The organism is Pseudomonas oryzihabitans NBRC 102199, assembly GCF_000730625.1.
Lineage (GTDB): Bacteria > Pseudomonadota > Gammaproteobacteria > Pseudomonadales > Pseudomonadaceae > Chryseomonas > Chryseomonas oryzihabitans.
In genome coordinates this window covers 279,165-391,393 of the sequence record NZ_BBIT01000005.1, presented here as the reverse complement: position 1 = coordinate 391,393, position 112,229 = coordinate 279,165, and the positions used below count along the sequence as shown (strand labels likewise).

104 protein-coding genes and 4 pseudogenes (2 of these 108 cut by a window edge) are annotated in these 112,229 nt (G+C 66.2%); 67 read left to right on the top strand and 41 right to left on the bottom strand.

Translation table 11 applies throughout. The features are described 5' to 3' along the window. The 3 genes from POR01S_RS08065 to POR01S_RS08055 all read left to right on the top strand — a co-directional run. Positions 1-568: the 3' portion of an SDR family oxidoreductase gene (locus tag POR01S_RS08065; RefSeq protein ID WP_042135049.1), read on the top strand. Its footprint begins 233 nt before the window's first position; 568 of the gene's 801 nt are visible here — the last part of the coding sequence; its start codon lies off the left edge, out of view; the stop codon is at positions 566-568. 175 nt (positions 569-743) lie between these two features. Beyond that, positions 744-1,694: a sugar-binding transcriptional regulator gene (locus POR01S_RS08060; protein WP_042135046.1), complete on the top strand. Its 951-nt coding sequence runs from the start codon at positions 744-746 to the stop codon at positions 1,692-1,694. Between the two features lie 139 nt (positions 1,695-1,833). Next, positions 1,834-3,252 (top strand): MFS transporter, encoded by a 1,419-nt coding sequence (locus POR01S_RS08055; RefSeq protein WP_027600540.1) that lies wholly within the window; start codon positions 1,834-1,836, stop codon positions 3,250-3,252. 13 nt (positions 3,253-3,265) lie between these two features. Here POR01S_RS08055 and POR01S_RS24275 read toward each other — a convergent pair. The 3 genes and pseudogenes from POR01S_RS24275 to POR01S_RS08045 all read right to left on the bottom strand — a co-directional run. Beyond that, positions 3,266-3,862 (bottom strand): annotated as a pseudogene (locus POR01S_RS24275) (methyl-accepting chemotaxis protein); the annotation flags it as partial. A 309-nt stretch (positions 3,863-4,171) separates the two neighbouring features. Continuing rightward, positions 4,172-4,831 (bottom strand): annotated as a pseudogene (locus POR01S_RS24270) (MCP four helix bundle domain-containing protein); the annotation flags it as partial. Positions 4,832-4,990: 159 nt separating this feature from the next. Next, a complete protein-coding gene (locus tag POR01S_RS08045; RefSeq protein ID WP_042135042.1) occupies positions 4,991-8,461 on the bottom strand; it encodes an acyl-[ACP]--phospholipid O-acyltransferase in 3,471 nt (1,156 codons plus the stop codon). A 268-nt stretch (positions 8,462-8,729) separates the two neighbouring features. On the opposite strand from POR01S_RS08045, the gene POR01S_RS08040 reads away from it, so the two are divergent. Continuing rightward, positions 8,730-8,939, top strand: coding sequence for a cold-shock protein (locus POR01S_RS08040; RefSeq protein WP_007160189.1), 210 nt, complete (start codon positions 8,730-8,732; stop codon positions 8,937-8,939). Between the two features lie 416 nt (positions 8,940-9,355). On the opposite strand, the gene pap is transcribed toward POR01S_RS08040, so the two are convergent. Continuing rightward, entirely contained in the window at positions 9,356-10,840 is a 1,485-nt protein-coding gene (gene pap / locus POR01S_RS08035) for a polyphosphate:AMP phosphotransferase (protein WP_027597262.1), read from the bottom strand. A 200-nt stretch (positions 10,841-11,040) separates the two neighbouring features. Here pap and POR01S_RS08030 point away from each other — a divergent pair, with 200 nt between their 5' ends. From POR01S_RS08030 to POR01S_RS07995, 8 genes are all read left to right on the top strand, one after another. Further along, the gene (locus POR01S_RS08030) at positions 11,041-12,006 is read left to right on the top strand and encodes a CHAD domain-containing protein (protein WP_042135039.1); all 966 of its coding nucleotides are present in this window, start codon (positions 11,041-11,043) and stop codon (positions 12,004-12,006) included. Positions 12,007-12,081: 75 nt separating this feature from the next. After that, positions 12,082-12,345: a PepSY domain-containing protein gene (locus tag POR01S_RS08025; RefSeq protein WP_007160186.1), complete on the top strand. Its 264-nt coding sequence runs from the start codon at positions 12,082-12,084 to the stop codon at positions 12,343-12,345. Between the two features lie 115 nt (positions 12,346-12,460). After that, a complete protein-coding gene (locus POR01S_RS08020) occupies positions 12,461-13,303 on the top strand; it encodes an STAS domain-containing protein (RefSeq protein ID WP_042135037.1) in 843 nt (280 codons plus the stop codon). Positions 13,304-13,313: 10 nt separating this feature from the next. Then, complete coding sequence (locus POR01S_RS08015) at positions 13,314-13,739, top strand: STAS domain-containing protein (protein ID WP_007160184.1); 426 nt, start codon at positions 13,314-13,316, stop codon at positions 13,737-13,739. Between the two features lie 4 nt (positions 13,740-13,743). Continuing rightward, entirely contained in the window at positions 13,744-14,097 is a 354-nt protein-coding gene (locus POR01S_RS08010) for an ATP-binding protein (protein ID WP_037006590.1), read from the top strand. Further along, positions 14,094-15,074 carry a SpoIIE family protein phosphatase gene (locus POR01S_RS08005; RefSeq protein WP_042135034.1) on the top strand — a complete coding sequence of 327 codons (981 nt, stop codon included), beginning with the start codon at positions 14,094-14,096 and terminating at the stop codon, positions 15,072-15,074. Before POR01S_RS08010 ends, POR01S_RS08005 begins: the two co-directional genes overlap by 4 nt. Next, the gene (locus tag POR01S_RS08000; RefSeq protein ID WP_042135033.1) at positions 15,067-16,824 is read left to right on the top strand and encodes an ATP-binding protein; all 1,758 of its coding nucleotides are present in this window, start codon (positions 15,067-15,069) and stop codon (positions 16,822-16,824) included. Before POR01S_RS08005 ends, POR01S_RS08000 begins: the two co-directional genes overlap by 8 nt. Beyond that, on the top strand, positions 16,817-17,929 hold the full coding sequence (locus tag POR01S_RS07995; protein ID WP_042135031.1) for a hybrid sensor histidine kinase/response regulator: 1,113 nt from the start codon (positions 16,817-16,819) through the stop codon (positions 17,927-17,929). Before POR01S_RS08000 ends, POR01S_RS07995 begins: the two co-directional genes overlap by 8 nt. 241 nt (positions 17,930-18,170) lie before the next feature. Here POR01S_RS07995 and gbcB read toward each other — a convergent pair whose 3' ends face one another. After that, positions 18,171-19,268 (bottom strand): glycine betaine monooxygenase reductase subunit, encoded by a 1,098-nt coding sequence (gbcB, locus tag POR01S_RS07990; RefSeq protein WP_042135029.1) that lies wholly within the window; start codon positions 19,266-19,268, stop codon positions 18,171-18,173. Between the two features lie 328 nt (positions 19,269-19,596). On the opposite strand from gbcB, the gene gbca reads away from it, so the two are divergent. The 4 genes from gbca (at position 19,597) to POR01S_RS07970 (ending at position 23,754) form a co-directional block, all read left to right on the top strand. Further along, positions 19,597-20,895, top strand: a complete 1,299-nt coding sequence (gbca, locus tag POR01S_RS07985) for a glycine betaine monooxygenase oxygenase subunit (protein WP_042135026.1) — start codon at positions 19,597-19,599, stop codon at positions 20,893-20,895. An 82-nt stretch (positions 20,896-20,977) separates the two neighbouring features. Next, positions 20,978-22,603, top strand: a complete 1,626-nt coding sequence (locus POR01S_RS07980) for a methyl-accepting chemotaxis protein (protein ID WP_042135024.1) — start codon at positions 20,978-20,980, stop codon at positions 22,601-22,603. A 97-nt stretch (positions 22,604-22,700) separates the two neighbouring features. Continuing rightward, on the top strand, positions 22,701-23,333 hold the full coding sequence (locus tag POR01S_RS07975; RefSeq protein ID WP_042135022.1) for an HAD hydrolase-like protein: 633 nt from the start codon (positions 22,701-22,703) through the stop codon (positions 23,331-23,333). Between the two features lie 10 nt (positions 23,334-23,343). Next, positions 23,344-23,754 carry a DUF2141 domain-containing protein gene (locus tag POR01S_RS07970; protein ID WP_042135021.1) on the top strand — a complete coding sequence of 137 codons (411 nt, stop codon included), beginning with the start codon at positions 23,344-23,346 and terminating at the stop codon, positions 23,752-23,754. Positions 23,755-24,486: 732 nt separating this feature from the next. Here POR01S_RS07970 and trpA read toward each other — a convergent pair. Continuing rightward, a complete protein-coding gene (trpA, locus tag POR01S_RS07965) occupies positions 24,487-25,293 on the bottom strand; it encodes a tryptophan synthase subunit alpha (RefSeq protein ID WP_007160173.1) in 807 nt (268 codons plus the stop codon). Next, on the bottom strand, positions 25,290-26,498 hold the full coding sequence (trpB, locus tag POR01S_RS07960) for a tryptophan synthase subunit beta (protein WP_042135019.1): 1,209 nt from the start codon (positions 26,496-26,498) through the stop codon (positions 25,290-25,292). The genes trpA and trpB overlap by 4 nt, the downstream gene beginning before the upstream one ends. A gap of 92 nt (positions 26,499-26,590) precedes the next feature. Here trpB and POR01S_RS07955 point away from each other — a divergent pair, with 92 nt between their 5' ends. Further along, on the top strand, positions 26,591-27,487 hold the full coding sequence (locus POR01S_RS07955) for a LysR family transcriptional regulator (protein WP_042135016.1): 897 nt from the start codon (positions 26,591-26,593) through the stop codon (positions 27,485-27,487). A 40-nt stretch (positions 27,488-27,527) separates the two neighbouring features. On the opposite strand, the gene POR01S_RS07950 is transcribed toward POR01S_RS07955, so the two are convergent. Next, a complete protein-coding gene (locus POR01S_RS07950; protein ID WP_007160170.1) occupies positions 27,528-27,851 on the bottom strand; it encodes an ElaB/YgaM/YqjD family protein in 324 nt (107 codons plus the stop codon). 218 nt (positions 27,852-28,069) lie between these two features. Between POR01S_RS07950 and POR01S_RS07945 the strand changes: the two genes are divergently transcribed. Continuing rightward, positions 28,070-28,285, top strand: a complete 216-nt coding sequence (locus tag POR01S_RS07945) for a dodecin (RefSeq protein ID WP_007160169.1) — start codon at positions 28,070-28,072, stop codon at positions 28,283-28,285. A 44-nt stretch (positions 28,286-28,329) separates the two neighbouring features. Then, positions 28,330-28,557 carry a DUF1161 domain-containing protein gene (locus POR01S_RS07940; RefSeq protein ID WP_042135014.1) on the top strand — a complete coding sequence of 76 codons (228 nt, stop codon included), beginning with the start codon at positions 28,330-28,332 and terminating at the stop codon, positions 28,555-28,557. A gap of 88 nt (positions 28,558-28,645) precedes the next feature. On the opposite strand, the gene hmpA is transcribed toward POR01S_RS07940, so the two are convergent. After that, a complete protein-coding gene (gene hmpA, locus POR01S_RS07935) occupies positions 28,646-29,815 on the bottom strand; it encodes an NO-inducible flavohemoprotein (protein WP_042135012.1) in 1,170 nt (389 codons plus the stop codon). A 131-nt stretch (positions 29,816-29,946) separates the two neighbouring features. Here hmpA and norR point away from each other — a divergent pair, with 131 nt between their 5' ends. Beyond that, positions 29,947-31,485 (top strand): nitric oxide reductase transcriptional regulator NorR, encoded by a 1,539-nt coding sequence (gene norR / locus POR01S_RS07930; protein ID WP_042135010.1) that lies wholly within the window; start codon positions 29,947-29,949, stop codon positions 31,483-31,485. A 17-nt stretch (positions 31,486-31,502) separates the two neighbouring features. Here the strand turns inward: norR and choX are convergent, their stop codons facing one another. Both choX and betC read right to left on the bottom strand, forming a co-directional pair. Next, positions 31,503-32,420, bottom strand: coding sequence for a choline ABC transporter substrate-binding protein (choX, locus tag POR01S_RS07925; RefSeq protein ID WP_042135008.1), 918 nt, complete (start codon positions 32,418-32,420; stop codon positions 31,503-31,505). A gap of 21 nt (positions 32,421-32,441) precedes the next feature. Then, positions 32,442-33,941, bottom strand: coding sequence for a choline-sulfatase (betC, locus tag POR01S_RS07920; protein WP_042135437.1), 1,500 nt, complete (start codon positions 33,939-33,941; stop codon positions 32,442-32,444). 117 nt (positions 33,942-34,058) lie between these two features. Between betC and POR01S_RS07915 the strand changes: the two genes are divergently transcribed. After that, positions 34,059-35,042 carry a choline sulfate utilization transcriptional regulator gene (locus tag POR01S_RS07915; protein WP_042135007.1) on the top strand — a complete coding sequence of 328 codons (984 nt, stop codon included), beginning with the start codon at positions 34,059-34,061 and terminating at the stop codon, positions 35,040-35,042. 8 nt (positions 35,043-35,050) lie between these two features. Here POR01S_RS07915 and gloA2 read toward each other — a convergent pair whose 3' ends face one another. The 5 genes from gloA2 to prlC all read right to left on the bottom strand — a co-directional run bounded on the left by gloA2 (position 35,051) and on the right by prlC (position 40,060). Then, positions 35,051-35,440: an SMU1112c/YaeR family gloxylase I-like metalloprotein gene (gloA2, locus tag POR01S_RS07910; RefSeq protein ID WP_027598748.1), complete on the bottom strand. Its 390-nt coding sequence runs from the start codon at positions 35,438-35,440 to the stop codon at positions 35,051-35,053. Then, on the bottom strand, positions 35,440-36,606 hold the full coding sequence (locus POR01S_RS07905; RefSeq protein WP_027600520.1) for a lactonase family protein: 1,167 nt from the start codon (positions 36,604-36,606) through the stop codon (positions 35,440-35,442). The genes gloA2 and POR01S_RS07905 overlap by 1 nt, the downstream gene beginning before the upstream one ends. Before the next feature lie 262 nt (positions 36,607-36,868). Further along, entirely contained in the window at positions 36,869-37,327 is a 459-nt protein-coding gene (locus POR01S_RS23985) for an anti-virulence regulator CigR family protein (RefSeq protein ID WP_042135005.1), read from the bottom strand. 367 nt (positions 37,328-37,694) lie between these two features. Next, positions 37,695-37,967 (bottom strand): YheV family putative zinc ribbon protein, encoded by a 273-nt coding sequence (locus POR01S_RS07895; RefSeq protein WP_042135003.1) that lies wholly within the window; start codon positions 37,965-37,967, stop codon positions 37,695-37,697. Further along, a complete protein-coding gene (prlC, locus tag POR01S_RS07890; protein WP_156045012.1) occupies positions 37,964-40,060 on the bottom strand; it encodes an oligopeptidase A in 2,097 nt (698 codons plus the stop codon). The genes POR01S_RS07895 and prlC overlap by 4 nt, the downstream gene beginning before the upstream one ends. Positions 40,061-40,104: 44 nt before the next feature. On the opposite strand from prlC, the gene POR01S_RS07885 reads away from it, so the two are divergent. Continuing rightward, entirely contained in the window at positions 40,105-40,656 is a 552-nt protein-coding gene (locus POR01S_RS07885; protein WP_042134999.1) for a gamma carbonic anhydrase family protein, read from the top strand. 385 nt (positions 40,657-41,041) lie between these two features. Here the strand turns inward: POR01S_RS07885 and POR01S_RS07880 are convergent, their stop codons facing one another. Continuing rightward, a complete protein-coding gene (locus POR01S_RS07880) occupies positions 41,042-41,392 on the bottom strand; it encodes a MerR family transcriptional regulator (RefSeq protein ID WP_027598742.1) in 351 nt (116 codons plus the stop codon). A gap of 71 nt (positions 41,393-41,463) precedes the next feature. Between POR01S_RS07880 and POR01S_RS07875 the strand changes: the two genes are divergently transcribed. After that, on the top strand, positions 41,464-41,889 hold the full coding sequence (locus tag POR01S_RS07875; protein WP_042134997.1) for a hypothetical protein: 426 nt from the start codon (positions 41,464-41,466) through the stop codon (positions 41,887-41,889). A 243-nt stretch (positions 41,890-42,132) separates the two neighbouring features. On the opposite strand, the gene aroE is transcribed toward POR01S_RS07875, so the two are convergent. Together aroE and hemF are read right to left on the bottom strand one after the other, a co-directional pair. Beyond that, entirely contained in the window at positions 42,133-42,948 is an 816-nt protein-coding gene (aroE, locus tag POR01S_RS07870; RefSeq protein ID WP_042134995.1) for a shikimate dehydrogenase, read from the bottom strand. Between the two features lie 4 nt (positions 42,949-42,952). Further along, positions 42,953-43,882 carry an oxygen-dependent coproporphyrinogen oxidase gene (gene hemF / locus POR01S_RS07865; RefSeq protein ID WP_042134993.1) on the bottom strand — a complete coding sequence of 310 codons (930 nt, stop codon included), beginning with the start codon at positions 43,880-43,882 and terminating at the stop codon, positions 42,953-42,955. Positions 43,883-44,025: 143 nt separating this feature from the next. Here hemF and POR01S_RS07860 point away from each other — a divergent pair, with 143 nt between their 5' ends. The 4 genes and pseudogenes from POR01S_RS07860 to POR01S_RS24260 all read left to right on the top strand — a co-directional run bounded on the left by POR01S_RS07860 (position 44,026) and on the right by POR01S_RS24260 (position 48,544). Continuing rightward, complete coding sequence (locus POR01S_RS07860; RefSeq protein WP_042134991.1) at positions 44,026-45,003, top strand: NADPH:quinone reductase; 978 nt, start codon at positions 44,026-44,028, stop codon at positions 45,001-45,003. 157 nt (positions 45,004-45,160) lie between these two features. After that, positions 45,161-47,644, top strand: a pseudogene (locus tag POR01S_RS07855) (PAS domain S-box protein); the annotation flags it as partial. 198 nt (positions 47,645-47,842) lie between these two features. Further along, positions 47,843-48,085: pseudogene (locus POR01S_RS24265) on the top strand (ATP-binding protein); the annotation flags it as partial. Next, positions 48,086-48,544, top strand: a complete 459-nt coding sequence (locus tag POR01S_RS24260; protein WP_371099477.1) for a response regulator — start codon at positions 48,086-48,088, stop codon at positions 48,542-48,544. A gap of 1 nt (position 48,545) precedes the next feature. On the opposite strand, the gene tsaC is transcribed toward POR01S_RS24260, so the two are convergent. The 3 genes from tsaC to POR01S_RS07840 all read right to left on the bottom strand — a co-directional run bounded on the left by tsaC (position 48,546) and on the right by POR01S_RS07840 (position 51,333). Then, positions 48,546-49,100, bottom strand: a complete 555-nt coding sequence (gene tsaC, locus POR01S_RS07850; protein ID WP_042134987.1) for an L-threonylcarbamoyladenylate synthase type 1 TsaC — start codon at positions 49,098-49,100, stop codon at positions 48,546-48,548. 64 nt (positions 49,101-49,164) lie between these two features. Next, entirely contained in the window at positions 49,165-50,250 is a 1,086-nt protein-coding gene (gene dprA, locus POR01S_RS07845; RefSeq protein WP_042134985.1) for a DNA-processing protein DprA, read from the bottom strand. 51 nt (positions 50,251-50,301) lie between these two features. After that, entirely contained in the window at positions 50,302-51,333 is a 1,032-nt protein-coding gene (locus tag POR01S_RS07840) for a LysM peptidoglycan-binding domain-containing protein (protein ID WP_027598734.1), read from the bottom strand. 231 nt (positions 51,334-51,564) lie between these two features. On the opposite strand from POR01S_RS07840, the gene def reads away from it, so the two are divergent. From def to POR01S_RS07820, 4 genes are read left to right on the top strand one after another with little or no spacing between them, the layout of a single operon-like run. Beyond that, positions 51,565-52,071, top strand: a complete 507-nt coding sequence (def, locus tag POR01S_RS07835; protein WP_007160149.1) for a peptide deformylase — start codon at positions 51,565-51,567, stop codon at positions 52,069-52,071. 58 nt (positions 52,072-52,129) lie between these two features. Continuing rightward, positions 52,130-53,074 carry a methionyl-tRNA formyltransferase gene (gene fmt / locus POR01S_RS07830; RefSeq protein WP_027598733.1) on the top strand — a complete coding sequence of 315 codons (945 nt, stop codon included), beginning with the start codon at positions 52,130-52,132 and terminating at the stop codon, positions 53,072-53,074. Then, positions 53,071-54,372, top strand: coding sequence for a 16S rRNA (cytosine(967)-C(5))-methyltransferase RsmB (gene rsmB / locus POR01S_RS07825; RefSeq protein WP_042134983.1), 1,302 nt, complete (start codon positions 53,071-53,073; stop codon positions 54,370-54,372). Before fmt ends, rsmB begins: the two co-directional genes overlap by 4 nt. An 11-nt stretch (positions 54,373-54,383) precedes the next feature. Further along, positions 54,384-54,701, top strand: coding sequence for a tetratricopeptide repeat protein (locus POR01S_RS07820; RefSeq protein WP_027598731.1), 318 nt, complete (start codon positions 54,384-54,386; stop codon positions 54,699-54,701). On the opposite strand, the gene POR01S_RS07815 is transcribed toward POR01S_RS07820, so the two are convergent. From POR01S_RS07815 to POR01S_RS07805, 3 genes are all read right to left on the bottom strand, one after another. Beyond that, the gene (locus tag POR01S_RS07815; RefSeq protein WP_007160145.1) at positions 54,692-54,964 is read right to left on the bottom strand and encodes a PilZ domain-containing protein; all 273 of its coding nucleotides are present in this window, start codon (positions 54,962-54,964) and stop codon (positions 54,692-54,694) included. The two genes, POR01S_RS07820 and POR01S_RS07815, sit on opposite strands and share 10 nt — an antisense overlap. A 168-nt stretch (positions 54,965-55,132) precedes the next feature. Then, positions 55,133-56,020: a lysophospholipid acyltransferase gene (locus POR01S_RS07810; protein ID WP_027598730.1), complete on the bottom strand. Its 888-nt coding sequence runs from the start codon at positions 56,018-56,020 to the stop codon at positions 55,133-55,135. Positions 56,021-56,110: 90 nt separating this feature from the next. Beyond that, positions 56,111-56,695: a DNA-3-methyladenine glycosylase I gene (locus POR01S_RS07805; protein ID WP_027598729.1), complete on the bottom strand. Its 585-nt coding sequence runs from the start codon at positions 56,693-56,695 to the stop codon at positions 56,111-56,113. Between the two features lie 175 nt (positions 56,696-56,870). On the opposite strand from POR01S_RS07805, the gene glyQ reads away from it, so the two are divergent. Genes glyQ through POR01S_RS07785 form a run of 4 tightly spaced genes read left to right on the top strand, consistent with a single transcriptional unit; the run spans position 56,871 to position 61,182 of the window. Continuing rightward, entirely contained in the window at positions 56,871-57,836 is a 966-nt protein-coding gene (glyQ, locus tag POR01S_RS07800; protein WP_027598728.1) for a glycine--tRNA ligase subunit alpha, read from the top strand. Beyond that, entirely contained in the window at positions 57,836-59,893 is a 2,058-nt protein-coding gene (glyS, locus tag POR01S_RS07795) for a glycine--tRNA ligase subunit beta (protein ID WP_042134980.1), read from the top strand. The genes glyQ and glyS overlap by 1 nt, the downstream gene beginning before the upstream one ends. 3 nt (positions 59,894-59,896) lie before the next feature. Then, the gene (gmhB, locus tag POR01S_RS07790; protein ID WP_027600506.1) at positions 59,897-60,439 is read left to right on the top strand and encodes a D-glycero-beta-D-manno-heptose 1,7-bisphosphate 7-phosphatase; all 543 of its coding nucleotides are present in this window, start codon (positions 59,897-59,899) and stop codon (positions 60,437-60,439) included. Continuing rightward, positions 60,439-61,182: a lysophospholipid acyltransferase family protein gene (locus tag POR01S_RS07785; RefSeq protein WP_027598725.1), complete on the top strand. Its 744-nt coding sequence runs from the start codon at positions 60,439-60,441 to the stop codon at positions 61,180-61,182. The genes gmhB and POR01S_RS07785 overlap by 1 nt, the downstream gene beginning before the upstream one ends. A gap of 390 nt (positions 61,183-61,572) precedes the next feature. Here the strand turns inward: POR01S_RS07785 and gyrB are convergent, their stop codons facing one another. The 4 genes from gyrB to dnaA are packed head-to-tail and all read right to left on the bottom strand — an operon-like array spanning position 61,573 to position 67,711. After that, positions 61,573-63,993 carry a DNA topoisomerase (ATP-hydrolyzing) subunit B gene (gyrB, locus tag POR01S_RS07780; protein WP_042134978.1) on the bottom strand — a complete coding sequence of 807 codons (2,421 nt, stop codon included), beginning with the start codon at positions 63,991-63,993 and terminating at the stop codon, positions 61,573-61,575. Next, positions 63,990-65,099 carry a DNA replication/repair protein RecF gene (recF, locus tag POR01S_RS07775; protein ID WP_007160137.1) on the bottom strand — a complete coding sequence of 370 codons (1,110 nt, stop codon included), beginning with the start codon at positions 65,097-65,099 and terminating at the stop codon, positions 63,990-63,992. Before recF ends, gyrB begins: the two co-directional genes overlap by 4 nt. A 10-nt stretch (positions 65,100-65,109) precedes the next feature. Next, a complete protein-coding gene (dnaN, locus tag POR01S_RS07770; protein WP_007160136.1) occupies positions 65,110-66,213 on the bottom strand; it encodes a DNA polymerase III subunit beta in 1,104 nt (367 codons plus the stop codon). A 28-nt stretch (positions 66,214-66,241) separates the two neighbouring features. Beyond that, positions 66,242-67,711, bottom strand: a complete 1,470-nt coding sequence (dnaA, locus tag POR01S_RS07765; protein WP_007160135.1) for a chromosomal replication initiator protein DnaA — start codon at positions 67,709-67,711, stop codon at positions 66,242-66,244. Positions 67,712-68,237: 526 nt separating this feature from the next. Between dnaA and rpmH the strand changes: the two genes are divergently transcribed. The 21 genes from rpmH (at position 68,238) to glmS (ending at position 88,338) form a co-directional block, all read left to right on the top strand. Then, on the top strand, positions 68,238-68,372 hold the full coding sequence (gene rpmH / locus POR01S_RS07760; RefSeq protein ID WP_007160134.1) for a 50S ribosomal protein L34: 135 nt from the start codon (positions 68,238-68,240) through the stop codon (positions 68,370-68,372). Between the two features lie 12 nt (positions 68,373-68,384). Continuing rightward, positions 68,385-68,786 (top strand): ribonuclease P protein component, encoded by a 402-nt coding sequence (rnpA, locus tag POR01S_RS07755; protein WP_042135436.1) that lies wholly within the window; start codon positions 68,385-68,387, stop codon positions 68,784-68,786. Then, positions 68,779-69,027, top strand: coding sequence for a membrane protein insertion efficiency factor YidD (gene yidD, locus POR01S_RS23365; protein WP_007160132.1), 249 nt, complete (start codon positions 68,779-68,781; stop codon positions 69,025-69,027). Before rnpA ends, yidD begins: the two co-directional genes overlap by 8 nt. A 2-nt stretch (positions 69,028-69,029) precedes the next feature. Next, positions 69,030-70,745, top strand: coding sequence for a membrane protein insertase YidC (yidC, locus tag POR01S_RS07750; protein ID WP_027598723.1), 1,716 nt, complete (start codon positions 69,030-69,032; stop codon positions 70,743-70,745). Positions 70,746-70,808: 63 nt separating this feature from the next. Then, positions 70,809-72,170 (top strand): tRNA uridine-5-carboxymethylaminomethyl(34) synthesis GTPase MnmE, encoded by a 1,362-nt coding sequence (mnmE, locus tag POR01S_RS07745; protein WP_042134974.1) that lies wholly within the window; start codon positions 70,809-70,811, stop codon positions 72,168-72,170. Positions 72,171-72,615: 445 nt separating this feature from the next. Then, the gene (gene mnmG, locus POR01S_RS07740) at positions 72,616-74,508 is read left to right on the top strand and encodes a tRNA uridine-5-carboxymethylaminomethyl(34) synthesis enzyme MnmG (RefSeq protein ID WP_042134973.1); all 1,893 of its coding nucleotides are present in this window, start codon (positions 72,616-72,618) and stop codon (positions 74,506-74,508) included. Beyond that, entirely contained in the window at positions 74,508-75,152 is a 645-nt protein-coding gene (gene rsmG / locus POR01S_RS07735) for a 16S rRNA (guanine(527)-N(7))-methyltransferase RsmG (protein WP_042134972.1), read from the top strand. The genes mnmG and rsmG overlap by 1 nt, the downstream gene beginning before the upstream one ends. A gap of 8 nt (positions 75,153-75,160) precedes the next feature. Beyond that, a complete protein-coding gene (locus POR01S_RS07730; RefSeq protein WP_007160127.1) occupies positions 75,161-75,955 on the top strand; it encodes a ParA family protein in 795 nt (264 codons plus the stop codon). 9 nt (positions 75,956-75,964) lie between these two features. Further along, the gene (locus tag POR01S_RS07725) at positions 75,965-76,837 is read left to right on the top strand and encodes a ParB/RepB/Spo0J family partition protein (RefSeq protein ID WP_042134970.1); all 873 of its coding nucleotides are present in this window, start codon (positions 75,965-75,967) and stop codon (positions 76,835-76,837) included. Positions 76,838-76,983: 146 nt separating this feature from the next. Further along, complete coding sequence (locus POR01S_RS07720; RefSeq protein WP_037006585.1) at positions 76,984-77,388, top strand: F0F1 ATP synthase subunit I; 405 nt, start codon at positions 76,984-76,986, stop codon at positions 77,386-77,388. Between the two features lie 16 nt (positions 77,389-77,404). Further along, positions 77,405-78,268: a F0F1 ATP synthase subunit A gene (atpB, locus tag POR01S_RS07715; protein WP_042134968.1), complete on the top strand. Its 864-nt coding sequence runs from the start codon at positions 77,405-77,407 to the stop codon at positions 78,266-78,268. A gap of 139 nt (positions 78,269-78,407) precedes the next feature. Then, positions 78,408-78,665, top strand: a complete 258-nt coding sequence (gene atpE / locus POR01S_RS07710; RefSeq protein WP_003097235.1) for a F0F1 ATP synthase subunit C — start codon at positions 78,408-78,410, stop codon at positions 78,663-78,665. Between the two features lie 55 nt (positions 78,666-78,720). Beyond that, entirely contained in the window at positions 78,721-79,191 is a 471-nt protein-coding gene (locus POR01S_RS07705; RefSeq protein ID WP_007160122.1) for a F0F1 ATP synthase subunit B, read from the top strand. Positions 79,192-79,203: 12 nt separating this feature from the next. Beyond that, on the top strand, positions 79,204-79,740 hold the full coding sequence (locus POR01S_RS07700) for a F0F1 ATP synthase subunit delta (protein ID WP_027598717.1): 537 nt from the start codon (positions 79,204-79,206) through the stop codon (positions 79,738-79,740). Positions 79,741-79,758: 18 nt separating this feature from the next. Then, positions 79,759-81,303: a F0F1 ATP synthase subunit alpha gene (gene atpA, locus POR01S_RS07695; RefSeq protein ID WP_007160120.1), complete on the top strand. Its 1,545-nt coding sequence runs from the start codon at positions 79,759-79,761 to the stop codon at positions 81,301-81,303. Between the two features lie 48 nt (positions 81,304-81,351). Beyond that, complete coding sequence (gene atpG, locus POR01S_RS07690; protein ID WP_042134965.1) at positions 81,352-82,215, top strand: F0F1 ATP synthase subunit gamma; 864 nt, start codon at positions 81,352-81,354, stop codon at positions 82,213-82,215. A 30-nt stretch (positions 82,216-82,245) separates the two neighbouring features. Then, positions 82,246-83,622, top strand: a complete 1,377-nt coding sequence (gene atpD, locus POR01S_RS07685) for a F0F1 ATP synthase subunit beta (protein ID WP_007160118.1) — start codon at positions 82,246-82,248, stop codon at positions 83,620-83,622. 38 nt (positions 83,623-83,660) lie between these two features. Further along, the gene (locus tag POR01S_RS07680; protein WP_007160117.1) at positions 83,661-84,086 is read left to right on the top strand and encodes a F0F1 ATP synthase subunit epsilon; all 426 of its coding nucleotides are present in this window, start codon (positions 83,661-83,663) and stop codon (positions 84,084-84,086) included. Between the two features lie 156 nt (positions 84,087-84,242). After that, the gene (gene glmU, locus POR01S_RS07675) at positions 84,243-85,610 is read left to right on the top strand and encodes a bifunctional UDP-N-acetylglucosamine diphosphorylase/glucosamine-1-phosphate N-acetyltransferase GlmU (protein ID WP_042134963.1); all 1,368 of its coding nucleotides are present in this window, start codon (positions 84,243-84,245) and stop codon (positions 85,608-85,610) included. Between the two features lie 54 nt (positions 85,611-85,664). Next, positions 85,665-86,435: a DeoR/GlpR family DNA-binding transcription regulator gene (locus POR01S_RS07670; protein ID WP_042134961.1), complete on the top strand. Its 771-nt coding sequence runs from the start codon at positions 85,665-85,667 to the stop codon at positions 86,433-86,435. 67 nt (positions 86,436-86,502) lie between these two features. Beyond that, a complete protein-coding gene (glmS, locus tag POR01S_RS07665) occupies positions 86,503-88,338 on the top strand; it encodes a glutamine--fructose-6-phosphate transaminase (isomerizing) (RefSeq protein WP_042134960.1) in 1,836 nt (611 codons plus the stop codon). An 18-nt stretch (positions 88,339-88,356) separates the two neighbouring features. Here glmS and POR01S_RS07660 read toward each other — a convergent pair whose 3' ends face one another. Continuing rightward, complete coding sequence (locus POR01S_RS07660; RefSeq protein WP_255211808.1) at positions 88,357-88,692, bottom strand: NADH:ubiquinone oxidoreductase; 336 nt, start codon at positions 88,690-88,692, stop codon at positions 88,357-88,359. A 67-nt stretch (positions 88,693-88,759) separates the two neighbouring features. On the opposite strand from POR01S_RS07660, the gene POR01S_RS07655 reads away from it, so the two are divergent. After that, on the top strand, positions 88,760-89,716 hold the full coding sequence (locus POR01S_RS07655) for a CobW-like GTP-binding protein (RefSeq protein WP_042134956.1): 957 nt from the start codon (positions 88,760-88,762) through the stop codon (positions 89,714-89,716). A 185-nt stretch (positions 89,717-89,901) separates the two neighbouring features. After that, on the top strand, positions 89,902-90,810 hold the full coding sequence (locus POR01S_RS07650; protein WP_237709540.1) for an energy transducer TonB: 909 nt from the start codon (positions 89,902-89,904) through the stop codon (positions 90,808-90,810). Positions 90,811-90,814: 4 nt separating this feature from the next. Here the strand turns inward: POR01S_RS07650 and ybaL are convergent, their stop codons facing one another. The 5 genes from ybaL to POR01S_RS07625 form a co-directional block, all read right to left on the bottom strand. Then, a complete protein-coding gene (gene ybaL / locus POR01S_RS07645) occupies positions 90,815-92,533 on the bottom strand; it encodes a YbaL family putative K(+) efflux transporter (RefSeq protein WP_042134955.1) in 1,719 nt (572 codons plus the stop codon). Between the two features lie 74 nt (positions 92,534-92,607). Beyond that, positions 92,608-93,090, bottom strand: a complete 483-nt coding sequence (locus POR01S_RS07640) for an acyl-CoA thioesterase (protein WP_007160109.1) — start codon at positions 93,088-93,090, stop codon at positions 92,608-92,610. A 60-nt stretch (positions 93,091-93,150) separates the two neighbouring features. Continuing rightward, positions 93,151-93,909 (bottom strand): SDR family NAD(P)-dependent oxidoreductase, encoded by a 759-nt coding sequence (locus tag POR01S_RS07635; protein ID WP_027598710.1) that lies wholly within the window; start codon positions 93,907-93,909, stop codon positions 93,151-93,153. Positions 93,910-93,978: 69 nt separating this feature from the next. Next, positions 93,979-94,380: an SMI1/KNR4 family protein gene (locus tag POR01S_RS07630; protein WP_007160107.1), complete on the bottom strand. Its 402-nt coding sequence runs from the start codon at positions 94,378-94,380 to the stop codon at positions 93,979-93,981. Positions 94,381-94,560: 180 nt separating this feature from the next. Further along, complete coding sequence (locus POR01S_RS07625; RefSeq protein WP_042134953.1) at positions 94,561-95,418, bottom strand: Tim44 domain-containing protein; 858 nt, start codon at positions 95,416-95,418, stop codon at positions 94,561-94,563. A gap of 271 nt (positions 95,419-95,689) precedes the next feature. On the opposite strand from POR01S_RS07625, the gene POR01S_RS07620 reads away from it, so the two are divergent. Beyond that, positions 95,690-97,450 (top strand): cation:proton antiporter, encoded by a 1,761-nt coding sequence (locus tag POR01S_RS07620; protein WP_027598708.1) that lies wholly within the window; start codon positions 95,690-95,692, stop codon positions 97,448-97,450. Positions 97,451-97,630: 180 nt separating this feature from the next. Here the strand turns inward: POR01S_RS07620 and POR01S_RS07615 are convergent, their stop codons facing one another. The 3 genes from POR01S_RS07615 to POR01S_RS07605 all read right to left on the bottom strand — a co-directional run bounded on the left by POR01S_RS07615 (position 97,631) and on the right by POR01S_RS07605 (position 100,879). Beyond that, positions 97,631-98,059: an EamA family transporter gene (locus tag POR01S_RS07615; protein WP_042134950.1), complete on the bottom strand. Its 429-nt coding sequence runs from the start codon at positions 98,057-98,059 to the stop codon at positions 97,631-97,633. Between the two features lie 2 nt (positions 98,060-98,061). Continuing rightward, entirely contained in the window at positions 98,062-100,230 is a 2,169-nt protein-coding gene (uvrD, locus tag POR01S_RS07610; protein WP_042134948.1) for a DNA helicase II, read from the bottom strand. Positions 100,231-100,360: 130 nt separating this feature from the next. Further along, positions 100,361-100,879: an Hcp family type VI secretion system effector gene (locus POR01S_RS07605; RefSeq protein ID WP_017639168.1), complete on the bottom strand. Its 519-nt coding sequence runs from the start codon at positions 100,877-100,879 to the stop codon at positions 100,361-100,363. A gap of 340 nt (positions 100,880-101,219) precedes the next feature. Here POR01S_RS07605 and hexR point away from each other — a divergent pair, with 340 nt between their 5' ends. Together hexR and POR01S_RS23360 are read left to right on the top strand one after the other, a co-directional pair. Beyond that, positions 101,220-102,089 carry a transcriptional regulator HexR gene (gene hexR, locus POR01S_RS07600; protein WP_007160102.1) on the top strand — a complete coding sequence of 290 codons (870 nt, stop codon included), beginning with the start codon at positions 101,220-101,222 and terminating at the stop codon, positions 102,087-102,089. Positions 102,090-102,163: 74 nt separating this feature from the next. Next, the gene (locus tag POR01S_RS23360; RefSeq protein WP_074583361.1) at positions 102,164-102,385 is read left to right on the top strand and encodes a PA3496 family putative envelope integrity protein; all 222 of its coding nucleotides are present in this window, start codon (positions 102,164-102,166) and stop codon (positions 102,383-102,385) included. Here POR01S_RS23360 and POR01S_RS07595 read toward each other — a convergent pair. Next, positions 102,315-103,289, bottom strand: coding sequence for a LysR family transcriptional regulator (locus tag POR01S_RS07595; RefSeq protein ID WP_042135432.1), 975 nt, complete (start codon positions 103,287-103,289; stop codon positions 102,315-102,317). The genes POR01S_RS23360 and POR01S_RS07595 overlap by 71 nt on opposite strands. 138 nt (positions 103,290-103,427) lie before the next feature. Here POR01S_RS07595 and POR01S_RS07590 point away from each other — a divergent pair, with 138 nt between their 5' ends. Both POR01S_RS07590 and oadA read left to right on the top strand, forming a co-directional pair. Further along, positions 103,428-104,843, top strand: a complete 1,416-nt coding sequence (locus POR01S_RS07590) for an acetyl-CoA carboxylase biotin carboxylase subunit (RefSeq protein ID WP_027598704.1) — start codon at positions 103,428-103,430, stop codon at positions 104,841-104,843. Positions 104,844-104,856: 13 nt separating this feature from the next. Further along, positions 104,857-106,662 carry a sodium-extruding oxaloacetate decarboxylase subunit alpha gene (gene oadA / locus POR01S_RS07585; protein ID WP_027598703.1) on the top strand — a complete coding sequence of 602 codons (1,806 nt, stop codon included), beginning with the start codon at positions 104,857-104,859 and terminating at the stop codon, positions 106,660-106,662. 56 nt (positions 106,663-106,718) lie between these two features. Here the strand turns inward: oadA and POR01S_RS07580 are convergent, their stop codons facing one another. Both POR01S_RS07580 and POR01S_RS07575 read right to left on the bottom strand, forming a co-directional pair. Further along, the gene (locus tag POR01S_RS07580; protein WP_042134945.1) at positions 106,719-107,585 is read right to left on the bottom strand and encodes an SDR family NAD(P)-dependent oxidoreductase; all 867 of its coding nucleotides are present in this window, start codon (positions 107,583-107,585) and stop codon (positions 106,719-106,721) included. A gap of 12 nt (positions 107,586-107,597) precedes the next feature. Beyond that, a complete protein-coding gene (locus POR01S_RS07575) occupies positions 107,598-108,986 on the bottom strand; it encodes a flavin-containing monooxygenase (protein WP_042134943.1) in 1,389 nt (462 codons plus the stop codon). A 171-nt stretch (positions 108,987-109,157) separates the two neighbouring features. Between POR01S_RS07575 and POR01S_RS07570 the strand changes: the two genes are divergently transcribed. The 4 genes from POR01S_RS07570 to POR01S_RS07560 all read left to right on the top strand — a co-directional run. Continuing rightward, positions 109,158-110,207, top strand: coding sequence for an AraC family transcriptional regulator (locus POR01S_RS07570; RefSeq protein ID WP_042134941.1), 1,050 nt, complete (start codon positions 109,158-109,160; stop codon positions 110,205-110,207). Between the two features lie 145 nt (positions 110,208-110,352). Beyond that, complete coding sequence (locus POR01S_RS23980) at positions 110,353-110,484, top strand: hypothetical protein (RefSeq protein WP_255211807.1); 132 nt, start codon at positions 110,353-110,355, stop codon at positions 110,482-110,484. Between the two features lie 195 nt (positions 110,485-110,679). Beyond that, complete coding sequence (locus POR01S_RS07565) at positions 110,680-111,573, top strand: metal ABC transporter substrate-binding protein (protein WP_027600488.1); 894 nt, start codon at positions 110,680-110,682, stop codon at positions 111,571-111,573. Then, positions 111,570-112,229, top strand: partial view of a metal ABC transporter ATP-binding protein gene (locus tag POR01S_RS07560; protein ID WP_042134939.1) — the 5' portion only. 102 nt of this gene lie beyond the right edge of the window; the window shows 660 of its 762 coding nt (coding positions 1-660); it begins with the start codon at positions 111,570-111,572; the stop codon falls past the right edge of the window. Before POR01S_RS07565 ends, POR01S_RS07560 begins: the two co-directional genes overlap by 4 nt.

Sequence of the window (112,229 nt, the reverse complement as noted above, 5' to 3'; positions counted from 1 at the left end):
CGAGTCGCGCTTCGGCCGGGTCGACGTCTCGGTGCAGAACGCCGGGATCATCACCATCGATGCCTTCGACCGCATGCCGCGCGAGGACTTCGACCGCATCCTGCAGGTCAACACCACCGGCGTCTGGCTGTGCTGCCGCGAGGCGGCCAGGCGCATGGTCGCCGCCGGGCGTGGCGGACGCCTGATCAACACCAGCTCCGGCCAGGGGCGCCAGGGCTTCATCTACACGCCCCACTATGCGGCGAGCAAGATGGGCGTCATCGGCATCACCCAGAGCCTGGCCCACGAACTGGCGCGCCACGGCATCACGGTCAACGCCTTCTGCCCCGGCATCATCGAAAGCGAGATGTGGGACTACAACGACCGCGTCTGGGGCGAGATCCTTTCCACCCCGGAAAAGCGCTATGGCCAGGGCGAACTGATGCAGGAATGGGTCGGCAACATCCCCATGAAGCGCGCCGGCACCCCGGACGATGTGGCCGGCCTGGTGGCCTTCCTCGCCTCGGCGGACGCCGCCTACATCACCGGCCAGGCGATCAATGTGGACGGTGGCCTGATCATGTCCTGATCGACCCCCGGGGACGCCAGGCCGCAAAAGCTTTGGCGTCCAGCGGGAGGCTGAGGGAAAATAGCGGGAAAATGCGCCTTTCTAACAGCCAAGTGCCTGCTTTTTGAGGGTTTGTCACGGCCGCCCCGGCCCGGCAGCCCTGGGTGCAACCTAGCCGCCGGTACCGGAAATCTGGATGAGTAATCTCGAAGAACAACGCCTGCTGACCAAGATCGCCTCCCTCTACTACGAAGAAGGGCTCAAGCAGTCGCAGATCTCCGAACAGCTCGACCTGTCGCAATCCTTTGTCAGCCGTGCCCTGAGCCGAGCGCTCAAGGAAGGCATCGTGCGCATCTCGGTGCAGCGCCCGCGCAACTTCCACCTGGAGCTGGAGCGTCAGCTGCAACAGCGCTACGGCATCCGCCAGGCGATCGTGGTGGAGCCCACCGGTGACGACGAAGAGGCCATCAAGCAGGCCATCGGCTCGGCCGCCGCCCACTACCTGGAAACCAGCGTCACCGAAAAGGACCACATCGGCATCTCCTCCTGGAGCTCCACCATCCGCGCCATGGTCGGTCACATGCACCGCGGCAGCAGTCGTCAGGGCGCGACCGAGGTGGTGCAGCTGCTTGGCGGGGTCGGCAACAAGGGCGCCTTCGAGGCCACCCTGCTGACCCAGCAACTGGCCAATCTGCTGGGTTGCCCGGCCTATCTGCTGCCCTCGCAGAGCATCGAGCAGTCGTCGGAAAGTCGTCAGCGCATCCTGCAGCTGGACGAGGTGCGCGAGGTCACCGAACGCTTCGCCCGGCTCACCGTGGCCCTGGTTGGCATCGGCGAGCTGGAGCCGTCGCAGCTCCTGCGCAACAGCGGCAACTATCACGGCGAGGCCATGCTGGAAGTGCTCGCCGCCCGCGGCGCGGTGGGCGACATCTGCCTGAGGTACTTCGACGCCCAAGGCCGACCGGTACTGGACGACAGTGAAGAGACCGTGGTCGCGGTGGACCTGCCGCAACTGCTGAAGATCGACCGCGTGGTGGGTCTGGCCGGGGGCCTGCGCAAGGTCAATGCCATCCGCGGCGCGCTGCAGGGCGGTTATCTGGATGTCCTGGTGGTTGATCTGCGCACTGCCCTGGCGCTGGTCCCCTGATCCACGCAAGCGACTGCCAGAACCGGGCCGGAAAACGCGATTTGCTGCCAAACGGCCCACCCGGTACGGAAATCTTTGGCAACATTCGGCAAGGACTGATCCGTAAGCTGTAGGACGACTGTTCTCTGGATAGCGTCCCATGCCCTCAGCGTCTTCGGCTTCGGCCACTGCCCTGCCCGCCTCCCAGCGGGCCGCCGCCCTCTCGGCGCGTCTCGATCGCCTGCCGGCCACCCGCAGCCTGTGGCGCCTGGTGGCCCTGCTGTCCATCGGCGGCTTCTTCGAACTCTACGACCTGTTCCAGACCGCCTACATCAGCCCCGGGCTCCTGCGCGATGGCGTCTTCCAGACCGGCGCGGCCGGGGTGTTCGGGGTCTCCGACCAGGCCGCCTTCGCCGCGGCCACCTTTCTCGGCCTGTTCGTCGGCGCCAGCCTGCTCAGCCCCATCGCCGACCGCTTCGGCCGCCGGGCGATCTTTACCTGGGCACTGGTCGGCTACACCCTGGCGACCCTGGCCATGGGTCTGCAGACCACCGCTCTGGGGCTGATCGCCCTGCGCTTCCTGGTGGGCATCGGCCTGGGCCTGGAGCTGGTGACCATCGACGCCTATCTGTCGGAGCTGGTGCCCAAGGCCATGCGCACCTCGGCCTTCGCCTTTGCCTTCGCCCTCCAGTTCCTTTCGGTACCGGCGGTGGCGCTGCTGTCCTGGTGGCTGGTGCCCCAGGCGCCGCTGGGCATTTCCGGCTGGCGCTGGGTGGTGCTGTCCAGTGCCGTCTTCGCCCTGTTCATCTGGTGGCTGCGCCAGCGCCTGCCCGAATCGCCGCGCTGGCTGGCGCAGCAGGGCCGGCTGGACGAAGCCGAACAGGGCGTGGAGCGCCTGGAAGCCGCCTGCCAGGCCGACAGCGGCCAGCCGCTGCCGCCACCCGCGGCGATCGTCGAAGAACGCGCCGTGAGCGCGCGCTTCGCGGCGCTATGGCAACCGCCCTATCGGCGGCGGGTGATCATGCTGATCGTCTTCAACCTGTTCCAGGCCATCGGCTTCTTCGGCTTCGGCAACTGGTTGCCGGCGCTGCTCTCCGGCCAGGGCGTGAGCCTGACCCACAGCCTGGGCTATGCCTTCGTCATCACCCTCGCCTATCCGCTGGGACCGCTGCTGTTCGTGCGCATCGCCAACCGCTTCGAGAACAAGTGGCAGATCGTCGGCTCCGCCCTGGGGACGGTGGGCTTCGGCAGCCTGTTCGCCCTGCAGCAGGGCGCCCTCGGTCTGATCCTCTGTGGCGTCGGCATCACCTTCTGCAACGCCTGGCTGACCTTTGCCTTCCACTCCTACCAGGCGGAGCTGTTCCCCACCGCCATCCGCGCCCGGGCGGTGGGTTTCTGCTATTCCTTCAGCCGGCTGTCGACGGTGTTCAGCAGCCTGCTGATCGGCACCCTGCTGGAGCGCCTGGGTACCCCGGGCGTGCTGGCCTTCATCGTCGCCAGCATGCTGATCGTGGTGCTGACCATCGGCCTGTTCGGCCCGCGCACCCGCAACCGGGCGCTGGAAGACATCGCCCGCTGAGGCAGGCCCGCGGTCAGAGGCGGAATTGCCGGACCGCGCCGTTCAGGTCGCCGGCCAGGCGCGCCAGGTCGGTGCTGGCGGCGGCGGTCTGCTCGGCCCCGGCGGCGTTCTGGGTGGAGAGGTCGCGGATGCTGGTGAGGTTGCGATCCACCTCGCGCGCCACCTGGGCCTGCTCCTCGGTGGCCGCGGAAATGCTCAGGTTGCGCTCGTTGATCTGCACGATGTGGCGAGCGATCTCGGCCAGCGCCTCGCCGGCGGCGGCGGCCACCGTCAGGCAGGCACCGGCCTGCTGATTGCTGGTGGCCATGGCGTCCACCGCCTTGCCGGCGCCGCCCTGGATGGCACCGATCATGTCTTCGATCTCGCCGGTGGACTGCTGGGTACGGGCCGCCAGGGCGCGCACCTCGTCGGCCACCACGGCAAAGCCACGCCCGGCATCCCCGGCGCGCGCCGCTTCGATGGCGGCGTTGAGCGCCAGCAGATTGGTCTGTTCGGCGATGCCGCGGATCACGTCGAGCACCCCGCTGATGCGCTGCACCTGGCCCGCCAGGCCGTCGATCTCACCGCTGCTGGAGGCCACCGCGCTGTGCAGGGCATGAATGGTGGCAAGGGTTTCCTCGACCCGGCGCTGGCCGAGATCGGCCGAGGTGCGCGAGTCCTGGGCGGCAGCGCTGGCGGCCGCGGCATTGCGCGCCACCTCCTCCACCGCGGCGGTCATCTGATTGACGGCGGTGGCCGCCTGGGCCAGCTCGTCGTTTTGCCGCTGGATGCCGCGCAGGCCGGTCTCGGTGACCGTCGACAGCTCTTCGGAGGTGGACGCGAGGGTGGTGGACGACAGGGTCAGCCGTTCCAGGGTGCCGCGCAGGTTTTCCTGCATTCGCGCCATGGCCGCCAGCAGCCGGCCGGGTTCGTCGTTGCCGTCACGCTCGATCGTCCGGCTGAGATCGTTGGCAGCGATGCGCTCGGCCACCGCCAGGGCCTTTTCCAGCGGCCCGGTGAGGCTGCGGGTGAAGCGCCAGGCCAGCAACAGGGTACCGGCCAGGGCCGCCACCATCACCGCCACGGTGATGGCGATGGCGTTGTGGTAGCTGGCCATGGAGGCGGCGGCCAGGCGCGTGACCTTGCCATCGACCACCCCGGCGAGTTCGTTGACGGTGGCGCTCAGGGCATTGCCGCTGTGGGCCATCTCGCCGTCCTGCCCGGCCAGCTTGAGCAACTCGGCGTCGTTCTGGTCGTCCAGCGCTTTCAGATAGCGATTCTGGTTGTTCAGGTAGGTGGCCAGTTGGCCGGTCATCCGGGTGTAGACCTCCCGCCCGGAGTCGGTGAGCAACAGGCCGTCGAACTGGCGCACATGCTGTTCCAGGCTGGCCTTGGCCGCGTCGATGGCCTTGTGCACCGCCTGGGTCTCGGCGTTGGAACTGGCCAGCATCAACCCCTGGTTCTGCATGCGCAGACTCAGCAGATCGGCGCGGATCTCGCCGATGGTCTGGACGCTGGGGATGACGTTGCCGACGATCTGCTCCTCGCTCTCCTTGATGACCCGATTCTGGCCCAGGGAAAACAACCCCAGGCCGATCACCAGCAGGGCGAAGAAACCAAAGGCGACCAGGGCCCGCGGGGCGATGTTGAGGGAGCGTAGCTTCACCGGGAAGACCTCGAAAAATGATTAGCCCCCTCATGATCGGCCAAACGGCGCCAGGCTTTAGGGCTCGCCGGCGCCGGATGGACGAAATGCCGCCTAAACCTCCTCCGCCTCGTTTAACCGCGTCTGCGCCAGACGTTTCGCCCCGGCCACGTCGGCCTTGCCGGTCCCCAGTTTCGGCAGGCTGTCCACCGCCAGCCAGGCCGAGGGCAGCAGCAGTCCACCCACCCCCTGGGCCAGCAGGGTCTTCTCTACCGCTGCGCCGTCCAGGGTGCCGGTATGCAGCACCACGATGCGCTCGCCCTTTCGGGCATCCGGCAGATTGACCGCCTGCAGCTCGATCTCCGGATCGGCCACCGCCCTGGCCAGGGCCTGCTCCACGGCGCCCAGGCTGACCATCTCGCCGCCGATCTTGGCGAAGCGCGAATAGCGGTCGACGATGGTGAGAAAGCCGTCCTCGTCCAGCCGGCCCTGGTCGCCGGTCACGTACCAGCGCTCGCCGTCGATCTCGCGGATGGCCTTGGCGGTGCGCTCGGGATCGTTCAGGTAGCCCTGCATCAGCTGCGGCCCGCCGATCAGCACCATGCCGGCCTCGCCGGTGGGCAATTCGGCGAAGGTCTGGGGATCGACGATCTTGAAGCCGGTCCCCGGCAGCGGCATGCCCACGGTGCCGAGCTTGCCGCCGCGCTGCACCTGCAGGTAGCTGACGTCCAGGGCATCGGGCAGGTTGACCGAGGCCACCGGGGCGGTCTCGGTGGCGCCGTAGCCTTCGTAGATGTCCTGGTTGAACTTGAGCTTGAAGGCCTCGCGCACCGCCGGATCCAGGCGTTCGGCGCCGGCCACCACGATGCGCAGGCTCTCCAGCATCAGCGGATGCACCTTGGTGTTGCGCACGAACAGCCGCAGGAAGGTCGAGGTGCCGCAGAGCACCGTGGCGCGATGGGTCGCCACCGCCTTGGCGATGCCGGCCACGTCGGTGGGATCGGCCTGGCACACCACCGGCACCCCCTCGATCAGCGGCAGAAACTGGGTCACCGTGAGACCGAAGGCGTGGAACAGCGGCAGCGAGGCCATGAAGACATCGTCGTCCTGGGTGTTGAGCACGTCCGAGGTCTGCTTGAGATTGGCCATCAGGTTGCGATGGCTGAGCATCACCCCCTTGGGCGTGCCCTCGCTGCCACTGGAGAAGAGGATGGCGGCGGTGGCCTCGGGATCGTGGGCGCGACTCACCAGCACCTGCAGCATGGCGGTCGGCAGCAGCCAGACCGCCAGCCAGTTGGCCAGCAGCTCGGCCTTGCCGATCCCGGCGCGCAATGCCTCCAGATCCACCACCTCGCGCCCGGCGAGCAACTCGTCCACCGGCAGGCCGCGCTGGCGCAGGCGCTCGAGAAAGCGCGTCGAGGTGTAGACGGTGCGGATACCGGCCTGGTCCAGGCCCGACGCCAGGGCCTCGGGCGTGGCCGTGTAGTTGAGATTGACCAGCGTCTTGCCGGCCAGCAGCACCGCCATGTTGGCCAGCATGCCGCCGCTGCTGGTGGGCAGCAGCAGACCCAGATTGGCCTCGGGCCGCTTGCGCATCCGCCGCGCCAGGCAGGCGGCGCCGGTGAGCGCCTGGGCGGCCTTGAGCGGAGCGCCCAGGTCGTCGATCAGCGCCAGGCCATTGGGTCGGCGCTTGACGCTGGCCACCCAGGCATCGGCCAACGACGGCAGGCCCTGCATGTAGCGCTCCCAGGAGCGGATCGACAGCTCGAAGATCCGCCGCTTGAGCACATCGGCCGGGGTGTCCTTGGCCAGCGCCTTGCCAAAGGCCACCACCACCTCGCGGTGCAGCGGACTGTCGCGCAGTTCCTTGAGCTTGCTGGAGGAGCGCGAGAACTGGCTGCCCCAGAGGCCGCGCAGGTAGAAGGGCACGATCTGCACCTCGGGCCCGACCCGCTCGCAGGCCTTTTCGTAGCCGCGGCGGAATTCGCCGAGTTGCCCGGTGCGGCTGATCGCCCCTTCCGGAAACAGGCAGACCACCTCGCCCGCGCTGAGCAACGCCGCCACCTGCTCCAGCGCCGCCCCGGCACCGTTGCCCTGGGCGATGGGCAGGCAGCCCATGGCCTTGAGGAAGGGCTTCAGGTACCAGCGCTCATAGATGGAGCGCAGCATCACGAAGCGCACCGGGCGCGGACTGGCGATCTGCACCATGGCCCAGTCGACCCAGCTGATGTGATTGCCCAGCAGCAGCACCCCGCCCTGGGCCGGCAGGTTCTGCAGCCCCTGCACCTGGATGCGGTAGTGGCGGGTGACCATCAGGCCGAGCAGAAAGCGCACCAGACTCTGCGGCAGCTTCCACACCGTGTAGGCGCCGCCGATCAGCGCTACCGCGGCGATCAGCAGCAGCAGCCAGCGACTGTCCAGGCCGAGCAGGGCGATCACCGCGGTGAGCACCAGAAAGCTCAGCATGGCGACGTTCTGCACCCAGTTGTTGGCCGCCAGCACCGTGCCGAGCTGGTCTTCCCGGGCATGGAACTGGATCAGCGCATTGAGCGGAACGATGAACAGCCCGCCCATCAGCCCGATGAAGACGAAGTTGAGCGCATGCACCAGCGCCGAACTGGGCGCCGGCAGCCACCACAGACCGAGGGCGATGCCCAGCGCGCCCACCGGGATCAGGCCGGTCTCGATGCGCCCGCGCGAGGCCCGGCTGGCCAGCGCCGAGCCGAGGGCGATGCCGATTCCGGCGCAGGCCAGGATGCCCTGCAGCAGCAACACGTTGTCGATGCCCAGGTGATCCTTGGCATAGGCCGGAAAGCTCGCCAGCAGCACCTGGCCCACCGACCAGAACACCGCGAGGCCGATGATCGACAGGCGGATCACCGGATTCTCGCCGATCACCGCCAGGTTCTGCCGGGCGCTCTGCAGCCGCACATAGGCATGCCAGTCGAAGGGCGCGCGCGGCCTGGGCTCTTCCAGCAGCGGCAGGCGATAGAGCAGCGCCACCTCGGCCAGGCTGCAGAGCACCAGCAGCCAGCCCAGCGGGGCGATGTCCTGCAGGATGGCGTGAGGCGTGGCCTGGTCCGCGCCCAGGTGCAGCTGGAAGAAGGCGGTGAAGACCACGGTGCCGGCGAGGATGGCGATGATGGAATTGGCCTGCACCAGGCCATTGCCCTCGGCCAGCCGCTGCTTGCCGAACAGCGCCTTGATGTAGCCGTACTTGGCCGGCGAATAGAAGGTCGCCTGGATGGCCAGCAGGAGCGTCATGGCAAAGGCCAGCTCGAACAGCCCGGCGTAGTAGGCCAGGGTGATGCCGAGGGTGATGGCCACCGCCGCCCAGCCGCCGAGGCGCAGCACCCGCACCTTGGCGAAGCGATCGGCGACATGGCCGGAGGGGCTGAACAGCAGGATGAAGGGCAGCAGCATCATGCCGTTGACCAGCGCGGTCAGCACCACCTGGGTGGAACCGTCATAGACCTTGAACACGGTGTTCTGGATGACGATCTTGTGGCCAAGATCGACGAAGGCGTTGAGAAAGACGGCGATCAGGTAGGGCCAGGCCCCCTTGATCCGGTGCAGCTTGTCCATGCGGAGTCTCTTTCGAGCAGGGGAGTCCGTAGCCTGAGTGAGACGCTCAGGCAGCGCAAGCAGCGCCATTGGTCAACAAATATGCGAATCAGGGCTATACAAGCTCGCGAAAGCGCGTATGGTGTATGCACTGCTACTGCAATAGTTACTCGATACCTGCTTGATGTTGCTTCATTTTCATCTCCTGGCTCGTCTCACTCTCGCATTACAGTCCCGCTAGCGAATGTCTCGCTAACGTGGTTGTTCCCCCTACATCCTGGAGATACTCATGTCCAATCGTGAAAATGGCACCGTCAAGTGGTTCAACGATGAGAAAGGCTACGGCTTCATCACCCCGGAAAGCGGCGCCGACCTGTTCGTGCACTACCGCTCCATCGAAAGCGCCGGCTTCAAGAGCCTGAGCGAAGGCCAGAAGGTCACTTTCGTGGCTGTCAAAGGCCAGAAGGGTATGCAAGCTGACCAGGTTCAAGTCGTCTAACGACTGATCCGGTTGCAGAAAGGCCCCACTTCGGTGGGGCTTTTTCGTTTCTGGGATTCGGGTTTTGCGGGATTGCCCATCTCCGCCACAAAGACGCTGATTGCCCAAACCACCCAAAGCCTCAGGCGCGCCCAATGCCCCTTCCAGCAGGGCGAACGCAATCGTTGCGCAAGGGTCGAGCGGCATGGATGCCGCGAGAGTCGCGAGGGCCATGGAAGGCCCTTCGCGGCGGGCCCCTGGAGCGGCGATGGAGGGAGTGGACCCCGGCGCAGCCGGGGCCGGATGGAGGGGCAAGCGTTTTTGGTTACTTTTGTCCGGGGCGCGCAGCCGCGACTGGCAAAAATGACTCGCCCGATGGGGCGAAACAAGAGGTAGCCGCAAACCTCGATAATCAGCCAAACAGCCCTGGCATTGGCTTACCCCTTGTCGTACGCCCGCTGCAGCGCCTCATTGAGCGTCCGCACCACCTTCACCCGGGCGAACCTCTTGTCGTTGGCCTCCACCAGGGTCCAGGGCGCGATGGCGGTGCTGGTCTGGACCACCATGTCGTTGACCGCCTGGCTGTAGAGATCCCACTTGTCCCGGTTGCGCCAGTCGTCCTCGGTGATCTTGAAACGCTTGAAGGGCGTTTCCTCGCGGGCGCGAAAGCGTTCGAGCTGGGTGTCCTGGTCGATGGCCAGCCAGAACTTGGCCAGCACGATGCCGGCGTCGTGGAGCTGTTCCTCGAAGTCGTTGATCTCGCCATAGGCCCGCTGCCAGTCGGCGACGGGCGTCAGCTCCTCGACCCGCTCCACCAGTACCCGGCCGTACCAGGAGCGGTCGAAGATGGTGAAGTTGGCCTGCCGCGGGATGTGCCGCCAGAAGCGCCAGAGATAGGGCTGGGCCAGCTCCTCGTCGCTGGGTGCGGCAACCGGGACGATGCGGTACTGGCGCGGATCCAGGGCGCCGGTGACCCGGCGGATGGCGCTGCCCTTGCCGGCGGCGTCGTTGCCCTCGAAGGCCGCCACCAGGGCATGGCGGCGATACTTCTTGTCGCGCAGCAGCCGCGCCAGGCGCGCCTGTTCGGCGAGCAGCTGGTCTTCGTAGTCGGCCTTGTCCAGGCGCTGGGTCAGATCCATGGCTTCCAGCACGCCACGACCATCCACCGGTGGCGGTACTACGGCGGCTGCCCGGCGCTGCTTGCGCGGCTTGTTGGCCAGGGCCCGCTGCAGCGCCTTGAGCAGCACGGTGCCGACGGTCAGGCTGCGAAAGCGCTCGTCGAAGCCGGGCACCACGTGCCAGGGGGCGTAGTCGTGGTGGGTTCGCCGCACCACCCGTTCGCCCTCCTTGACGAAACGGTCGTAGACCTTGGCCTGGCGCCAGTCCAGCGGACTGAGCTTCCAGCCTAGGCGGGGATCGTTCTTGAGGTGCTTCAGGCGCTGCTTGAGCTGCGGCTTGGAGAGGTGGAACCAGAACTTGAGGATCAGCGCGCCTTCGTCGGCCAGCATGCGCTCGAAGCGTTCCGCCTGGCCAATGGCGGCATCCAGCTCGACGCGACTGAGTTCCTTGTTGACCCGGCCGTGCAGCATCTGGCTGTACCAGTTGCCAAAGAAGACGCCGGTCCGGCCCTTGCCCGGCAGGCGCTGCCAGTAGCGCCAGGCCGGGGGATGCTGGCGCTCCTCGGCAGTGGGCTGGAGAAAGGTCTCGACGCGGATCAGGCGTGGATCCATCCACTCGTTGAGCAGCTTGACCGTCTCGCCCTTGCCCGCCCCCTCGATGCCATTGATCAGCACGATCACCGGGAAACGGCCCTGCGCCTTGAGTTCGTACTGGGCGGCCAGTAGTGCCTCGCGCAGCTTGGGCAGCTTGGCGTCGTAGGTGGCCTCATCGAGCAGGTGTTCGTTTTCGGCGGCTTCGAACATCCGGATCTCCTTGCGCAGGTGGTCGGGCAACTATAGCCCTTCTGACCCGGCCTGCGGCAGGCGGTGCCCCGCACCAGGCGGCATGAAGGAAATATGACGTTTAGATGAAATTTGGCATCTCCCGCTGTCGTGGAGGTCTTTCATACCGTTACGCTCCCGCGCAAGCGGGTGCGGCAGTCCACCCTATTGAGGAGAGTTCGATGGCCTTTCGTTTCGATGCACGGCAACCGGCTGACGAGGAAGTCCGCCGCGTGGTGACGGATCGTCTGGTGCAGGCTGAAGCGTCCCTGGCGAGCGGTACCCCCAAGGGCGTCCACGAGACACGCAAGCGCCTCAAGGAATTGCGCGCCCTCCTGCGGCTGCTGCACGGCGCCCTGGGCAAGCGCGCCTTCGCCAGTCGCAATCGGCGTCTGCGCGACCTGGGCCGGGAGCTGTCGTCGTTGCGCGACAGCGCCGCCCTGGTGGAAAGCTGGGACAAGCTGGGCGAATCCGATCGCAAGAGATTCGCCTCGCCGGCCATGAAGCGCGTGCGGCAGCGGCTGCAGGAGCGCGCCGACCAGCAGATCGCCGCGGCCAGCGGCCATCCCGAACTGCTCGAGGAACTGACCGCCATGCGCGAGGAGGTGGCCGGCTGGAAACTGTCCGGCAAGGGCTTCGCCCTCTTCGCCCGCGGCCTGGAAGACAACTACAAGGCCGGGCGCCAGGCGCTCAAGACCGCGCGCGACAAGCCCACCGACGATACCCTGCACGACTGGCGCAAGCGGGTGAAGGATCACTGGTATCACACCCAGCTGCTCGCCGCGGCCTGGCCGGCGGAATTCAAGACGCGGCAGAAGAGCCTCAAGCGCCTGTCGGAATACCTGGGCGACGATCACGACCTGGCGGTGATGCAGCAGCTGCTGCTGGACGAGCCGACCCTGTTCGGCGCCAGCAACACCCGCCTGGCGATCGGCGAAAGCCTGGCCCAGCAGCGCGAGCGGCTGCAGGCGAAGGCCTTTTCCCTGGGCCTGCGCCTCTATCTGGACAAGCCCACCGCCCTCGCCGAACGCTGGCGGGATCTCTGGCGGCTGGCCAGCCGCCCCTATGCCCCGCGCAAGACCAAGGGCCAGAGCGCCAAGGCCCCTGCCGGACTGCTGCCGCACCTGGTCGAGGAATCGTCAGTCTAACGTCTGCGCCAGACGGGATTTGTCGCGCGTGCTGGTGGTCCAAGTCCGGGCACACCACCACGCCGAGGTCTCGCGATGAAATCCAAGCTGCTCGCTTCCCTGTTCGCCTGTTCCGTCCTGGCCAGCACCGCCGCCCTGGCCGACCAGCCCGGTGCCGACTGGATGCCCATGAACGACGTCAAGTCCAAGCTCATGGAGCAGGGCTACACCTCGATCACCAAGATCGAAGCCGATGACGGTCAGTGGGAAGGCGAAGGCATGAAGAAGGATGGTATGAAGTACGACTTCCATGCCGACGCCAAGACCGGCAAGATCACCAAGGAAAAGATGGACATGTGATCTCTCGGGGATCCGGCCACGCGCTCGGATCCCCACCGACACCTGCGCCTCTTCCTGCCCGCTCTCTGCCTGGTCGGCTCGTCCTGGGCCACCTTCTTGTCACCTAGGAACCCCCATGTACAGTACCGCTTTGGTCGAGCTGCTGCGCACCCACGAGCGGTCGCTGCTCGATGCCTGGATCGGCGCCCAGCGCGCGGCCGGCATGCGCATCGACCTGCTCGATGAAACCACCATCCTGGCCAACTCCGCCGAATTGCTGCGCCGCATCACCGTGGCCGCCGCCCAGGGCCTGGGCAATCTGCGCGAGCCGCACTGGCAGCCGGTGCGCGCGCTGCTGGAGCGCTTCTCCTTCGACCAGAGTCGCGCGGGCCTGACGCCCGCGCAGACGGCGACCTTCGTCTTCTCGCTCAAGGAACCGCTGTTCAACCTGATCCAGAACGAATGCGACGATCCCCTCGCCGAGATCTGGGCCGCCACCCGGCTGATCGACGATCTCGGTCTGTACAGCATGGAAAGCTTCATGAGCGGCCGCGAGACGGTGATCCGCGAGCAGCAGGAAAGCATGCTGGAACTGTCCACCCCGGTGGTGGAGCTGTGGGACGGCATCCTGGCCATCCCGCTGATCGGCGCACTGGACAGCAACCGCACCCAGGTGGTGATGGAGTCGCTGCTGGAAAAGATCGTCCAGACCGGATCGGACATCGCCATCATCGACATCACCGGCGTACCCACGGTAGACACCATGGTCGCCCAGCACCTGCTCAAGACGGTGACCGCCGCCCGGCTGATGGGCGCCCAGTGCATCATCAGCGGCATCCGCCCGCAGATCGCCGCCACCATCGTCCACCTGGGCGTGGACCTGGGCGACGTCATCACCAAGGCGTCCCTGGCCGATGCCTTCCGCCTGACCCTGCGCCAGCAGGGCGTGCGCCTGGCCGCCCCGGCCGCCAAGGGTTAGGGAGCGCCTCATGATCGAGCGGATTCCGATCCTCAAGCTTGGACCCTTCCTGCTGCTGAGCATCCAGGTGGACATGCACGACCAGCTGGCGCTGGACCTGCAGGAAGACCTCACCGAGCAGATCGTGCGGCACAAGGCCAAGGGCGTACTCATCGACATCTCCGCGCTGGAAATCGTCGACTCCTTCATTGGCCGGATGCTCTCCCACATCGCCCAGGTCTCGCGCATCCTCGATGCCAAGGTGATCGTGGTCGGCATGCAGCCGGCGGTGGCCATCACCCTGGTGGAACTGGGGCTGTCGCTGGAAGGCATCGCCACGGCGCTGAACATGGAAAAGGGCATGCGCCGGCTGGAAGCCATGGTCGCCGCGGACGAATCGCTGGAGGAGTCAGAGGGTGGCGAAGACACAGACGCTTCCACTCCGCCAGGAGACTGACATCGTGCTGATCCGTCAGCAGGTGCGCAAGGTCGCCGAAGCCATCCGCCTGGGCCTCATCTCCCAGACCAAGATCGTCACCGCGGCCAGCGAGATCGCGCGCAACGGCCTGGTCTACGGGCTGGGCGGCGAGTGCCTGATCGAGGAGACGCTGCGCGCCGGCAAGCCGGCGATCCGCTTGGTGATCCGCGACCAGGGCCCGGGCATCGCCGATCTCGAGCGCGCCATGGTCGACGGCTACACCTCGGGCAAGGGCCTTGGCCTGGGCCTGTCCGGTTCGCGGCGACTGGTGGACGACTTCCACATCGACAGCCAGCCCGGCCAGGGCACCACCGTCGAACTCTGGAAGTGGCGATGAACGACCAGCCGTGCAGCCTGGTGCTGCCGGTGAGCACCAGCGTCCATGTCGATGCCGCCCGGCGCGCCCTGGTCCGGCTGGCCGGCACCGTCACCGCCGACGAAACCCTGCTCGGGCGCCTGACCATCGTCACCCAGGAGCTGGGCTACAACCTGGTCCGCCATGCCGGGCACGGCGAACTCCTGGCCACCCTGGGCGGCGAAGGGGTGCTCGATGTCCTGGCGGTGGATCGCGGCCCGGGCATGCACGACGTCGCCCGCTGCCTGAGCGATCACTACAGCACGGCCGCGACGCTGGGCGCCGGCCTGGGGGCGATTCGCCGGCAGGCCGATGTGTTCGACATCCATTCGCGACCGGGTCAGGGCACCGTGGTGCTGGCGCGCTTCCATCTGGCCGGGACGCCCGGCAGCCGGTTGCAGCATGGCGCCCTGTGCACGCCGCACCCCGAGGAGCAGCTCTGCGGCGACACCTGGGCGGTCAGCGGGCGCCGCCTGCTGGTCTGCGACGGCCTGGGCCATGGCCAGCAGGCCGCCACCGCCAGTCGCCGGGCGCGGGACCTGTTCCTGCGCCATGGCGCGCACCTGCCCCTGCAGCGGCTGATGGAGAATCTGCACCAGGCGCTCATGGAAACCCGCGGCGCCGCCCTGGCGCTGGCCGAGCTGGACCCGGATCAGGGCCAGGTGAGCTTTTGCGGCATCGGCAACATCGCCGGGCGCCTGCTGGGCAACACCACACGCAGCCTGGTGTCCAACAACGGCACCCTGGGCTACCGGATCGGGCGGATCCAGACCTATACCTACCCCTGGACGCCCGGCACCCTGCTGGTGCTGAACTCCGATGGCCTGACGTCCAAGGTGGGACTGGGCGAGCACTCCGGGCTCGGGGCGCGACATCCGGCGCTGATCGCCGCCCTCCTGCACCGCGACTTTCGGCGCTCCGCCGACGATGCCACCGTTCTGGTACTCAAGCATGTCTGACGTCTTGCCCCTGCTGACCCTCGCCCTGCACAGCGAGCAGGACATCGTGCACTGCCGCCAGGCCGCCAAGCGCCTGGCCGCGGCCATGGAGTGGCCGGCGCTGGAGCAGATCCGCCTGGCCACCGCGGTCTCCGAACTGGCGCGCAATATCCACCAGTACGCCGGCAGCGGTCACTTCGACTTCGCCCTGCTGCGTGGCGAAGACCTGCGCCTGCGCGGCCTGGAGGTGCGGGCGGTCGACCAGGGCCCGGGCATCGCCGAGATGGAGGCCATCCGCGCGGGCAGCTATCGCTCCAGCACCGGCATGGGCATCGGCCTGCGCGGCGCCCAGCGGCTGTTCGACGACTTCGACATCCAGACCTCCCCTGCCGGCACCTGCATCACCGCCCGCAAGTACCAGGCGCCGCGCCCCTTTCCCGAGGCGGAGCAGCTCCAGGCGCTGACGGCCGAACTGCAGGGCAGTCCGCCACCGGATCCCTACCAGCAGATCCGCCTGCAGAGCGAAGAGCTGCTGCTGACCAACACCGAGCTGCAGGTGCGCCAGTCGGAACTGGAGGTCACCAACAAGGAACTGGAAAACACCAACCAGGGCGTGGTGGCGCTCTATTCGGAACTGGAAAAGGCCACTCAGGAGCTCAAGGAGGCCAGCGAGGCGAAGACCCGTTTCTTCTCCAACATGACCCATGAATTCCGCACCCCGATCAACATCATCGAGAATGTCGCCAAGCTGCTCGCCAGCGGGGTGGACGGGGCGCTCAATGCCGAACAGCAGCGCCAGGTGCGCTTCATCAGCGACGCGGCGCTGGAACTGGCCAACCTGGTCGGCGAGTTGCTGGCGCTGGCCGAGGTGCAGTCCGGCCGCCTGACCATCGTGCCCCAGCCCTTTGCGCTGGGGCCTTTCATCGATCGCCTCGAACAGTTCGCCGCGGCCCTGGCGCCGCGCTATCCCCAGGTCAGCTTCAGCGTCGCCCCGCCGCCGGCCGGGGTGCTGCTGGATACCGACGAGAGTCGGCTGTTCCAGGTGCTGCGCAACCTGATCTCCAACGCCTTCAAGTACACCCCCCGGGGCCAGGTGCGCATCCAGGTGTTCCAGCCCGACGACGCCAGCCTGGAATTCCTGGTGGAAGACAGCGGCATCGGCATCGCCGCGGCGGATCAGCAGAAGATCTTCGAGGAATTCGAGCGCATCCGCTCGCCGCACCTGACCCATATCGAAGGCACCGGCCTGGGCCTGCCCCTGGCGCAGCGCCTGACCGTGCTGCTGCGCGGCGAGCTCTCTCTCGACAGCGAAATCGGCCGCGGCAGGCGCTTCACCCTGCGCCTGCCGCGCCACTACGCCAACCACCGGGCCGCCGAGCCGGAGCCCGATCTCAGCGGCCTCACCGTGCTGGTGATCGAGGACAACGAGGGCGATCGCTATCTGGTCCGGCGCACCCTCGAACGCCTCAATCCGGTCCTGCTGGAGGCGGACAGCGCCCGCAGCAGCCTGGACCGGCTCAATGCAGTGCGCCCGGACATCATCATCCTCGACCTCGACCTGCCCGACATCAATGGCGAGGACCTGCTCGCCAGCATGGACTGGAGCATGCACCGGCGGGTGCTGATCAATACCGCCCAGCCCCTCGACGAGGCGGGCCGCCAGCGCCTGCAGGACTACTGCCACGCCATCCTGTTCAAGCACGCCCCCGATCACGCCGAGCGGCTGCTGGCCGAGGTCTGCGCCCTGGCGCGGAGCCTGTCCGATGACTAGTGCCCCGCGCCGCATCGTTATCATCGACGACACCGAGGCCAATCGCTATGTGCTGCGCAAGATCCTCGGCAGCCAGAGCCACTACGAGGTGCTGGAAGCGGCCAGCGGTGCCAGTGGCCTGGCGCTGATCGACGAATCCGTCGAGCTGGTGATCATCGACGTCAATCTGCCGGACACCACCGGCTTCGAGCTGATCCAGGCCATCGAGCGCAAGTGCGGCTGGGGCCGGCTGCCGGCCATCATCAACATCTCGGCCACCTTCGTTTCCGGCAAGGACAAGGCCCAGGGCTTCAATACCGGCGCCCAGGCCTACCTGACCCACCCGATCAATCCGGAAGAGGTGCTGGCCACCGTCGGCGCCCTGCTCAAGGCTAGCTCGCGGGTCGGCCACATGGAGCAGCAGCGCAATTCGGCCATCGCCCGCAGCGAGAATCTGCAGGCGGAAAAGGTCATGCTCGAACGCTTCATGAGATCGCTCAATCACGATCTGCGCTCGCCGCTCACCGCCGCCACCATGGTGGTCAACCTGATGCAGCGCAATCCGGCGCGGCGTACCGACGATCTGCTGCAGACCCTGCACGACAACCTGCAGCGCATGAACCAGATGATCACCGACGTGCTGGACATCAGCCACATGAGCCTGGGCGGCGGTGTCCGCCTCAGCGGCGATCCGCTGGTGCTGGGTCCGCTGCTGAACGACGCCGCGGCTAACCTGCGCCTGCAGTTCGCCAATCACCTCGAGCTGAGCTTGGAGACCCCGGCGCAGGAGGTGCTGTGGGACAGATACGCCTTCCTGCGCATCTTCGACAACCTGGTGCTCAACGCCGCCAAGCACGGCGAGGCGGGTACGCCGATCCGGGTCCGCCAGTGGCTGGCCGACGACCAGGTCATGCTGGAGTTGCGCAACCTCGGCCAGTTTCCCGACGAGGTCCTGGCCAACCTGGCCACGCCCTATTTCATCTCCACCCGCAGCGACAAGCGCGGCTGGGGCCTCGGCCTGCCCATCGTCAAGGCGCTCAGCGAAAGCTTTGGCGGCGAGGCGCGTTTCGCCAATGGCGCGGGCGAGGTGGTCATCACCCTGCACCTGCCGCTGCGGCTGGCCTAGCGACTTTCGGGGCAGCGCGCCGCGATTATCCTGGTACCGGCAGCGTGGAAAACCGCACAGCGTTTTCCACTGGTGCAAGACAAGGACTTGGCGATGTGGACAAGGCTGCGCCGTTGTCCACGCTACGGGCTCCGCGCAGCGTCCGTAGGTTGGGTTGGGCGCAGCGAAGCCCAACGTTGCCAGGGATGAACCCGTGCGGTTGGGCTTCGGCGATGGAGCCACCTCCGCCCAACCTGCCTCCTCAGAACTCGATCTGCACATCCCCTTGCGGGATGCTGCAGCAGGACAGGATGTAGCCTTCGGCTTCGTCTTCCTCGGTGATGCCGCCGTTGTGGTCCATGACCACTTCGCCGCTCTTCTTGAGCACCTTGCAGGTGCCGCAGATGCCCATGCCGCAGGCCTTGGGGATGTGCAGGCCGAGCTTGGCCGCGGCGCCGTGGATGGTTTCGCCGGGGCCGATGTTGACGCTCTTGCCACTCTCGGTGAAGGCGACGTTGCACTGGGCTTCCAGGGGAATCGGCGGCAGCTCGGCCGCGGCTTCGGCCTGCTCGGCGGCCTCCACCTTGGCTTCCGGCGGCGTCGCGCCGAAGGATTCCTCGTGGTAGTGGGTCATGTCGAAGTCCAGCTCGCGGAGCATGGTCTTGACGGCGTTCATGTAGGGCGTGGGGCCGCAGCAGAAGATCTCGCGCTCCCGGAAGTCCGGCGCCATCAGCTCCAGCATGCGGCGGTCGAAGTAGCCGCGATAGCCGGCCCAGGACTCGCCGTGCTCGGTGCGCTCGCACACCAGGTTCAGGGCGAAGTTGTCGATCCGCGCGGCCATGTGCTCCAGCTCGCCCTGGTAGATGATGTCGCGCGGGGTGCGGGCGCTGTGCACGAAGACCATATCGACGCTGGCGTTAGTGTCGTAGAACCAGCGCGCCATGGACATCACCGGGGTGATGCCGACGCCGCCGGAGAGGTAGAGCACCTTGTCGGCGGGATAGTCGATGGCGTTGAACAGGCCGACCGGCCCGTGCACGGCCAGGTTGTCGCCGACCTTCATGTTGTCGTGCAGCCAGTTGGACACCTGGCCGCCCGGCACGCGCTTGACGGTGATGGAAAAGCTGTAGGGCACCGAGGGGGAACTGGAGATGGTGTAGGAGCGCATCACCTGGCGGCCGTCGATCTCCAGTTCCAGGGTCACGAACTGGCCCGGCTTGAAGAAGTACATCAGCGGGATTTCGGCCGTGAAGCAGAAGGTGCGCACGTCCCAGGTTTCCTGGATGACCTTGACGCAGCGCACGGGGTGGCGGCCATTGGTCCAGGTCTGGGTAGTTACGGGGTTGAGGAAGGTATTCATGACGCACCTCGACTGCCACTGGGGCTATTGGCGGCGATTCTGGGAGGGCCCCACGACCGCCACTTTCCCAATCGCGACATCCACATGCCGATGGCGACCGGCCCAGCAATGGCAAGGGCTGGGGCGTCGTGAACAGCGTCGGCCATGTCGCCCATGAGCAAGGCCCCCTCCCGGCTCCGGCCCCACACTCCGCCCCAAGCCGAACCTGAACAGCGCGCGACGGGCGACACCCGGGGTCATTCGGCGGCCCTGCCCCGTCGGCCAACAGCCTTGCAATACCGTGACCAACCACTTTCGCCACCCGCCGCGGTGGCCACGAGGATGTACGATGGACGTCAGCACCTTGAGTTTGGGCGACCCTCTCGATCCGGCCCGCAAGGCCACGGCCGAGATGCTGCGCACCCGCGAGCGCACCTATTCCCTGCCCCAGCCGTTCTACAACGACGAGCGCCTGTTCCAGATCGACATGCAGGAGATCTTCGGCAAGGAATGGCTGATCGCCGGCATGACCTGCGAGATCCCCACCAAGGGCAACTTCATCACCCTGCAGCTGGGTGACAACCCCATCCTGGTGGTCCGCGGTGCCGAGGGCAAGGTGCACGCCTTCCACAACGTCTGCCGTCACCGGGGTTCGCGCCTCTGCGTCAGCGACAAGGGCAAGGTCGCCAAGCTGGTCTGCCCCTACCACCAGTGGACCTACGAGCTGGATGGCCGCCTGCTGTTCGCCGGCACCGAGATGGGCGCCGACTTCAACATGGCCGACTTCAACCTCAAGCCGGTTCACGTCAAGACCGCCGGCGGCTACATCTTCATCTCCCTGGCCGACGAACCGCCGGCCATCGACGACTTCCTGCGTACGCTCGAGCACTACATGGAGCCGTACGACATGGAGAACACCAAGGTCGCGGTGCGCACCGACCTGGTCGAGCAGGCCAACTGGAAGCTAGTGCTGGAAAACAACCGCGAGTGCTACCACTGCAACGGCTCCCACCCCGAGTTGCTGAACACCCTGCTGGAGTGGGACGACGTCACCGATCCGCGCGCCTCTCAGGCGTTCAAGGATCAGGTCGCCGCCTGCACCAGCCGCTGGGACGCCGACAACATCCCCTACGCCCATGCCAGCTTCGGCCTGCGCAACCGCATCGTGCGCATGCCGCTGCTCGCTGGCACCGTGTCCATGACCATGGACGGCAAGCCCGGCTGCAAGAAACTCATGGGTCGCATCAAGGACCCGGACCTGGGCTCCATGCGCATCCTGCACCTGCCGCACTCCTGGAACCACTGCATGGGCGATCACATGATCGTCTTCACCGTCTGGCCGCTGGGTCCGACCGAGACCGTGGTGACCACCAAGTGGCTGGTGCACAAGGATGCCGTGGAAGGCGTCGACTACGATCCGGTCAATCTGCGCAAGGTCTGGGATGCCACCAACGACCAGGACCGCCGGCTGGCCGAGGAAAACCAGCGCGGCATCAACTCCAAGGCCTATCAGCCAGGTCCCTATTCCAAGACCTACGAATTTGGCGTGATCAACTTCATCGACTGGTACAGCGAGCGGCTGCTCAACAACCTGGGCGAGGAGCAACCGGCGCCGCACCTGCATCAGGTCGGCTCTACCAGCGCATAAGTCATATTTAAGACGGATGACCATAAAGTCACGGTGACCCTAGCCGTTAAAGGGGGCCTCACTCTTCACCGGGGCTGCCGCCGTGACTTTTCGTTCCTTCTCCCTCGCTATCCGCAGTGTGCTGTGTTTCGGCCTGCTGGCCATCCTCGTGGCCAGTCTGGGCCTGTTCGGACTGCTGCAACTGTCGCAGATCCGTACCCAGGGCCAGGTGATTGAAACCAACAACGTGCCCAGCATCGTCGAAGCCGACAACCTCGCCCTGCAACTGGCCCGCACCCGGGTCGAGGTGCTGCGTCTGCTGGCCATTCCGGATGCCGCCACCGTCGCCAACACACGCAAGAAGATCGACAGCATCAACGCCGACATCGGCGCCGGTTTCGGTCGCTATGAAAAACTCCTCAGCGGCGATCGCGAGCGCCAGGCCTTCGATGCCCTGCGCCAGATCCACGGCGACTATGTCCGCTACACCGCGCAACTGGCCGACCTGATCGGCGCCGGCAAGCTCGACGAAGCCCGCAGCCTGATCCAGACCAGCATGGCCCAGCTCGGCGTGCAGATGAACGAGCGCACCGAAGCCCTGCGCAAGATCAACCAGGAAGACATCAAGGCCGCCTCCCAGCACTCCGGCGAGACCTATGCCCAGGCCACCTCCATCACCTGGATCGTGATCGCCCTGGCCCTGGGTCTGACCGTGCTGCTGGCCTGGCGCCTGACCCTGAGCATGACCCGGCCGATCGCCGAGGCCGTCGCCGCCGCCCGGACCATCGCCAATGGCGATCTGACCCAGACCCTGGATACCCGCGGTCACGACGAAGCCGCCCAGCTGCTGCAGGCCATGCAGCAGATGCAGACCAATCTGCGCGACACCCTGGGCCACCTGGGCCACTCCGCTACCCAGCTGGCTTCGGCCGCCGAGGAGATGACCGCAGTCATGCAGGAGAGCGCCCACGGCCTGCAGCAGCAGAACAGCGAGATCGAGATGGCGGCCACCGCCGTCACCGAGATGAGCCAGGCGGTGGACGAGGTGGCTGGCAACGCCACCTCCACCTCGTCCGAATCGCGCCAGGCCGCCGATACCGCGCGTCAGGGCCAGCGGCAGCTGGGCGATACCCTGGGCGCCATCGAGGTGCTTACCGAAAACGTGCTGGGTGCCAGCGAGCAGGCCCGCCAGCTGGCCGAGCAGACCCGCAACATCAGCCAGGTGCTGGACGTGATCCGCTCGGTCGCCGAGCAGACCAACCTGCTGGCGCTCAACGCCGCCATCGAAGCGGCGCGTGCCGGTGATGCCGGTCGTGGCTTCGCCGTGGTCGCCGACGAGGTCCGCGCCCTGGCCCATCGCACCGGCGAATCCACCCGCGAGATCGAAGGCATGATCGGCAGCATCCAGCAGGGCACCGGCCAGACCGTCGATGCGCTGCTGACCAGTGCCGACCAGGCCCGCCAGACCCGCGAGCAGGCGCAGTCGGCCAACGCCGCCCTGGCCGCCATCGCCCAGTCGGTGTCGGGCATCGACGAGCGCAACCTGGTGATCGCCAGCGCCGCCGAAGAGCAGGCCCAGGTGGCCCGCGAGGTGGATCGCAACCTGGTGCGCATCCGCGATCTGTCGGTGCAGACCGCCGCCGGTGCCGAGCAGACCCGCGCCGCCAGCCAGCAGCTCTCCGAACTGGCAGTGGAGCTCAACGGCCAGATCCGCCGCTTCCGCGTGTGACCTGTCCGGCAGGGACGCCCCTGCCGGATCCCGTCGCGGTGGCAAAACCGGGAGGCGACCGCTACGCTGGCGCCTTCGCCCACCGCGCCTCTCTCGCATGAGCTATCGCTACGTCATCTTCGACTTCGACGGCACCCTGGCGGACAGCCTGCCCTTTCTGCTGAGCTGTCTCGGCGAGCTGGCGCAGACCCATGGCTTTCGCCAACCAGCCGCCGACGAATGGCCCCGATTGCGCGCCTCCTCCCTGACCGGTCTGCTCGACAGCCTGGGCATCCCGCTCTGGCAGGTGCCCCGCATTGCCCGGCACTATCGCCGCCTGCTGGTCCAGCGTGGCGCTCAGGTCCTGCCCTTCGCCGAGATTCCCGCCACCCTCGACCGCTTGCAGGCCAGTGGTCTGCAGCTGGGCCTGGCGACTTCCAACTCCGCCGCGGCCGTGCACCAGGTGTTACCCCAGGCCGGACGCCTGTTCGCCGCTGGCGAATTCGACATCCCCCTGCTGGGCAAGGCGCGGCGTCTGAAGCGCCTGCTCCACCGCCAGGGGATTACGCCGGCCGAGGCCCTCTATGTCGGTGACGAACTGCGCGATCTGCAGGCCGCTCGCCGCGCCGGACTGGGCTGCGCCGCCGTGGCCTGGGGCTATGGCTGCCCCACGACGCTGCGCGCGCAGCAACCCGATCTTTTCTTCGAACAACCGGCCGAGTTGCTGCGGCTGCTGCCCTCCCCCTGCTGAAGGAATGCCCATGAAGTCTCTGTTGCTGGTTGCTGGTCTCGGTCTGAGCGGTCTCTTGCAGGCCGCCGAACTGCAGGTACGGGTGGAGACGGTCGATGCCTCGGGGGGCCAGTTGCTGCTGGCGGTATTCGATAGCGAAGCGGCCTGGAAAGCGCACAAGACGCCCGTGGCCCAGGCCCATCTCGCCGCGCAGGCGGGTACCCAGGAGCAGCGCTTCGAGCTGCCGCCCGGGCGCTATGCCGTGTCGGTCATCCACGACAGCAACGGCAACAGCTCGCTGGACACCAATTTCATCGGCATGCCCGCCGAACAATACGGCTACAGCAACAATCCGCCACTGCGCATGCGCATGGCCACCTTCGAGGAATGCGCCTTCACCCTGCCGGCCGCAGGCCTGCTCCAGCAGGTGACGCTGCGCTAGACCAATGCTGTCGTACACAGGCTTCCAAACAGAAAATCAACAGACTTATCCACAGGGCTTTTAGCGGCGATCGCTGAGTACGGCGCTGAACAGACGTGGATAACTCCTTGGGCTGGCAGCAGAAATCCCTTGACTCGGGAATAACCCGGAAAACTGGTCATTATTTGATCGATTCTCTGGAAGCCGCGCCAGCTATGGCCTCTGGCACTAGACGAACAACCTATCCACAGCCCTATGCAGCTCTATTGTGGGTTGTGGAAAACACCTAAAAGAGGATTGATCATTTTTTGTACGATCCCCTGCAGGCCTTGCCAGCCATGGCGTACAGGCCAGGTCCCACATCTTTTCCACAGGCACGCACACAGCAGATGTGGGAAAACCGGACCGCGGAGTGCGCCTTCGGCCGCCTGAGCGACCTGAACGAAATTGGCTATTTAATGAACAATTTTGTCCGGACAACCGCCTGATCGGTTGCTGACAACTTGCCCAAGGCTTATCCACAGCCTTTACCTGTCGGGCAATGACGGCAAGGCGGTCCGGCGTTCGCAGCCTGACTCAACGAGTGAGGTCGTAGCAGATTCGATCAACAGGGACAATACCTGCCCAGCCCTTCTGGCACGCGGCTTTGCGCCGATAGCGAACAGACTGCCCACAAAGTTATGCACAGCTTGCAGGCTGTCCGGACATAAAAAAAGACCGCCTGATGCGGTCTTTTTCGAGGCTGGCGAGGGCCTAGCGCGCGGTGCGCACGCTGTCCGACAGCTGCTTGCAGAGGCCGAGCACGCCGTCGATGGCAGCGCCCGAGGACTCGGCCTTGGCGATCTGATCGACGAAGGCCGAGCCCACCACCACACCATCGGCGATGCGAGCGATCACCCGCGCCTGCTCGGGGGTACGGATGCCGAAGCCGACGGCCAGGGGCAGGTCGGTGAAGCGGCGCAGGCGCGCCACGGCGGCCTCGACGTGTTCGGTGGTGGCCGAGCCGGCACCGGTGACGCCAGCGACGGACACGTAGTAGACGAAGCCGGAGCTGGTGTTGAGCACCCGCGGCAAGCGGGCGTCGTCGGTGGTCGGGGTGGTCAGGCGAATGAAGTCGATGCCGGCGGCCTGGGCTGGCAGCGCCAGCTCGGCGTCGTGCTCGGGTGGCAGATCGACCACGATCAGGCCATCCACGCCCGCTTCGGCGGCTTCCGCCAGGAAGCGCTCCACGCCATAGCGATGGATGGGGTTGTAGTAGCCCATCAGCACCAGCGGCGTCTCGCCTTCCCCACGTCGGAAGTCGCGCACCATCTCCAGGGTCTTGGCCAGATTCTGACCCGCCTGCAGGGCGCGCAGGGCAGCGGCCTGGATGGCCGGGCCGTCGGCCATGGGATCGGTGAAGGGCATGCCCAGCTCGATGACGTCGGCACCGGCCGCCGGCAGGCCCTTGAGGATGGCCAGAGCGGTGTCATAGTCCGGATCGCCGGCGGTGGTGTAGGTGACCAGGGCCGCACGGCCCTCGGCCTTCAGCGCGGCGAAGCGGGTTTCCAGGCGGCTCATAGCTTGTCTCCCAGGTGACTCATCACGGTCTGCATGTCCTTGTCGCCGCGGCCCGAGAGGCAGATGACCATCAGGTGGTCCTTGGGCAGGTGCGGCGCGCGCTTGAAGGCCTCGGCCAAGGCGTGAGCCGTTTCCAGCGCCGGGATGATGCCTTCCAGGCGGCAGGTCTGGTGGAAGGCCTTGAGCGCCTCGTCGTCGTTGATCGGCACGTATTCCACGCGCTTCACGTCGTGCAGGTGGGCGTGCTCCGGGCCGATGCCGGGGTAGTCCAGGCCGGCGGAAATCGAGTGGGCGTCGATGATCTGGCCATCGTCGTCCTGCAGCAGGAAGGTGCGGTTGCCGTGCAGCACCCCGGGCATCCCGCCGTTGAGGCTGGAGGCGTGCTTGCTGGTGTCGACACCGTGGCCGCCGGCTTCGACGCCGATGATGGCGACGTCAGTGTCATCGAGGAATTCGTGGAACAGGCCCATGGCGTTGGAGCCACCACCGACGCAGGCGATCAGGCTGTCGGGCAGGCGTCCTTCCTTCTCCAGGATCTGGGCGCGGGTCTCCCGACCGATCACGGCCTGGAAATCGCGGACGATGGCCGGATAGGGGTGCGGACCGGCCACGGTACCGATCAGGTAGAAGGTGTCGGCGACATTGGTCACCCAGTCGCGTAGCGCCTCGTTCATGGCGTCCTTGAGGGTGCCGGTACCGGAGGTGACCGGAATTACCTCGGCGCCCAGCAGCTTCATGCGGAAGACGTTGGCCTGCTGGCGGTCGATGTCGGTGCTGCCCATGTAGATGACGCAGGGCAGGCCGAAACGCGCGGCCACGGTGGCGGTGGCCACGCCGTGCATGCCGGCGCCGGTCTCGGCGATGATGCGGGTCTTGCCCATGCGCTTGGCCAGCAGGATCTGGCCGATGCAGTTGTTGATCTTGTGCGCGCCGGTGTGGTTCAGCTCTTCGCGCTTGAGATAGATCTTGGCGCCGCCGAAGTGCTCGGTCAGGCGCTCGGCAAAGTACAGCGGATTGGGCCGACCGACGTAGTCGCGCTGGAAGTAGGCCAGTTGCTCGAGAAACGCCGGATCGTCCATGGCGGTCTCGTATTCGCGCTGCAGATCAAGGATCAGCGGCATCAGGGTTTCGGCGACATAGCGGCCACCGAACTGGCCGAACATGCCTTGAGCGTCGGGGCCCTGGCGATAAGCGGTCTGGGTCATGGGATTCTCCTGCGAAGATGGATCTACCTTACCTGCTTGAGTGCCGCTGATAAATCGATAAGATCGCGATGACCCGTCAGGAAATCTCACAGATGAGCGATCCCCGCGACCTGCCTCCCCTGAATGCCCTGCGCGCCTTCGAAGCCACTGCTCGTCTGGGTGGCATGAGCCGTGCCGGGGACGAGCTGCACGTGACCCATGGCGCCGTAAGTCGCCAGATCCGTGCGCTGGAGGAACAACTGGGGGTGGCGCTGTTTCGTCGCGAAGGCCGTGGTCTGGCGTTGACCGAAGCCGGTCTGCGGCTGCGCGAGGTGAGTGGCGAGGTCTTCGAGCGCCTGCGCGAGGTGAGCGCCGAACTCAAGGCCGGCAGTCGCCAGGGGCCCTTCGTGCTGGGCTGCCCGGGCAGTCTGGTGGCGCGCTGGTTCATTCCGCGGCTGGATCGCCTCAATCGCGATCTGCCGGAGTTGCGCCTGCACCTTTCGACCCGTACCGACGACACCCCGCTGGCCGCTGCCGGCCTGGATGCCAGCCTGCTGTTCACCGAGACGGCGCCGCCACAGGACGTGATGCCCTATCACCTGGCGCCTGAGCGCATCGGTCCGGTGCTGAGCCCCTATTGCCCGGCCTATCTGAGATTGCGGGACGGCGACCTGCAGGCCTTGCTGGCGGAACGCCTGCTGCACACCCTGTCACGGCCCCAGGCCTGGCCACAGTGGTTCGCCACCCAGGGCCTGGAGGCACCGGAGCTGGAGTACGGGCAGGGCTTCGAGCACCTCTATTACCTGCTGGAGGCGGCGCTATCGGGATTGGGCGTGGCGATCGCGCCGGAGCCACTGGTGGCGGCGGATCTGAAGGCGGGCCGGCTGGTGGCACCCTGGGGTTTTGCGGCGACCGGTGCGGAGTTGGCGCTGTGGGCGCCGGGTCGGCTGGCGGATGAACGGGTGGAGCGATTGGCGGCCTGGCTCAGAACCGAGCTGGCCGAGCGCTAGCGCCCGAGGCACCCCTTGAGGATGCCTCGAACCGCCACGATCAGTGGTCGCCGCGCAGCAGCGCCCAGCCGACCAGGACGGTCACGCCGGCGGCGATGCCGACGGTGGCCCAGGGATGTTCGCGCGCCACGCCGCTGGCGGCGCGCCCGTACTGACGGGTCAGGCGACGCACGTCGTCATAGACCTCTTCCAGCGAATCGCCCGAATGGTGCAGGGCTTCGCGAGCGGTGCTCTTGAAGGAATTCAGACTGCTGCGGGATTCGCGTGCAGCGTTCTTCTTCAGCGATGCCAGCGAGTCGAGCAGGCTGTTGATTTCGTTCTCGATGCTGGCGATGGACGCCTGGTAATCGGTGTTACGGGCCATGACAACCTCCTGGGATGGACGGATTCAGGAAATGTGACTACCGAGCCGTTGGAAAGTGCTGCAAAGCCGTGGGCGAGAGCCTGGGCAGTGAACTTATCGGGGCCTTTCGCGGCCTCAAATGGCAGAGGCACCCTTCCCGGCGAGTCGACCGCGACACCGGTCAACGCGTTGCCGGCTAACCGCTGCAGCGCCCGTCATTGCTGACCCAGGAGAGTTTCATGTCCGATCATCACACCTACAAGAAGCTGGAAATCGTTGGCTCTTCCACCACCAGTGTCGAGGACGCCATCAACAACGCCCTCGCCGAGACCGCCAAGTCGGTCAAGAACCTGGAATGGTTCGAGGTGGGTGAAATCCGCGGTCATATCCAGGACGCCAAGGTGGCCCATTATCAGGTCACCCTGAAGATCGGCTTCCGTATCGAAGCCAGCTGAGCAGCATTCCAGACCTCCCTCCCCCCCGCAAAAGGACAGGCAAGATGCGTAGAATCGTGATCACCCTCGGTTTGTTGGCCCTGAGCGGCGGTGCCTTTGCCGCCGGCACCTCGTGCGACACGGTCAAGGCCGATATCGATGCCAAGCTGCAGGCCAAGCAGGTGGCGAACTACAGCCTCGAGGTGGTGGACAAGGGCAGTGCCAGCGCCTCCGCCAAGGTGGTGGGCAGCTGTGAAGGCGGTAGCAAGGACATCGTCTACCAGCGTCGCTAGGTCCAGGACCGCAGGGCGCTACCCACAGGTGGCGCCTGGGTTCTCGCGAAGAGACGCCCACTGCCCAACGGCAGTGGGCGTCTTTTTTTCAGAGGTCCGAGGCGGGTCCGAAGAACTCATGGCGGATCTGCTTTTCCGGCACGCCCAGCTCCAGCAGATCACGGCGCACCTGGGCCATGAACGGCTGCGGGCCGAGAAGATAGACGTCCAGGTCGCGATCCTTGGGCAGCCAACGCTGCAGGCGCGCCCGATCCAGGCGCGAGGCATAGGCCTCTTCCGCCACCGGTTCGCTGTAGCAGAAATACAGCTGCAGTTGTGGATGGTGGGCGGCCTGCTCTTCCAGCCAGTGCCCGAAGGCCTGGACCCCGACATGGCGGGTGCAATGGATCAGCTGGATCGGCCGCCCGCTCGGCAGCGCCGCCGACACCATGGGCAGCAGCGGCGTGATGCCGACGCCACCGGCGATCAGCAGCAGCGGCTTGGTCGATTCCTGCAGGACGAACTCGCCGGCCGGTGCGAAGACCTGCAGCACGGTGCCCTCATGGGCGTCGGTATGCAGGTAGCGCGAGACCACCCCACCCGGCTGATGCTTGACGCTGATGCGATAGCCACGGCCTTCGCTGGCGGCCGAGATCGAGTAGTTGCGGCGGTATTCGACCCCGTCCAGCGTCAGGCTCAGCCCCAGGTACTGGCCGGGCTGGGCGATGCTGGTCGGCAGGCCGTCCACCGGCTCCAGGTAGAAGGAGCTGATCTCTTCGCTTTCCGGCTCGATCCGCGCGATGCGGAACGCCCGCCCACCACGCCAGCCACCGGGCGCCTCGGCCTGGGCGGCGTAGCGCTGCTCCTCGGCACCGATCAGCAGATTGGCCAGCTGGCCATAGGCGGCGGCCCAGGCGTCGATCACCGCATCGGTGGCCACCTCGGCGCCCAGCACCTCGCGGATGCTCTGCAGCAGGGCGATGCCCACCAGCGGATAGTGGTCCGGCTGCACCTGCAGCGAGACGTGCTTGTTGACGATCTGCTCCACCAGCGGCCCCAGGGTATCCAGGCGATCGATGTAGCGGGCGTACATCAGCACCGCGCGCGCCAGCGCCCGGGCCTGGGCACCGCTGGCCTGGTGGGCACCGTTGAACAGCGGGCGGATCTCGGGGTTGTCGCCGAGCAATCTGTCGTAGAAATGCCGGGTCAGGATTTCCCCGCCGGTTTCCAGCAGGGGGACGGTGGCCTTGATGATGGCCTTTTGGTCTGATGACAGCATGGCAGGGATCTCCAAACAGGACTGCCCTGGCCGTATCACAAGTCGTGCCAACCAAAAAACTGCGCCAGATCAGGCTTTTATCTAGGGAGCTTGTCATAATGACCAGGTCCCTATGACTCGCCGAGGTCAAATTGACCCGTACCACCCTGCTCGAAGCCATGGTGCCCCTGGTGGCGGATCTGGCCCGCGACCTGCCCGATCAGCAGCGCTACGCCAGCCTGCTCGATGCCCTGCGCAAGGTCCTGCCCTTCGATGCGGTGGCCCTGTTGCGCCTGGATGGCGATGTCCTAGTGCCCCTGGCGGTAAGGGGTCTCGCGGCCGACACCCTGGGCCGCCGCTTCAAGGTTGGCGAGCACCCGCGCCTGGCGCTGCTGCTGGCGAGTCGCGCGCCGACCCGCTTCGCCGTCGATTGCGACCTGCCCGATCCCTACGATGGCCTGGTGGAGGGCGTGCAGGGCCATCTGGAGGTCCACGACTGCCTGGGCTGTCCGCTCTATGTGCAGGACCAGCTCTGGGGCCTGCTGACCCTGGATTCGCTGCAGGCGCAGAATGCCCAGCCCGAGGATCTCACCATCCTCGCCGCCTTCGCCGGGCTGGCGGCCGCCACCGTGGCGGCCGCCGAGCGCATCGGTCAGCTCTCCGCGCGCATCGTCAGCGAGCACGAGCTGACCGTGGCCTATCAGCAATCGGTGGGGCACCAGCGGCCCCGTGAACTCATCGGCCAGAGTCCGGCCAGCCTGCGCCTGCGGCAGGAGATCGAGACCGTGGCGGCCAGTGACCTGACGGTGCTCATCACCGGCGAGACCGGCGTCGGCAAGGAGCTGGTGGCCGAAGCCGTGCACGCGCGCTCCCTGCGCCAGCAGCGGCCGCTGATCAGCCTCAACTGCGCGGCCCTGCCCGAGGCCCTGGTGGAAAGCGAACTCTTCGGCCATGTGCGCGGGGCCTTTTCCGGCGCGGTGAGCGACCGCCGCGGGCGCTTCGAGCTGGCCGACGGCGGCACCCTGTTTCTCGACGAGGTCGGCGAATTGCCGCTGACGGTGCAGGCCAAGCTGCTGCGGGTGCTGCAGAGTGGCCAGTTGCAGCGGCTGGGCTCGGATCGCGATCTCAAGGTGGACGTGCGCATCATCGCCGCCACCAATCGCGACCTGGCCGAGTGCGTGCGCGCCGGGCGCTTTCGCGCCGACCTCTACCATCGCCTGAGCGTCTATCCGCTGGCCGTGCCGGCCATGCGTGAGCGCGGTCGCGACGTCCTGCTGCTGGCCGGTTTCTACCTGGAGCAGAATCGTGCTCGCCTGGGCCTGCGTGGCCTCCGGCTGACACCCGCGGCGCAGCGCACCTTGCTGGCCTACGACTGGCCGGGCAACGTGCGCGAACTCTCCCACCTCATCAGCCGGGCGGCGCTCAAGGCCCATGCCGGCAGCGAGGAACGCGGCGGCATCCTGACCCTGGACAGCGATCAGCTCGGCCTGCCACTGGGACCCGCGCCCGTGCCCGAGGAGGATGCCGCCCTGCCCCCCACCTCCCTGCGGGAGGCTACCGATGCCTTCCAGCGCCAGACCATCACCCTGGCGCTGGAACAGCACGGCCAGAACTGGACCCTGGCCGCCGCCGCCCTCGATCTGGATCGCGCCAACCTCGCCCGCCTGGCGCGGCGGCTCGGTCTCAGGTAGCCCTCAGGCCATAGCGCTCACAGGGCTTTCTGTACCGCCGGCAGGCCCGGCTGGCCATCGCGGGTGGTGACGCCCTGTAGCCAGGGCTCCAGCACCTGGGGATGGGCCTTGAGCCACGCCTTGGCGGCGGTATCGTAGCTGCCGCCCTTGTCCCGCGCGGCGCTCATGACGGCGTTCTCCATGTCCAGGGTGAATTTCATGTTGCTCAGCAGGCGGGCCGGATTGGGGCACTGCTCGGCGTAGCCCTTGCGCGTCAGGGTGTTGACCGTGCCGGCGGTGCCGAAGTACTTGTCGCCGCCGGTCAGGTACTTGATGGGGTAGTCGACGTTCATGGGGTGCGGGGTCCAGCCGAGAAAGACCACCCCCTTGTCGCGCTTCACCGCGCGCCCGACCTGGGAAAGCATGGCCTGCTCGCTGGACTCCACCAGTTGCCAGCCACCCAGACCGAACTCGTTGTCCTGGATGATCTTCTGCAGCGACTGGTTGGCCGGCGCGCCGGCGCCGATGCCGTAGATCTTCTTGCCGAACTGGTCGGCATGCTTGGCCAGGTCATCGAAGCTCTTCACCCCGCCTTCCCAGACATAGGTGGGCACCGCCAGGGTGAATTCGGTCCCGACCAGATTCTGCGCCAGCTCGGTGACCTGCCCGGTCTTCACGAACTGGTCATAGTGCGCCTGCTGCGCCGGCATCCAGTTGCCGAGGAAGGCATCCACCTGCCCGTTGCGCATGCCGCCATAGATGATCGGCACCGCCAGGGTCTCGACCTTGCCGGTGTAGCCCAGCGCACCCAGGATCGCGCCGGTGAGGGCGTTGGTGGCGGCGATGTCGCTCCAGCCCGGATCGGCCAGGCGAACCGTTGCGCAGGCCTGGTCCTCGGCCTGGGCCGACAGGCTGACCAGGGCCAGCGTGAAGGTAGCGATGATTCGGTGTTTCATGGCCGTGCTCCTGTTAACGGTTCAGGGTTGAGGGTAGCGGGCGCGACGCTCCAGGTCGTCGAGGTCGATGTGATTGCGCATGTACTGCTGGCTGGCATCGACGAAGGGCTGGTGATCCCAGCTGGTCCGCTCGCCCTGCTCCAGGGCCGCCGCGACGAAGCGGCGGCGCCGCTGGCTGGCCAGCACCTCGGCGTGCAGGCGCGGCAGGTCCCAGCGCTGGCGGACCTCGGCCTGGAAGCTGACGAGCAACTCGGCGTAGTCGGCGCTGTCGGCCAGATTCTCACGCTCCAGCGGATCGTTCTGCAGATTGAACAGCAGTGGCGGATCCAGTTCGCAGTGGATGTACTTGTAGGCGCCACGGCGGATCATCAGCAGCGGGCTGACGGTGCCCTCGGCCAGGTATTCGCCGATCACCTCGTTGTGCCCGGTCCGGCCTTCCAGGTGCGGCAGCAGCGAGCGGCCATCCAGCGGCAGCTCGTCCGGCAGCTGGCCGCCAGCCAGCTCGACGAAGGTCGGCAGCAGGTCCAGGGTCGACACCGAGGCCTGCACCCGCGCCGGGGCGAAGCGACCGGGCGCATGGATCAGCAGCGGTACCCGCGCGGCCATCTCGAACCAGTGCATCTTGTACCAAAGTCCGCGCTCACCGAGCATGTCGCCGTGGTCGCCGGAAAAGACGATCACGGTGTCGTCGGCCAGACCGCATTCCTCCAGCGTCTTGAGCAGGTGGCCGACCTGGGCGTCGACGTAGCTGCAGGCACCGTAGTAGGCCTGGCGGGCGTCGCGGATCTTGGCCTCGGGCAGCGGCTTGTCCCAGAGGTCGATCACCTTGAGCAGGCGCTGGCTGTGGGGATCCTGCTCGGCCTGGGGGATGGCGCCTTGCGGCAGCGGGATGTCGACCTCGTTGTACAGGTCCCAGAACTCGCGGGGGATGGTGTAGGGATCGTGCGGATGGGTCAGGGACACGGTCAGGCAGAACGGCTGGTCATCGCCGCGACGCACGTGATCGTAGAGGTACTGGCGCGCCTTGAAGACCACCTCTTCGTCGAAATCCAGCTGGTTGGTGCGCACGCAGGGCCCGGCCTGCAGCACCGAGGACATGTTGTGGTACCAGCTCGGGCGCACGTCCGTCGCGTCCCAATTCACCGCCCAGCCGTAGTCGGCGGGATAGATGTCGCTGGTCAGGCGCTCTTCGTAGCCGTGCAACTGATCCGGTCCGCAGAAATGCATCTTGCCCGACAGCGCCGTGCGATAGCCGAGGCGGCGCAGGTGGTGGGCATAGGTGGGGATGTCGGCGGCGAAGTCGGCGGCATTGTCGTAGGCACCGATCTTCGACGGCAGCTGGCCGCTCACCAGGGTGAAGCGCGAGGGTGCGCACAGCGGACTGTTGCAGTAGGCGGAGTCGAACACCACGGCCTGTTCGGCCAGGCGTTGCAGGTTCGGCAGCTTGATCGGCGATGCGGCGTCGTACAGCGGCAGGATGGGCGCCGCCATCTGGTCGGCCATGAGAAAGAGGATGTTCATCGGCTTGGACAAGAGCGCCTCCGCTAGGATCAGGGTTGCTTATGGGTGACCCATCATCCAATGCTGAAAAATCTGCGTGAAGGCCACTGGGGATGATGTTTCGGATAAGCTAGGCTTATGACCAATCGCCATGGAAACATACTCTTGGACGCCGCCCCTGCCGACCGCCCTGCCCTGGCGCTGGACAGCCTGCGCACCTTCGAGGTGGTGGCGCGCCGCCTGAGCTTTACCGCGGCGGCGGGCGAACTGGGCACCACGCAGCCGGCCATCAGCCAGCAGATCAAGCGCCTGGAAGCCCAGTTGCAGGTGCGGCTGTTCGATCGCGTCCATCGCGGCATCCTGCTCACCGAAGCCGGACGGCTGCTGCAGGAATACGTCGAGGCCGGTCTCGCCACCCTGGACGAGGGGGTGCGGCTGGTTACCGCCCGCCCCGCCCATGAGGTGCTGCAGGTGGCCACCGATTTCGCCTTTGCCGCCTACTGGCTGTTGCCGCGTCTGCCACGTTTCCATGCCCGCCATCCGGAGCTGGACGTCAGCCTGGTGACCAGCGACAGGGTGCCCCTGCCCGGTCCGGAGATCGACATCACCCTGGGCTTTGGCGACGGCCGCTTCAAGCATGGCGAAGCCTGGCCACTGTTTCGCGAAGAGGTTTTTCCGGTGTGCAGTCCGCGGCTGCTCCAGGGTCGGCAGCCGCCGCTACCCGTCCTGGAGCTGGGTCAGTGGCCGTTGCTGCATCTCAAGGCGGCGCCCAACAGCCGCTGGTATGACTGGAAGACGTTGTTGCCGGCGCTGGACCTGGCGCCCCTGCCCGCGGCCCCGTCCGGTGCGGTGCTGAGCTTCGACAACTACACCCTGGTGATCCAGGCGGCCATCGCCGGCCAGGGCCTGGCGATCGGCTGGCGCCACCTGGTGGACGACCTGCTGCAGCAGGAGCTGCTCTGTCGCCCCTTCGCCGGGCTGGCCACCTCGCGCTATGGCTATTACGCCATCCTGCCCGAGCGCAAGCGGCGCCAGCGGCTGGTGCAGCGCTTTCTCGACTGGCTGCTGGAAGAACTGGAGCTGCCGCGCGAGTCCCTGGCCGGCGCGCGGCTGGCGACCTGAGCGGCGCGCTAGCGCTCGTAGACTTCCAGCGGCAGATCGTCCGGATCGGCGAAGAAGGTGAATCTCTTGCCGGTCAGTTCGTCGGTGCGGATCGGCTCGGTGACCACGCCATGGCCCTGCAGGTGGGCGACGGTGGCGTCCAGGTCGGCCACGGCAAACGCCAGGTGACGCAGGCCCTGGGCTTCCGGGCGCGAGGGCCGCGGCGGCGCATCGGGAAAGGAAAACAGCTCCAGCTGGGCATGCGCGCCCACCGCCAGATCCAGCTTCCAGGAACGCCGGGCCTCGCGATAGGTCTCGGCGATCACCGGCAGCCCGAGGATCTCGGTGTAGAAGTGCCGGGAGCGTTGGTAGTCGGCGCAGATCAGCGCCACGTGGTGCAGACGATCGAAGTGGGTCATCAGGGTACCGCGACGAATTTGAGGTCGGCTGGCGCGCCAACGTCCAGGCTCTGGAGTTCGTCGCCGAGCTTGCCGCTGTCGGGATCCCGGGCGAAGACCTTGAGCTGATTGGATTTCTGGTTGGCCACCAGCAGGAAGCGCCCGGACGGATCGATGGCGAATTCCCGTGGCGACAGGCCGTTGACCGGATGGCGCTCGACAAAGGTCAGGGTACCGTCGGGATTCACCGCGAATACCGCCAGCTGGTTGTCGGTGCCGCGACTGGCGACGTAGAGGAAACGCCCGTCACCGGACAGGTGCAGGGCGCCGGCATCCCGCTCGCCGGTGAATTCCTGGGGCGTCAGGCTGTAGCTCTGCAACTGCCGCAGCATGCCGTCCTGGTGGGCGAAGGCCATCACCTGCCCGGCCAGTTCCAGGGTCAGGTAGGCGTAGCGGCCATCGGCGCTGAACACCAGGTGACGCGGCCCGCTGCCTTCCGGCACCGGCACGAAGGGCGTCTCGGCGGCCACCAGCGGCCGCTCCGGCTGCTGCGGCAGATAGCGATAGACGAAGACCTTATCGGCGCCCAGATCCGGGGCGAAGACGAAGCGGCCGTCCGGGGTGGTCACCGCCGCATGCACATGGCTCGACTGCTGGCGCGGGTGCTGTTCGCTGGGCTGGTGGAATTCGATCTGCGCCACCGGACTGAGCACGCCGCCGTCCTGGATCGGCAGCACCGCCAGAGAGCCTTCCGGCAGGCTGGAGTAGTTGGCCACGAAGAGGAACTTGCCGTCGGTGCTGAGGCTGGAATGGGTCGGCTCGTCGCCCAGGCTCTTGACCTGGCTGACCTGCTGCAGGCGGCCATTGCCCGGTTCGAAGCGATAGGAGGTGACCCGGCCAATGCTGTCGCCGCTAGAGCCCCGGCCATTCTCGTTGACGGCGAACAGGGTCCGGCCATCGCGAGACAGGGTCAGAAACGAGGGATTGGACGCCTTGACGATGCGCAGCGGGCCATCGATCTGACCATTGCGACTGTTGAAGCGATAGACATACAACCCCTGGCTGCTGCCCGCGGTGTAGCTGCCGACCAGCAGATTGAACAGACCGGGTTCGGCGCGGGCCGGGGCGTTGTGCCCCACGAGCAGGGCGAACAGGGCCAGCGGCAGCAGACGGGGCAGAGCTCTCATGGGAAATCCTTGGCGAGCGATGGGCGTTGAGACCGATGCGAGGCGGCCCGGTTTCCCTACCGTCTGGAGGCGGAAGGCGGCCGCGCGCGGCGGCTATTCTACTAAAATCCGGGCTGGCACTGTGCCAGAGGGATTTCGCCATTTATCGCCTGCGCCGGCGCACCGGCGGGCCACGCCCGAGCGGCCGGCCCCGGGAGCCCGTGCCAGAGCCTGTGGTGAAGTCGGCGGTGCCCGCGGGCTGCCGGCAAAAGAATTGGGCGGACTAGTCCAGCACGCCCTGCAGGATGGCGTAGACGAGTCCGGTGCCCACGGCGACCAGCACCATGTCGGTACCCAGGCGTCGCCATTCGTAGCCGGGATAGTCAGGCAACTGGCGGGCGATGTCCGGGGGCAGGGCGCGGCCGTAGCCGGCTGGCAGAGGACGCCCACGCTCCAGACGCAGACCCGGGGGCAGGTCACCCCCACGGCCGATCTGTCCCCGCAGCGCCTTGATGCGCTCCCGCGCCGGTCCCAGATCGGGCGGCCCGCCGGCGGCCGGTCCGGCACCCGGACGACCCTGATCATGCGCCTTGGGACCGGGTCCCTGGCCCTTGGGACCACCCTGTTCCTGCCAGCCCGGCCCGTGCGGTCCCTTGGGCCCGCCAGGTTCGTGATCCGGCGGCGCGGCCAGGGCCAGGTTACAGGTCAGACAGAAGGCTGCAGCAGCGAGGAGGGTACGCATGGGGGGCTTTCCTCATGGGGGACGAGGGTGGCGGTTATCCCCTTGGAGTCCGATCGCGGAAAAAGACTCCCGGGTCATTCACGGATGCGCAGCCTGTGGATAAATCGGGGATAAAATCGGTATAACTTCATGAGAAATCCCTAATCTCAGCCATGGACCAAATAAAAAGCCTTTAGTATCAATGGATTAAAAAGACGATCGGCTGGCTATCGAATCCGCTTTTTGTGGATAAAGCTTGAGACCCCCTGCGCTGAAGCCTGTTTTCATCGCTGCAGAAGTCCTATGCGGATCGATTTCACTCGACCCAAAAACAGCAAGACCGCGCCCGGGTGATCCCGGGCGCGGTCTTGTCGAAGGTCACCGCTGCCTAATCCGTCTTCTTCAGCTTGGGATTAGGAAAGAACTGCACGGCCTGCACGGTGGGATCGGGCTTCTTGGGCTTGAGCGCCCTGATATTGACTCGCGTCGGCAATTCTTTGGGGACCGAATTGCCGCGCTCGTCCAGGGTGTCGCTGTAGCCACAGGAGACGCACTCGCGATGGGGCGTGCCCTCCTGGGTCCACATCTTCAGGGTGTCCTGCGCCTGGCACGCCGGGCAGACCGCCCCGGCGATGAACCTCTTGCGGATCGGCTCGCTCACGCCGCCTCCTCGCTCAGCCCGGAATGGCGGAGCAGGGCGTCGATGCTTGGCTCGCGACCGCGGAAGTCGACGAACAGCACCATGGGGGCCTGGGAGCCGCCGCGGGCCAGGATGGCTTCGCGGAAGGCCCGGCCGGTTTCGGGGTTGAAGACGCCTTCCTCCTCGAACTTGGCGAAGGCATCGGCGGACAGCACCTCGGCCCACTTGTAGCTGTAGTAACCCGCCGCATAACCGCCGGCGAAGATGTGCGCGAAGCTGTTGGGGAAGCGGTTGTAGGCCGGCGGCCGTACCACCGAGATCTCGTCGCGGATGCCTTCCAGCACCTCGCGCACGCTGCGGCCATCGCCGTGGCTGGCATGCAGCTCGAAGTCGAACAGCGAGAATTCCAGCTGGCGCAGCATCATCAGGCCGGACTGGAAGTTCTTGGCCGCCAGCATCTTGTCCAGCAGCTCTTGGGGCAGCGGCTCACCGGTCTCGTAGTGACCGGAGATCAGCGCCAGGCCCTCGGGCTCCCAGCACCAGTTCTCCATGAACTGACTGGGCAGCTCCACCGCATCCCAGGCCACGCCGTTGATGCCGGAGACGCTGGCGTGCTCGACGCGGGTCAGCAGGTGGTGCAGGCCATGGCCGAATTCGTGGAAGAGGGTGGTTACCTCGTCATGGGTGAGCAGCGCCGGCTTGCCGGGGCTGGCCGGGGTGAAGTTGCAGACCAGGTAGGCCACCGGATCGATCAGCCGACCCTGGGCATCGCGGCGCTTGTCGCGGGCACCGTCCATCCAGGCACCGCCACGCTTGTTGGCGCGGGCATAGAGATCGAAATAGAAGCGACCGATGGAGGTGCCGTTTTCCTTGATCTCGAACAGGCGCACATCCGGATGCCACTTCTCGAAGTCGCGCAGCTCGGCGATCTCGATGCCATAGAGCTTCTGTACGGTGGCGAACAGGCCGGACAGCACCTTGTCCACCGGGAACCAGGCACGGACCTCTTCCTGGGACAGGGAATAGCGCTGCTGGCGCAACTTTTCGGCGAAGTAGCCGGTGTCCCAGCTCTGCAGATCCTGCACGCCCTGTTCGGCGGCGAAGGCGCGCAATTCTTCCAGGTCGCGCTGGGCGAAGGGCTTTGAGCGCACGGCGAGGTCGCGCAGGAAACCCAGCACCTGGTCGCTGCTCTCGGCCATCTTGGTGGCCAGCGACAGCTCGGCGTAGTTGGCGTAGCCCAGAAGGCGGGCCAGTTCCTGGCGCAGGTCGAGCAATTCCTCCATCACCGGGCCGTTGTCGAACTGGCCGGCGTTGGGACCCTGTTCGGAGGCGCGGGTGGCATAGGCGGCATAGACCTCTTCACGCAGGGCGCGGTCGTCGGCGTAGGTCATCACCGCGTAGTAGCTGGGGAATTCCAGGGTCACCAGCCAGCCGTACAGCTCCTTGGCCTGGGCGGCGGCCTGCAGCTGGGCCTTGGCCGACTCGGGCAGGCCGGCGAGGGCGGCTTCGTCGGTGAGGTGCTTGGTCCAGGCCTGCGTCGCGTCGAGCAGCTGGTTGGAGAACTTGCTGCCCAGCTCGGACTTGCGCGCCTGGATGGCGGCATAGCGCTGCTGCTCGGCTGGCGGCAGATCGATGCCGGACAGGCGGAAGTCGCGCAGGGCGTGTTCCAAGGTGGTCTTCTGACCGACGTCGAAGCCCTTGGCTTCCTCGCTCTCGGCCAGGCGGCTGTAGGCCTGGAAGAGGTCCTTGTTCTGGCCGATCTCGGTGGAATAGGCCGACAGCTTGGGCAGGCAGGCCTCGTAGGCGGCGCGCAGCTCGGCGCTGTTGCACACGGCGTTGAGGTGGCCGATGGGGCTCCAGGCCTGGCCCAGCCGATCGTTCAGCTCGTCCATCGCCAGCACCAGGCCGGCCCAGGTGGGGTGTTCCTTCTGGGTCTCCAGCAGCTTGGCCAGGGCGGCACGGTTCTCGGCCAGGATGGTATCGATGGCCGGCTCGACGTGCTCGGGCTTGATGGCGGAAAAGGGCGGCAGGTCATGGGACTGAAGCAGCGGATTGCTGGCGCTCACGGCGTTCCCCTCGGGGCGATGGCTTTGACAGTTATATATGGAGCCCATCCTAATAGGTCTCAAGACCCTTCCGACGAGAAAAGGTATCTATCGTGACCATAAGGACCTTCCAGGGTAAGACCCCGCAACTGGGCGAACGCGCCTTCGTCGACGCCACCGCGGTGGTGATCGGCGACGTGACCCTCGACGCAGACAGCTCGATCTGGCCGCTGACGGTGATCCGTGGCGACATGCATCGCATCCGCATCGGCGCCCGCACCAGTATCCAGGACGGCAGCGTGCTGCACATCACCCACGCCGGCCCCTTCAACCCGGACGGCTATCCCCTGCTGATCGGCAACGACGTCACCGTCGGCCATCAGGTGACCCTGCACGGCTGCACGATCGGCGACCGGGTGCTGGTGGGCATGGGCAGCATCGTCATGGACGGCGCGGTGGTGGAGGATGACGTGGTGATCGGCGCCGGCAGCCTGGTCCCGCCGGGCAAGCGGCTGGAAGGCGGCCATCTCTACGTCGGTCGCCCGGTCAAGCAGGTGCGACCGCTGGAGGAAAAGGAACGCGCCTTCTTCACCTACAGCGCCGGCAACTACGTGAAGCTCAAGGACCAGCATCTGGCCGAGGGGTATGGGGAGGAGGGGGCGTAAGCGTTGCGATAACTGGTCGGGTTGGGTTGGGTTGAGTACAGCACCGTAGCGTGGAAAACGGCGCAGCCTTTTCCACGGATGACTTCATTGCGCAGGTACGCCCTCACCCCAACCCTCTCCCAAGGGGAGAGGGGGCTATCAAAGCAGGCGTCCATCTCCAGCATCTCCGGCCCGATTACGATCAGCCGTTATACCCAGCCCGTAGGAACGGCACCTGGCGCAATAGCACAGTAGCGTGGAAAACGGCGCAGCCTTTTCCACGGGTGACTTCATTGCGCGGGTACGCCCTCACCCAACACTTTCCCAAGGGGAGAAGGGGCTGTCAGAGCAGGCGGCCATCTCCAGTTGGTAGGTTGGCTTGAGCGCAGCGAAGCCCAACGCTCGGCTACCCCCGCAGCGGACAAGCTTCACCCAAGCGCGAATACAGCACCCCACGCAACGCCTGCAATTCGTCGATGCGCGCTTCTATGACCCTGAGCTTGTCGCGCAGCAGTTCTTGCAGATAGGCATCCGGATCGGCGGCGCGCTCGACGTCCTTCAGGTTGGCGGCGATTTCCTGCAGGCTGAAACCCAGTCGCTGGGCGGTGCGGATATAGCCCAGCCATTCCACGGCTTCGGGTGGATAGTCGCGATAGCCGTTGGCCCGCCGCCGCGCCTGGAGCAGTCCCTGGCGCTCGTAGAATCTCAGGGTGTCGCGACTCAGGCCGGTGGCCTGGGCGAGGGTGCCGATCCGCATCCGTTCTCCTTGACCCTGGACCTTGCTCCAGGGTCGACACTGGACTTCCTCTCGTTCAAGGAAGTCCGTCCATGTGGAAGCTTGCGCCCTATCTGCGACTGGTCCGTGCCAGCGCCCTCTATGATCTGCTGGTCACCGCGCCCTTCGCCACCCCCTGGAGTCTCGCCTGGCTGCTACGACAGCTCGACGAGCTCGGCCAGGCATTGGGCCTGGCGCCCCTGGCGGCATTCCCGCCGGAAGCCCTGCTGCTGGGCAATCTGCTCGGCTCCCTGGTGTGCGTCTGGGCGGTGCTGCGCCTGGCCAAGCCTTCGCTGCTGCTGGGACGCTACGATGCCGTCGCCAGGGGCCTGTTCGGCCTCTGGCAGGCCTGGGCGCTGTACCAGGGCGCCAGTCCCTTGCTGGCGGTGTTTCTGCTGGTCGAAATCGGCTTCGGTATAGCCCAAGCTTGGCCGGTGTCTCCTGTATCCCGCGGCGTTCAACCTCAAGTGTTGGGCTGACGCCTGTCCGTCGGGCTTCGCCATACCCCACACAGCAAGACTCTCAATCGCGGCCGTGGCTGTCCGCCGATACGGCTGCTCCTAACTGCGTGCGCTGCTGTGCTGTCTCATCGCGGCCATGGGCCGCTCCTACAGAGGTTATATATCCCGTAGGAGCGGCCCATGGCCGCGATTCGAGCCCCTAGCAACGGCGGCCTTGGCATGCCCAGTATGGCCCTCGCCCAACAAGCCGCGCCTTGCCCCTCACCCCAACTGCCGCCTTAACTCCGCCAGCACCGGCGCGCTGTCGGGGCGCACGCCGCGCCAGAGTTCGAAGGCCTCGGCGGCCTGTTCCACCAGCATCCCCAGGCCGTCCAAGGTGTGGAAGGCACCCTCGTCCAGGGCCCAGCGGTTGAAGGGGGTGAGGTCCTTGCCGTACATCATGTCGTAGGTCACCGTCTGTGGACCGATCACCGCTTCCGACAGCGGTGGGCGACCGCCCCCGAGACTGGCCGAGGTGCCGTTGATGATGACGTCGAAGGACGCTCTCAGGGTGGAGAAGGCCGCCACCTCGATCGTCCCCAGTTCGGCGAATTCCCGCGCCAGTTGCACCGCCTTGAGCTCGGTGCGATTGGCCAGCACCAGTTGCTCGGGATTGCAGGCCAGCAAGGGCTCCAGCACGCCGCGTACGGCGCCGCCGGCGCCCAGCACCAGGACGCGCTGACCGGCCAGCTGCAGACCGGCGTTGACCGTGAGATCCCGCACCAGCCCGGCGCCGTCGGTGTTGTCGCCGAGCAGGCGACCGTTGCCCTGGCGCTTGAGGGTGTTCACCGCCCCGGCGCGGCGCGCACGCGGGGTGAGTTCATCGCACAGCTGGTAGGCCTCTTCCTTGAAGGGCACCGTGACATTGGCGCCCAGGCCGCTCTGGAAGAAGCTGCGGGCGCTTTCGCTGAAGCCGTCCAGCGGCGCCAGCAGCGTCCCGTAGTGCAGGCGCTGGCCGGTCTGGTCGGCGAACAGGCTGTGGATCAGCGGCGACTTGCTGTGGGCGATGGGATTGCCGAAGACGGCGTAGCGATCCATGGGTCTATCCTGCGGGCGTCGGGGCGAGTGCGAGCCAGTCGCGGTCGGTGAGAAAGAAGTCGGTCAGGCGCGCTTCCGGCGAGCCGGGCACGGGTTTCCAGTCATAGCCCCAGCGCACCTCGGGCGGCAGCGACATGAGGATGGACTCGGTGCGCCCGCCGGATTGCAGGCCGAACAGGGTACCGCGGTCATAGACCAGGTTGAATTCCACGTAGCGGCCGCGGCGATAGGCCTGGAATTCCCGCTCGGCCTCGCTGTACGACTGGTGGCGGCGACGCTGGACGATGGGCAGGTAGGCGTCGACGAAGGCATCGCCGATGGCGCGCTGGAAGGCGAAGCAGGTGTCGAAGTCCCAGTCGTTCAGGTCATCGAAGAACAGGCCGCCGATGCCGCGCGGCTCGCCCCGGTGCTTGAGGTGGAAATAGCGGTCGCACCAGGCCTTGTAGCGCGGATAGACGTCGGCGCCGAAGGGCGCGCAGGCGTCATGGCAGACCTGGTGCCAGTGCACGCAATCGGCCTCGTTGCCGTAGTAGGGGGTGAGGTCGAGACCCCCGCCGAACCACCAGACCGGCGCCTCGCCGGGCTTTTCGGCCAGGAAGAAGCGCACGTTGGCATGGGCGGTGGGGATATGGGGATTGCGCGGGTGCATCACCAGGGAGACACCCATGGCCTCGAAGCTGCGCCCGGCCAGTTCCGGGCGATGGGCGCTGGCCGAGGGCGGCAGGCTGTCGCCATGCACATGGGAGAAATTCACGCCGCCCTTTTCCAGCAGGGCGCCCTCGGCGATCACCCGGGTGCGGCCACCACCGCCGGTCGGCCGGGTCCAGGCGTCTTCGACGAAAGCGGCGGCGCCATCCTCGGCTTCCAGTGCGGCGCAGATGCGCTCCTGCAGATCGAGCAGATAGGCCTTGACGGCCTCCAGGGAGGGATTCATCGCAAGGATTTCCACAACAGGCGGGGAGGGCGGAAAGCATAACACCCGTATCCGACCGGTTGACGCGGCCCGCGGTTGCGGCTTGGATGAAGGCTCACCCCAAGAGAGCCCGGCCAAGGGCTCCAACCAGGAGATACTCAAGCATGGCCCAGCGCATCCAGTTCAGCCGCACCGGTGGTCCCGAAGTACTCGAACTTGTGAATTTCGAACCCGCCGCGCCCGGCCCCGACGAGGTGCAGGTGCGCAACCATGCCATCGGCCTCAACTTCATCGAGACCTACTACCGCAGCGGCCTCTATCCGCCGCCGTCGCTGCCCTCCGGCCTGGGCACCGAGGGCGCCGGGGTGGTGGAAGCGGTCGGCAGTGCGGTCACCCGCTTCAAGGCCGGCGACCGCGTGGCCTATGCCACCGGCCCGCTGGGCGCCTATGCCGAGGTCCATGTGCTGCCCGAGCGGCATCTGGTGCACCTGCCGGAAGCCGTGTCCTTCGAGCAGGGCGCCGCGGTCATGCTCAAGGGGCTGACGGTGCAGTACCTGCTGCGCCAGACCTATCCGCTGCAGGCCGGCGACACCGTGCTGTTCCATGCCGCGGCCGGCGGCGTCGGCTCCCTGGCCTGCCAGTGGGCCAAGGCCCTGGGCGTGCGCCTGATCGGTACCGCCGGCTCGCCGGAAAAGCTGGAAAAGGCCAAGGCGCTGGGCGCCTGGGCGGTGATCGACTATCGCCAAGAAGACGTCCCGGCACGGGTCCGCGAATTGACCGACGGGGCCAAGGTGCCGGTGGTCTACGACGGCGTCGGCAAGGACACCTGGGAGATGTCGCTGGACTGTCTGGCGCCCCGCGGCCTGATGGTCAGCTTCGGCAACGCCTCCGGCGCGGTCACCGGGGTCAACCTGGGGATCCTCTCGCAGAAAGGCTCGCTCTATGTCACCCGGCCGACCCTGGCCACCTACGCCGCCTCGCCCGAGGCCCTGCAGGACATGGCCGATCAGCTGTTCGAGCTGATCACCGATGGCCGCATCCAGGTGGACATCGGTCGGCGCTATCCACTGGCCGAGGTGCAGGAGGCGCATCGGGCGCTGTCGGGTCGTGAGACCAGCGGCTCGACCATCCTGTTGCCCTGAGACAAAACGCCCGCACGCCTGGCCGGGAAATCGTGACGGCCATTAAGTTTCCCGCAGCCAGGCGGCACGACGGGGGTAAACGCCGGTCTATGTCGGACAGTCAGGTCGTCACGGCCTTGACGTTCTTTCAAGAATCGGCCGGATCGCTGCCCTTGTCATGCCTATCTCCAGCCCCCTCGCCAGCCTGCTCGACACCGCCACGGACACGGCACTGATCACCCTGACCGCCGACGGGCGGATCGGGCAGTGGTGCCCGGCCGTCGCCCGGCTGCTGGGCTGGACGGCGCAGGACTGGCTTGGTGAATCCATCGTCGGCCTGCTGCTCCCCGAGCCGCCGGCCGACGGCTGGCTGACCGCCCTCGAACGCTGCCAGACCCAGGGCCTGCGCCACCGCGACGGTCACCTGGTACGCCTCGACCTGCACCTGGTGCCGCTGCGCCGGGAGGACGTTGCCGTGGGCTGGTTGCTGCACGTCTGGCAGGCCCCGGCGAGCCGGGCTCGCTTCGCCGCCCGCCGCAGCGCCGAGCGCGACCTGCCGCAACGCCTGCAGGCGCTCGGCGAATGGTCACGGCGTCTCAGCGGCACCACGGATCTCGCCGCCCTGCGGCTGTGCGCCACCCAGGCCCTGCGCGACCTGGCCGACGATCCCCAGGCGCGGCTGCTGTCCGGGGCCGAGGCCGGCAGTCCGCCAGCGGGTCAGTTGCTCATCCCATTCGGCCCGGCCACTCAGCCCCTGGGCTATCTGCAGCTGGGCAGCGCCGTCGAGGCGGACACCCGACTGCTGCTGGATCAGTTGGCCCTGCTGCTGGGCGCCCTGCTGGTGCGGCAGCAGACCCAGGATCAGGCCCGACACCTCGAACGGCGCCTGTCGCTGGAACAGGGCCTGCTGGCCAGCGTGCTGCAGCAGGCGCCCCTGGGCATCTCCATCACCGAGGCCGGCAGCGAAGAAGCGGTGATGCTCAACGACCGGGTCGACATCCTCCTGGGCAAGCGTCCGGCCGGCGAAACGCTGGACGAACGCTATGGCGCCATTGGCGCCCTGCACGCCAATGGCCAGCCCTATGCGGTGGACGACTATCCCACGGTACGGGTGCTGCGCAGCGGCCAGGCAGTGGCGCCCGAGTTGATGCGCTATCGGCGACCCGACGGCAGCATCCGGCTGCTGGAAGTATCCAGCGCACCGGTCCGCTCGGCCACCGGCGAGGTGATCGCCTCGGTCACCCTGTTCGATGACGTCCAGCAGCGGGTCGATGCGGAAACCGCCCTGCGCGAACACAGCGCGCGCCTGGCCAGCCTGATCAACCAGGCGGCGGTCGGCATCTGCCAGACCGACGCCCGCGGGCGCATCCTGCTCGCCAATCGCCGCTATTGCGAATTGCTCGATCGCAACGAGGTGGGGGTGCTGGAGCAGACCCTGCAGGCCCAGACCCATCCCGAGGATCGGGCTGTCCTGGAGCGCCATCTCGACACCCTGCGCGAGCGCGGCGACAGCTTCAAGCTGGACCAGCGCTTCCTGCGCCCCGACGGTTCGGTGGTTTGGGTCAGTCTGCATGGCTCGCCGCTGCAATCGGAAATCGGCCAGGAACTGTCGGTAAGCCTGGTGGTGGTCGATCTCACCCAGCGCAAGCAGGCCGAAGCCGCGCTGCACCTGTCCAACCAGCGCTTCCGCAATGCCGTGGAGGCGGTGCAGGGGGTGGTCTGGACCACCAATGCCCAGGGCCATCTACTCGGCGAACAACTCGCCTGGAGCACCCTGACCGGGCAGAGCTATGCCCAGTATCACCAAGACGGCTGGGCCGATGCCCTGCATCCCGAAGACTCATCCCGCACCCTGCGTCGCTGGCGCCTGGCGGTGCAGCAGCAGGTGGACTTCCACGACGAACACCGCCTGCGCTGTCGCGACGGCCAGTGGCGCACCTTCAGCGTGCGCGCCCTGCCGGTGCGGGAGAACGGCGTGGTCTGCGAATGGGTGGGCGTGCACACCGACGTCAGCGAGATCCGCATGGCCGAGCACCGCCTGCGGCGCCTGGCCGAATTGCTGGAACAGCGGGTCCACGAGCGCACCGTCGAGCGTGACCGCATGTGGCGCGTGGCCGACGACCTGCTCGGCGTCATCCAGGGACAACGCTGGCTCAGCCGCAATCCCGCCTGGGGCCGCACCCTGGGCTGGGACGACGAGGAATTGCGCCACCAGCCGCCGACCTCGCTGGAGCATCCGGACGATCCACCGGTGTTTCCGCGCCTGGCCGCCCTGCGCCACGGCGAGGTGCTCAGCGATCTGCCCGGGCGCCTGCGTACCCGCGACGGCGCCTGGCGCCACATGATGTGGAAGGCCACCGCCGATCACGACGGACGCATCTATGTCTTCGGCCGCGACGTCACCGTCGAGCACGATGCCGCCCTGGCCCTGCAGAATGCCGAAGCGGCCCTGCGCCAGGCGCAGAAGATGGAAGCCATCGGCCATCTCACCGGTGGCATCGCCCACGACTTCAACAACCTGCTCACCGGCATCAGCGGTTCCCTGGAGTTGCTGCGCCGGCGTCTCGACCAGGGTCGCCATGACAACCTGCAGCGCTACCTGGACACCGCCGAGCAATCCGCCACCCGCGCCGCGGCCCTGACCCATCGCCTGCTGGCCTTCGCGCGCCGGCAGACCCTCGATCCGCGGCCGGTGGACGTCAACGACCTGATCCTGTCCCTGGAAGAACTCTTCCAGCGCACCCTGGGCGAGCGCATCAGCCTGCGCAGCAGCCTCGCGTTGCAGCTACCGCCGGCGCGCACCGACACCAACCAGCTGGAAAACGCCCTGCTGAATCTGGTGATCAACGCCCGCGACGCCATGCCCGAAGGCGGCCAGCTGACCCTGGAAACCGCCCTCGATCACCTCACCGACCTGGCCGCCGAACACGACCTGCCGCCGGGCGACTATGTGCGTCTGACCATCGCCGACACCGGCAGCGGCATGCCCGCCGAGGTGGTAGACCGCGCCTTCGATCCCTTCTTCACCACCAAGCCCATCGGCCAGGGCACCGGCCTGGGCCTGTCGATGCTCTATGGCTTCATCAAGCAGTCCGGTGGCCACGTGACCCTGGAGAGTGAATTGGGCAGTGGCACCCGGGTCAGTCTCTGGCTGCCCTGTGCCCAGCCCGAGCGGCCGGCGGCGAGCGCGACGCCCCAGGCGGCCATCGCCCAGAGTCGGGGCGAACGCCTGCTGCTGGTGGAAGACGATGTCTCGGTGCGGCTGCTGTTGCGCGAGATGCTCACCGAGCTGGGCTATCGCGTGCGCACCGCGGCCAGTGCATCGGCGGCGCTCACCCTGGTCGACGGCGACCTGCCCTGTGACCTGCTGATCACCGATCTCGGCCTGCCGGATCTCGATGGCGCCGAGCTGGCAGGGCGCCTGCGCGAGCGCTGGCCGGAGCTGCCGGTGCTGTTCGTCAGCGGTCACGCCGAGCGCCCGACGCCGAACGGCGAGCCCTCGCTGGCCAAGCCGTTCCAGATCGATGCCCTGGCGCGGTTGCTGCGCCAGCTGCTGGACTGACCTAGGGTCGGAAGACCTTGCCGGTCACCAGGTCGCGAATCACGCTGGGATTCTTGCGCCCGCCCAGTTCACCCGTGAGGATGCCGTCCAGGCCATTGGGAAAGTATTGCTGAACCCGCAACCGCGTGCGGGCGGCCGGGCGACCGGCGGGATTGGCCGAGGTGGAGATCAGCGGCCCGGTCAGGGCGCAGAGTTCGCCCACCAGGGGATGCTCGGAGACTCGCAGCGCCACGGTGGCATGGGCGCCGGTCACCCAGCCGGGCAGGCGATTGTGGTGCGGCACCAGCCAGGTGTTGGGCCCCGGCCAGGTGCTGGCCAGCTTGGCCAGGGACTCTTCCGGCAGATCGTGCAGCAGGAAGTCGAACTGGCGGATGTTGTCGGCCACCAGGATCAGACCCTTTTCCATGGGCCGATGCTTGAGCATCAGCAGGCGATAGACCGCGGCCTGATCCCAGGGATCGCAGCCCAGGCCCCAGACGGCCTCGGTGGGGTAGGCCAGGACGCCCCCCTCGCGCACGATTCGCGCCGCCTGCCGCACTCGCCAGCTGTTGTGCATCGCCTTGCCTCCGCCAAATCCCTGAAGTCTACCCGAGCGCGCCGCCGATGCCAGTCATCCCCCGCTAGCCGAGGCGACACCAGCTGCCCTGCTGCGCCACGATCCGGCCTTCCAGCTCCAGTTCGGTCAGCTGGACCAGCACCTCCGGCAGCGACAGCTCGCAGAGCCGCGCCAGTTCTTCGCTGTTGAGCGGTCCGGCGGCCAGCTGGCGCAACAGGGGATGCTCCTCGACCGCCGCGGTGGTAGCGAGCGGGGCCAGGCTACGCCAGCCCTGCAGGGCTTCGAGAATGTGTTCAACGCCTTCCACCAGCTGCGCGCCCTCGCGGATCAGCTGGTGACAGCCGCGAGCCCCGGGATGATGAATGGAGCCGGGCAGGGCGAACACCTCGCGGCCCTGTTCGGCGGCCAGGCGCGCGGTGATCAGCGAACCGCTGGAAGGACTGGCCTCCACCACCAGGGTACCCAGGCTGAGACCGCTGATGATCCGGTTGCGCCGTGGAAAGTTGCCGGCCTGGGGCGTGCAGTCCAGTGGCAACTCCGAGACCAGCACGCCGCCCTCGGCCAGCAGGCGCCGGGCGAGCCCCAGGTGCCGGCGCGGATAGAGCTGCCGCAGGCCGGTGCCGAGCACGGCGACCGTGCCGCCGCCGGCCTCCAGGGCGCCCTGGTGCGCCGCGCCATCGATGCCCAGCGCCAGGCCACTGGTGATGCAGAAGCCGGCCGCGGCCAGGCTGTGGGCGAAACGCCGGGCATTGTCCAGCCCCTGGGCGCTGGCCTGACGACTGCCTACCAGGGCCAGTTGCGGTCGTTCGAGCAACCCGACCCGTCCTTCGACGAACAGCAGCGGGGGTGGATCGGCGATCTCGGCGAGCAGCGCCGGATAGCGCTCGTCGCCCAGGCAGAGCAGGTGGCGTTCGGGGCCGTCCAGCCAGGCAAGGGCCTGGTCGACCCGTTCGCGGGTGGCGGGACTGCGGCGGGCCTCTGCGGCCACCGCCGGCAGGCGCAGGGCGCGCCAGGCGGAGGCCGGGGCACTGAGGGCGGCGCTGGCGCTGCCAAAGGCGTCCAGCAGCAGGCGCTGGCGCACGGCGCCGAGTTCGGGGAGTGCGTGCAGGCGCAGCCGAGCGTCCAGCTCGGCAGGGGAGAAGCTGGCCATGGTGTCGTCCTTGAGGGTGGCCGGTCGCCGTCCTGGCGACCCGGGAGGGGATTAGGGGTTGCGCACCTTGTCCATGATCGCCAGCTGGCGGGTGGCGGTCAGGATCAGGCCGTAGCTGATCTTGTCGTAGGTGCGAAAGACCATCAGCAGGCCGGCGCGCTCGTCGGGGATCTTCACCAGCTCGCCGGTGATGCGATCACGCACCGTCTCGCCGGTCTTGTAGACCGCCAGCACGTTGCCCTCGGCCAGGCCGTCACGAGCGCCCTTGTTGAGGGTCACCACATCGAACTGGCCGACCTGGGTGACGCCACGCGGCACATCGAGGATCAGGCCATTGATGTCGCGGGCCGGGGCGCTGGGCATGAAGGTGGAGTTCACCAGCCGCTCCTCGGTGGGGAACAGCCGGTCGCCCAGGCGCACCTCCTGGGTGGTGCGCGTCAGGCGCAGGGTGGCAATGTCGCCCTCCTGGGCGACCAGATCGGCGCTGCCGATGAAGTCGCCATTGATGCCGAGGAAGGCGCCGGTCTTGGGATCGACATAGGTCTTGCCCTGGCGGTAGATGCCGTAGGCCGAGACCCCCGGCTGCAGCTTGCCGCGCACATAGATGCGATCGCCGGCGCCGCTCACCACCCGCTCGGCGTTGCCGGCCACCACATAGGGCGCCGCCTGGAACTGTTCGGCCGAATCGATGGCGCGATTCTGCAAGAGGAAGCTGTTGACCGCTTCCAGCGGAATGGCCGGGATGGCTTCGGCGATGGGCGTGCTGCGCACCGTGGGCGACAGCTTGACCGTGCCGCGCGAGGCGCCGCGGTTGAGCTGCAGGCGCGGCTGACCGTCGACATAGCTCAGCACCAGGGTGTCGCCGGGATAGATGAGATGGGGATTCTTGATCTGCGGATTGGCCTGCCAGATCTCCGGCCATTCCCAGGGTTTGCTGAGGAATCTGGCGGAGATGTCCCAGAGGGTATCGCCGCGAACCACGGTGTAGCTTTCCGGGTGATCCTGACGCAGGGTGACCGCTGCGTACGCCGACTGCAGGGCGCCCCCTGCAACCAGCAGCAGGGCGAACAAAGATTTCCTCATGCGTCGAATCCCTTTACACTCTTGGCCTTGAAGAACCGTCTTCACGCAAACGTCGGGGAATCGCCCCAGTCGTGCCCTGATCGCCACCTTTGTCGGCACCGGGCAGCGCAGGCGCTCATCCCCGTCGACCGACGTCATCCACCACTCGGGACCAGCCCGAGCCGGGTGGAAACAACGCTGCGGCATCTTAGCAGCGCCCCTTGACTGTATTCCACAAGTGCCCTCAACGCCATGGCGATCCTAGACATCCTCGAATTCCCCGATCCCCGCCTGCGCACCGTCGCCAAGCCCATCGACACGGTGGACGACGCCCTGCGCCAGACCATCGACGACATGTTCGAGACCATGTACGAAGCGCCCGGCATCGGCCTGGCCGCCACCCAGGTCAACGTGCATCGCCGCCTGGTGGTGATCGACGTCAGCGAAGACAAGAGCGAGCCGCTGGTCTTCATCAATCCCGAGGCCGAGCCGCTCACCCAGGAACTGGGCGAGTATCAGGAAGGCTGCCTGTCGATTCCCGGCTTCTACGAAAAGGTCTGCCGCCCCGAGCGCGTCCGGGTCAAGGCCCTGGATCGCGACGGCAAGCCCTTCGAGCTGGAATGCGACGGCCTGCTGGCGGTGTGCATCCAGCACGAGATCGATCACCTCGACGGCAAGCTGTTCGTCGACTACCTGTCGCCGCTCAAGCGCGATCGCATCAAGAAAAAGCTCGAAAAGCAGCAGCGCCACAAGGCCTGATCGCCCTGGCGGACGGCGTCTTCGGCGTCCGCCGCTCGCCCTTTCCGCCAGGTCCGCCATGTCCAGATCCCTTCGCCTCGTCTTCGCCGGAACCCCGGAATTCGCCGCCGTGCACCTGCAGGCGCTGATCGATGCCGGTTATCCCATCGCCGCTGTCTATACCCAGCCGGATCGCCCCGCCGGGCGTGGCCAGAAACTGGCCATGAGTCCGGTCAAGCAGTTGGCGCTGAGCCACGGCATTCCCGTGCAGCAGCCGCCGACCCTGCGCGATCCCGCGGCCCAGGCCACCCTGGCGGCGCTGGAACCCGATCTGCTGGTGGTGGTGGCCTACGGCCTGATCCTGCCCCAGGCGGTGCTCGACATCCCGCGCCTGGGCTGCATCAACAGCCATGCCTCGCTGCTGCCGCGCTGGCGCGGCGCGGCGCCCATCCAGCGCGCCCTGGAGGCCGGCGATGCCGAATCCGGGGTCACCGTGATGCGCATGGAAGCCGGTCTGGATACCGGTCCCATGCTGAGCAAGGTGAGCACACCGCTGACCGCCGACGATACCGGCGGCAGCCTGCACGATCGCCTGGCCAGCCTGGGCGCCGCCGCCGTGGTCCAGGCGCTGCCGGGTCTGGCCGACGGCAGCCTGGCGGGCGAGGTGCAGGACGATGACCTGGCCACCTATGCGCACAAGCTCAACAAGGACGAGGCCCGGCTGGACTGGGGCCGTCCGGCGGTGGAACTGGAGCGCCGTATCCGCGCCTTCGATCCCTGGCCGCTGTGCCACACCGCCCTGGCCGGCGAACCCCTCAAGGTCTGGGCCGCGGAGCTGGCCGCAGGGCAGGGCGTTCCCGGCATGGTGCTGGATGCCGATCGCTCCGGCCTGCTGGTCGCCTGCGGCGAAGGCGCCCTGCGCCTGACCCGGCTGCAGCTGCCCGGGGGCAAGCCGCTAGGCTTCGCCGATCTCTACAACGCCCGTCGCGAGCGCTTCGCCCCCGGTCAGGTGCTGGGTCTATGAATCCGCGGCTGGCAGCTACCCGCGCCCTGGCGGCGGTCCTCGCCGGCCGCGCCTCCCTCGGCAGCAGCCTGCCCGAGCAACTGGCCAAGGTCGATCCGCGTGACCGCGCCCTGGCCCAGGATCTGGCCTTCGGCACCGCCCGCTGGCAGCCGCGCCTGTCGCTGCTGGCGGAAAAGCTCATGGATAAACCCTTCAAGGCCGGCGACCGCGATCTCGAAGCGCTGCTGCTGATCGGGCTCTACCAGCTGTTCCACACGCGCATCCCCGCCCACGCCGCCATCGGCGAGACGGTGGGCTGCGTCGACAAGCTGAAGAAATCCTCGGCCAAGGGCCTGCTCAACGCCGTGCTGCGCCGCGCCCAGCGCGAATACGACAGCCTGCTGCCGGCCCTGGAGCATGACCCAGCGGCGCGCCTGGCCCATCCGCGCTGGCTGCAGAAAGCCCTCAAGGCGCGCTGGCCGGAGCACTGGGAAGCCATCGCCAGGGCCAACAACCTGCACCCGCCGCTGATCCTCAGGGTCAATCGCCGCCAGGGCAGTCGCGATGCCTATCTGGCCGAGCTGGCCGCCGCCGATATCGACGCCGTGCCCTGCGCCTTCAGCGCCGACGGCATCCGCCTGCTGCAGCCCCAGGACGTCACCGCCTTGCCGGGTTTTGCCGCGGGTCGCTTGAGCGTGCAGGACGAAGCCGCGCAGCTGGCGGCCGAACTGCTGGAACTGGCGCCCGGCCAGCGGGTGCTGGACGCCTGCGCCGCGCCCGGAGGCAAGACCTGCCATCTGCTGGAAAGTGAGCCGGGGCTGGCCGAGGTGGTGGCGCTGGACGCCGATGCCGGCCGCCTGCAGCGGGTCGAGCAGAATCTGGCGCGTCTGGGCCTCACCGCGCGCACCCTGGCTGCCGATGGCCGTGCCGTGGCCGACTGGTGGGACGGCACGCCCTTCCAGCGCATCCTGCTGGACGCCCCCTGCAGCGCCACCGGGGTGATCCGCCGCCATCCGGACATCAAGCTGACCCGCCAGGCCAGCGACATCGCGCCCCTGGTGCAGCTGCAGGGCGAATTGCTGGACGCCCTCTGGCCGACGCTGGAGGTGGGCGGCATCCTGGTCTACGCCACCTGTTCGGTGCTACCGGAAGAAAACAGCAGCAACCTCGCCGCCTTTCTCGCCCGCACCCCCGGCGCCCGCGAACTGGACATCCCCGCTACCTGGGGCCTTGCCCAGCCCCATGGTCGCCAGCTCCTGCCGCAGCCCGACGGCCATGACGGCTTCTATTACTGCAAGCTGATCAAGATCGCCAAGTAGGAGACCTCACCATGCTCGAATCCCTGGAGAAGATGCTCGCCCGCGGCCAGGACAACGCCCTGCTCAGATTCGGTCTGGGCAAGGGCTATCTGGATGCCGGAGAGCCTGCACGGGCGATCGAGCACCTGGCGCGCTGCGTCGAATTCGATCCGACCTATTCGGCGGCCTGGAAGCTGCTGGGCAAGGCCCATGAGGGGAGTGCCGACCTGGCCAGCGCCGAGGCGGCCTGGACCCAGGGCCTGCAGGCAGCGCAAGCCAGGGGCGACAAGCAGGCGGAAAAGGAAATGACGGTGTTTCTCAAGCGCCTGGCGCGCCGCGCTCAGTCCTGATCGCGGAGGAATCTGAGGCCCGCGCCGTCACCGTCGGTGCGCATGACTTCCATGGTCACCTTGGGCGCTTCGATCGGCAGGTCGAGCACCTGGCCGACCACGCGGGTGCCTTGCGGCAGCCGGGTCAGCTCGGGGTGCACCACATAGACGCCGCCATCGGACAGGTCACGGGTCTCGCCGACGATCTCGCCATCCGGATAGGCGATCCACAGCCGGCACTTGAGCGGGGTACGGGTATGCTGGCGCTGATCGCGCGAATTCATCGCCTGACTCCCTGGCTTAGGCGCTCCCTTGAGGTCCTGGCAGCTTCCGGCAAAGCCCGGCGCCTGTCAGCCGCGCACCGACCGAACGGTGCTGGCGAAGCGCCGAGCGATAGGTCATAGGACCACCGCCTGCCCCTCAGCGCCCGGGCAGGACCCGGGCGCTAGACCTCAGTACCACTTCTCCTCGCCATCCGGGCGATTCTTGAATCTCTTCATGCTCCACATGTACTGGGTCGGATAGCGCCGCACGTAGCCGGCCAGCACCTCGCTCATGGCGGCCACCGAGACCTCCGGATCCGGGTCGTACATGGCCGGCGGCGCGGCTTCCAGGATCACCTTGTAGCCGCTGCCGTCTGCCAGGCGCACGGCATGGAAGAACACCCCGCGGGCCTTGCCACGCGCCAGCAGCGAGGGCACGAACTTGCTGGTCAGGGCGGTGGTGCCGAGGAAGGGCACGAAGAGGCCGGCGCTGCGACTCGGCTCGGGATCGGCCGGAATGCCCACGGCGCCGCCGCGCCGGACTTCCTTGATCACGCTGATGATGCCTTCCGGGGTGGAGGGCGCCACCCGATTGCCCAGCTGTACCCGCTGGCGCTTGAGCAGCTCGTCCACCGCCTTGAGCTTGGGCGGCCGGTAGAAGATGATCGGCTTGGCGTGGGAGCAGTAAAAGTGGTTGAGCAACTCCCAGTTGCCCAGGTGGCTGGTGATGCCCACCACGCCATCGCCGGAGGCCAGGGCTTCCTGCAGGACGTCCATCCCTTCCACCTCGCGCACCAGGCGCAAGGAACGCTTCGGCGACCAGATCCAGGCGCAGGCGCTTTCGGTCAGAGTCTTGCCGATGCCGCGCAGGCACTCGCGCGACAGCCGTTCCAGACCGGCGGCATCGAGTTCGGGAAAACAGTGGGCGAGGTTGATACGGGTGACCTTGCTGGCGCGGGTCGGCAGCTTCCACATGCACCAGCCGATGAATCCACCCAGGCGCTGCACCAGCGGCCAGGGCAGCAGGGCGAAAAGGCGCAGGAAGGCGATCATCAGCGCGCCTTTGAATCTTTCCAAAAGAGGGGCTCCTGTCTGAATGCCCAGACAGTTTACCGTCTACAGACCCCGGAAACGTTAAGAAAGCGTAAGGTTCGCGCCAACTGGCAGCTATACATTCGACTTTTCCTGCAGCTCTGCCGACGCAGACGCCAATTCGCCATGGCGGTCGCAGTCGAGGGTATGGTCCATGACCAGGCCCATGGCCTGCATGAAGGCATAGCAGATGGTCGGCCCGACAAAGGTGAAACCGGCCCGCTTGAGCGCCTTGCTCATGGCCTCGGCTTCCGGGGTGATCGCCGGTACCTCGCTGCGATCACGGAAACGATTGATGCGCGGAGTACCGCCGACAAAGGACCACAGCCAGCCGGCAGGGTCTTCGAGGCGCAACCAGGCCTGGGCATTCTGACGAGCGGCGCGCAGCTTGGCGCCATTGCGGATGATGCCCGGGTCCTGCATCAGCACCGCGATCTCGGCATCGCTCAGTTGCGCCAGGCGCCTGGGATCGAAGCCATGCAGCACCTGACGATAGCGCTCGCGCTTTTTCAGCACGGTGATCCACGACAGTCCGGCCTGGAAGCCCTCCAGCAGGAGGAATTCGAAGAGCACCGCCGGATCGCGCTGGGGCACGCCCCACTCGTGGTCGTGATACTCGATGTACAACGGATCGGCGGTGCACCAGAAGCAACGCGGCATGGCGAAGACTCGGTCGAGGAGGGAAGGCCTCACCTTAGCGCAATTGCCCGCCAGCGGAGACAGCCCGTCCGGACTACCCGGCCAGCCGCCCGGCCGCGACACGCGCCCCATGCGGGCGACGGCGGCTTTCGGCTATACTCCCCGGCTTTTCGTCGCAGCCGAACGGGTATTTTTCGTGAGCCAGTCCAAGCCCACCGTGCGCACCTTCCAAGACTTGATCCTGGCCTTGCAGCAATACTGGGCCGAGCAGGGCTGCGTGGTACTCCAGCCCTATGACATGGAAGTCGGCGCCGGTACCTTCCACACCGCCACCTTCCTGCGCGCCATCGGTCCCGAGACCTGGAACGCCGCCTATGTGCAGCCCAGCCGCCGCCCCACCGACGGCCGCTACGGCGAGAACCCCAATCGCCTGCAGCACTACTACCAGTTCCAGGTGGTCCTCAAGCCCAATCCGGACAACTTCCAGGAGCTCTACCTGGGCTCCCTGGCCGCCATCGGCCTGGACCCGTTGGTGCACGACGTGCGCTTCGTCGAGGACAACTGGGAATCGCCCACCCTGGGCGCCTGGGGTCTGGGCTGGGAAGTCTGGCTCAACGGCATGGAAGTCACCCAATTCACCTACTTCCAGCAGGCCGGCGGTCTCGAGTGCTACCCCGTGACCGGCGAGATCACCTATGGTCTGGAGCGCCTGGCCATGTACCTGCAGGGCGTGGATTCGGTCTATGACCTGATCTGGGCCGACGGCCCCTTCGGCACCGTGACCTACGGCGACGTCTTCCACCAGAACGAGGTGGAGCAGAGCACCTACAACTTCGAGCACGCCAATGTGCCCAAGCTGTTCGAACTGTTCGACTTCTACGAGTCCGAGGCCAATCGCCTGATCGCCCTGGACCTGCCGCTGCCCACCTACGAGATGGTGCTCAAGGCCTCCCACACCTTCAACCTGCTGGACGCCCGCCGGGCCATCTCGGTGACCGAGCGCCAGCGCTACATCCTGCGCGTGCGCACCCTGGCGCGCAGCGTCGCCCAGGGCTATTTCAAGGCCCGGGCGCGGCTGGGCTTCCCGTTGGCCAGCCCCGCGCTGCGTGACGAGGTCCTGGGTCGCGACGATGTCCAGGCGCTGCTCAAGGAGGGCGAATGATGAGCACCACTCTGGATTTCCTGGTCGAACTGGGTACCGAAGAACTGCCACCCAAGGCGCTCAAGACCCTTGGCGACAGCTTTCTCGCCGGCATCGAGAAGGGCCTCAAGCAGGCCGGTCTCGGCTATGCCGGCGCCCGCGCCTATGCCGCGCCGCGCCGTCTGGCGGTGCTGGTCGAAGCCCTGCAGACCCAGCAGCCCGAGCGTAGCGTCAACCTGGACGGCCCGCCGCTCCAGGCCGCCTTTGGCGCCGATGGCCAGCCGACCCAGGCGGCCCTGGGCTTCGCCCGCAAGTGTGGCGTCGACATCAGCGCCATCGACCGCAGCGGTCCCAAGCTGAGATTCTCCCAGAGCATTCCCGGTCAACCGGCGGCCAGCCTGCTGCCCGGCATCGTCGAAGCCTCCCTGGCCGAGCTGCCGATTCCCAAGCGCATGCGCTGGGCCGCCCGCCGCGAGGAATTCGTGCGTCCCACCCAGTGGCTGGTGATGCTGCTAGGTGACGAGGTGATCGACTGCGAGATCCTGACCCGCCGCGCCGGCCGCGACTCCCGCGGCCATCGCTTCCATCATCCCGAGGCGGTGCGCATCAGCGCCCCGGCCCACTACGCCGCCGATCTGCGCGCCGCCCATGTGCTGGCCGACTTCGCCGAACGGCGTCAGCTGATCGAGTCCCGCGTGGCCGAACTGGCCGCGGCGGAGCAGGGCAGCGCCGTGGTGCCGCCCGCGCTGCTGGACGAGGTGACCGCCCTGGTGGAATGGCCGGTGCCGCTGGTCTGCGCCTTCGAGGAACGCTTCCTCGAGGTGCCCCAGGAAGCCCTGATCACCACCATGCAGGACAACCAGAAGTACTTCTGCCTGCTGGACACCCAGGGCAAGCTCCTGCCGCGCTTCATCACCGTGGCCAACCTGGAGAGCAAGGATCCGGCGCAGATCGTCAGCGGCAACGAGAAGGTGGTCCGCCCCCGTCTCACCGACGCCGAGTTCTTCTTCAAGCAGGACCAGAAGCAGCCGCTGGAAAGCTTCAACGAGCGTCTCAAGAACGTGGTCTTCCAGGCCCAGCTCGGCACCGTCTACGACAAGGCCCAGCGCGTCGCCGCCCTGGCCGCCTTTATCGCCGAACGCATCGGCGGTGATGCCGAGCGCGCCCACCGCGCTGGTGTGCTCGCCAAGTGCGACCTGGCCACCGAGATGGTCGGCGAGTTCCCGGAGATGCAGGGCATCGCCGGCTACTACTACGCCAAAAAGGGCGGCGAGGCCGACGACGTGGCCCTGGCGCTCAACGAGCAGTACATGCCGCGCGGCGCTGGCGCCGAGCTGCCGCAGACCCTGACCGGTGCCGCCGTGGCCCTGGCCGACAAGCTCGACACCCTGGTCGGCATCTTCGGTATCGGCATGCTGCCCACCGGCAGCAAGGACCCCTTCGCCCTGCGCCGTCAGGCCCTGGGGGTGCTGCGCATCCTCATCGAGAAGGGCCTGGAGCTGGATCTGCCGGCCGCCGTCGCCTTCGCCATCGCCGGTTACGGCGAGCGGGTCAAGGCCGCCGGGCTGCAGGAGCAGGTGCTGGACTTCGTCTTCGACCGGCTGCGTGCCCGCTACGAGGACGAAGGCGTCGACACCGCCGCCTACCTGGCCGTGCGGGCCCTGCGCCCGGCTTCGGCGCTGGACTTCGATCAGCGCGTCCAGGCCGTGCAGGCCTTCCGCCGCCTGCCCGAGGCCGAAGCCCTGGCCGCCGCCAACAAGCGCGTCTCCAACCTCCTCGGCAAGTTCGAGGGCACGGTCGCCACCCAGGCCGATGCCGCCCTGTTCGAGACCGACGCCGAGCGCACCCTGGCCGCGGCCATCGCCGATGCCGAACGGGCAGCCGCGCCCCTGGCCGAAGCCCGCCGTTATCGCGAAGCCCTGGAGCGCCTGGCCAGCCTGCGCGCTCCGGTGGATGCCTTCTTCGACGAGGTGCTGGTCAACGCCGAGGACGAGCGCGTCCGCGCCAATCGCTATGCGCTGCTCGCCCACCTGCGTGGCCTGTTCCTGGGCGTCGCCGACATCTCGGTGCTGGGCTAGGGCATGAAGCTGATCGTGCTGGACCGCGATGGCGTCATCAATGTCGATTCCGATGACTACGTGCGCAGCGCCGAGCAGTGGCAACCGCTGCCCGGCAGCCTCGCTGCCATCGCTCGCCTGAACCGGGCCGGTTGGCAGGTGGCCGTGGCCACCAACCAGTCCGGCCTGGCCCGCGGCTACTTTACGGAAGACGACCTGACGGCCATGCACGAGAAACTGCAGCGGCTGCTGGCGGAGGAGGGCGGTCGGGTCGACCTGATCCTGCACTGCCCCCATGGCCCGGAAGCGGGCTGCGACTGCCGCAAGCCGCTGCCCGGCCTGTTTCGCGCCATCGCCCACCACTATGGCCGTGCCGACCTGAGCGGCGTGCCGGTGGTGGGCGACAGCCTGCGCGATCTGGAAGCCGGCGTGGCCCTTGGCTGCACACCCTGTCTGGTGCGGACCGGCAAGGGTGAACGCACCCTGGCCAAGCCTTTGCCAGCCGGCACCCGGGTCTTCGCCGACCTGGCCGCGGTGGCTGATCACCTGCTCGAGGAAGCGCCCTGATGCGGCTCTTGCGTACCCTGTTGTTCTATGTGCTGCTGGGAACCAGCGGCATCCTCTGGTCCTGCGTCAGCCTGCTGATCGCGCCCTTCCTGGCCTATCGCGCCCGCTATCGGCTGGTGGTCAAGGCCTGGACCGGTTTCGCCGTCTGGCTGGCCAAGGTCATCTGCGGCATCCGTTACGAGATCGAAGGCCTGGAAAACGTCCCGGCGCAGCCCTGCGTGATCGTGGCCAATCACCAGAGCACCTGGGAAACCTTTTTTCTGTCCGCCCAGTTCGAGCCCACCTCCCAGGTGATCAAGCGCGAATTGCTGCGGATTCCCTTCTTTGGCTGGGCCTTCTCGCTGCTCAAGCCGATCGCCATCGACCGCGACAATGGCAAGCTGGCCCTGCAGCAGCTGACGGAGCAGGGCGGTCGCTACCTGGCCCAGGGTTGCTGGGTGCTGATCTTTCCCCAGGGCACCCGCATCGATCATGGCCAGATGGGCAAGTTCTCTCGCGGTGGCGCCGCCCTGGCCTGCAGCCTGAACGTGCCCATCCTGCCCATCGCCCATGACGCCGGTGCCTACTGGCCCAATCGCTCCTGGATCAAGTCGCCGGGGACCATCAAGGTCAGCATCGGTCCGCTGCTCCATCCCCAGGGTCAGGATCCGCGCGCCATCGTCGATCTCAATGCCCGCTGCTTCGCCTTCATCGAACAGGCCCTGGCGACCAAGCCCGACGCCAGTCCCGCCCGCGCTGCGTAGCCTGACCGCCAGGCCGCGAGGCCTGGCCGTTTTCCACCTCTTTTCCGCCCTTTTCCCACAGACTTATCCACAGGCTGTCATGAGCCTTTGGTGTGGGCGGATTTTGGCCCGCTACCTCGGATGAGTCTTCATCCACAAGTACCGACAAGCTTATTCCCAGGCTTATCCACAGGATCATCCGTTATAGCCTGTGTCTCTATGCCGCATGGCACGGCCTCTTTACGCAAATTTTCTGTGATGATCAAAAGCGGCTGAGGAAAACTATCCACAAAACCTCTGGCTATAAGATGAACGGCGTTCGCTCCTGGGGAACGAAACGCTGCGGCTCTCTAGGCAGAATGTTTTCCACAAAAAAGCCCCGCATAGCGGGGCTTGTGCATAACCGCGGGATCAGACGTCGAGGTTCGACACGGCCAGGGCGTTGCTCTCGATGAAGTCGCGGCGCGGCTCCACCTGATCGCCCATCAGGGTGTTGAAGATCTGATCGGCGGCGATGGCGTCCTCGATGGTCACCTGCAGCATGCGGCGCACGTTCGGGTCCATGGTGGTTTCCCACAGCTGATCCGGATTCATCTCGCCCAGGCCCTTGTAGCGCTGGATGTTGAATCTCTTGCTGGTCTCCACCATCAGCCATTCCCAGGCTTCCTTGAAGGTGCTGACCGGGCGCCGGCGTTCGCCGCGCTTGGCGTAGGCGCCTTCCTCCAGCAGGTTGTCCAGCTGGGCGGCCAGCTCGGTCACCAGGCGGTAATCGTTGCTGCCGAAGAAATCCCGGTTGAAAGTGACGTAGCTGGACAGGCCGTGGGCACGGGTCTCGACCTCCGGCAGCCACAGGCTGCGCTCGCGGTCTTCGCGCAGGCTGAGGGTGTAGGTGGTGCCATTGCGCTCGGCAGCCTTCAGGCGCGTTTCCAGGCCGGTCAGCCACTGGCGCATGGCCGCCTCGTCACCCAGCTGCTCCACGCCCACGCGGGGCAGGTACAGCAGGTGTTCGCTGACGTCGGCCGGATAGAGGCGCGACAGGCGCTTGAAGGTCTTCATCACCTGGCGATAGCTGTTCACCAGCTTCTCGAGTTCCACGCCGGACAGGCCCGGGGCGTTCTCGTTGACGTGCAGGCTGGCTTCCTCGAGGGCGGTCTGGGTCAGGTATTCCTCCATCGCCTCGTCGTCCTTGATGTACTGCTCCTGCTTGCCACGCTTCACCTTGTACAGCGGCGGCTGAGCGATGTAGATGTAGCCCCGCTCGATCAGCAGCGGCATCTGGCGGAAGAAGAAGGTCAGCAGCAGGGTACGGATGTGCGATCCGTCGACGTCAGCATCGGTCATGATGATGATGTTGTGGTAGCGCAGCTTGTCGATGTTGAACTCTTCGCGACCGATACCGCAGCCCAGCGCGGTGATCAGGGTGCCCACCTCCTGGGAGGAGAGCATCTTGTCGAAGCGGGCCTTCTCGACGTTGAGGATCTTGCCCTTGAGCGGCAGGATCGCCTGGGTGCGCCGGTTGCGGCCCTGCTTGGCCGAACCACCGGCGGAGTCACCCTCCACGATGTAGAGTTCGGACAGCGCCGGATCCTTCTCCTGGCAGTCCGCCAGCTTGCCGGGCAGACCGGCGATGTCCAGGGCGCCCTTGCGGCGGGTCATCTCCCGCGCCTTGCGCGCCGCTTCCCGGGCCCGGGCCGCGTCGATCATCTTGCCGACCACCGCCTTGGCTTCGTTGGGATTCTCCAGCAGGAAGTCGGAGAAGTACTTGCCCATCTCCTGTTCCACCGCGGTCTTCACCTCGGAGGAGACCAGCTTGTCCTTGGTCTGGGAGGAGAACTTGGGATCCGGCACCTTGACCGAGATGATGGCGGTCAGGCCTTCGCGGGCGTCGTCACCGGTGGTGGCCACCTTGAACTTCTTGGCCAGGCCCTCGGCCTCGATGTAGTTGTTCAGGTTGCGCGTCAGTGCCGAGCGGAAGCCCGCCAGGTGGGTACCGCCGTCGCGCTGGGGAATGTTGTTGGTGAAGCAGAGGATGTTCTCGTTGAAGCTGTCGTTCCACTGCAGGGCCACTTCCACGCCGACGCCATCGTCTTCGCGCTGCACCTGGAAATGGAACACCTCGTTCACCGCGGTCTTGTTGGTGTTGAGGTAATCGACGAAGGCACGCAGGCCGCCTTCGTACTTGAACAGCTCTTCCTTGCCGCTGCGCTCGTCGCGCAGAACGATGCCGACGCCGGAGTTGAGAAAGGACAGCTCGCGAATCCGCTTGGCCAGGATGTCCCAGCTGAACTGGATGTTGCTGAAGGTCTCGGCGGACGGCTTGAAGTGCACCTGGGTACCGGTGGTGTCGGTCTCGCCGATCACCGCCAGCGGTGCCTGGGGCACGCCATGCACATAGACCTGCTCCCACACCTGGCCGGCGCGGCGAATGGTCAGCCGCAGCTCCTCGGACAGGGCGTTCACCACCGAGACGCCCACGCCGTGCAGGCCGCCGGACACCTTGTAGGTGTTGTCGTCGAACTTACCGCCGGCGTGCAGCACGGTCATGATGACCTCGGCCGCGGAAACGCCTTCTTCCTTGTGGATATCCACCGGGATGCCGCGACCGTTGTCGCGCACGGTGATGGATTCGTCCATGTGGATGGTGATGCTGATCTCGCTGCAGAAGCCGGCCAGGGCCTCGTCGATGGAGTTGTCCACCACCTCGAAGACCATGTGGTGCAGGCCGGTGCCGTCATCGGTGTCGCCGATGTACATGCCGGGGCGCTTGCGCACGGCATCCAGTCCCTTCAGCACCTTGATGCTGGAAGAGTCGTAGGTATTGGTCTCGCTCATGCTTGGCTCCCGCTAGTGTGGGTCTGCTTGATATGGCCGTGTTCCACGTGAAACACGCTGACCTCTGTCTCCGGCCGCCAGGCGGCCTGTAGCGTCTCGCGCTCGACACAGGTGATGAAGACTTGGCACTCCAGTGCCTCCAGCAGCCGGCACAAGGCCAGCCGGTGTCCCTCGTCCAGTTCCGAGGGCAGGTCGTCGATGAGATAGACGCACTGGCCCCGCTTGACCTGGTTGACCAGCCGCCCCTGGGCGATGCGCAGTGCGCACACCACCAGCTTCTGCTGGCCGCGCGACAGGATGTCCGCCGCGTTGTGATTGCCGATGCGGATCCGCAGGTCGGCGCGCTGGGGACCGGCCTGGGTATGCCCCAGCTGCAGATCCCGCGGCAAGCTATCCGCCAGCACCTCGCGCAGATCGCGCTCGCGGTCCCAGCCGCGGTAGTAACTCAGGGTCAGGCCGTCGAGCTGGATCAGCTCGGCCAGCACCGCGGTGAATTCCGGTTTCAGGCGCTGGATATAGGCCTGGCGAAAGCCATCGATCTCGGCACTGGCCAGGGCCAGTTCCTGATCCCAGGCGGCCTGCGCCGCAGGGTCGATTTTACCACGTCTGAGCCAGTGATTTCGCTGCCTGAGCGCCTTTTGCAGGCGTTGCCATAGGGGCAGAAAACGCTGTTCCTCGTGGAACACGCCCCAGTCGAGAAACTGCCGTCTGATCTTGGGACTGCCTTCGAGCAGCCGGAAGCCGTCGGGGTTGATCAGCTGCAGCGGCAGCACCTCGGCCAGCTGCGCCGCACTGCGGGCATTCTCGCCATTGATGCGGATCTGGTAGTCGCCGCCGCGCTCGCGCTGGATGCCCAGGTTGCAGTCCTGGCCCCCCGGCAGCCGTACCTGGCCGAACACCGTGCAGCTGGCCTGCTCGTGCTGGATGACCGGCGCAAGCTTGGTGCTGCGAAAGGAGCGGGCCAGGCCCAGCAGGTGGATGGCTTCCAGCAGGCTGGTCTTGCCGCTGCCGTTGGCGCCGTGCAGCAGGTTGACCCGGGGCGAGGGCTGAAGCGCGACCGCCTGCAGATTGCGCAGGCGGTCGGCGTTGAAGCGGATCAGCGTCATCGAGCGGCGATCAGAGGCGCATCGGCATCACGACATAGGAGGAATCGTCGTTGCCCGCCTCCTGCAACAGCGCACTGCTGCTGGAATCGGACAGGGTGATGCGCACCTGGTCGGTGGTCATCACGCCGAGCACGTCGAGCAGGTAACTGACGTTGAAGCCGATCTCCAGGCTGCCGCCGTCGTAATCGACCTGCAGTTCTTCCTCGGCCTCTTCCTGCTCCGGGTTGTTGGCCTGGATCTTCATGAAGCCGTTTTCCAGCTGCAGGCGGATACCGCGGTACTTCTCGTTGGAGAGAATGGCGGTGCGGCTGAACGCCTCGCGCAGGTGCTGACGTTCGCCCAGCACCAGCTTGTCGCCATGCCGCGGCAGGACGCGCTCGTAGTCGGGGAACTTGCCGTCCACCAGCTTGGAGGTAAAGGTGAAGTCCCCTGTGGTGGCGCGGATATGGTGCTGGCCCAGCACCACGTTGACCGGCTCTTCCGGTTCGGTGAGCAGGCGCGACAATTCCAGGATGCCCTTGCGCGGCACGATGACCTGGTGCTTCTCGGCCTGGTCGACGTCGGCTTCCAGCATGCACATGGCCAGGCGGTGACCATCGGTGGCCACGGCGCGCAGGCGCCCGGTGCTGGCTTCCAGCAGCATGCCGTTGAGGTAGTAGCGCACGTCCTGCTGGGCCATGGCGAAGCCGGTGCGCTCGATCAGCCGGCGCAGGCGCCCCTGGGGAATGCTGAACTTCAGCGAACCCGGACCTTCCTCCACGGTGGGGAAGTCGTTGGCCGGCAGGGTGGACAGGGTGAAACGGCTGCGTCCGGCGCGGATCAGCAGCTTCTGCTCCTCGGTGCGGATGTCGATCAGCGCATCGGGCTGCAGGCTCTTGCAGATATCCATCAGCTTGCGCGCCGGCACGGTGATCTCGCCGGCTTCGGCGGCTTCTTCCAGATCGACCCGGCCAACCAGCTCGACTTCCAGGTCGGTACCGGTCAGCGACAGCCGCTGGCCTTCAACGACCAGAAGTACGTTGGACAGCACCGGCAGCGTTTGCCGACGTTCCACGACACCGGCCACCAGCTGCAGCGGTTTCAACAGGGCTTCGCGTTGAATGGTGAAATGCATGGTCAGGTCCTTGCCAGGGCCGCGTCCGTCAGGTCGTCAGGGTACGCAGCAGGTTCTTGTAATCCTCGCGGATATCCGCGTCGGATTCCCGAAGTTCGGCGATCTTGCGACAGGCGTGCAACACCGTCGTGTGATCGCGTCCGCCAAAGGCGTCGCCGATTTCCGGCAGGCTGTGGTTGGTCAGCTCCTTGGACAGCGCCATGGCGACCTGCCGCGGCCGGGCCACCGAACGCGAGCGGCGTTTGGACAGCAGATCGGCGATCTTGATCTTGTAGTACTCGGCCGCGGTGCGCTGGATGTTGTCGATGCTGACCAGCTTGTCCTGCAGCGCCAGGAGATCCTTGAGCGATTCGCGGATCAGCTCGATGGTGATGTCGCGGCCCATGAAGTGGGCATGGGCGATCACCCGCTTGAGCGCGCCTTCCAGTTCCCGCACGTTGGAGCGGATGCGCTGGGCGATAAAGAAGGCGGCGTCGTGGGGTAGATCGACCTTGGCCTGGTCGGCCTTCTTCATCAGGATCGCCACCCGCGTTTCCAGCTCCGGGGGCTCCACCGCCACGGTGAGACCCCAGCCGAAGCGCGACTTGAGCCGCTCTTCCAGGCCGTCGATCTCCTTGGGATAGCGGTCGCTGGTGAGGATCACCTGTTGTCCACCTTCGAGCAGGGCATTGAAGGTGTGGAAAAACTCTTCCTGCGAACGCTCCTTGCGGGCGAAGAACTGGATGTCGTCGATCAGCAGCGCGTCCACCGAGCGGTAGAAGCGCTTGAATTCGTTGATGGCGTTTAGCTGCAGCGCCTTGACCATGTCGGCGACGAAGCGCTCCGAATGCAGATAGACGATCTTGGCGTTCGGATTGCGCTTGAGCAGGTGGTTGCCCACCGCGTGCATCAGGTGGGTCTTACCCAGACCCACGCCCCCATAAAGGAAGAGCGGGTTGTAGCCGTGCTTGGGATTGTCCGCCACCTGCCAGGCCGCGGCGCGGGCCAGCTGGTTGGACTTGCCCTCGACGAAGTTCTCGAAGGTGAAGGTACGGTTCAGGTAGCTGGTGTGCTTGAGCGCGCCTTCCACCTGCACGGTACGTTCGGTCTTGACCGCCGGCTCGTCGGCCTCGGCCAGTTCCGCGGTCACGTCTTCCAGGGCGACGCCCGCGGTGACGATGTCCGACTGGATCGGCTGCGGAGCCTGCACCGGAGGAGGCAGCGGGGTGCTCTGGCTGCTTGGCGTCTGCGCCGGACGCGGCTTGTTGCTGCGCTTGCTGCCGATCAACAGGGACAGCACCGGGGCGATGCCGTCGTCGGCATGTTCCTCGAGCAATTCGAGGATGCGGCTCAGGTACTTCTCGTTGACCCAGTCGAGCACGAAGCGATTGGGCGCGAACACCCGCAGCTCATCCCCTTCCGCTTCCACCTGCAGTGGCCGGATCCAGGTATTGAATTGTTGCGAAGGCAGCTCGTCGCGCAGCACATCCACGCAACGTTGCCAGAGTTCGACCGACACAGCGTCTCCCAAGAACTGGAGCGGCCCGGACGGGCCATGAGCAAACGCCCATTGTATCCCTCCCCACCCGGGTTATCCACATGACCGCGCAGTTTCCCAACAGATAGCCGTCACGAAGGCAACGGGCGGACGCACGACCGTCAGCTCTGTGGATAACGCCGTCTGACCTCTCTGGACATCCCGGGGCTTTTCGCTGTGGATAATCCTGCTGTGCGTAACAGCCTTGCTTATCCACAGCCTCTCAGCAGGCAGAGCACCCGAACTGCACCTGTTGAAAACAGACTTTCCGTCCCCGCTCCGGTCAGAGCCCGTCTGGCCTGGCACGATCTATCCACAGAAATCCGCTGCACCATACATATTCACTTCAACAGTCTTTTAAAACCTTCTGACCTGTTGATTTTATTTGCGCGGTCTCCTGTCAGCCGGTGCTGGTTGGAAATTGACCTGTACCGAGGCTTTCTCTAGAATCGCCGGTCTCTTTGCGCGGGGCACTCATGCCTTGCCGCTTTCACCTAGGTAAAAGTCCATGAAACGCACCTTCCAACCCAGCACCCTGAAGCGCGCCCGTGTCCACGGTTTCCGTGCTCGTATGGCAACCAAGAACGGCCGTCAGGTTCTGTCCCGTCGCCGTGCCAAAGGCCGCAAGCGTCTGGCGATCTGATTGCCCGGTCAGGTGGTGAGTCAGGATTTCGGTCGGGACAGGCGCTTACTGAGCTCCCAACAGTTCCAAGCGGTCTTTGACTCTCCCACCCACAAGGCATCCGGCAAGCACCTGCTGCTGCTCGCCCATGCCAATGGGCTCGACCATTCCCGCCTCGGGCTGGTCATCGGCAAGAAGAGCGTCAAGCTTTCTGTCGAGCGCAATCGCATCAAGCGGGTCATCCGGGATTCCTTCCGTCTGAATCAGGACCGCCTGGGCAGCTTCGATCTGGTCTTCGTCGCCCGCAAGGGACTTGGCGAAGTCGACAATCCCGAATTGCACGATCAGCTGCTGCAACTGTGGAAACGTCTCAATCGCCAGGCGAGCAAGACCGTTGCCCACCCAATCGACAGTCCCGACGGTGCTCATGCGTAAACCGGCCCTGCTGCTGATTCGCTTCTACCGTTACGCCATCAGCCCCATGATGGCCAGTCACTGTCGTTTCTATCCGACCTGTTCCGGTTACGCCCTCGAAGCCATCGAGCGCCACGGGCTGCTGCGTGGTGGCTGGCTGACCACACGGCGACTGTGCCGGTGCCATCCCTGGCACTCAGGCGGATATGATCCCGTTCCTCCCGCAAAGAACCCAGCCCCGACCTCTTCGATGGCCGAGTAAACATGGATATCAAGCGCCCGCTACTCATTGCCGCCTTGGCGATCGTGTCCTACACCCTGGTTTTCCAGTGGAACAAGGATTACGGCCAGGCCGATCTGCCCACGGCCAAGACGCAGACCAGCGTCCTGCCGGGCGATACCCCCAACGTGCCCACCGACGTACCGGCCGATGCCAAGGCCGCGGCGCCAGTGGACAACTCGGCCGCCCAACCGAGCACCGCGCTCATCAAGGTGCGTACCGACGTCCTGGATCTGGCCATCGATCCGCGCGGTGGTGACATCGTCCAGCTCGGACTGGTGCAGTACCCCCGTCGCCAGGACCACCCCGACGTTCCCTTCATGCTGTTCGACAACGGCAACGAGCGTCTCTATCTGGCCCAGAGCGGCCTGACCGGTGCCAACGGACCCGATGCCAACAGCGCCGGTCGTCCGCTGTACACCTCGGCGCAGTCCAGCTACGTGCTCGCCGATGGCCAGCCGCAACTGGTGGTGGATCTCAAGTACCAGGCCAATGGCGTGGACTACACCAAGAGATTCACCTTCCACCGGGGCCTGAAGGTCGATTGTTCGGACGCCGAGAAGGCGCAGAAGAAGATCACCTGCATCAATCCGGACGCCTACCAGATCCAGGTCAGCTACCTGATCGACAACCACAGCGCCAACGCCTGGAACGGCGTGCTCTACGCCCAGCTCAAGCGTGACAAGAGCGGCGATCCCTCGGCCACCACCGCCACCGGCGTGTCCACCTACCTGGGCGCCGCGGTCGGTACCCCGGCCGAGCCCTATCGCAAGGTGTCCATGAGCGACATGGACAAGAACCGCCTGCAGGAATCCGTGCAGGGCGGCTGGGTGGGTTGGCTGCAGCACTACTTCGTCACCGCCTGGGTGCCGAACAAGGATGAGCAGCACCAGATCACCACCCGCAAGGATGCCCAGGGCAACTACATCGTCGGCTTCACCGGTCCGCAGTTCAGCGTGCCGGCGGGTGGCAAGGGCGAGACCTCACTGACCCTCTATGCCGGTCCGAAGATCCAGGAGCACCTCAAGACCCTGTCCCACGGCCTGGAACTGACGGTCGACTACGGCTTCCTGTGGTTCATCGCCCAGCCGATCTTCTGGCTGCTGCAGCATATCCACAGCATCCTGGGTAACTGGGGCTGGTCGATCATCGTCCTGACCATCATCATCAAGATGCTGTTCTTCCCGCTGTCCGCCGCCAGCTACCGTTCCATGGCGCGCATGCGTGCCGTCGGCCCGCGACTGCAGGCGCTGAAGGAACAGTATGGCGACGATCGCCAGAAGATGTCCCAGGCGATGATGGAGCTGTACCGCAAGGAGAAGATCAATCCCCTGGGTGGCTGCCTGCCCATCGTGGTGCAGATGCCGGTGTTCCTGGCACTGTACTGGGTGCTGCTGGAAAGCGTCGAGATGCGCCAGTCGCCCTGGATGTTCTGGATCACCGACCTGTCGGCCAAGGATCCCTTCTTCATCCTGCCGATCATCATGGGCGGTACCATGCTGGTGCAGCAGATGCTGAACCCGGCACCGCCGGATCCCATGCAGGCCAAGGTCATGAAGATGATGCCGATCATCTTCACCTTCTTCTTCCTGTGGTTCCCGGCCGGTCTGGTGCTGTACTGGATCGTCAACAACTGCCTGTCGATCCTGCAGCAGTGGTACATTACCCGGAAGATCGAGGCGGCCAGCAAGAAGGCCTGACCCCGCTCATTCTGTCCACACGACGCCCCTTGATTGGGGCGTCGTGCTTTCTGGAGGATCGTCATGTCCCTGCCTTCCGACAGTATCGCCGCCATCGCCACCGCCACCGGGCGCGGCGGGGTCGGCATCGTCCGCGTCTCCGGTCCCCTGGCCGCCCCGCTGGCGCGGGCGATCTGCGGCCGCGAGCTGCCGCCCCGGCATGCCCACTACGGCAACTTCCTCGCCGCCGACGGCAGCGTGCTGGACGCCGGCATCGCGCTGTTCTTTCCCGGTCCCAACTCCTTCACCGGCGAAGACGTGCTGGAACTCCAGGGCCATGGCGGCCCGGTGATCCTCGACCTGCTGCTGCGCCGCACACTGGAAGAGGGCGCCCGCCTGGCCCGCCCGGGTGAATTCAGCGAACGCGCCTTTCTCAACGACAAGCTCGACCTGGCGCAGGCCGAAGCCATCGCCGACCTCATCGAGGCGAGCACCGAACAGGCGGCGCGCAATGCCCTGCGTTCGCTGCAGGGCGAATTCTCGCGCCGGGTGGAGAGCCTGGTCGAACAGCTGATCCGCCTGCGCATCTATGTCGAGGCGGCCATCGACTTTCCCGAGGAAGAGATCGACTTCCTCGCCGACGGCCGGGTCCAGGGCCTGCTGGAGGGCGTCCAGGCCGAGCTGCACGAGGTCCAGCGCGAAGCCAACCGCGGCGCCCTGCTGCGCGACGGCATGACCGTGGTGATCGCCGGTCGCCCCAATGCAGGCAAGTCCAGCCTGCTCAACGCCCTGGCCGGGCGTGAGGCCGCCATCGTCACCGACATCGCCGGCACCACCCGGGATGTCCTGCGCGAACATATCCACCTAGATGGCATGCCGCTGCATGTGGTCGATACCGCCGGCCTGCGCGACACCAGCGACCGGGTCGAGCAGATCGGGGTCCAGCGCGCCCTGGATGCCATTGCCGGCGCCGACCGGGTGCTGCTGGTGGTGGACGCCAGCGCTCCGGAAGCCCGGGATCCCCAGGCGCTCTGGCCGGAACTGCTGAGCACCCGGCCGCCGCTGGACAAGCTGACGGTGATCCGCAACAAGGCCGACCTCACCGGTGAGCCCACCGGGCTGCTGGCGACCGAGCCGGTCGAGATCAGTCTCAGCGCCACCGATGGCGCCGGTATCGAAGCCCTGCGCGAGCATCTCAAGGCCTGCATGGGCTTCGAACAGACCACCGAAGGCGGCTTCAGCGCCCGCCGCCGCCATCTGGATGCCCTGCAGCGGGCCGCCAGCGCCCTGGACCACGGCTATCGCCAACTCACCCTGGCCGGCTCCGGCGAACTGCTGGCCGAAGACCTGCGCCAGGCCCAGCAGGTGCTTGGCGAGATCACCGGCGCCTTCAGCTCCGACGACCTGCTCGGGCGCATCTTCTCCAGCTTCTGCATCGGCAAATAGCCTCCCGCCCGCCGTTCCCGGCCTGTGCAACGCAGGCCTTGGCTGTCCTCATCCCCCCTTTCCAGAGCCCTGTTGATAACCCTGCCTGAGGTCTGCCCATAAATCGGTGCACGAACTGTCCATGACTGGCGTTGTGGATAAGCGGGCAAAGGGTCCACAGGATGCTGAGAGCTTGTATTCATCCACAGCACAAGACGTACACGGGGTTCAGGTTTTCCCCAGCCCAGCGCTGACGAGGGCTGCATAGGCTTATCCACAGCTAAGGGCCTTCATATACATAAGCTCTATATCAGTCCTTTTAAAACTTTCTTCCCTATTGTTTATATTGGGTGTCTGCCAGGCCGGCTGATCATTTTTTGGCCAGAGCCCCCTTCTGCAAGCGACGTCCAGGCCTTATACTTGCCGGCTTTCCTTTGAATTCCTGCCAACAGGCACGAGGTGCGTGGTGGACTTTCCTTCCCGTTTCGACGTCATCGTGATCGGCGGCGGCCATGCCGGTACCGAAGCGGCCCTGGCGGCCGCTCGCATGGGTGTGCGCACCCTGCTGCTCACGCATAATGTGGAAACTCTCGGCCAGATGAGCTGCAACCCCGCCATCGGCGGCATCGGCAAGAGCCATCTGGTCAAGGAGATCGATGCCCTGGGCGGCGCCATGGCCGCGGCCACGGATCTCGCCGGCATCCAGTTCCGCATTCTCAACAGCCGCAAGGGACCTGCCGTGCGCGCCACTCGCGCCCAGGCCGATCGCGTGCTGTACAAGGCGGCCATCCGCTACACGCTGGAAAACCAGCCGAACCTGTGGATATTCCAGCAGGCCTGCGACGACCTCCTCGTCGAAGGCGATCGCGTCGCCGGCGTGATCACCCAGATGGGCCTGAAATTCCATGCCGACAACGTGGTGCTCACTGCCGGGACCTTCCTCGGTGGTCTTATCCACATCGGTCTGCAGAACCACAGCGGTGGACGAGCCGGGGACCCGCCGGCCATCGCCCTGGCCCAGCGCCTGCGTGAACTGCCGCTGCGGGTATCGCGACTGAAGACCGGCACGCCGCCGCGCATCGACGGCCGCTCGGTGGACTTCTCGGTGATGACCGAGCAGCCTGGCGACACTCCCTTGCCGGTGATGTCCTTCCTCGGCAATCGCGAGCAGCATCCGGCGCAGGTCAGCTGCTGGATCACCCACACCAACGCCCGCACCCACGACATCATCCGCGCCAACCTGGATCGTTCGCCCATGTACTCCGGCGTGATCGAAGGGGTAGGGCCGCGCTACTGTCCGTCCATCGAAGACAAGATCCACCGCTTCGCCGACAAGGACAGCCATCAGGTCTTTCTTGAGCCCGAGGGTCTGACCACCCACGAGCTCTATCCCAACGGCATCTCCACCTCGCTGCCCTTCGATGTGCAGCTCGAGGTGGTGCGCTCCATGCGCGGCATGGAGAACGCCCACATCCTGCGACCCGGCTACGCCATCGAATACGACTTCTTCGATCCGCGGGATCTCAAGTACAGCCTGGAAACCAAGGTCATCGCCGGCCTGTTCTTTGCCGGCCAGATCAATGGCACCACCGGCTACGAAGAAGCCGGCGCCCAGGGGCTGCTCGCCGGTGCCAACGCCGCGCTGCGCGCCCAGGGCCGCGAGGCCTGGTGTCCGCGCCGCGACGAGGCCTACCTCGGCGTGCTGGTGGACGACCTCATCACCCTGGGCACCCAGGAGCCCTATCGGATGTTTACCTCGCGCGCCGAATACCGGCTGATCCTGCGCGAAGACAACGCCGACCTGCGCCTGACCGAGAAGGGTCGCGAGCTGGGCCTGGTGGACGATCAGCGCTGGGCGCTGTTCGAAGCCAAGCGCGAGGGCATCGCCCTGGAAGAGCAGCGCCTCAAGGCGACCTGGATCCGTCCGGGCACGCCCCAGGGCACGGCGGTGGCCGAACGCTTCGGCACCCCGCTCAACCACGAATACAACCTGCAGAACCTGCTGGCCCGCCCGGAGATCGACTACGCCGGCCTGATGGCCGCGGTGGGCGAAACGCCGGCCGAGACCCAGGTCGCCGAGCAGATCGAGATCAAGACCAAGTACGCCGGCTACATCGATCGCCAGCAGGACGAGATCCAGCGGCTGCGCGCCAGCGACGCCGTGGCGCTGCCCGCCGAGCTGGACTACGCCAGCATCTCCGGCCTGTCCAAGGAGATTCAGCACAAGCTGGCCCAGGCCCGTCCCGAAACCCTCGGTCAGGCCTCGCGCATTCCCGGGGTCACCCCGGCGGCGGTCTCGCTGCTGCTGATCCACCTGAAGAAGCGCAGCGCCGGTCGCAGCCTGGAGCACAGCGCCTGATGGCCAGCGCGATTCAAGCCAACGAACTGCGCCAGGGCGCCGAGACGCTCGGCGTGGCGCTGCCCGCCGCCGTGGAAGAGCGCCTGCTGGGCTACCTGGACCTGCTGGTCAAGTGGAACAAGGCCTACAATCTCACCGCGGTGCGCGATCCCAACGAGATGGTCTCGCGGCACCTGCTGGACAGCCTCAGCATCGTCCCCTACGTGGGCGCCGGGCACTGGCTGGACGTGGGCAGCGGCGGCGGCATGCCGGGCATTCCCCTGGCGATCCTCTTTCCGGAGTCGCGCTTCACCCTGCTCGACAGCAACGGCAAGAAGACGCGCTTCCTGACCCAGGCCAGGATCGAGCTGGGGCTGGCCAATCTCGAGGTGGTGCATGCCCGCGTCGAGGCCTACCAGCCCGCCGCGCCCTTCACCGGCATCGTCTCGCGGGCGTTCAGCGCCATCGACGACTTCGCCACCTGGACGCGCCACCTGGGCGACAACCAAACACAGTGGCTGGCGATGAAGGGGCTGCACCCCGACGACGAGCTGGCCAAGCTACCAGCGGATTTCCGGGTTGCGGCGGCGCACGTCCTCGCGGTTCCCGGTTGCCAAGGCCAGCGGCACTTGCTGATACTGCGCCGCACGAACGGAGAGGGGTAAGGCGGTACATGGCCAAGGTTTACGCGATAGCCAACCAGAAGGGCGGGGTGGGCAAGACCACGACGTGCATCAATCTCGCCGCTTCTCTGGCCGCCACCAACCGGCGCAAGGTGCTGCTGATCGACCTCGATCCCCAGGGTAACGCCACCATGGGCAGCGGGGTGGACAAGCATGCCCTGGAGCATTCGGTGCTGGACGTCCTCACCGGCGCCTGCGGCCTGCTCGACGCCATGCACTTTTCCGAGCACGGCGGCTACCAGCTGCTGCCCTCGAACCGCGACGTCACCGCCGCGGAAGTCGAGCTGCTGGAGATGAGCGGGCGCGAGAGCCGCCTGCGCGATGCCCTGGCCCCGGTGCGGGACAACTACGACTACGTGCTCATCGACTGCCCGCCGTCGCTGTCCATGCTGACCATCAACGGCCTGGTGGCCGCCGATGGCGTGATCATTCCCATGCAGTGCGAATACTTCGCCCTGGAAGGCCTGACCGATCTGATCGGCAGCATCCAGCACATCGCCCAGCGGCTGAATCCGCAGCTGAAGATCGAAGGGCTGCTGCGCACCATGTTCGATCCGCGCATCGGCCTGGCCAACGACGTCGCCGCCCAGCTCAAGCAGCACTTCGGCGACGAGCTCTACGAAACCATCATTCCGCGCAACGTCCGCCTGGCCGAAGCCCCCAGCTACGGCATGCCCGCGCTGGTCTACGACAAGAGCTCCAAGGGGGCCGCGGCCTATCTGGAGCTGGCCAGCGAGCTGGTCAAACGTCAGCGCAAGGCGGCTCGCGTCGCCAAGACTGCCTAAGGAATCCCCATGGCTGTGAAGAAACGAGGTCTGGGCCGCGGTCTCGACGCCCTGCTCGGCGGTGCCAGCGTCAAGGTCCTGCAGGAGCAGGCCGCCGCCACCCCGGTCAGCGAACTGCAATCGCTGCCGGTGGACATCATCCAGCGCGGCAAGTACCAGCCGCGCCGGCACATGGATCCGACCGCTCTGGAAGAGCTGGCCAACTCCATTCGCGTCCAGGGGCTGATGCAGCCCATCGTGGTGCGTGCCATCGGCGAAGGCCGTTACGAGATCATCGCCGGTGAACGCCGCTGGCGCGCCAGCCAGCAGGCCGGCCTGGACCGCATCCCCGCGCTGGTGCGCGATGTGCCCGACCAGGTGGCCATCGCCCTGGCGCTGATCGAGAACATCCAGCGGCAGAACCTCAATCCGCTGGAAGAGGCCATGGCCCTGCAGCGGTTGCAGGACGAATTCGAGCTGACCCAGGCCCAGGTGGCCGAAGCCGTCGGCAAGTCGCGCTCGGGCGTGACCAACCTGCTGCGCCTGCTGGCTCTGGCCGAAGAGGCCAAGGACCTGCTGGCCAGGGGCGAGCTGGAAATGGGCCATGCCCGCGCCTTGCTCGGCCTGCCCAAGGCCCGCCAGGCCGAAGGGGCGCGGCACGTTGTCGCACGGGGTCTCACCGTCCGCCAGACCGAGGCCCTGGTGCGCCAGTGGCTCAGCGGTGCGGAGCCGGTGGAGAAGGCGCCTGCGGTGGATCCGGACATCAGCCGGCTGGAGCAGCGTCTGGCCGAGCGTTTGGGCGCCAACGTGCAGATCCGCCATGGCGAGAAGGGCAAGGGTCAACTGGTGATCCGCTATTCCTCTTTGGACGAACTTCAAGGCGTACTAGCGCACATTCGCTGACACAAATGCCTTCCGGCAAGAAAGGCAATCTGTCCGGGGTGGCTTGAACCACCCCTGGCGCGCCCCTATACTTTGCCCGCTTTTTGTCGGCACAAAGCATGCCAGTGAAAACAACTATTATGCCGACACCAGAGGACTTCGAGCCGATGGACCGCCGCACGCCCAAACGCCTGCCCTTCCATCACCAGCCTGCCTTTCGCCTGCTGCTCGTCCAACTGGCTGTCGCGTCGTGTGCCGCCGTTGTCTTGTCTTGCTTCGTCGGTAAGGTCGCCGGTTATTCCGGATTGTTGGGCGGGCTGATTGCCTGGCTGCCCAATCTGTATTTTTCGTTCAAGGCGTTCCGCTATCGCGGCGCCCATGCCGCCCGAGACATCGTCCGTTCTTTCTACTCGGGCGAGGCGGGCAAACTGATTCTCACGGCAGTGCTCTTTGCACTGACGTTTGCCGGGGTAAAACCGCTTTCGGCTCCTGCACTGTTCGGCGTCTACCTGTTGACGCTGATGGTCAATGCCGGCGCGCCCCTGCTACTGAAAAAACCGACTAGACCTTAAGGCATTCGAGGCACACATGGCAGCAGACTCCGCTTCGGGCTACATCCAGCACCACCTGCAGAACCTGACCTATGGTCTGCATCCGGTGAACGGCTGGAGCTTCGCCCACACCCCCGCTGAAGCTAAGGAAATGGGCTTCTGGGCCTTCCACGTGGACACCCTCGGCTGGTCGGTCGCTCTCGGCCTGATCTTCCTGGTGCTGTTCCGCAGCATCGCCAAGAAGGCCACCAGCGGTCAGCCCGGCGGCCTGCAGAACTTCGTCGAAGTGCTGGTGGAATTCGTCGACGGCAGCGTCCGTGACACCTTCCATGGCAAGAACGCCCTGATCGCGCCCCTGGCCCTGACCATCTTCGTCTGGATCTTCCTGATGAACCTGATGGACCTGGTGCCGGTGGACTGGCTGCCGTCCGTGGCCGGCATGCTGTTCGGCGAGCACACCTACTTCCGCGTGGTGCCCACCACCGACCCGAACGCCACCCTGGGCATGGCCCTGTCGGTGTTCGGCCTGATCATCTTCTACAGCATCAAGATGAAGGGTCTAGGCGGCTTCTTCGGCGAGCTGACCCTGCACCCGTTCAGCAGCAAGAATCCGCTGCTGCAGATCATCCTGATTCCGATCAACTTCCTGCTCGAATTCGTCACCCTGATCGCCAAGCCGATCTCGCTGGCACTGCGACTGTTCGGCAACATGTATGCGGGCGAGCTGATCTTCATCCTGATCGCCATCATGTTCGCCAACGGTCTGGCACTGGGCGGTCTGGGTATCGTGCTGCAGTGGGCGTGGGCGGTGTTCCACATCCTCATCATCACCCTGCAGGCCTTCATCTTCATGATGCTGACCATCGTCTACCTGTCGATGGCGCACGAAGAAAGTCACTAAGGAATGGCCCCCGGGCGCTGCTGACGGCGTCCGGAGGCGGTTCTGCCGTGAGTCCCGGCGGGCCTTGTCCGCCGGGTAACTTGGGAAAACTTTTTCGCTTCAACCTTAACCAAGACGACTAAAAAAGTCGGGAGGAAAGATGGAAACTGTAGTTGGTTTGACCGCGATCGCCGTTGCTCTGCTGATTGGCCTGGGCGCTCTGGGTACCGCCATTGGCTTCGGTCTGCTGGGTGGCAAGTTCCTGGAAGGCGCCGCTCGTCAGCCGGAAATGGTTCCGATGCTGCAAGTCAAGATGTTCATCGTCGCCGGTCTGCTCGACGCCGTGACCATGATCGGTGTTGGTATCGCCCTGTTCTTCACCTTCGCTAACCCCTTCGTTGGTCAGATCGCCGGCTGATCACCCTCGCGGGTGTAGGCAGGACTGATGGACAACGAACGAGCGAGGTGTTGGCGTGAACATTAATGCAACCCTGATAGGCCAGTCCGTTGCCTTCTTCATCTTCGTGCTCTTCTGCATGAAGTACGTGTGGCCGCCGATCATCTCGGCGCTGCGTGAGCGTGAGAAGAAGATTGCCGATGGCCTTGACGCTGCCAACCGCGCGGCTCGTGATCTGGAAGTGGCACAGCAGCAAGCCAACCAGAAAGTGAACGAAGCCAAGGGCCAGGCAGCCGAGATCATCGAGCAAGCCAACAAGCGTGCCGCTCAGATCGTCGAGGACGCACAGGCCAAGGCCCGTGCCGAAGGCGACCGGATCAAGGCGCAGGCTCAGGCGGAAATCGAGCAGGAAATCAACACCGCGAAGGACGCTCTGCGTGCTCGCGTCGGCGTGCTGGCCGTGGCCGGCGCCGAGAAGATCCTCGGATCGACCGTTGATGCCAATGCTCATGCCCAGTTGGTCGACCGACTGGCAGCGGAAATCTAAGCGAGGCCACCAATGGCAGAACTGAACACGCTGGCCCGGCCCTATGCCAAGGCGGCTTTCGAGTTCGCACAGTCCCAGCAGCAGTTGACCCAATGGTCGGCCGCGCTAGGGCTGCTCGCCGCGGTATCCCAAGATGGGACCGTGCGCCAGCTGCTTCAGCAGCCGCAGTTGACTGCGGACGCCAAGGCCGGATTGCTCATCGACGTATGTGGCGATCAGCTGGATGCACAGTCCCAGAACTTCGTTCGGACCGTGGCAGAAAACGACCGGATCGACCTGTTCCCGGCCATCGCCGAGATTTACGAGGCGTACAAGGCCGAGCAGGAAAAATCCATTGAGGCGGAAGTCACTAGTGCTTTCGCCTTGAGCGACGAACAGCAAGACAAACTCGCCAAGGCTCTCAGCGCAAGGCTAGGTCGACAAGTGCGACTAAATGCATCCGAGGATGCGAGCCTGATCGGTGGTGTGGTAATCCGCGCCGGCGACTTGGTAATCGATGGCTCCGTTCGCGGCAAGCTCGCGCAACTGGCCGAAGCGTTGAAACCTTGAGTTTGAAGGGGCAGTAGCATGCAGCAACTCAATCCTTCCGAAATTAGTGAAATCATCAAGGGTCGCATCGAGAAACTCGACGTGACCTCGCAAGCCCGCAACGAAGGCACCATCGTCAGCGTGTCCGACGGTATCGTGCGGATCTTCGGTCTGGCCGACGTCATGTACGGCGAAATGATCGAATTCCCCGGCGGCATCTACGGCATGGCGCTGAACCTGGAGCAGGACTCCGTCGGCGCCGTGGTCCTGGGTAGCTACCTGGGTCTGGCCGAAGGCATGAGCGCCAAGTGCACCGGCCGCATCCTGGAAGTCCCGGTTGGTCCGGAACTGCTGGGTCGCGTCGTCGACGCCCTGGGCAACCCCATCGATGGCAAGGGTCCGCTGAACGCCAGCGCCACCGACGCCGTCGAGAAGGTCGCACCGGGCGTGATCTGGCGTCAGTCGGTCGACCAGCCGGTGCAGACCGGCTACAAGGCCGTCGATGCCATGATCCCGGTAGGCCGCGGTCAGCGCGAGCTGATCATCGGTGACCGTCAGATCGGCAAGACCGCTATGGCGATCGATGCCATCATCAACCAGAAGAACAGCGGCATCCGCTGCGTCTACGTCGCCATTGGTCAGAAGCAGTCGACCATCGCCAACGTGGTGCGCAAGCTGGAAGAGAACGGCGCTCTGCACAACACCATCGTGGTGGCAGCCAGTGCGTCCGAATCGGCGGCCCTGCAGTTCCTGGCACCCTACTCGGGTTGCACCATGGGCGAATACTTCCGCGACCGCGGTGAAGACGCCCTGATCGTCTATGACGATCTGTCCAAGCAGGCCGTGGCCTATCGCCAGATCTCCCTGCTGCTGCGTCGTCCGCCGGGCCGTGAAGCCTATCCCGGCGATGTGTTCTATCTCCACAGCCGTCTGCTCGAGCGCGCCTCCCGCGTCTCCGCCGACTACGTCGAGAAGTTCACCAACGGCGCCGTGACCGGCAAGACCGGCTCGCTGACCGCACTGCCGATCATCGAGACCCAGGCCGGCGACGTGTCCGCCTTCGTTCCGACCAACGTGATCTCCATCACCGACGGCCAGATCTTCCTGGAAGCCGGCCTGTTCAACTCGGGCATCCGCCCGGCGGTCAACGCCGGTGTCTCGGTATCCCGTGTGGGTGGTGCGGCCCAGACCAAGATCATCAAGAAGCTGTCCGGCGGTATCCGTACCGCGCTGGCCCAGTACCGTGAACTGGCGGCCTTCGCCCAGTTCGCCTCGGACCTGGACGAAGCCACCCGCAAGCAGCTCGAGCATGGTCAGCGCGTCACCGAGCTGATGAAGCAGAAGCAGTACGCGCCCATGTCCATCGCCGAGATGTCCCTGAGCCTGTACGCCGCCGAGCGTGGTTTCCTGAGCGATGTGTCCCTGGACAAGATCGGTAGCTTCGAGCAGGCCCTGATCGCCTACTTCAACCGCGATCACGCCGACCTGATGGCCAAGATCAACGTGAAGGGCGACTTCAACGACGAGATCGACGCCGGCATCAAGGCGGGAATCGAGAAGTTCAAGGCCACGCAAACCTGGTAAGCCGCGACGGGGGCGCCAGCCCCCGTTTGCCAACCCGATAGGTGTCACATGGCAGGCGCAAAAGAGATTCGCGGCAAGATCGCGAGCATCAAAAGCACACAGAAGATCACCAGCGCCATGGAAAAGGTTGCGGTCAGCAAGATGCGTAAGGCTCAGGCCCGCATGGCTGCCAGCAAGCCTTATGCCGAGCGCATACGCGCTGTGATCGGCCACCTGGCCAACGCCAACCCCGAGTACCGCCATGCCTTCATGGTGGAACGCGAGGTCAAGCGCGTCGGTTACATCGTGGTCAGCTCCGATCGGGGTCTGGCCGGTGGTCTGAACACCAACCTGTTCAAGGCTCTGGTCCGCGACATGAGCGACCAGCGCGGCAAGGGTGTGGAAATCGATCTGGCGGTGATCGGGGCCAAGGGTGCCTCCTTCTTCCGCAGCTTCGGCGGCAACGTGGTCGCGGCCATCAGCCACCTCGGCGAATCCCCGGCGATCGGCGATCTGATCGGCAGCATCAAGGTGATGCTGGATGCCTACCTGAACGGCCGTATCGACCGTCTGTACGTGGTGTCCAACGTCTTCGTCAACACCATGACCCAGAAGCCGACCATCCAGCAGCTGGTGCCCCTGGTACCGGCCGAGGGCGGTGAGCTGCAAGGCAAGCATTGGGACTACCTCTACGAGCCCGACGCCAAGACCCTGCTCGACGGTCTGCTGGTGCGCTACGTGGAATCCCAGGTGTACCAGGCCGTGGTCGAGAACGCTGCCAGCGAACAGGCCGCGCGGATGATCGCGATGAAGAACGCCACCGACAACGCCGGCGATCTCATCAAGGAGCTGCAGCTGGTCTACAACAAGGCTCGCCAGGCTGCGATCACCCAAGAAATTTCGGAAATCGTCGGCGGCGCCGCCGCGGTCTGACGGACAGCTTAAACATTCGAGGAACGCGAAATGAGTAGCGGACGTATCGTACAAATCATCGGCGCCGTGATCGACGTGGAATTCCCGCGCGACGCGGTACCGCGCGTCTTTGACGCCCTCAAGGTGCAGGGTGCCGAAACCACCCTGGAAGTCCAGCAGCAGCTGGGCGACGGCGTGGTCCGTACCATCGCCATGGGTAGCACCGAAGGCCTCAAGCGCGGCCTGAACGTGGGCAACACCGGCGAGGCCATCAAGGTCCCGGTCGGCGTCAAGACCCTCGGCCGCATCATGGACGTCCTGGGCAACCCCATCGACGAAGCCGGCCCCATCGGCGAGGAAGAGCGCTGGGAAATCCACCGCAAGGCCCCATCCTATGCAGAGCAGGCCGGTGGTAACGACCTGCTGGAAACCGGCATCAAGGTCATCGACCTGGTCTGCCCCTTCGCCAAGGGCGGCAAGGTCGGCCTGTTCGGCGGCGCCGGCGTGGGCAAGACCGTCAACATGATGGAGCTCATCCGTAACATCGCCATCGAGCACAGCGGTTATTCCGTGTTCGCCGGCGTGGGCGAGCGTACCCGTGAAGGGAACGACTTCTACCACGAGATGAAGGACTCCAACGTTCTGGACAAGGTCGCCCTGGTCTATGGCCAGATGAACGAGCCGCCGGGCAACCGTCTGCGCGTGGCCCTGACCGGTCTGACCATGGCCGAGAAATTCCGTGACGAAGGCCGTGACGTCCTGCTGTTCGTCGACAACATCTACCGCTACACCCTGGCCGGTACCGAAGTGTCCGCGCTACTGGGTCGTATGCCGTCCGCGGTGGGCTACCAGCCGACCCTGGCCGAGGAGATGGGTGTCCTGCAGGAGCGCATCACCTCCACCAAGCTGGGTTCGATCACCTCCGTTCAGGCCGTCTACGTCCCTGCGGATGACTTGACCGACCCGTCCCCGGCGACCACCTTCGCCCACCTGGACGCCACTGTGGTTCTGTCCCGTGACATCGCCTCTCTGGGTATCTACCCGGCGGTCGATCCCCTGGACTCCACCTCGCGCCAGCTGGACCCGAACGTGATCGGCCAGGAGCACTACGACACCGCTCGCGGCGTCCAGTACGTGCTGCAGCGCTACAAGGAGCTGAAGGACATCATCGCGATCCTGGGCATGGACGAACTGTCCGAGTCCGACAAGCAGCTGGTTTCCCGCGCTCGTAAGATCCAGCGCTTCCTGTCCCAGCCGTTCTTCGTGGCCGAAGTCTTCACCGGTTCGCCCGGCAAGTACGTGTCCCTCAAGGACACCATCGCCGGCTTCTCCGGGATCCTGCGTGGCGACTACGATCACCTGCCCGAGCAGGCGTTCTACATGGTCGGCAGCATCGACGAAGCCATCGAGAAAGCCAAGAAACTGTAACTGCCGCGCCCGGCGACGGGCGCTCTTAGAGGCACGCTATGGCCAAGACAGTCCAATGCGACATCGTCAGCGCGGAAGGGGAAATCTTCTCCGGCGCGGTGGAGATGATCATCGCCCACGGCCACCTGGGTGATCTGGGTATCGCCCCGGGCCATGCGCCGCTGCTCACCGATCTGAAACCGGGCCCCATCCGCCTGGTCAAGGCCGGGGGCGCCGAGGAGGTGTTCTACATCTCCGGCGGTTTTCTGGAAGTGCAGCCGAATGTCGTCGAAGTGCTGGCCGATACCGCCAGCCGCGCCGGTGACATCGATGAAGCTGCCGCTCTGGAAGCCAAGCAGCGCGCCGAGGCAGCACTGAGCGACAAGGGCACGGAGTTCGATTACACCGCTGCCGCCACTCAGCTCGCCGAAGCCGCCGCCCAGCTGCGCACCATCCAGCAGCTCAAGCGGCAGGCCAAGCGCTAAGCGCAAGGTCAGGCTGTAACGACAAGGGTAGCTTCGGCTACCCTTTTCTTTTGTCGTCCGAAAAGTGGGCGAGAAATTTCGCGTGGTCGGACTTGGAAGGTGCCTGTCGCCTTCGGTCGCTGGCTCGTCTCTTCCCCTCCTGTCTCCGAGGTTCCGATGTCCCTGGAAATCGTCGTCCTGGCTGCTGGCCAGGGCACCCGCATGAGATCCGCTCTACCCAAGGTGCTGCATCCCGTGGCCGGTCGCAGCATGCTGGGGCATGTCCTCGACCGTGCCCGTGAGCTGCAGCCGGCCGGCATCCATGTCGTCATCGGCCATGGCGCCGACCAGGTCCGCAGCCAGCTGGCCGCCGACGACGTCAGCTTCGTGGTCCAGGCCGAGCAACTCGGTACCGGCCATGCCGTGGCCCAGGCAGCGCCGGCGCTGACGGCGGAGCAGGTATTGATCCTCTATGGCGACGTGCCCCTGATCCAGACCGAGACCCTGCAGCGCCTGCTGCAGCAGGTGGATGACAGCCATCTGGCGCTGCTGACCGTGGAGCTGGACGATCCCACCGGCTATGGCCGCATCCTGCGCGATGAGCAGGGGCGGGTAACCGCCATCGTCGAGCACAAGGACGCCAGCGACGCCCAGCGCGCCATCCGCGAAGGCAATACCGGCATCCTCGCGGTACCCGGTCGGCGGCTGGCGGACTGGCTGGGTCGCCTGTCCAACAGCAACGCCCAGGGCGAGTACTACCTGACCGACGTCATCGCCCTCGCGGTGGCGGACGGCCTGACCATCGCCACCAGCCAGCCGGCGGACGCCATGGAAGTGCAGGGCGCCAACGATCGCCGGCAACTGGCCCAGCTGGAGCGGCACTTCCAGCAGCGCGCCGCCGAGCGCCTGATGCTGCAGGGCGTGACCCTGCTGGATCCCCTGCGTTTCGATCAGCGTGGCCAGGTCGAGGCGGGTCGCGACGTCTCCATCGACGTCAACGTCATTCTCGAAGGTCGGGTGGTGCTGGAAGACGGCGTGAGCATCGGTCCGAATTGCGTGATCAAGGACAGCGTGCTCAAGCGCGGCGCCATCATCAAGGCCAACAGTCATCTGGACGGCGCCGTGGTCGGGGAGGGCGCCGACGTCGGTCCCTTCGCCCGTCTGCGCCCGGGTAGCGAACTGGGCAGCAAGGCCCATGTGGGCAATTTCGTCGAACTCAAGAACGCCCATCTGCAGGACGGCGCCAAGGCCGGTCACCTGACCTATCTGGGCGATGCCAGCATCGGTGCCGGCAGCAACATAGGCGCAGGCACCATCACCTGCAACTATGACGGCGCCAACAAGTTTCGAACCGAAATCGGCGCGGATGTCTTCGTGGGTTCCAACAGCTCGCTTGTGGCGCCGGTCAGCCTGGGCGCCGGCGCGACCACGGCGGCCGGCTCGGTCATTACGGCGGACGTGCCGGCTGATACCCTGGCACTGGGGCGGGCGCGGCAGGTCAATAAGACCGGCTGGCAGCGACCGAAGAAGGCCCCCAAGGCTTGACGCCAGCCTGCTATTAGGTTTTGATTCGATCCATTATCTTTCGAATCGAAATTTATGACCCGTCGCAACACCGCCCAGCGTCGCCACGCCATCCTTGCCCAGCTCCAGGAGCAGGGCGAGGTCAGCGTGGACGAACTGGCCCGCCAGCTGGAGACTTCCGAGGTCACCATCCGCAAGGACCTGGCCGCCCTCGAGCGCAATGGGCTACTGCTGCGCCGCTATGGCGGTGCGGTGGCCATGCCCCAGGAGCTGCTGGCCGAGGCTCCGCCCCAGGCATCGCCCTTCAAGCAGGCCATCGCCCGGGCCGCGGCCCGGCGCCTGCGCGAACATGCACGGATCATCGTCGACTGCGGCAGCACCACGGCGGCGCTGATCCCGCAACTCGATCGCCGCCCCGGCCTGGTGGTGATGACCAATTCCCTGCAGGTGGCCACCGCCCTGCGCGAGTTGGAACAGGAACCCATGCTGCTGATGACTGGCGGCACCTGGGATCCGCACTCGGAATCCTTCCAGGGGCAGGTCGCCGAGCAGGTACTCAGATCCTATGACTTCGACCAGCTGTTCATCGGCGCCGACGGCCTCGATCCGGAGCGCGGCACCACCACCTTCAACGAGCATCTGTCGCTGTCGCGGGTGATGGCCGAGGTGGCGCGCGAGGTGGTGGTCATGGCCGAGGCGAGCAAGCTGGGCAGGCGAATTCCCAATCTGGAACTACCTTGGGAAAGGGTGGACGTGCTCATCACCGATGAGCGACTGCCCGCCGAGGCGGCTCGGGCGATCGAAATCCAGGGGGTGCAGGTCATCTGCGCCCCGGTGGATAACTAGACAATCAGGTCATCCACAGCCGGCCCCGCCGGGTCGTTGTGGATAAGACAGGCAAGGGGAGGTAAGCATGTGTGGAATCGTCGGCGCCATTGCCGAGCGTAACATCACCGCCATTCTGGTCGAGGGTCTCAAGCGCCTGGAATACCGTGGCTACGACAGCGCCGGCCTGGCCCTGCTGGATGCCCAGGGCGAGTTGCAGCGCCTGCGCCGCATCGGCAAGGTCAGCGAACTGGAAGCGGCCCTGTTGGCCGATCCCCTGGCCGGTCGCCTGGGCATCGCCCACACCCGCTGGGCGACCCATGGTGCGCCCACCGAAGCCAATGCCCACCCGCATTTCTCCCAGGGTGACGTGGCGGTGGTGCACAACGGCATCATCGAGAACCACGAGGCCCTGCGCGCCCAACTCAAGGCCCAGGGCTATGTCTTCACCTCCCAGACCGACACCGAGGTCATCGTCCATCTGCTGCACCTCAAGCTGCAGGACAGCGGCGACCTGACCACGGCGCTGAAGGCGGCGGTCAAGGAGTTGCACGGCGCCTATGGCCTGGCGGCGGTCTGGCGCCAGCAGCCGGATCGTCTGGTGGCGACCCGCAGCGGCAGTCCCCTGGTCATCGGCCTGGGTCTGGGCGAGAACTACCTGGCCTCTGACCAGCTGGCGCTGCGTCAGGTGACCGATCGCTTCGTCTACTTGGAAGAGGGTGACGTGGCCGAGATCCGTCTGGATCAGGTCAAGCTCTGGGACGTGAACGGCGCGCCGGTCCAGCGCGAGACGGTGCAGTACCACGAGGGCAGCGAGGCTGCCGACAAGGGCGCCTATCGCCACTTCATGCTCAAGGAGATCCACGAGCAGCCCAGTGTGGTCCAGCGCACCCTGGAAGGCCGCCTGGGTGACGGTCAGGTCTTGCCCGAGGCCTTCGGCCCCGCGGCGTCCGAGTTGTTCGCCAAGGTCCGCCAGGTCCAGATCGTCGCCTGCGGCACCAGCTTCCATGCCGGTTCGGTGGCGCGCTACTGGATCGAGGAATACGTCGGCATCCCCTGCCAGGTGGAGGTGGCCAGCGAATTCCGCTATCGCCGCGTCGCCGTCAGCCCGGACACCCTGTTCGTCACCATCTCCCAGTCGGGCGAGACCGCCGATACCCTGGCCGCGCTGCGCATGGCCAAGCAATCCGGCTATCTGAGCAGCCTGGCCATCTGCAACGTGGCGACCAGCTCCCTGGTGCGCGAATCGCAGCTGAGCTTCCTGACCCAGGCCGGTCCCGAGATCGGCGTGGCCTCGACCAAGGCTTTTACCACCCAGCTGGTTTCGCTGCTCCTGCTGACCCTGAGTCTGGGTCGCTGCCAGCAGCGTCTGGCTGCCGCCGTCGAAGCCGAGCTGGTGGCCGAATTGCGCCGGCTGCCGGCGCGGCTGGACGAAGCCCTGGCCATGGACAAGACCGTGGAAAAGCTGGCGGAATCCTTTGCCGAGAAGCACCACACCCTGTTCCTGGGGCGTGGCGAGCAGTACCCGGTAGCCATGGAGGGTGCGCTCAAGCTCAAGGAGATTTCCTATATCCACGCCGAGGCCTATCCGGCCGGTGAGCTCAAGCACGGTCCGCTGGCGCTGGTGGATGCCGACATGCCGGTGGTGACGGTGGCGCCCAACAACGAGCTGCTGGAAAAGCTCAAGTCCAACCTGCAGGAAGTGCGCGCCCGTGGCGGTCAGCTGATCGTCTTCGCCGACGAGCGTGCCGGCTTCGAGGAAGGCGAAGGCACCCGCATCGTGCCCATGCCGCACATCCACGATGCGCTGTCGCCGATCCTCTACACCATCCCGCTGCAGCTGCTGTCCTACCACGTCGCCGTGTTCAAGGGCACCGACGTGGACCAGCCACGCAATCTAGCCAAGTCGGTGACCGTGGAATAAAGGGTTCCACGTGGAACCTCAGGGCACGCGCCAGCTACCCTGATTCTGCTGCCGGCAGGCGACGGCCAGGAAGCGGCCGTCGCCGGGCTCGCCGTAGTAGTGGATATCCTGTCGATAGGGCACGCCCGGACTGCGGGCACCCTGGCAGATGCCGATCTCGCCGACCGGACAGCGGTCGACGAAGCGGACCTCGGTCTGCTGGTCCTTGAGCTGTGGCTGGCAGAAGCCGTCGCGAAACAGCTGGGCGGGGATGTCGATATTGCTCTGGCAGACCTGCACGTCCACACTGCCCTGACGACTGCGGATCACGCAGGCATCGGCAAGCGCCAGTGACGGCAACAGCAGCATAGGCATCAGCAATCGCCACATTCCAGCCCATCTCCCTGATGAAATCGCCACTCTAGCATTCGACCCTCCCGCCATGCGCCTCGCCGATATCAAGACCCATGTGATCGCCGGCCCTCTGGGCGCCGGCAAGACCACCCTGATCCGCCAGCTGTTCGCCCAGCGCCCCGCCCACGAGCGCTGGGCGATCCTGGTCAACGAATTCGGCCAGGTCGGACTCGACGCGGCGCTCATGACCCGGGACGACGATGGCCTGGCGATCGCCGAGGTCCCGGGTGGCTGCCTGTGCTGCGTCCAGGGCGTGCCCCTGCAGGTAGCCCTCACCCGACTGCTCAGACGGGCACGACCGCAGCGGCTGTTCATCGAGCCTTCCGGCCTCGGCCATCCCGCCAGTCTCTATCGGCAACTCCAGGCGCCGCCCTGGACCGGGGTGCTGAGTCTGCAACCCCTGATCTGGGTGGTGGATGCCAGGCAACTGCTGGAGGGCCAGCCCTTGCCGGACGCCCAGCAGCAGGCGCTGGGCCAGGCCGGCCTGATCGTGCTCAACAAGAGCGCGGGCCTGGAGCGGGCAGGCTTGCCGGCGCAGTTGGGCGATCGGCCGCTGTACTGGACCGAAGGCGGGCGGATCGCCCTGGCCGACCTGCCCCTGGCCGACGGTGAAACCTCGAGCGACGGCGAGTTATCCGAGCCCGAGGCGGCGTCCGCTCCGCAGGCGCTGTTGCTGCCCGGACGCCCGCTGCGCTTCAGCCATACCCTGGAGGGCCACCACGCCGTCGGTTGGCGCTGGCATCCCAGCCACAGCTTCGACGGCCCGGCATTGCTGGCGCTGCTGGGCGGTCTCCCCGGGCTGCTCAGGCTGAAGGCGGTGCTGCAGCTGGCGGAGGGCTGGCAGGCCTACAACGGTCTGGCCGGGCAGGGCGCCTGGGAGCCGACCCTGTGGCGACGCGACAACCGGCTGGAGTTGATCCTGGAGGAAAAGCCGGACCTAGAGGCCCTCGAAAAAGCGCTGGGCGGGACCATTCGCGACATTTGAGGTTGCCAAATTTGTTCAGCTAATGATAATGATTATTAAATTTACTTCCTCTGCGTATTGCTCCCATGGCTCCGACGTCTCTTGCCAAGCCTGAACCTCTCGTAGTCGCTGCGCGTACCGATGGCGATGAGCTGGAATCCGTCCAGGGACCCGTCAGGGCCGCCCAGGCAGGCGATGTGGAGCCCGTGGCAGGGGTCAATGCCAAGCGTAGCGAGCCCTCGGCCACCATCCTGTCGTTCCGCATGCCCGAGCGTAACGAAGAGATCCTGACCCCGGTACTGACCCCGGTCGGCGCTGCCGAACCGGGCGAGCAGCCACCCCGGGGTCGCGGCTGGGGGGCCGCCTCGGCGCTGTCGCTGATCATGCACGCCAGCATGGCCGCGGCGCTGTTCCTGGTGGTCCAGGCGCCACCGGAGCTGAAGATCGCCAAGGGCGACGAACCCATGCAGGTCAGCTTCATCCAGTTGCCCAAGCCGGTACCCGAGCCGCCCGCGCCGACCCCGGCACCGCCCGCGCCGCCGCCGCCGCAACCCGAACCGCCGCCACCGGAGCCGCCCAAGCCCGTGGAACCGCCGAAACCGGTGGAGCCGCCAAAGCCGGTGGTGGAAAAGCCCAAACCCAAGCCGAAGCCCAAGCCGGTCGAGCACAGCCAGCAGAAGCCGCTGCCGAAAAAGGTCGAGCCCGCGCCGGAGCCGGTGGCTCAGGCCGCACCAGCGCCGGCCCCCGCGCCTGCGGCCACGGCTGCGCCCAGTCAGCCGGCGCCGGCCGCTGCGCCGTCCGGTCCGCCGAAGACCGCCGGCCTGCCCACCGGCAGCATCGACGACGCCGACATCCGGCCGATCAAGATGACGCCGCCGGAGTATCCGGAAATGCTGCGTCGTCGCGGTGTGGGTGGCGAGGTGCGGGTGATGTTCACCGTGACCGCCGACGGTCGACTGGCCGACATCCAGGTGCTGGAAGCCTCTAACAAGCAACTGGAGCGCGCGGTGCTCGAGGTGCTGGGCGAATGGCGCTTCGCCCCCCGGGTCTCCGGCGGCCAGATCGTCCCGCGCAAGGCCACCAAGACCTTCAACTTCAAGATCCAGCGCCGCTAGGTCGCTAGGCGGCGGAGCCCCTGGGCTCCGCCTCGGACTCCCCGGTCCGCTCCAGGCCCAGATAGCGGAACATGCCAAGGGCGATCTCGCGTTCGCCCATGATCACCTCGTCCACGCCATGACGCTCCAGATGGCGGATCTCGTCTTCGTGATGGGCGCGGGCGAGGATAGGCAGTTCCGGCGCCAGCTCGCGGGCCCGGCGCGCGATCTCGGCGGCCTCGAAGCCGTTGGGAATCGCCAGCAGCAGGGCCCGCGCCTCCTCGAGCTTGGCCCGTGCCAGCACCTTGTCCTGGGTCGCGTTGCCGAGGATCGCCTTGAATCCCTGCTGGCGTAGCGCCGTGACATGTTCCGGTTCGTCCGAGATCACGATCAGCGGCGGATCCTCGCGATCCAGACGATCACAGAGATAGCGGCCCACCCGTCCATAGCCCACCAGCACCAGGTGACCCCGTTGCGCCACTGGCTCGGGTTCGTCGTCCAGCTCTGGCGCATGCTTGCCCTTGGCATTGATCAGCCGGCGGCCTTCGCGACGCTCCATCCAGGGCTGCAGCAGGTCGATGCCGTGAAACAGCAGCGGATTGAGGATGATGGAGATGATGGCGGCGGCCAGGATGAGGTCGTGAGCGCCCTGGTCGAGCAGTTTCAGCGACAGGCCGAGGCTGGCGAGGATAAAGGAGAATTCGCCGATCTGCGCCAGGCTGGCGGCGATGGTCAGGGCCACGCTCAAGGGGCGACGATAGGCCAGGACGATCAGGGTCGCGGCGATGGACTTGCCAAAGACGATCACCGCCACCGTGGCCAGCACCGCCAGGGGTTGTTCCAGCAGGATCTCCGGATCGAACAGGCAACCCACGGAAAAGAAGAACAGCACGGCGAAGGCTTCGCGCAGGGGTAGCGAATTCTCCGCCGCGTCGTGGCTGAGTTCCGATTCGTTGAGCACCACGCCGGCAAAGAAGGCGCCCAGGGCGAAGGACACCCCGAACAGCGACGCCGAGCCATAGGCGATGCCCATGGCGATGGCCAGGGTCGCCAGGGTGAAGAGTTCGCGCGAACCGGTACGGACCACCCGGGCCAGCAGCCAGGGGATGACGCGCCGGCCCACCAGCAGCATCAGCGCGATGAAGGCGCCAACCTTGAGCGCGGTGAGGCCCAGCTCCAGCCCCAGGCTCTGGCCCGATTCTTCGCCGCTGTCGCCACCCAGCGGCCCGGCCAGCGCCGGCAGTACCACCAGGGCCAGCACCATCAGCAGGTCTTCCACGATCAGCCAGCCCACGGCGATGCGACCACGTCGGCTTTCCACCATCTGGCGTTCTTCCAGGGCCCGCAGCAACACCACGGTACTGGCCACCGACAGCGACAACCCGAACACCAGGCCGCTACCCAGCCCCCAGCCCAGGAAGTGGCTCACCCCCATGCCCATCAGGGTGGCGGCAGCGATCTGCACGATGGCGCCGGGGATGGCAATGCGTTTGACCGCCAGCAGATCCTTGATGGAAAAGTGCAGACCCACGCCGAACATCAGCAGGATGACGCCGATTTCGGTCAGCTCCTTGGACAGTTCGGGATCGGCGACGAAGCCGGGCGTGAAGGGGCCGGCCGCGACCCCGGCGAGCAGATAGCCGGCGATGGGCGGCAGGCGCAGACGGGTGGCGAGGATGCCGAAGGCAAAGGCCAGGACCAGGCCGATCGCCAGGGTGGATATCAGAGGGGTGTCATGGGACATGCTGGCTCCAAGGATTTGGATTGCCAGATCCTGGAGCCGCTGCCGTCGAACGACGGCGACCTAGCCGGCAAAACTCAAAAGGTTTCCTTGAGTGCCTGATAGCGCTCTTGAAGTTCCCGACGGATCTGTCGGCGCTGCTGCGCCTGCACACAGCGCCGCTTCTCGTCCGCGGTCACGGGTTCCAGCTGGGGCACGGGGCAGGATTTGCCGTTCTCGTCCACCGCCACCATGGTGAAGAAGCAACTGTTGGTGTGGCGCACCGAACGCTGCTGGATGTTCTCGGTGATGACCTTGACGCCGATTTCCATGGAGGTGGTCCCGGTGTAGTTCACCGAGGCGAGAAAGGTCACCAGTTCGCCGACATGCACCGGTTCGCGAAAGATCACCTGATCCACCGAGAGGGTCACCACATAGCGTCCGGCATAGCGGCTGGCGCAGGCGTAGGCCACTTCGTCGAGGTGCTTGAGCAGGGCGCCGCCGTGGACATTGCCGGAAAAGTTGGCCAGGTCCGGGGTCATCAGGATGGTCATGCTCAACTGGTGGTTGCCGGCTTCCATGGGCGAATCCTCGAGGGGGAAATCCTGTAGACGGCGCACCGGCGCCGTCTGTCACAGCCGTCAACGGCCGGCGGACAGCCCGAAGTCGATGGGCAGGTCGGCGCCAGAAATGGCCGCCGCCTGGGGCTGGCAGAGGAAGTAGACAAATTCGGCCACCTCTTCCGGCTGGATGAAGCGCGCGGTTTCGCCCTGGGGATAGCGATTGAGCAGGTTGCGGCGATAGCCGGCCGGATCGCCGCTGCCATAGTGGGCGGCCTGGAAGTCCAGCATGGGGGTGTCGATGTCCCCTGGCGAGACGGCATTGACCCGCACCCCATCGCGCGCCAGTTCCACCGCCAGATTCTGGCTGAAGAAGCGCACCGCGGCCTTGGCCGCGCCATAAGCCGCCGCGCCGGCGATGGGCTGGCGTCCGGCGCCGCTGGCGACGTTGATGATGACGCCGCGATTTTCCTTGAGGAAGGGGATGGCCGCCGAGCACATGAAGAAGGTGGCCTTGAGATTGACCGCCATCACCAGGTCGTAGTCGTCCTCGGTAAAGGTCTCGACCTCGCCTTCGCGCCAGATGCCCGCCGCGTTGATCAGGGCATCCAGACGCCCGGTACGGGCCATGACCTTGCTGACCAGGGAGCGGCAGCCCTCGGCGCTGGAGATATCGGCGGTCACGCTGGAATCCAGGCCGACGATGCCGTTGAGGCCATGCAGGCCCTCGGCATCGCGGTCGGCGGCGGCGACGCGCCAGCGACTCTGGGCGAAGCGTTGCGCCAGGGCCCGGCCGAGGCCGCCCGCGGCACCGGTGATCAGGACGACGGGAGTGCTCATGACGCATCCTCCGTAAGTGATGGCCTTATCCAGACCCATGCGCAGCGGGGTCGTTCAGTAGCGGGCCGGTCAGCTTTCCAGCCAGACGTCGCGCGCCCAGACCCAGACCGAATCCCAGGATTCGTCGGTCAGGTCGCCATCTTCCCACAACAGTACCTCGCCTTCCTGGCTGACGCAGTAGTAGCCGTCGTCGCTGGCGCAGAGGGGAATGTACTCGCGCGGCAGGCCTTCGTCCCAGGCGGTGGCGGCCACTTCCGGCAGGTAGGTATGGGACTGGGGATCGGTGACGGTCACCGGCTCGATGCGGCCATAGACCACGTCGCTGACGGTCAGCAGGAATTCGCGGAATTCCGGCGGCAGGCTGATGAGCAGCTCTTCCTCGATCTCGACCAGCAGGTCTTCGTCGGGCAGCTCCAGGGGTACGGGAACGGGTTCGTTTTCTTCACGCAGGCGTTCGATGACGTCTTCCATAGCAGGCCTCTCTCGAAATGCGCACCGGATAAAGGGAAAAGAGGCGCGCAAGGTTAGCAGTTCAGTCCGGGATAACGGCAGCTTCCGTACGGACTTGATAGCGGTTTCGAGAGATGTTCGGCAGGCGGCGCCCATGAAAAAGCCCGGCTTAGAGCCGGGCTTTTCGGTGCCGCGCCCTTATCAGGCGTTCTGGCGGATACCGGCCAGCAGCCAGGGCTGGTTCTCGCCGGCCATGCGCTCCATGCGCCAGCTTTCGCTGAACGGCTGGCCCTGGTCGAAGCGCGATTCCTTGGATACACCGTTGAAGGTGATGGTGGCGATGGTCTTGCCCTGCAGATCCTCGACACCGTCGAGGGTGGCGTTCAGGTTCTCGATGTAGGTGGACTGGAAGCCCTCGCCCAGCGCGGCGCGCTCGTCACGCAGCCACTGCAGCATCTGCGGGGTGACGAACTCGGAGATCTTGTCCATCTCGTTGGCGTCCCAGTGCTGCTGCAGGTTCATGAAGTGCTCGCGACCGGCGGCCACGAAGCGCTCGGCATTGAACCAGCTCGGTGCGTTGATCACCGGCGCGGCGCCAGCGGCGGCACCGCCGAACAGACCGCCATTGTTGGGCTGGTTGGGCATCTCGCGCTGCATCGGCGCATGACCGGCGACGGCGGGCTGCGGACCGGCCTGCTGCTTGCGACGGGCGATCAGGCGGAAGATCACGAAGGCGATGAGCGCCAGGATCAGGAAGTCGAAGAACTGGAAGCCTTCGAAGCCGTCACCCATGAACATGGAGGCGAGCAGACCACCGGCGGCGATACCGGCCAGCGGGCCGAGCCAGCGCGAGGCGCCACTCGGACGGGCAGCGGCGGCGGCGCCAGCACCGGCGGCAGGCGCAGCCATGCCCGGCTGCTGGGTTGGCGCGGCCTGGCGGGTCTGGTGAATGGGCGCGGCGCCAGCGGACTTGCCGGCGCCCATGCGTTTGGCATTGGCATCCAGGCTGAGCGTGAGGCCCAGGCACAGGATCATGAAGAAGCTCATCAGGCGTTGCATGTGGTGTTCTCTCTGTGAAGAGTCTGGTGTTGGATACATCTTGCGCTGCCCGGTCAAGTACAGCCAGCGTGAATTGTTTCGGTATTTTGCCCTGTCGGCGTTACCTGGAAGCAGGCCGCCAAGTGCTTGCGACCGTTGAAAATTTCCAAGCACATCAATCTATTACAGATTTTTGCAAAATCCGTCACAAGAGTTTGCAGATGCTAGTCTTGGACTCCAGTCAGCGCAGGTGTCGGGAGAGTGCCCGGCCCGTCATAGGAGGGCCCGGCCGATGCATGCTCTAGCTTTTATCCAGGACATGGCCGTCATCATGCTGGTGGCCGGCGTGGTGACCATCCTCTTCCACCGCCTCAAGCAGCCCGTGGTCCTGGGCTACATCCTCGCCGGCTTCATCATCGGACCCCACACCCCGCCCTTCGGTCTGATCCACGACGAAGAAAGCATCAAGACCCTCGCCGAGGTGGGGGTGATCTTCCTGATGTTCAGCCTCGGCCTGGAATTCTCGCTGCGCAAGCTGTTCCGGGTGGGTGCCACGGCCTTCATCGCCGCCTTCCTCGAGATCAGCCTGATGCTCTGGCTGGGTTACCAGGTGGGCCAGATGTTCGGCTGGTCGCATATGGATTCGCTGTTCCTCGGCGCCATCCTGGCCATCTCCTCGACCACCATCATCGTCAAGGCGCTCAACGAGCTGAAGATGAAGCACGAGCGCTTCGCCCAGCAGATCTTTGGCGTGCTGATCGTCGAGGACATCCTCGGCATCGGCATCATCGCCCTGCTGTCGGGCCTGGCGGTGAGCGGTTCGGTGGAACCGGGCGCGGTGGCCTCGACCCTGGGCAAGCTGAGTCTGTTCATGATCGTGGCGCTGGTGATCGGCATCCTGCTGGTGCCACGCCTGCTGGCCTACGTGGCCAAGTTCGACAGCAACGAGATGCTGCTGATCACGGTGCTGGGGCTGTGCTTCGGCTTCTGCCTGCTGGTGGCCAAGCTGGAATACAGCGTGGTGCTGGGTGCCTTCCTGATCGGCGCCATCATGGCCGAGTCGCGGCAGCTGCTTAAGATCGAGAAGCTGGTGGAACCGCTGCGCGACATGTTCAGCGCCATCTTCTTCGTCGCCATCGGCCTGCTGCTCGATCCCAAGGTGCTGGTGGAATACGCCTGGCCGATCACCGTGATCAGCGTCGCCGTGGTGCTGGGCAAGATCCTCGCCTGCAGCCTGGGGACCCTGATCGCCGGCAACGATGGCCGGACCTCGCTGCGGGTCGGCATGGGCCTGGCGCAGATCGGCGAGTTCTCCTTCATCATCGCCACCCTCGGGATCACCCTGGGCGTCACCAGTCATTTCCTCTATCCGGTGGCGGTGGCCGTGTCGGCGATCACCACGCTGCTGACACCCTATCTGATCAAGGCCGCCGATCCGCTGGCGCTGTGGATCGGCCGCTGGTTGCCACAGCCCATGCAGCGGGTGCTGGGCATCTATGGCGAATGGCTGCGCAGCATCCAGCCCCAGGGCGAGAAGGCGGTCCTGGCCGGCATGATGAGGCGCATCCTGCTGCAGGTCGGCATCAACCTGTCGCTGGTCATCGCCATCTTCCTTGGCGGCGCCTATTTCGCTGGTGGCCTGGCCGGCTGGCTCAGCACCTGGATCACCGATCCCGATCTGCAGAAGGCCTGCATCTGGGGCGGGGCCCTGCTGCTGTCACTGCCCTGCCTGATCGCCGCCTATCGCAAGCTCAAGGCCCTGGCCATGCTGATGGCCGAACTCAGCGTGCGGCAGAACCAGGCTGGCCGTTATACGCAGCCGGTACGGCGACTGGTCAGCGAGCTGATCCCGCTGCTGTCGCTGGCCGGCATCCTGGTGCTGCTGGCCGCCTTGAGCAGCAGCATCCTGCCGCGTGGCGAGCTGCTGCTGCTGATCGGCCTGGTCGCGGTGGTGGTGATCGCGGTGCTGTGGCGCTGGTTCATCCGCGTCCATTCGCGGCTGCAGATCGCCTTCATCGAGACCCTGGAACAGGACAAGGGCGGACACCCTTAGGCCGCTTTTGCGGAATCCAGCCATTGCCGGCCGGGGATCGACGCGGCAGAATCGCTCTAAGTCGGCCGTTTGAATAAGCGGATCGATGGCAAGGGAATGCGCAATGCAGGAAATGGGCTTGGCCGCTTTCTGCCGTCCGGCAATCTCCCACCGGCGGTCAGGCTCTTTTCCTGCGCCCTTTCAGGGCCTCCAGGCCAGCAGCAGCACGCCCCCGCCGATGGCGGCGATGCCGCACCACTGGCGCAGGTCCAGGCGCTCACCCAGCAGCGCCACGCCAAAGATCGCCACCAGCACCACGCTCAACTTGTCCACCGGCGCCACCAGCGAGGCGGGGCCCAGCTTGAGCGCCCGGTAGTAGCACAGCCATGACAGGCCGGTGGCCACGCCCGAAAGCAACAGGAACAGATAGCTGCGACCGGCGATGCTAACCAGGGGTTGCGCCTGCCCGGTGGCCAGGACGATGGCCGCCAGGACCACCACGACCACCAGGGTGCGCAGCAGGGTGGCGAAGTCCGCGTTGACGTGTTCCACGCCCAGCTTGCCGAAGATGGCGGTGAGGGCGGCGAACGCCGCCGCCAGGAGCGCCCAGAACAGCCAGGAGGTGGTCATGGCTAGAGCGGTTCGAGCTTGGCGTAGCTCACCATCAGCCACTTGCTGCCTTCGGACTTGAAGTTGACCTGCACCCGGGCATGGGCGCCGGAGCCCTCGTAGTTGAGGATGACGCCGTCGCCGAACAGGGCATGGCGCACCGGCTGGCCGAGACTGAAGGTGGTCTCCGGTACCGGGGCCTGGGCGAAGGGACTGGTCCGGCTGCCGGCGAAGGGCTGCTTGACCGCATTGGACAGCCGCACTTCCTGGATCAGGCCGTCCGGTACCTCGCGGACGAAGCGCGAGACCTTGTTGTAGGTCTCGCTGCCATAGAGCCGGCGGGTCTCCGCATAGCTCATCACCAGGCGGCGCATGGCGCGGGTGATGCCCACGTAGGCCAGGCGGCGTTCCTCTTCCAGGCGGCCGGGTTCTTCCAGGCTCATCTTGTGCGGGAACAGGCCTTCTTCCATGCCGGCCAGGAACACCAGGGGGAATTCCAGGCCCTTGGCGCTGTGCAGGGTCATCAGCTGGACACTGTCTTCGTGGCTGTCGGCCTGGGTGTCACCGGATTCCAGGGCGGCGTGGTCGAGGAAGGCCGCCAGGGGCGTCATCTCCTCGTCACCGCTAAAATCGAAGGAGCGCGCGGCGCTGACCAGTTCTTCCAGGTTTTCCACCCGCGCCTGACCCTTCTCGCCCTTTTCTTCCTTGTGGAAGGTGACCAGGCCGGTCTGCTCGATGATCTGCTGCACCAGGCTGTGCAGGGACAGGTCCTCGGCCTTGAGCGCCAGGGTGTCGACCAGCTCGACGAAGGCATTGAGCGCCGAGGCGGCGCGACCCGACACCGCGCGGGCGCCGACCAGGTCGTGCAGCGCCTGCCACAGCGAGGTGTTCTGCGCGCGGGCGGCGCTGCGCAGCGCCTCCACGGTCTTTTCGCCGATGCCCCGCGGCGGCACGTTGATCACCCGCTCCAGGGCGGCATCGTCGTGGCGATGCTGGATCAGCCGCAGGTAGGCCATGGCGTTCTTGATCTCGGCGCGCTCGAAGAATCTCAGACCGCCATAGATGCGATAGGGGATCTTCTCGCGCAGCAGCGCCTCTTCCAGCACCCGCGACTGGGCGTTGGAGCGGTAGAGGATGGCCATCTCGCTGCGCCGGGTGCCCTTCTTGAACTCGCTCTCGATGGTCTCGACGATGTAGCGCGCCTCGTCGTGCTCGTTGAAGCCGGCATAGAGGGTGATGGCCTCGCCTTCACCGGTATCGGTCCACAGCTCCTTGCCGAGGCGGCCGAAGTTGTGGGCGATCAGGCCGTTGGCGGCCTTGAGGATGGTGTCGGTGGAGCGGTAGTTCTGCTCCAGGCGGATGATCTCGGCCGAGAAGTCCTCGTTGAACTGCTGGATGTTCTCGATCTTGGCGCCGCGCCAGCCATAGATGGACTGGTCATCGTCGCCCACCACCATGAGGCTGGCGCCATTCTGCGCGAGGTGCTTGAGCCAGGCGTACTGGACGGCGTTGGTGTCCTGGAATTCGTCCACCAGCAGGTGCTGGAAGCGCCGCTGGTAGTGTTCCAGCAGGCTGGGATTGTTGCGCCACAGATCCAGGGCGCGCAGCAGCAGCTCGGAGAAGTCGATCACCCCGGCGCGCGCGCAGGCCGCCTCGTAGGCTTCGTAGATGCTGCGCATGGTGCTGAGGAAGAGATCGCCGGCGGCCTGGATGTGCTGCGGTCGCAGGCCTTCGTCCTTCTGGCCGTTGATGAACCACTGCGCCTGGCGTGCCGGCCAGCGCTGCTCGTCGAGGCCCAGCTCGCGGATCACCCGCTTGACGATGCGCTGCTGGTCGTCGCTATCGAGGATCTGGAAATTCTGCGACAGCCCCGCTTCCTGCCAGTGCGCCCGCAACAGGCGGTGGGCCAGGCCGTGGAAGGTGCCGACCCACATGCCCTGCGGACTCATGCCGAGCAATTGCTCGATGCGGTGGCGCATCTCGGCGGCGGCCTTATTGGTGAAGGTCACCGAGAGGATGGAGTGCGGCGAGGCGCGCTCGACCTGGATCAGCCAGGCGATGCGGTGCACCAGCACCCGGGTCTTGCCCGAGCCGGCACCGGCCAGGACCAGTTGGCGACCCAGGGGCGCGGCCACGGCCTGACGCTGGGCATCGTTGAGGGAATTGAGCAGCAGGGAAATGTCGTCGTTCATCGCCGCATTCTACCGATGCGGCAGAAGGAGCGCCAAACCGGACGGATGGGAGGCGAGGCGGGTGGCGCAGGGCAGCGGACCCCCGGCCAGCAGGGCTGGCGGGGGCAGAGTAATGCTTGCAGTCGGCGCCTCAGGCGGCGATCGGCGAGCGCCAGTCGTCGGAACCGGAGGTGCCGGAGACCTCGTGGGTCCAGACGATCTTGCGGTAGGTGAAGTAGACGTCTTCCAGGTGGGTGAAGTGCGCCATGCTCGGGTCCTGGCAGTTGGGCATGCGGGACTGGACGTCGACGATGATGGCGTCCTCCAGTTCGATGGTGAAGTAGTGCTCCTGGGTGCCGGTGGCCGAGGTGCGGTACCACTCCAGGCGGCACTTGCCGAGGCGTTCGCCGGAGGTGAGGGCGTTGAAGATCAGCGGCGAGGCCTTGTCGAACACCTTGGTGATCATCAGCGGCTTGTGCACGCGCTGGCCGGTGGGCTGACCCGACTGGGGATCGCGGGGAATGATCACCTGATGGTTGAAGGCCTGGACCAGGATCTGGTCTTCGTGACCTTCCTGGAAGATGTTGCCGACCGAGTCTTCGGTAAAGGTGCCGGCGGTGATCAGGCCTTGCTTGGTGCCTTCGAGGGACAGGTACGCGGGGGTTGGCATGGTGCTCTCCTTGCCTGGTGATGGGCCTTCATGGCCCGGGTACCAGGAGCTAACAAGGGCTATGCCAGAACCGAAAATTCCTTGCTGATCAGTGGGTTGCAAAAGCACTACAGGGGCGGGGCAGGACAACTGTGCGCCACCGCTCGGGAATCTGCGCAAGGCCTTGCGCAGAGCGGTTCAAAAGCTGCTCGGGCTCAGGTAGTCGGTCGTGCGGATGACTACCAAGTGCCGATACGGGCGCGAAAAAGACCGTGCTGAATCGTAATGACCAAGAGCCTTGGCGACCGTTATGTAGTATAAGTACGACGCACTACATCCGCCCGCTAGACGAGATACGCCTGTGAACCTCATGCAACACATTGCTCAATCCCGCCACCTGCTGCGCAAGTCGGAGCTCAAGGTCGCCGAGCAGGTCATGGTGGATCCGGCTGCCGTCATGCACAGCTCCATGGCCGACCTCGCCCACAACGTCGGCGTCAGCGAGCCCACCATCGTGCGTTTCTGCCGCGCCATCGGCTGCGACGGCTTCCAGGATCTCAAGCTGCGCCTGGCCCAGAGCCTGGCGGCGGGGGCCAGTTTCGGCCAGTTCGCCATCCACGAGAACGATGCGGTGGAAGACTTCAGTCTGAAGATCTTCGACACCACCCTGCATACCCTCATGGACGTGCGCGAGCGCCTGGACATGCGTGCGCTGGAAACGGCGATCGAGGCGATCGCCAAGGCCCAGCGGGTGATGTTCTACGGCTTCGGCGCCTCGGGCTCGGTGGCCAACGACGCCCAGCACAAGTTCTTTCGCCTGCAGCTCAGCGCCACCGCCTATTCCGATCCGCACATGCAGGCGATGTCGGCGGCGACCCTGACGGCCTCCGATGCGGCCATCTGCATCTCCCAGTCGGGCCGCTCCAAGGACCTGCTGATTACCGCCAACCTGGTGCGCGACAACGGCGCGGCCCTGATCACCATCTGCCCAGGCCAGACGCCGCTGGCCGATCTGTCGACGGTCAACATCGCCATCGACGTGCACGAAGACACCGATATCTATGTGCCCCTGACCTCGCGGATCGCCCACCTGGTGGTGATCGATGTGCTGGCCATGGGCGTGGCCATGTCCCGCGGTCCGGCCCTGGTCGAGCACCTCAAGGGCGTGAAGCGCAGCTTGCGCAGCCTGCGGTTGTCATCGAAATCGACCAAGCACAGCGACACCCAATAGTCGTCTTTTTGTCGCCAAATCGTCACCTGTTAGGGTGAAGCTGCCCATTCCGATCCCAGCCCGGAGGAATTGGCATGACCGCTCTCATCCAGGAATCCAGCGTTCGTCTCGACAGCAAGACCCGCAGAAAGCTACAGGATCAACGGCGGATGAAATTCCGCCGCGCCATCGAAGCCCGTGCCGAAGAGCAGCGACTCGCCGTGGAACTCGATGAATTGCTATTTCTCAATCAGCTGCTTGACGAGCGCCAGGCCCAGCGCCGACAGCAGGCTCCAGGGCAATACCTAACGCATTGATCAGGCTGCGCTGGCTGCGCAGGTAGTCGACGAAGGCCTGAGCCACCGGCGACAGTGGCTTGCCACGTACCTGGACCACGCACCAGGAGCGGCGCAGCGGCAAGTCGGCGACGTCCAGCTCGACCAGGCTGCCGGCGGCGAGATCACTGCGAATGGCCTGGCGCGGCAGCAGCGCCAGGCCGAGTCCGGCGCGGACCGCCTCGCGCTGCGCCTCGAAGGCGCCGATCTCCAGCTGTTCGGCGAAGTGCGCGCGCTTCTGCTTGAGATAGTCCTCGCAGGCCTGGCGCGTGCCGGAGCCGACCTCGCGTACCAGCAGCGGATAGGCCGTCAGATCGCGCAGGCTCAGGCCATGGCGGCCGGCCAGGGCATGGCCCGGGCGCGCCACGGCGACGATGGCGTTGTCCAGCAAGGGCAGGAAATCCAGGTCCGAGCCACTGGGCACCCCGGACATCAGCGCCACGTCCTCGCGATTCTCCGTCAGCCGACGCAGCACCCGGGCATGGTTGCCCACGGTCAGCGCCAGATCGACCTGGGGATGGCTGCTGCGGAACTGGCTGAACAGGTGCGGCGCCAGGTACTGGGCGCTGCTTTCCACCCCCAGTCGCAGCTGGCCGTGCAGGGCGCCGCGCAGATCTGACAGCTGCATATCCAGGCTGCCCAGGCGGGCGAAGAGATCGCGCCCGGTCTGGCGCAGGGCCTCGCCGGCTTCGGTGAGGTAGAGGGTGCGATTGACGTAGTTGAACAGCGGGGCGCCCACCACCTCTTCGAGCTGACGGACCTGCAGGCTCACCGCCGGCTGGGTCAGCGCCATGATGTCGGCCGCGCGGCTGTAGGAGCGGGCCTCGCACACGGCCTCGAATACCTGCAATTGGCGAAAGGTGAGCCGCATCAGGGGCTTGCGCATGGGCATCTCAGAGATCCATAAGGGATGACTTATGGAGTATCCAACAATTATTTATTTTCCATAAGAGAGACCCTGGCGTAGCTTCAGGTCACCGGCAATAACAAGCGGCTGCAGGCTGCAGCAGACAAGGAGCCAGGTGTGATCAAGAAGATACTTATCGCCAATCGGGGCGAGATCGCCGTGCGCATCGTGCGTGCCTGTGCCGAGATGGGCATTCGCTCGGTGGCGGTCTACTCCGATGCGGATCGCCAAGCGCTCCACGTGAAACGTGCCGACGAAGCCCATGGCATCGGCAGCGATCCGCTGGAGGGTTATCTCAACCCGCGCAAGCTGGTGAACCTGGCCGTGGAGACCGGTTGCGACGCCCTGCATCCCGGCTATGGCTTCCTTTCGGAAAACGCCGAGCTGGCGGAAATCTGCGCCCAGCGCGGTATCCGCTTCATCGGGCCGTCCGCCGAGGTCATCCGCCGCATGGGTGACAAGACCGAGGCCCGGCGCAGCATGATCGCCGCTGGCGTGCCCTGCACCCCGGGCACCGAGGGCAACGTGGCGGACATCGCCGAGGCCCTGCGCGAAGGCGATCGCCTCGGTTATCCGGTGATGCTCAAGGCCACCTCCGGCGGCGGCGGTCGCGGTATCCGCCGCTGCAACTCCCGCGAGGAACTGGAGCAGGCCTATCCGCGGGTGATCTCCGAGGCGACCAAGGCCTTCGGCTCGGCCGAGGTGTTTCTCGAGAAGTGCATCGTCAATCCCAAGCACATCGAGGCGCAGATCCTCGCCGACAGCCACGGCAACACCGTGCACCTGTTCGAGCGCGACTGCTCCATCCAGCGGCGCAACCAGAAGCTGATCGAGATCGCGCCCAGCCCCCAGCTGACCCCCGAGCAGCGCGCCTATATCGGTGATCTCGCCGTGCGTGCGGCCAAGGCAGTGGGTTACGAGAACGCCGGCACCGTGGAATTCCTGCTCGCCGAGGGCGAGGTGTATTTCATGGAGATGAATACCCGGGTGCAGGTGGAGCACACCATCACCGAGGAAATCACCGGTATCGACATCGTTCGCGAGCAGATCCGCATCGCCTCGGGCCTGCCGCTGTCCTTTGCCCAGGAAGACGTCCAGCACCGCGGCTTCGCCCTGCAATTCCGTATCAACGCCGAGGACCCGAAGAACAACTTCCTGCCGAGCTTCGGCAAGATCACCCGCTACTACGCGCCGGGCGGACCGGGGGTGCGCACCGACACCGCCATCTACACCGGCTACGTGATCCCGCCGTACTACGACTCCATGTGCCTCAAGCTGATCGTCTGGGCGCTGACCTGGGAAGAGGCCATGGATCGTGGCCTGCGCGCCCTGGACGACATGCGCGTGCAGGGGGTGAAGACCACTGCGCCCTATTACGGGGCCATCCTGCGCGATCCCGAATTCCGCAGCGGGCGCTTCAACACCAGCTTCGTGGAAAGCCATCCGGAGCTGACCCAGTACTCGATCAAGCGCAACCCGACGCACCTGGCCATCGCCATCGCCGCCGCCATCGCCGCCCACGCCGGTCTGTAAGGACGACAGAACAATGAAAAGCATCCAGATCACCGACACCATCCTGCGCGACGCCCACCAATCGCTGCTGGCGACCCGCATGCGCACCGAAGACATGCTGCCGATCTGCGCCAAGCTCGACCAGGTCGGCTACTGGTCGCTGGAAGTCTGGGGCGGCGCCACCTTCGACGCCTGCGTGCGCTTCCTCAAGGAAGATCCCTGGGAGCGTCTGCGCCAGCTGCGCAAGGCGCTGCCCAATACCCGGCTGCAGATGCTCCTGCGCGGCCAGAATCTGCTCGGCTACCGGCACTACAGCGATGACGTGGTGGAGGCCTTCGTCGAGCGCGCCGCCGCCAATGGCACCGACGTCTTCCGCATCTTCGATGCCATGAACGATGTGCGTAACCTGGAAACCGCCATCCGCGCGGTCAAGGCCAGCGGCAAGCATGCCCAGGGCACCCTCTGCTACACCACCAGCCCGGTGCACACCGTCGCGGCCTTCGTCGACCAGGCGCGGCGCATGGCCGACCTGGGCGTGGACTCCATCGCCATCAAGGACATGGCCGGCCTGCTGACGCCCTATGCCACCGGCGAGCTGGTCAAGGCGCTCAAGGAGGCCCTGACCCTGGACGTGGTGGTGCACTCCCACGACACCGCCGGGGTGGCCGCCATGTGCCAGCTCAAGGCGGTGGAGAATGGCGCCGATCGCATCGACACGGCGATCTCCAGCATGGCCTGGGGCACCAGCCACCCGGGGACCGAATCCATGGTCGCGGCCCTGCGCGACACGCCCTACGACACCGGCCTGGACCTGGAGCTGCTGCAGGAGATCGGCCTGTATTTCCATGCGGTGCGCAAGAAGTACCACCAGTTCGAGAGCGAATTCACCGGGGTCGACACCCGGGTACAGGTCAACCAGGTGCCGGGCGGCATGATCTCCAACCTGGCCAACCAGTTGCGCGAGCAGGGCGCCCTCAATCGCATGAACGAGGTGCTGGAAGAGATCCCGCGGGTACGCAAGGACCTGGGCTATCCGCCCCTGGTGACCCCGACCTCGCAGATCGTCGGCACCCAGGCGTTCTTCAACGTGCTGGCCGGCGAGCGCTACAAGACCATCACCAACGAGGTGAAGCTTTATCTGCAGGGCCGCTATGGCAAGGCGCCGGGCGCCATCTGCGAGCAGCTGCGCAAGCAGGCCATCGGCCAGGAGGAGGTCATCGAGGTGCGGCCGGCCGATCTGCTCAGTCCCGAGCTGACCCGGCTGCGCGCCGAGATCGGTGACCTGGCCAAGAGCGAAGAAGACGTGATGACCTTTGCCATGTTCCCCGACATTGGCCGCAAGTTCCTCGAGGAACGCGCCGCCGGGACCCTGGTGCCGGAAGCCCTGCTGCCCATGCCCTCGGCCGATGGCGTGGCCGCGGTGGGCGGCCAGGGTGTGCCGACCGCCTTCAGCGTCGACGTGCACGGCGAGACCTACCAGGTGGACATCACCGGCATCGGCCTCAAGAGCGAGGGCAAGCGGCACTTCTACCTGTCCATCGACGGGGTGCCGGAAGAGGTGGTGTTCGAGGCCAGTGGCGACTTCGTCGCCGAGGGCGGTCAGCGGCGGCGCCAGGCGGAGCGTCCGGGCGACGTCAGCACCACCATGCCGGGCAACATCGTCGAGGTGCTGGTCAAGGAGGGCGACCAGGTCAGGGCCGGGCAGGGCGTGCTGGTCACCGAAGCCATGAAGATGGAAACCGAGATCCAGGCGCCCATCGCCGGTACCGTCACCGCGGTGCGGGTGGCCAAGGGCGACCGGGTCAATCCGGGCGAGGTGTTGATCGAAATCGAAGGCTGAGATCACTTCGATTTCCCTTGGGGCCTGCGGGCCCCTTTTTTGTTTCCGAAAGAAGGCTAGTCGGGTCGGTCGTCCGGGCGCAGGCGCCAGGTGCCTTCGTGGTGTTCGGCCAGGCCGCGCTGCTCCAGGTCGCTGAGATAGCGGCGCAGGCCGCGTTCGCCACGACGCTGAAAGAACGGCAATAGGCGCGGCAGCAGGTTGGGCACCAGCATTGCCAGCCGGCTCAGCCAGAGTTCGCCGGCGCGCGGCGCGCTTTCCAGGCGCGGTCGATCCAGCACCCGCACCAGCAGCCGCGCCACCGTCTCGGGTGACTGGGGCGGATCCATGAATTGCAGGGCGTTGCCGCCGGCGATGGCCTCATGGCGCAGCATCGGGGTGTCGGTGGCCGACGGCAGGACGCAGCAGACGCGGATGCCCTGGGGCGCGAGATCCTGCGCCAGGGCGAGCATGGCGCCGCGCAGGCCGAACTTGCTGGCGCAATAGATGGGGCTCTCCGGGGTGGGAAAGATGCCCGCCAGAGAGACGGTGGTGACCAGCCGGGCGTTGGTCGAGCGCCGGAGCAGGGGAATGGCCAGCCGCGCGAGCAGCAGGGGCGCCAGCAGGTTGATGTCGAGCTCCTGGCGAATGCTCGCCGGAGAGCGTTCGGTGAGGGGGCCGACGCGGACGATGGCGGCGTTGTTGATCAGGGCATCGAGGCGACCGCAGTGCTGCTGGACGAAGTCGATCAGGGCGGCGAGCTGGTCTTCGTCGCAGAGATCGGCGGCGTAGGTCAGGGTGGTTTCGCCCAGCTCGGCGCGCAGGGCGGCCAGGCCCCTGGCGTCGCGATCCACCAGGACCAGCTGGACCGGACGGCGGCTGAGTTGCCGCGCCAGGCATTGACCGATGCCGCCGGCGGCACCGGTGATCAGGATGACGTCGCTCATGGGCAGGCTCGCTCAGGACGGGGTGGGCAGGCTGGCCGGAAGCGGCTCGGGCGCCTGGCGCAGGGGATCGAAATAACCCGGGGTCAGGTCGCTCCAGCCCAGCCGGCGACGCAGCTGGCGCAGATGGTTCTGCAGGGCGTGCACCTCCAGGTAGACGGCGTGGCGGGGCGAGTCGACGAAGCGGATGCCGCCGGAGAGATCCGGGTCGTCCTGCTGGATCAGCGCCTGGAATTCGCGGGCCTGGTGCGGGCGCTGGAGCTGGTCGGCCAGGTGGCAGGCGATCAGGTGGGCTTCCTGATCGAACAGCTTGTAGGCGCTGGAATTGGTCTCCAGATAGCCGATGCCGAACAGGTTGCGGTGTTCACGACTGAAGATGGACAGGTAGAGCTGCGGCCGGCCGTGCTGCCAGCTGAAGTAGTCGGCGGCGTAGCGGCAACTCCAGCGATAGCCGGTGGCATAGAGGACCAGGTCGAGAGTCTCCCGGCTGCCATCGCGAAACACCACCTGGTCGCCCTCGAAGTGCGAGACGTCCGGCCGTGCCTGGATGTTGCCGTGCTGCAGATGGTGCAGCAGCTGGCTGTTGAGCAGCGGATGGCTCTCGAACAGGCGATGGTCCGGCTTCGGCAGGCCGAAGCGGGTCAGGTCGCCTTGCAGCAGGCGCAGCAGACCCTGGAACAGCGGCCGTTCCAGCCACAGCGGCAGGCGCGGACCGCGTTCGCCGAAGACGTCCGCCGGCACGCCGAAGAGGTGCTTGGGGATGAAGTGATAGCCGCGCCTCAGGCTGATGAAGGCGCGCTCGGCGTTGGCGGCGGCGTCGCAGGCGATGTCGGCCCCGGAATTGCCGGCGCCGACGATGAGCACCCGCTTGCCCTGGAATTCCGCCGCACGCCGGTAGCTGACCGCGTGGCGGATCTCGCCGCTGAAGTGCCCCGGGATCTCCGGCAGGTTGGGGTCCCAGTTGCAGCCGGTGGCGCAGATCAGCGCCCGATAACGGCGGCGTTCACCGCTGTCGAGGGTGACGATCCAGCGGCCATCCGCATCCTTGTCGACCCGTTCGACGGCGGTGTTGAAGCGGGCCTGGGCGTAGAGCCCGAAGGTGCGGGCGAAGGCGCGCAGGTAGTCGAGGATCTGGCGATTGCCGGGATAGTCGGGAAAGGCGCGGGGCATCGGATAGTCGAGAAAGCCCGAGAGGTCTCGCGACGAGATGAAGTGGGCGGATTCGTACATGGGCGTGCCGGGGTTATCCAGGTCCCAGACGCCGCCGAAGTCGCTGTGGCGCTCGAACTGTTCGTAATCCAGGCCGCGGCGCTTGAGGGCGCGGGCCATGCACAGGCCGCCGGGGCCGCCGCCGACGATGCAGATGCGCTCGCCGCAGTCCTGGTAGGAGAGATCGTCGTTCATGCAGGTCTCCACGCGTGGGTGTCGAGGCAACCTTAGCGGCGGGTCGAGGGGCCACGGCAGGGTGGCGGCGGCCAGGGAAGGGGGCCGAAACGGACAGCCGTTGCCAAGGGATTTTCGCCCGGTCGCCACTGGGTTAACGTCCAGCCAGGTTCTCGCCCGAGGAGCGTCGTCATGCCGGACCCCGTCGATCCGCGCTTTTCCCGTGCCTCGGCGCCGCCCCAGGTGTCGCGGCTGCTGCTGCGCGTGGCGGCCGACCGCAACGCCGACGTGGAGCGACTCTGCCGCGGCCTGGGCTTCACGGCGGCCGACGTGCAGCGGCCGGGCTTTCGCCTGTCGCACCGGCAGGGCTATCTGCTGGTCAGGCGCTGCCTGGCGCATTTGGGCGACGACGGCCTGGGCCTGGCGGTCGGCGTCCGGCAGACCAGCGTCTCGCTCGGCCTGGTCGGTCTCGGCATGCAGGCCTGCGCCACCCTGGGCGCGGCCCTGGAGCTGGGGTTGCACTATCAGCGGCAGGCCGGTGCCATGCTCGACTATGGCCTGGAGCGGGGGGCGGCGGCGGTGCGGCTGGTGCTGACGCCACGCTTCCACGAGCCGGCGGTGACCGCCTTCTACATGGAGGAGGGGCTGGCCAGCGTGCTAGGCGTCGCCCGGCATCTGGCCGGGACACGGTTGCCGCCGCGGGCGCTGAGCCTGGACTATCCCGCTCCACCGCATGGCGAGCGCTATGCGGCCTTGTTCGAGTGCCCGGTGCGCTTCGCCGCGCCGGTGACCGCCATCGAATTCGACCCTGCCTGGCTGCACATGCCCCTCGCCACCCGCGACGACGCCGTGGCCGCCGAGGTGATCGAATTGCTGGGCGCGACGGCTGGCTACGATCCGCTGCGAACGGATCTGGTCGAGGGCCTGCAGCGCGAGATCCGCAAGCGGCTGGATGCGCCGCCGACCCTGGCGCAACTGGCCGCGCCGCTCAATCTCAGCGAACGGACCCTGCGGCGCCGGCTCGAAGCGGCGGGTACCCACTATCAGGCGCTGGTCGACGAAGCGCGTCGTGATCGCGCCCTGACGCTGCTCGGCCGGGCCGACCTGGCGCTGGCCGAGGTGGCCTTTCAGACCGGCTTTGGCGATCTGCGCAATTTCCGCCGGGCTTTCCGGCGCTGGACCGGCCTGGCGCCGCAGGAAGCCCGTCGCCGTCTGAGGACGCGGGTGGAGGAGGGTGACTAGGCATCGCTCCCGGCTCGTCCGGTCGCTCTAGCCCGAGAGGTTTAGGGCGCCTCTATTTATCCGATTGATAAAAAGCACTAACACCTCTCGATAGGGTCTGCTATTTAATATAGCCAAGGCTATAACGATCCCGGGAGGATTCGCGATGCTGAAAGAACTCAAGAAACGCGCCCTGCGCGGTCTGCTGGACAAGCTGCTCGACGGTCACGCCGAACGGCGTCCGTTGGAGACCCAGCCCGAGCGCTCGCGCGGCATGACGGCCCACGCCGCGCACTGATCCCTGCCAATCAGGCCGGTCTCGCCGGCCTCTGCAGCCCTCATCAGCGCCTCCGCCCTGTCCTGAGCGAGGCGCCTTGCCCTGTTCGTCCCTGTCCCTTATCCCTCTCATCCCAGGTTACAAAGTCTTCCTGCACCTCTGATAGGTTGTGCTATCTAATTTAGCCAAGGCTATAACCACCGAGAGGCGGGCCGGATGCTGGAGAAGACGAGACGCTGGACCCTGGCGGGTCTGCTGGGATTGCTGCTGGGCAACGTCGCTCAGGCGGCGGAGCCGTTCAAGGTGGTCACCACCTTCACGGTGATCGCCGACATGGCGCGTAATGTGGCGGGCGACGCCGCGCGGGTGGAATCCATCACCAAGCCCGGCGCCGAGATCCACAACTACCAGCCCACTCCGGGCGATCTGCTGAAAACGCGCGACGCCCAGCTGGTGCTGTGGAACGGCCTCAATCTGGAGCTCTGGTTCGAGCGCTTCTTCAGCCGCATGAAGGACGTGCCCAGCGCCGTGGTCTCGCGGGGTGTCGAGCCCATCGCCATCGCTCAAGGTCCCTATGCCGGCAAGCCCAATCCCCATGCCTGGATGTCACCCCAGGCAGCGCTGATCTACGTAGACAACATCCGCGATGCCCTGGTGCAGCACGACCCGGCCCAGGCCGAGACCTATCGTCGCAACGCCGAAGCCTACAAGGCGCGCATCACCGCCACCCTCGAACCCCTGCGCCAGCAGCTGCAGGCGATTCCCGAACAGCGGCGCTGGCTGGTGTCCAGCGAGGGCGCCTTCAGCTACCTGGCACGCGACCTGGGGCTCAGGGAGCTCTATCTCTGGCCGATCAACGCCGACGCCCAGGGCACGCCGCAGCAGGTCCGCCGGGTGATCGAGACGGTGCGCGCCGAGCGGATTCCGGCGGTGTTCAGCGAAAGCACGGTTTCCGCCGCACCGGCCGAGCAGGTGGCACGGGAGAGCGGCGCTCGCTACGGCGGGGTGCTCTATGTGGATTCCCTGAGCGCCGCCGAGGGACCGGTACCGACCTATCTCGACCTGCTGCGGGTCACCACCGAAACCCTGGTGAAGGGGCTGGCGCCATGATCGCGCTCGAGGGGGTCAGCGTGACCTATCGCAATGGCCATACCGCCCTGCGCGACGCCAGCCTGGTGGTACCCGGCGGCTCCATCTCCGCCCTGGTGGGCGTCAACGGCAGCGGCAAGTCGACGCTGTTCAAGGCGATCATGGGCTTCGTGCCGGTCCGTTCCGGCCAGGTAAGGGTCGATGACCTGCCGGTGGCCCAGGCGCTCAAGCGCAACCTCGTCGCCTACGTCCCCCAGAGCGAAGACGTGGACTGGGACTTTCCGGTGCGGGTGGAGGACGTGGTGCTCATGGGCCGCTATGGGCGGATGAATTTCCTGCGCCTGGCCCGCGCCGCCGATCACCAGGCGGTGGACGCCGCCCTGGCCCGGGTGGGGCTGACCGCGTTGCGCAAGCGGCAGATCGGCGAACTCTCCGGTGGCCAGAAGAAGCGCGTCTTCCTCGCCCGCGCCCTGGCCCAGGACAGCCGGGTGATCCTCCTGGACGAACCCTTCACCGGGGTGGACGCCACCTCCGAACGGGCCATCATCGAATTGCTCCAGGCGCTGCGCGCCGAAGGTCGCTCCATGCTGGTGTCGACCCACGACCTGGCCAGCATCGAACGCTTCTGCGACCGCACCGTGTTGCTCGATCGCACCGTGCTGGCCCAGGGGCCGACG

Coding starts and splice junctions, on each gene's coding strand:
- POR01S_RS08060 (WP_042135046.1), top strand. CDS start 744: ATGAGTAATCTCGAAGAACAACGCCTGCTGACCAAGATCGCCTCCCTC.
- POR01S_RS08055 (WP_027600540.1), top strand. CDS start 1,834: ATGCCCTCAGCGTCTTCGGCTTCGGCCACTGCCCTGCCCGCCTCCCAG.
- POR01S_RS08045 (WP_042135042.1), bottom strand. CDS start 8,461: ATGGACAAGCTGCACCGGATCAAGGGGGCCTGGCCCTACCTGATCGCC.
- POR01S_RS08040 (WP_007160189.1), top strand. CDS start 8,730: ATGTCCAATCGTGAAAATGGCACCGTCAAGTGGTTCAACGATGAGAAA.
- pap (WP_027597262.1), bottom strand. CDS start 10,840: ATGTTCGAAGCCGCCGAAAACGAACACCTGCTCGATGAGGCCACCTAC.
- POR01S_RS08030 (WP_042135039.1), top strand. CDS start 11,041: ATGGCCTTTCGTTTCGATGCACGGCAACCGGCTGACGAGGAAGTCCGC.
- POR01S_RS08025 (WP_007160186.1), top strand. CDS start 12,082: ATGAAATCCAAGCTGCTCGCTTCCCTGTTCGCCTGTTCCGTCCTGGCC.
- POR01S_RS08020 (WP_042135037.1), top strand. CDS start 12,461: ATGTACAGTACCGCTTTGGTCGAGCTGCTGCGCACCCACGAGCGGTCG.
- POR01S_RS08015 (WP_007160184.1), top strand. CDS start 13,314: ATGATCGAGCGGATTCCGATCCTCAAGCTTGGACCCTTCCTGCTGCTG.
- POR01S_RS08005 (WP_042135034.1), top strand. CDS start 14,094: ATGAACGACCAGCCGTGCAGCCTGGTGCTGCCGGTGAGCACCAGCGTC.
- POR01S_RS08000 (WP_042135033.1), top strand. CDS start 15,067: ATGTCTGACGTCTTGCCCCTGCTGACCCTCGCCCTGCACAGCGAGCAG.
- POR01S_RS07995 (WP_042135031.1), top strand. CDS start 16,817: ATGACTAGTGCCCCGCGCCGCATCGTTATCATCGACGACACCGAGGCC.
- gbcB (WP_042135029.1), bottom strand. CDS start 19,268: ATGAATACCTTCCTCAACCCCGTAACTACCCAGACCTGGACCAATGGC.
- gbca (WP_042135026.1), top strand. CDS start 19,597: ATGGACGTCAGCACCTTGAGTTTGGGCGACCCTCTCGATCCGGCCCGC.
- POR01S_RS07975 (WP_042135022.1), top strand. CDS start 22,701: ATGAGCTATCGCTACGTCATCTTCGACTTCGACGGCACCCTGGCGGAC.
- POR01S_RS07970 (WP_042135021.1), top strand. CDS start 23,344: ATGAAGTCTCTGTTGCTGGTTGCTGGTCTCGGTCTGAGCGGTCTCTTG.
- trpA (WP_007160173.1), bottom strand. CDS start 25,293: ATGAGCCGCCTGGAAACCCGCTTCGCCGCGCTGAAGGCCGAGGGCCGT.
- trpB (WP_042135019.1), bottom strand. CDS start 26,498: ATGACCCAGACCGCTTATCGCCAGGGCCCCGACGCTCAAGGCATGTTC.
- POR01S_RS07955 (WP_042135016.1), top strand. CDS start 26,591: ATGAGCGATCCCCGCGACCTGCCTCCCCTGAATGCCCTGCGCGCCTTC.
- POR01S_RS07950 (WP_007160170.1), bottom strand. CDS start 27,851: ATGGCCCGTAACACCGATTACCAGGCGTCCATCGCCAGCATCGAGAAC.
- POR01S_RS07945 (WP_007160169.1), top strand. CDS start 28,070: ATGTCCGATCATCACACCTACAAGAAGCTGGAAATCGTTGGCTCTTCC.
- POR01S_RS07940 (WP_042135014.1), top strand. CDS start 28,330: ATGCGTAGAATCGTGATCACCCTCGGTTTGTTGGCCCTGAGCGGCGGT.
- hmpA (WP_042135012.1), bottom strand. CDS start 29,815: ATGCTGTCATCAGACCAAAAGGCCATCATCAAGGCCACCGTCCCCCTG.
- choX (WP_042135008.1), bottom strand. CDS start 32,420: ATGAAACACCGAATCATCGCTACCTTCACGCTGGCCCTGGTCAGCCTG.
- betC (WP_042135437.1), bottom strand. CDS start 33,941: ATGAACATCCTCTTTCTCATGGCCGACCAGATGGCGGCGCCCATCCTG.
- POR01S_RS07915 (WP_042135007.1), top strand. CDS start 34,059: ATGACCAATCGCCATGGAAACATACTCTTGGACGCCGCCCCTGCCGAC.
- gloA2 (WP_027598748.1), bottom strand. CDS start 35,440: ATGACCCACTTCGATCGTCTGCACCACGTGGCGCTGATCTGCGCCGAC.
- POR01S_RS07905 (WP_027600520.1), bottom strand. CDS start 36,606: ATGAGAGCTCTGCCCCGTCTGCTGCCGCTGGCCCTGTTCGCCCTGCTC.
- POR01S_RS23985 (WP_042135005.1), bottom strand. CDS start 37,327: ATGCGTACCCTCCTCGCTGCTGCAGCCTTCTGTCTGACCTGTAACCTG.
- prlC (WP_156045012.1), bottom strand. CDS start 40,060: ATGGGCTCCATATATAACTGTCAAAGCCATCGCCCCGAGGGGAACGCC.
- POR01S_RS07880 (WP_027598742.1), bottom strand. CDS start 41,392: ATGCGGATCGGCACCCTCGCCCAGGCCACCGGCCTGAGTCGCGACACC.
- POR01S_RS07875 (WP_042134997.1), top strand. CDS start 41,464: ATGTGGAAGCTTGCGCCCTATCTGCGACTGGTCCGTGCCAGCGCCCTC.
- aroE (WP_042134995.1), bottom strand. CDS start 42,948: ATGGATCGCTACGCCGTCTTCGGCAATCCCATCGCCCACAGCAAGTCG.
- hemF (WP_042134993.1), bottom strand. CDS start 43,882: ATGAATCCCTCCCTGGAGGCCGTCAAGGCCTATCTGCTCGATCTGCAG.
- POR01S_RS07860 (WP_042134991.1), top strand. CDS start 44,026: ATGGCCCAGCGCATCCAGTTCAGCCGCACCGGTGGTCCCGAAGTACTC.
- tsaC (WP_042134987.1), bottom strand. CDS start 49,100: ATGCACAACAGCTGGCGAGTGCGGCAGGCGGCGCGAATCGTGCGCGAG.
- dprA (WP_042134985.1), bottom strand. CDS start 50,250: ATGGCCAGCTTCTCCCCTGCCGAGCTGGACGCTCGGCTGCGCCTGCAC.
- POR01S_RS07840 (WP_027598734.1), bottom strand. CDS start 51,333: ATGAGGAAATCTTTGTTCGCCCTGCTGCTGGTTGCAGGGGGCGCCCTG.
- def (WP_007160149.1), top strand. CDS start 51,565: ATGGCGATCCTAGACATCCTCGAATTCCCCGATCCCCGCCTGCGCACC.
- fmt (WP_027598733.1), top strand. CDS start 52,130: ATGTCCAGATCCCTTCGCCTCGTCTTCGCCGGAACCCCGGAATTCGCC.
- rsmB (WP_042134983.1), top strand. CDS start 53,071: ATGAATCCGCGGCTGGCAGCTACCCGCGCCCTGGCGGCGGTCCTCGCC.
- POR01S_RS07820 (WP_027598731.1), top strand. CDS start 54,384: ATGCTCGAATCCCTGGAGAAGATGCTCGCCCGCGGCCAGGACAACGCC.
- POR01S_RS07815 (WP_007160145.1), bottom strand. CDS start 54,964: ATGAATTCGCGCGATCAGCGCCAGCATACCCGTACCCCGCTCAAGTGC.
- POR01S_RS07805 (WP_027598729.1), bottom strand. CDS start 56,695: ATGCCGCGTTGCTTCTGGTGCACCGCCGATCCGTTGTACATCGAGTAT.
- glyS (WP_042134980.1), top strand. CDS start 57,836: ATGAGCACCACTCTGGATTTCCTGGTCGAACTGGGTACCGAAGAACTG.
- gmhB (WP_027600506.1), top strand. CDS start 59,897: ATGAAGCTGATCGTGCTGGACCGCGATGGCGTCATCAATGTCGATTCC.
- POR01S_RS07785 (WP_027598725.1), top strand. CDS start 60,439: ATGCGGCTCTTGCGTACCCTGTTGTTCTATGTGCTGCTGGGAACCAGC.
- gyrB (WP_042134978.1), bottom strand. CDS start 63,993: ATGAGCGAGACCAATACCTACGACTCTTCCAGCATCAAGGTGCTGAAG.
- recF (WP_007160137.1), bottom strand. CDS start 65,099: ATGACGCTGATCCGCTTCAACGCCGACCGCCTGCGCAATCTGCAGGCG.
- dnaN (WP_007160136.1), bottom strand. CDS start 66,213: ATGCATTTCACCATTCAACGCGAAGCCCTGTTGAAACCGCTGCAGCTG.
- rpmH (WP_007160134.1), top strand. CDS start 68,238: ATGAAACGCACCTTCCAACCCAGCACCCTGAAGCGCGCCCGTGTCCAC.
- yidD (WP_007160132.1), top strand. CDS start 68,779: ATGCGTAAACCGGCCCTGCTGCTGATTCGCTTCTACCGTTACGCCATC.
- yidC (WP_027598723.1), top strand. CDS start 69,030: ATGGATATCAAGCGCCCGCTACTCATTGCCGCCTTGGCGATCGTGTCC.
- mnmE (WP_042134974.1), top strand. CDS start 70,809: ATGTCCCTGCCTTCCGACAGTATCGCCGCCATCGCCACCGCCACCGGG.
- rsmG (WP_042134972.1), top strand. CDS start 74,508: ATGGCCAGCGCGATTCAAGCCAACGAACTGCGCCAGGGCGCCGAGACG.
- POR01S_RS07730 (WP_007160127.1), top strand. CDS start 75,161: ATGGCCAAGGTTTACGCGATAGCCAACCAGAAGGGCGGGGTGGGCAAG.
- POR01S_RS07725 (WP_042134970.1), top strand. CDS start 75,965: ATGGCTGTGAAGAAACGAGGTCTGGGCCGCGGTCTCGACGCCCTGCTC.
- POR01S_RS07720 (WP_037006585.1), top strand. CDS start 76,984: ATGGACCGCCGCACGCCCAAACGCCTGCCCTTCCATCACCAGCCTGCC.
- atpB (WP_042134968.1), top strand. CDS start 77,405: ATGGCAGCAGACTCCGCTTCGGGCTACATCCAGCACCACCTGCAGAAC.
- atpE (WP_003097235.1), top strand. CDS start 78,408: ATGGAAACTGTAGTTGGTTTGACCGCGATCGCCGTTGCTCTGCTGATT.
- POR01S_RS07700 (WP_027598717.1), top strand. CDS start 79,204: ATGGCAGAACTGAACACGCTGGCCCGGCCCTATGCCAAGGCGGCTTTC.
- atpA (WP_007160120.1), top strand. CDS start 79,759: ATGCAGCAACTCAATCCTTCCGAAATTAGTGAAATCATCAAGGGTCGC.
- atpG (WP_042134965.1), top strand. CDS start 81,352: ATGGCAGGCGCAAAAGAGATTCGCGGCAAGATCGCGAGCATCAAAAGC.
- atpD (WP_007160118.1), top strand. CDS start 82,246: ATGAGTAGCGGACGTATCGTACAAATCATCGGCGCCGTGATCGACGTG.
- POR01S_RS07680 (WP_007160117.1), top strand. CDS start 83,661: ATGGCCAAGACAGTCCAATGCGACATCGTCAGCGCGGAAGGGGAAATC.
- glmU (WP_042134963.1), top strand. CDS start 84,243: ATGTCCCTGGAAATCGTCGTCCTGGCTGCTGGCCAGGGCACCCGCATG.
- POR01S_RS07670 (WP_042134961.1), top strand. CDS start 85,665: ATGACCCGTCGCAACACCGCCCAGCGTCGCCACGCCATCCTTGCCCAG.
- glmS (WP_042134960.1), top strand. CDS start 86,503: ATGTGTGGAATCGTCGGCGCCATTGCCGAGCGTAACATCACCGCCATT.
- POR01S_RS07660 (WP_255211808.1), bottom strand. CDS start 88,692: ATGCCTATGCTGCTGTTGCCGTCACTGGCGCTTGCCGATGCCTGCGTG.
- POR01S_RS07655 (WP_042134956.1), top strand. CDS start 88,760: ATGCGCCTCGCCGATATCAAGACCCATGTGATCGCCGGCCCTCTGGGC.
- ybaL (WP_042134955.1), bottom strand. CDS start 92,533: ATGTCCCATGACACCCCTCTGATATCCACCCTGGCGATCGGCCTGGTC.
- POR01S_RS07640 (WP_007160109.1), bottom strand. CDS start 93,090: ATGGAAGCCGGCAACCACCAGTTGAGCATGACCATCCTGATGACCCCG.
- POR01S_RS07635 (WP_027598710.1), bottom strand. CDS start 93,909: ATGAGCACTCCCGTCGTCCTGATCACCGGTGCCGCGGGCGGCCTCGGC.
- POR01S_RS07630 (WP_007160107.1), bottom strand. CDS start 94,380: ATGGAAGACGTCATCGAACGCCTGCGTGAAGAAAACGAACCCGTTCCC.
- POR01S_RS07625 (WP_042134953.1), bottom strand. CDS start 95,418: ATGCAACGCCTGATGAGCTTCTTCATGATCCTGTGCCTGGGCCTCACG.
- POR01S_RS07620 (WP_027598708.1), top strand. CDS start 95,690: ATGCATGCTCTAGCTTTTATCCAGGACATGGCCGTCATCATGCTGGTG.
- POR01S_RS07615 (WP_042134950.1), bottom strand. CDS start 98,059: ATGACCACCTCCTGGCTGTTCTGGGCGCTCCTGGCGGCGGCGTTCGCC.
- uvrD (WP_042134948.1), bottom strand. CDS start 100,230: ATGAACGACGACATTTCCCTGCTGCTCAATTCCCTCAACGATGCCCAG.
- POR01S_RS07605 (WP_017639168.1), bottom strand. CDS start 100,879: ATGCCAACCCCCGCGTACCTGTCCCTCGAAGGCACCAAGCAAGGCCTG.
- POR01S_RS23360 (WP_074583361.1), top strand. CDS start 102,164: ATGACCGCTCTCATCCAGGAATCCAGCGTTCGTCTCGACAGCAAGACC.
- POR01S_RS07595 (WP_042135432.1), bottom strand. CDS start 103,289: ATGCGCAAGCCCCTGATGCGGCTCACCTTTCGCCAATTGCAGGTATTC.
- oadA (WP_027598703.1), top strand. CDS start 104,857: ATGAAAAGCATCCAGATCACCGACACCATCCTGCGCGACGCCCACCAA.
- POR01S_RS07580 (WP_042134945.1), bottom strand. CDS start 107,585: ATGAGCGACGTCATCCTGATCACCGGTGCCGCCGGCGGCATCGGTCAA.
- POR01S_RS07575 (WP_042134943.1), bottom strand. CDS start 108,986: ATGAACGACGATCTCTCCTACCAGGACTGCGGCGAGCGCATCTGCATC.
- POR01S_RS07570 (WP_042134941.1), top strand. CDS start 109,158: ATGCCGGACCCCGTCGATCCGCGCTTTTCCCGTGCCTCGGCGCCGCCC.
- POR01S_RS23980 (WP_255211807.1), top strand. CDS start 110,353: ATGCTGAAAGAACTCAAGAAACGCGCCCTGCGCGGTCTGCTGGACAAG.
- POR01S_RS07565 (WP_027600488.1), top strand. CDS start 110,680: ATGCTGGAGAAGACGAGACGCTGGACCCTGGCGGGTCTGCTGGGATTG.